Source organism: Ectobacillus sp. OTK (assembly GCF_059698935.1).
Genome location: NZ_AP048547.1, coordinates 475,172 through 590,514, shown reverse-complemented (window position 1 = coordinate 590,514; position 115,343 = coordinate 475,172). Strand labels below are relative to the sequence as shown.

The following is a 115,343-nucleotide window of genomic DNA, read 5'->3' as shown; positions in this document are numbered from 1 at the left end:
AAAACCAATTCCTGATCAAGAGCATGGGAATATCGGTGTACACTCCAATATCAAAGGCTTTGCTTTTGAGTATATGACAAACGGACGCGGTCTCGTCCTAGGAGACCCAGGTCCATGGATTTGCGCAGGTATGACGGGTGGGGTCGTATACTTGCGTCACCAGCCGGAAATGGGGCTAACAGAAGCGGCTATTCGCCGTCGTATCGCGAAAGGCGCAAATGTAACTGTGCAAAAGCTCAGCTCAAAAGGCATAGCAGACGTAACAGAGATGCTGACGGATTATATCCGTATTCTTACAGCGCATGAGCAGTATGAGGAAGTCAACATCATTTCTGCCTTGTTTGATGATATCAAAAATAACTTCTTTGAAATTATCCCAACAAAAGAGCAAGCAGACCCATCTGTCTCAACAGAATGATCAAGAAAAGCGGAGCCAACTGCTCAGCTCCAGAAGACAACAACCTGCGAACAAAATGCGCAGTTCAGCGAAGCTAGACATCATGAAGAAAAGCGAAATCAGCCCGTTCCGCTCCCATAGGGAGATCCGTCACCGGATGGAAACCGGGCCGATGCAGCAGAAAAAGCACCTGTCACAACAGGTGCTTTTTTCTAGACATTACATTGCTTTCTTCCCCTGCAACCGCTCTCATTTTCTTTTTTCAAAATACCCCTTGCGCACTATTTGTAATGCCTGTATAGTAACGTAATGTGAATTCGTGAATACAGAAAGGAATCTTAGAAGGTCATGAAATTGGGTGCTAGGATTTTAAAGACGGGTATCGCTATTACGTTAGCTCTATATGCGGCCATACTTCTTGAAATGCCATCTCCTGTGTTTGCAGGAATTTCAGCTGTATTCGCCATCCAACCATCTGTTTATCGTTCCTACTTAACCGCTTTGGAACAATTACAGGCTAATGTAATCGGAGCTATGTTTGCAATTGCATTTGCGTTAGCCTTTGGAAATAATCCCTTATTTATCGGATTAACATCTGTTCTCATTATCGCATTGGCGCTTAAGCTTCGATTGGAAAATACAATTCCAATTGCCCTGGTGACCGTTATTGCGATTATGGAATATGAGGGAGCTGACTTCCTCGACTTCGCGTGGCTGCGCTTTATTACTATTATGATGGGGATTCTCGCAGCATCTGTTGTAAATCTTGTTTTTATGCCTCCAAAGTATGAGACAAAGCTTTATTATAGAATGGCAGCAAATACAGAGGAAATTTTAAAGTGGATTCGCTTGAATAGCAGACAAGCATCTGATTTTGCTGTTTTAAAGGCAGATTTAGATAAGATGAAAGAAAAAATGATTAAGCTGAATCATTTATATTTACTGTATCAAGAGGAAAGAAGTTATACGAAAAAAACCCGTTATGCAAAATCAAGAAAGCTCGTTTTATTCCGTCAAATGCTGGCGACTACAAGCCGTGCTCTCGAGACATTGAAACTGCTGCATCGTCTTGCAAATGAACTGCATCATATGCCGTCTGCTTTTCAGGAACTCATTCAAAATGAGCTGGATTCTCTCGTAAACTATCATGAGCAGATGCTGTTAAAATTTATCGGTAAGGTAAAAACTCAGCATTCCTCCGAGATGCTTGATGAGGTGTGCATATGCAGACAGCAGCTTATTCAAACATTTATGAGCTACCAAAATAACGAGGGTAGTGAGCAATACAAAATGTGGCTTCATCTCTTCCCGCTCGTATCTTCCATTATAGACTATAGTGAAAAGGTAGAGCATCTTGACATGCTGATCAGCAGCTTCTACACATATCACAATAATCCGGAAGATGAATTGCAAATTCAAGAAAAACCAGAGGATGAATAAAAAACGCGCCGATTGGTGAACCTTTATGGGGAAATAGAGGCGTAGTTGCATTTATGCTTTCCCTCTGAAATTTCTTACTACATCGAATTAGCTTCTAGCCGGAAAATTACACTTTCTTTAAAGAATAAAAAATTGGGGCTTTACGCTTTACTCAGAGCTTTTATTTTTGGTGAAAAAATAGAGTACATTCGAAAAGACATTATACGAATTACCCTTCATTTGACCTATTCTGGTTAGGTGAAGGGTAATTTTTTTCCATGTTCTAGCAGGCAACAGTGAGAAAAAATGCCTGCACTTTGAAGAACTTCACCTATCGGAACCAAGCATAACAATAGCCCTTTGGACATCCGCAAAACTTCATTCGATTGTAAAGCAGCATCTCCACCCTTCCAAGGCTTTAGTGCTTCCATCATGAGACATCCCTTCTTTTCTCCTCTTTTGCAGCAGTGTTAACAAAGAACAGTATACCTCGTATTTTGACCTCATCCTCATCCCATGTTTAAAGGCGGACTCAGACTCTGCACGGGATTTCATTGTCCAGAAAACAGGTAAATATTAAAACCCTTACTAAGATGTTTTCAAGGAAAAATAATAATTTGTAATAAAAATGGACACAAATGGAAATAATGGCAATTAGTAAAAAAGGAGGTGTACGAATTGAAAGAAGAATTGCATACTTTTCATCAGATTTTTACTACTACTAAAGATGCTATCGAAAGGTTTATGAGTATACTAGATCCCGTTATTCAAAATGCAAAAGATGATCATGAACGCCTTTATTATCACCATATTTATGAAGAGGAAGAACAACGACTATCACGTCTAGCTGAACTTATTCCGCTTATTAGTAAATTCGAAAAAGAAAAGGAAGGAAATGCTTTTTCTCCAACCAATAATGAGTTTAATCGCCTTTTACAAGAATTAAACCTTGAAAAATTCGGATTACATAACTTCGTAGAGCACTTGGATTTAGCACTTTTTCAATTTACAGATGAGGAACGAAGCACCCTGTTAAACCAAATGAGGAATGTTTCCTATCAAGATTACCAACAAGTTAAAAAAATGTTAAATGAAATCAATGAACGATTTGATCATAACTATGTCGATCCACATGCGCATCATGATGAACATCACGACCATTTAGCTTCGCCAGGTTCTTCACCTATTGTAAAGTCATCTAGAAAGAGAAAAGGGTTTACAGTCGGGAGTTTAATATAAGTATAGATGCAGGAGGAGGGCAAAAAGCATGAGTAAATCTCAACTATTTCCAGATTCACCATTAACAGATCAAGACTTCTCACAATTGGATCAAACCGTTATTGAAGCTGCACGAAAACAATTAGTTGGACGTCGTTTCATCGAGCTGTACGGTCCGCTTGGAAGAGGGGTACAGAGTATTTTCAATGACATTTTTATGGAGAATTACGAAGCAAAAATGGATTTCCAGGGATCATTTGATACAGATATCGAGGCTAGTAAACGGGTAAACTATACCATCCCATTACTTTACAAAGATTTCGTTTTGTATTGGCGTGACTTGGAACAAACAAAAGTATTAGATATTCCTATTGATTTTTCCGTAGCTGCAAATGCTGCCCGTGATGTGGCCATATTAGAGGATCAAATGATTTTCCATGGATCAAAGGAATTTGATATTCCTGGATTAATGAATGTAAAAGGCCGGTTAACGCACTTAATTGGAAATTGGTATGAGTCAGGAAGCGCCTTCCAAGATGTAGTCGAAGCAAGAAACAAGCTGCTTGAGATGAAACATAATGGGCCCTTTGCACTTGTATTATCCCCAGAATTATATTCGCTATTACATCGCGTACATAAAGATACTAATGTTTTAGAAATTGAACATGTTCGTGAGCTTGTTACAGACGGGGTGTTTCAATCACCGGTTTTAAAAGGAAAAACGGGTGTCTTAGTCAATACAGGACGAAACAATCTGGATTTGGCTGTTTCTGAGGACTTTGAAACAGCATATCTAGGGGAGGAAGGTATGAATCACCCGTTCCGTGTGTATGAAACAGTTGTTTTGCGAATTAAGCGTCCTTCCGCGATTTGCACATTGGAAGATCCTAAGAGTTAAGGAATCGATGCCGATGAATAAAAGAATGTTAACAGTGGGATCTCTTATTCCTAAAAACATGATGGTTGATAAGGTTATAAAGCCTAATCCTTCCTATACAGAGCACCGCTACCTTAGCAGCATTGATTTGCTTCAAAACCAAATACGATTTGAAATCCAACCTGTAAAAGGAAATTTATTAGCTGTTGCTTTAGAGCAAGGGCAAGCTTTACAGTACAAATGTCGAAAAGGAACCTGCGGATTATGCACTGTTAAAGTTCTAGAAGGGGCATCCTGTCTCTCCCCTCCCAATGAGAAAGAGCAAAAAAAACTTAAAAAAACCTTAAATGATGGATATCGCTTAGCTTGCCAGACGGAAATTACTTAAATAATCCTTTCTTTTGAGCCGAAACTAAAAAATGGATCATCCAGGCCCTTAGTACAATCAAGGGTCTATGTGATGATCCATTTCACGTTTTTTCTTTAATTTTTCTCATTTAGAGGATTTTGGGCCATTTACTTTCAATCCTATGCAAATAAGCGTTCATTTAAATGGACAAGATTATCCTCAATTGGGAACGGAAGCGGAATATCGTGCTTTTTTAATTCGATTACGCTTATATCTCGAATAAGCTTTAATGCTTCCTTCTTAAAGGATTGTGTAACAAATCCATCATTGATTTCACATAGCTTTTGTAAGTATTGTAAAGTATCACGTAATAATACTTGTTTTACATAATTATTATTCAGTTGGCAAATCAATTTGTGTTGTAACTCTTTTATCATAGCAATCTGATCAACATGTACCATGATGTTCGTTCCATTTTCATCTATAAAGCATAGGGAAACATACTGACCTTTTGAGATGTCAATATTCGTAAATACTGGGTTATGATATATCTCTCCGGACGATAAACAAATTATGCTTGCTTCTGCTGCACCGCCTATTTTACGGTAATTTGAAATTACAGTATGAATATCTTTCAACCCATGTAACATGTTAAACATACGATTTTCTCCCCTAGTCAATATCGAAGTGTTCTTACTATTATTTTATGGAAAATGATAATCATTGTCAATTAATTTAGGTTTTCCAAAATTAGGATAAATCATTTGAGAACAAGTATACACCCCCTCCCTTTCTTCTGACGAAATTCGTAAAGGGGGCCCTTGCTCTGGCCATATCTTTTCAACAAATGATTGTAACCCTTCATACTCTTGATATAGACGATGTGTTACAGTATGTTCATTCTTATCTCTTAGGGACTTTCTCTACATACTAAAAAACCGGAAAGTATAAAGATACTTTCCGGTTTCGATATGAAGAGCTTACAAGGATTGAAGCTTTATTTACCAAGTACAATTTCCTCAAGTTCATCCAGCATTTGGTTAGCTGCAAGTACACCGCCAGCAGTATTCCAAATTACATCACTCACTTGATGGGCATTTCCACTCTTAACAGCATTTAAATTTTTCCAAAGAGGATCGTTTATCCATTCCTTTTCAGTTGCTAAAGCTTGTTGATCTCCTTCAGGAGCATAGGTGAAGTAGAAAAGAAGATCTCCATCCATTTTAGGAATAACTTCCTTACCTACCTCGATAGCAAGATTGCCTAGCTTATTATCAGGAGTAAACAGCGCTGCTTGCTGCTCAGCACGTTTAAATCCTAATTCATTAAAAATAACTCCAGAGAAAGAATCTGTGTAGTAAATACGAGTTTTTCCAGCCATGAAACGAACAATAGAAACTTCTTGATTTACTTTATCACCTAATTTTTCCTTTACCTCTGCTACATGATTATCATATTGCTTTAATACTTCGTTACCTTTTTCTTCTTTGTTTAAAGCTTTTGCATATAACTTAAAGTTTTCTTTCCAGTCTCCTCTTAGTGTTTCCGAGAACACAGTTGGAGCGATTGCTTTTAACTGCTCATAAATTTTCTCTTGACGCAGCTTGTTACCAATAATAAGATCCGGCTTTAATGCAGCAATTGCTTCAACATTTACTTCACTTTCCGTCCCAACAACCTTTGCATCCTTCATTTTATCTTGAATATGTTCATACCACGGGTTACCTATCCATGATTTTACTGCTCCTACTGGCGTTACCCCCATAGCAAGAAGCGCTTCTGTACCTTCATTCGTTAAAATTACGACCCGTTTTGGCGTACCTTTTATCTCTGTTGTTCCCATCGCATGCTCTACCGTGTATGTTTCGGTTGCCTTTGTAGCTTCTTCTTTTTTTTGTTCCTCTTGTTTCCCGCATGCTCCTAGCAATAAGGAAAAAGATAAAACAAGCATAAGTAAACTCCAAGAAAACTTTTTCACCTATGTAACCCCCATTTTTAATGATAATGATTTTCATTTACAAAACGAATGATATAATAAGAGAGAGGATCCTGTCAATCCGTAATTGAAAAAAATTATCACTCTCATTGACTGTATACCTAAACTTCGCTAGACTGAAGCTAACGGACAAAAGAGAGGGTACGCGTAAAATGATTTGTAAAACGAAACAAACAAAAGCAATTGGACTATTACTATGTATTATATTACTGCTCTATGGTATATGGGCGAGTATCATTTATGGCTATGTAGATACAAGTATAAAAACTGCCGTAGATGCATTTACACATTATAACGGCTCAAACGAGCATATTATCATCAAGACCGTACGGCTGCCTCGCGCCCTCATTGCAGCAGCTGTTGGAGCAAGTCTGGCAGTAGCCGGTGCTATTTTGCAAGTCTTAACAAAAAACCCGCTTGCTTCTCCAAGTTTACTAGGAATTAACGCCGGGGCTTCTTTCTTCATTGTATGTGCTGTTTTTGTTTTTTCCGTTCAATCACTTCAAGTCTTTACTTGGATTGCCTTCCTTGGTGCAGCTATTACAGCTTGTCTTGTGTTTATGATAGCTTCGATTGGCCGGGAAGGGCTTACTCCAATTAAGCTTACGCTTGCCGGAGTAGCGATTGGGGCAGTATTTTCATCATTTACACAAGGTTTGCTTGTACTAAATGAAACATTGCTTGATGAAGTGTTGTTTTGGTTGGCCGGATCCGTACAAGGACGCAAGCTTGAAATGCTGATAAGCGTTCTCCCCTATCTAATCGTTGCCTTGCTTGGTGCAATGGTGATGGCTGGAAAACTAAACATTTTACTATTAGGGGACGATGTCTCACGCGGGCTAGGTCAGCGTACGCAGCTTGTAAAAGGTATCCTAGTACTAATTGTTGTACTGTTAGCCGGAAGTGCAGTCGCCGTTGCAGGACCAATTGGGTTTGTCGGAATTATCATTCCTCATGTGGCGCGTGCATTTGTTGGTATTGACTATAGATGGGTCATTCCTTACAGCGCAGTACTCGGCGGTATCTTATTGCTTGCCGCTGATATCGGGGCACGATACATTTTAATGCCGCAAGAGGTGCCTGTCGGAGTCATGACTGCCGCAATTGGTACACCGTTCTTTATTTATATCGCTAGAAAAGGAGGCATAGCAAAATGAAAAGGCACATTTCTCTTAGAATCGGTCATAACATTTCATTTTTGCTGCAGCGAAAAGCACTCCTCACTCTAGGATGTTTGCTAGGGATTGTAGTATGTCTTTTCTTTGTAAGTGCAGGAATGGGGGATATGAAAATTTCACCTATTCATGTCTTTCAGGCGTTGATTGGCAAAGGAGATGAAATGGAAAAACTTGTGATTACGTCATTTCGCCTGCCTCGTATCCTAGTGGCGCTGTTAGCGGGTATCGGTCTCGCGATAGCCGGTAGCATCCTGCAAAGCCTTGTACGAAATCCGCTTGCTGCTCCAGAAGTTATCGGTATAACAGACGGCGCTGGTGCTGCTGTAGTCTTATGTTTAGCGCTGTTTAGCGACAGTAATGGTGCATTAACAATCAGCATTGAGTGGCTGCCGCTCAGTGCTTTTCTTGGAGCGAGCTTGACTGCATTTCTCGTATATATACTGTCTTGGAAACATGGTGAAGTCGCACCGCTTCGAATGGTCCTCATTGGAATCGGCATTGCTGCACTGATGAAGGCTATTACTACCTTACTTATGGTTATCGGACCCATTCACAATGCCAGCCAAGCTAACATCTGGTTAACTGGAACTGTGCATGGAGCCAGCTGGAAAAACATAACTGTTTTAGCTCCTTGGATTATGATACTTAGCCTAATAGCCTGGATGACCGCGCGTAAGCTAAACGTGCAGGAATTGGGAGATGCTCTGGCAACCGGACTTGGCAGCAGAGTCGGGCGCCAACGACTCTATTTGCTTCTTCTTTGCACAGCATTAATCGGAGGAGCAGTTGCATTTGCAGGCGGCATCCTTTTTGTTGGGTTAATCGCACCGCATATTGCCCGAAAGCTTGTTGGCTCCTCTTACGGAGCACTCATTCCAGCAGCGGCGCTAATCGGAGCCATACTCATGATGGGAGCAGATTTAATTGGCCGGACGATATTAGCTCCATTGGAAGTGCCAGCTGGTGTATTCACAGCAGCTATTGGTGCTCCATACTTTATTTATTTGCTATACAGAAGTAGAAACACATGAGGAAATAGACAAAAGGACGGTGTATCTATGGATGCCTTAAAAACAAAAGAATTAACATTATCATATGGTAATTCGATTATTATAGATGAGCTAGATCTAACCATCCCAAAAGGAAAAATTACTGTGTTTATTGGAGGAAACGGGTGCGGCAAGTCAACGTTGCTTCGCTCACTGGCGCGCCTATTAAAGCCTTCTTCCGGTGCTGTTTTACTTGAAGGAGAGGCAATTGAAAAGCGTTCAACAAAGGAAGTAGCAAAGCAGCTTGCTATTTTGCCGCAAGGACCAACTGCACCGGAGGGGTTGACCGTCCTTCAGCTTGTTAAACAAGGCCGTTATCCGTACCAGACTTGGTTGAAGCAATGGTCAGAACAGGATGAAGAAAGCGTACAGCAGGCGTTAGAAGCAACCGGGATGAGCGACTTAGCCGACAGGCAAGTGGACTCCCTCTCCGGGGGGCAGCGGCAACGTGCCTGGATCGCGATGACATTGGCTCAAGACACAGACATCATCCTGCTTGATGAACCGACTACCTATCTGGATATGACGCACCAAATTGAAATACTAGACCTGCTGTTTAATTTAAACGAAAAGGAAAATCGTACAATTGTCATGGTGCTTCATGATTTAAACCTGGCGTGCCGCTATGCACATCATATTGTGGCTATTCGTAATAAAACTGTATATGCGCAGGGGCAGCCAGAGGTTATCATTGATCAGAGGCTGGTGAATGATGTATTTCGGATGAGCTGCGAAGTGATAACTGATCCAATCTTCGGCACACCTCTTTGTATTCCATACGGAAAAGGACGATACTTATTCCCGCAAAAAACAATTGCGCTAGAATAAACTGTTTTCACAACGGAGCATATTCTAATCTATGCTCCGTTGTTTATTTCCTCATAGCTGAGAATTTGAAGCTTCCCCATTTATAACCATGAAAAAACTCCGCACCAGGCGGAGCTTTTACTGTTCTATGTACTCCACCTTCTGAATGTGGTAGAGGTTATAATAAAATCCATGCCGTTCCATTAGTTCCTCATGCGTGCCGACTTCTTTAATCTCCCCATCCTGCAAATATACAATTTTATCCACATGTGTGATAGTAGAAAGCCGGTGTGCAATTATCAATGTAGTCCGGTCCTTTGCCAGAATATTTAACGCCTCTTGTATATATTTCTCATTTTCCAAGTCAAGCGCGGATGTTGCTTCATCCAGAATCAGCAGAGATGGATTTTTCAAAAAGACACGGGCAATTGCAACACGCTGCCTCTGTCCTCCAGACAGCTTTACCCCTCTTTCGCCAACAATTGTATTATAGCCATCCGGCAGTTCGGTAATAAACTCATGCGCATGAGCAGCCTTGGCCGCTTCAATCATTTCTTTCTCAGTCGCTTCTGGCCTTCCATATAAAATATTGGAACGAATCGTATCGCTGAATAAAATATTGTCCTGCATCACAATCCCAATATGACTGCGCAGATTTTTCAAATCATAGTCACGAACATCAATGCCGTCGATCGTAATCTTCCCCTCTGTCACATCATAAAAACGCGGAAGCAGACTAACAAGCGAAGATTTTCCGCCGCCGCTCAATCCAACGAGCGCTACCTTTTCACCAGGCTCAATGCTTAAAGAAATATTTCTTAACACATCTGGATCCTTGGGATTATAGCGAAAGGACACATCCCGAAATGATACAGCTCCACTCATATGATCCTTTTCCACGCAAACAGGACGATTCACAATCTCATATGGTTCATCAAGTAATTCAAACACGCGATCCATTGATGCAAATGACTGCGTTAACGTTGTAGATGAGTTTACGAGTCGGCGCAGCGGATTGTATAAGCTGTCCATGTATCCAATAAAGGCGACCATCGTTCCTAATGTAAGCTGCCCGTGAAGCACTTGGTACGCTGTAAAACCAATCACGATAAGGGGGCCTAAATCTGTTAAAGTATTCACAGAAGCAAAGGTTTTAGCTGTCCAGCTCGTGTGAGAAAGTGCTCTTGTCAGAAACTCCCCATTCTTCCCCTTAAACTGCTTCTTCTCGTACTCCTCTAATGCAAAGCTGCGCGTAACTGAAATACCTTGAATACGTTCATGCAAATAAGCCTGCATCGAAGCTAACGCTTGAGAGCGTGCTCTCGTCAATTGCCGCAGACGACCGAAAAAATATTTGACTGCCACCACATAAACAGGCAACACAAGCAATGCAATCAATGTGAGCTTTCCGCTCATAGAGAACATAACCGCAATCGCAATAAAAATCGTTGCCGTATCGAGCCAAACATTCATCAAACCTGTGATTACAAAATCCTTTGTTTGCTCTACATCGTTAATGGTACGCGAAATAACTTCCCCTGTTTTCGTATTAGAATAATAACGGAGACTCAGCTTTTGCAAATGATCAAAAATCGCTTTCCGCAAATCATAAAGCACCTTACTTGCGATGCTTTGTGCAAAATATTGGCGGTAATATTCAATCGGCGGACGAAGCACAGCAAAAATAAAAAATGCCGCCCCCATTACCGTGAGAAGCTCTGTTGTTTTATCGTCCAATGAGCCGGATCCTTGAATAATATCATCAATAATATGCTTCAACAAAAGCGGTAAAATAAGAGGAATTCCAAATTTAATTAAGCCGATGATAATAGTCGCTCCAATTTGCCACTTGTACGGCTTTACAAATTGCAGATACCGCTTTATACCACCCATTTTACTCACCACCCGTTTCTCCCCATGAATATAAGAAAAGTGCAAGCTGCCTGTGGTAACCAAATGCCGCCCCACACCTTCTTATTTCTTATGAAGAAAACCTGCCAAAACATCATCCAGCAGGCTTCTCTACTCCCTGTATGTCAAATACCGTTCGTACCATATATCAATGAAATCCGGTGCAAACGGCCCTTTTCTCTGATGAATCCACTGCGTTAATTGCTCTACATTACGCTTTAGAATCGTATCGATTACATCTGGATAGCTCATCATTCTACGGTGCTTCTCGTACTCGTCCTCATCTAACAGCGTGTACGTCATATCAGGATATACCTTGATATCTAAATCATAATCAATATATTTCAGGGCCTCCTCGTCGTAAGCAAACGGAGAGCTAAGATTACAGTAATAATATACGCCATCCTGTCTTAGCATCCCGATAATATTAAACCATTGACTGCCATGAAAATAGCAAATGGCTGGCTCTCTCGTTATCCAGGTTCTTCCATCTGATTCTGTTACAAGTGTGCGGTCATTTGCTCCGATCACAACACTTGACGTCCCTTTCAGAACCGTTGTCTCCTCCCAAATTCGATGAATAAAGCCATTATGCTTGTAGCTATGTATTTGTATTTTTTCTCCTTCATTCGGAAACCCCATGTTTTCTCCCTTCTTTCATTTTGGAAGCTGCTTCTATAATGAGCTTTTCTTTCTATTATAACGGTTATCATCACATTTTAAAACACAGAGCCGCTCGGATGACGGGCGGCTTCTGAATTATGTATAACTTTTCTCTTGCTGGAATGATTCAATAACCTGCTTGGTTTGCTGCTCAAAGGTTTGATGAAGCAGCTGAAGCTCCTTCTGCCTCTTCTGAATTTCTATCCGCAGCTCTTGCAGACCTTCCTCATCCCGTTCCTGCTCCCGTAAGTATTCCAAGCTCTTATACCGCTCTAATTCCGTTTGCAAATCCAAAAGCTGATCCATCGTTTTTAACTGTTCGCTTACAAGAAGGTCGAACTGCTTCACGCTTTTCTCTCCCCTGCAGTAAAGTATTTATAAAAAGAATTCTCCTCCCGTGGAGTTTTTCCTTTGACTACATTTGTTGAGCAATAAGAAGTTATGTCGTTTATAAGAAAAAGCGCAAGCGCCTTGGTTAACCCCGACAGACAAACAATTCATGCACAAAACACGCGGCTCTGGCAAAGCCGATTCAAGGAAGCTTCCGTGTGTTCTTCACAATGAAAAAGGCACTCCCTGAAAAAGAGAGTGCCCTCGCCATTATTGTTGGGATTGAGACTGGGAACCGAAGTTACCAGAATTTTGCGCTTTGCGCGCTTCAGCTTGTGCGTTTTGTTGTCTTACTTGTTGAACATCTGTCTCAGCAGAAAATTCAGCACCATAGCCAGCGTTTGCTTGCTTCACTTTTTGAATGCTAGTTCCAGAAGCTGTTTTACCAAAGCCTTGTTGCTTGTTCATTATTATCACCTCCACAAGAGATAATATAACCAGACAGTTCTTTTCATATCCTGAGAAAATTTCCCCGAAGCCATAATTTTTTGAGCATATGATTTCCACTCATCATTCAAACTAAAACAAACAGGATAAGGGAGAGATTTTATGTATATAGGGCGAGATATGACTGAATTATCAATGACTCCGAAAAATGAGTGGAAAAAGGAGGAGCTTGTGTATTTCCATCATTCCTTGCAGCAAATGCTGCCATATTTGAACGTGGAAGGCCAAACAATGTATAAAGAAATTATCATGGAAATCGAAGGCCGCGGCGGTCTGCAGCGGCATGAAGCAGACTGGACGCACGGGACAAAAATTACGTATGACTAAGAAGAGCGACATGATCCAATTTGCTCGTGAAGGGGACAGTCCTCTATTGGGGCACTTTTGTCTCAGTAGGCAGAGTTCTTTCCCACGGCAAGCAGGTCAGTGTCCTCATAAAAAATTATACTTTCTTTTCTTAATTAAATAAGCCAGCCCTTAGAAAAGGCTGGCTTTCTTGATGCAGTCCTCGAAAATCGTTTTATGCGAACGAGAGAACGTGTATTGCTCAAACTGTTCTGGCGTTAGAACCTTTAGCATATCTGTCTCCTCTATATTCCCTTCTACTGTACCGAAAAAGACAAAAATCTCCCAAGTACGATGTGTAAAAGAATGCTGAACACTTGCGGCATACTCGTCCACACTTACCTCAATCCCGAATGTTTCCTGCATGTAATAGGTGAGCTGCTGCTTATGGCTGCTTATCCCTTCATGCACTTCTACATTTGGAAATTCCCACATATTCGCAAGAAGGCCTGTTTTGGGACGCTTATTAACGATATAGCCGCCGCTGTTTGTACGAAATAGACCGGCAACAATAGGAATCACTTTAGGCTCCTTCGCTTTGCTTTTTACAGGAAGTTCCTTTTGTGCACCCTCATGGAAAGCACGGCAATGACTGCGTACGGGACAAAGAAGGCAGGATGGATTTTTAGGGATGCAGATTAGAGCACCAAGCTCCATCAGACCCTGATTAAAGTATGATGGATTGTCTTTAGAAATCACTTCGCGAATGATATCCTCAAACAGCTTTCTTGTTTTCGGCTTTGCAATATCATCCCAAATAGATAAAATACGAGACATAACACGCATAACATTTCCGTCTACTGCCGGCTCGGGTACATCATAGGCAATGCTTAAAATCGCACCTTGCGTATACGGCCCAACTCCTTTTAGCTTTCCAATCTCCTTTGCTGTATTCGGAACTCTCCCCCCGTATTGCTCCTTTACCTCCTTTACTGCTGCATGAAGGTTGCGGGCGCGGGAATAATAGCCGAGTCCTTCCCAAGCCTTTAATACCTCATCTTCATGAGCTTCTGCCAATGCCTCCAGCGTCGGAAACTTTTCCATGAAATTTTTGTAAAATGGCTTTACTGCTTCTACCCTTGTTTGCTGAAGCATAATTTCCGAGACCCATACACGATACGGATCCTTATTGATACGCCAAGGCAGGTCACGTTGCTCTGCCTCAAACCAACTAATTAAATCATGCTGAAATGCACGTATATCAAATGTATCCAAAATATCCAAATTTTGTTTCAAATTAATCCCCCTCTAGATCCGCTTGAGCTGAAAAACAAGTAACCAGCCATATAAAAGCCTTTAAAGGTACGGTTTTATATACTTTACTTTTATACAAAATAAAATTAACTGTTCATAGCTCCTATGAGAACCTTCTTTTTAGCATATAAATAATATTATAAAGAATTCCGTTAGAATGCCTAAATGTTTTGTAAATGGAAATTACAGGCAAGGGGCTTGCTCGGAAGAAAACAAAAGAGTACAGTAAAGAAAAAGCGTATGAAAATGGAGGTCGTCTCATTATGGACACAGCCACGCATTTAATGATGGGCATTACGCTCGGAGGGCTTGCTACACTTGATCCTGTTATCGCGCAAAGCGACTTCGGACCACAAGCTGTCATGTTCGCCACAATTGTCGGCTCAAATATTCCTGACATTGACACGGTTTTAAAGCTGCGGAATAATGCGAAGTACATTCGCAACCATCGAGGCATCACACATTCTATTCCCGCGGTGCTTCTTTGGTCATTTATTGTAAGCGGAACAGCATTTGCATTATTCTCAAGCGTTCCGTATCTCCATCTTCTTATTTGGTCCTTTATCGCAGTGTTTCTTCATGTATTTGTCGATATTTTTAATGCCTATGGGACCCAAGCGCTGCGGCCCTTTACAAGAAAATGGGTTGCACTTGGCGTTATTAATACGTTTGATGTCGTTATCTTCCTAATCCATGCATTTGGAGCTATACTGATTATTACAGCTGATGGAAGGAAAGGACTTATTGGAATCGCTGCTTATGCACTAACGCTTATGTATTATATCGGCCGTTTTGTGATGAGAACAAACATTGAAAGCATCGTCCGAAAACGATTTAAAAATGTAGAGCAGGTTATCATCTCGCCGACATACCGCTTTTATCACTATCATCTTGCCATTGTAACAGATCAGTACTATTACGTTGCACGCTTTTACCGCGGAAGCATTATGGTACATGATAAATTTGAGCGCGTTCCTCTGCCGGATAACGAGATCATTCAAGCTGCGCAAAAGGATGTAAACATTTCAGCATTTCTGTCATTCTCACCCGTGTATCGCTGGGACATATTTGATTATGATGACCACTATGAGGTCCGCTTTATTGATTTGCGATATCGAAGCAAAGACTATTACCCGTTTGTAGCAATTGTACAACTTGACAAAGACTTACGAATCGTCAGCTCATACACAGGCTGGATTTTCAGCGAAGAGAAGCTGCGCAAAAAATTAGAACTTGTTCCAAATTAAAGAGCGGCCTCTAGGACCGCTCTTTAATGCGTTAAATAATCATTTCGATTCAATAAATGCTTATACTTAGGGTTGTTCGTTTGAATTTCGTGCAGCCTTCCCCCATGGTTTTCAATCCATGTTTTTACAACATGCTCTGTTCTATCCATTCCATTATACTGTCCCGCTCTGGCATAGGTGGCTTCAAAATCCTCCCATAGCAGCTCCACCCAGGCGCGTGCTTGCGCGTATGACAGCGCCTCGTTTTTCTCTAAAAGCAGATTAATTAAACGTTCTATTGCTTCCTTCATTAATTTCACTCCTTTGGCATCTTTCATCTCACATATTCTATTCCGCCTTAACGCATTCTATAAATGATACTTCGGTATCACAATTCCACATAAGGGGGTCTTCTCCTTGGGTACACATATAGGAACGTCTTCTGAACGCCATAGTAGAGGCCAATCAGATGAAACGACACGGGCAAAAGCACGCTTTGCCTCAAAACGTCCTGACGGTACGATTAACACGCATCCGCAAGAGCGTATGCGCGCTTCTAACCCTAACCACCAATCCTAACAACGAGGTGACAGGATGAGCTATCATGAGCGAGTAGACCAACGTTCTGAATTGTTTATGAGTACGTGGACACGCCCAAAACGTCAAAAATCACAAATTAACGGACAAACAGAACCGTCGCAAACAAATATTATCCTGCGAAGCAACGCAAAAGCCCATCGCTGGTAATCTCGAAAAGCGGAGTAGACCTCTGCTGTTAGTAGAAACACCGTTTAAAACGAGAGAGCTTACCGCTTCTCTCGTTTTTTTAATAATGAAATCGGGATACCCGCCTCTTCCCCCTGCTGCCCCTCTCGATACCCCCAGGCAAACACACCATTGAAATATGTGATAGTAAAATGAGTACCTGGTTCCTCTAGAAGCTCATACGTTTCTCCCACCTGAAAGTCGTTTATATTGGCCATGTAAGCTTTGGCCATCGCCATTTTCCGTGTAAGCACCTCATATTCATTTATCATGCCCATTTGCTCAGCCTTCGTTGCCTTCTCCTTGAGCTCTCGTATCTCCTTATGCAGTTCGTACTCTGACATTTCGCTGTATCTCTTTGGAATATTCACTATTCTTCCCTCTCCCTTAAAAATCGTTCGATTAGCTCTAACGAAAACCCTTTTCGGTATAGTGCGCCCTTTATCTTTGTTTCATACTCCCAGCCGCTGTATTTCTTGTATTTCTCGTGATATTTTTGCCCCTGATATAGCACAGCCTCCCACTCAGCATCTGTTTCCGGCTCCTCCAGCTCTTCTAGACAAATATTAACTACGTCCCTTGTATACCCTTTACGAATAAGCATTTCTTCCAGCTTTTGTCTCATCTGCAGAGCGGAAACATTTCTATATGTTTTTTTCTTTTTCTTACAAAGCATAACAGCATTAGTTATTTGCTTATCCTTGGAATATTCATGTAAACTATTGATAATGATGGAAGAATCCACTCCTTTTTCTTGTAATTCACGTGTGATGCGCTGCGGTCCCTTTAAACCGACATTGCTTTGTGTACGTACGTAAGCAAGCGCATATTCCTTGTCATTGATGTATGCTTCCTCTGTCAGCTTTGCAATAACTTCGTTGATAATAGCTTGTCCGATTTCTTTTTTGCGCAGCTGCTCTTCTACCTCCTGCTTGGTGCGCATTTGATAGGACAAGTATGAAATAGCTTGTAAATATGCTTTTCGTACCTCTTCGTCAAACAAAATAGTGGAAAGCTCAAACTCATCTACTTCCATTCCTTTTCTTAGGTTATATTTCACGAGCGTATGCCCGTCTACGCTAAAGCCGTATTCTTCACCCGATCCTTTATCTATGTAAATATTGTAACGCTCTTTATCATTTTTTTGCACCTGAATCTTCGTAATGATAGCCATTGTTTTCACCTCATAATCACATTATAGCATGACTTTTTCAACCAGGTTCACGGCGGCGCATAGCCTAATTTATCACGTACTAGCACAATTTTATTTTCTCATAGGCGAGTCAAATTCTATCTCTTTTCATATATATAAGTTAGGAGGGATTTCCTTGGAGATTGCCATCTCAGGAGGCACAGGGTTCATCGGCAGCGCCTTAGCAGCTCATCTTGCCGGCAAAGGACATACTGTGTATATTTTAACGCGAAGTGCAAAGCTTACATCTACAAGACCAAGCATACGCTTCGTTCAATGGAGTGCAGAAGACGAGACGTTTCCTCTCTCTGGTATTGATGCGCTCATTAATCTTGCGGGGGAACCAATTAATAGCGGCCGATGGACACAGCAGAAGAAATCGCAAATTATGACGAGTAGAATCAAGACAACAAAAGGAATTATTTATCAGCTTACAAAGCTTTCACGCCGTCCGCGAATATTCGTAAATGCAAGCGCGATCGGCTACTATGGTACCTCTCTTGACCAAACCTTTACAGAAGCGTCGATAACACATGGTACAGACTTTCTTGCAACAACAGTCGTTCGTTGGGAAGAAGAAGCTTCTCATGCACAACTGCTGGGGATGCGAACCGTTTATACACGCTTCGGCATTGTACTCGGTCGAAAAGGAGGCGCACTGCCAAGGATGGTTCTGCCTTATAAGCTTTTTATAGGCGGAACAATCGGTTCTGGAAAGCAGTGGCTTTCTTGGATTCATATCGACGATGTGATAAAAATAATCGCCTTTGCACTCGAAAATGAAGCGATTCAAGGTGCTCTCAATCTTACAGCACCAGAGCCTGTTACGATGCAGGATTTTGGAAAGACAATCGCGAAAGTATTACGAAAGCCGCATTACTTTCCAATTCCTTCCTTCCCACTTCGAATCCGACTCGGCGAAATGAGTACACTTGTATTGGATGGCCAAAGGGTTCTTCCTGAAAAATCCATACACCATGGATACATGTACTCGTACTCTAATCTTGAAGATGCTCTGACAGACCTATTGAAGTAAGGAGTTTGAAATGAAGATTGTATTTAAGCAAGCAACTGTTTATCCCATTACATCCGCGAAACTGCAAGGAGACGTATTAGTAGAAAACAACAAAATTAAAGCAGTCGCACCATTCATTGAACAAACTCAGGATATGGAAGTAATTGATGCACGAGGCCTTTATCTTTTACCTGGCTTTATTGATGTACACACACATCTGGGGCTATATGATGAAGGAACCGGCTGGGCTGGAAACGATGCAAACGAGACTGTTGAAGTTCTGACTCCGCATATCCGATCTATGGATGGTATTTATCCCCTAGATATCGGTTTTCAGGATGCCGTTCAAAGCGGTGTCACAACTGTTCACGTTCTGCCCGGCAGCCAAAATATTATCGGTGGAACGACGTGCGTCATTAAAACAACAGGCAAAAGTATCGATAAGATGCTTGTGCAGGAGCCAGCTGGATTAAAGATGGCTCTCGGCGAGAATCCCAAACGTGTGCATAGCCATGGCAACAAGGAATCCATCACGCGAATGGGAATTATGGGGATGCTTCGGGAGGCATTTTATGAAGCAAAAAACTACGGAAATGAAGCTGACTTTGGTATGCTCCCTCTTATCAAAGCATTAAAGAGAGAAATCCCTGTTCGTATTCACGCGCATCGCGCCGACGATATTCTCTCTGCCATCCGCCTTGCGGATGAATTTCGTCTTGATCTGCGCATTGAGCACTGTACAGAAGGTCATCTCATTGCAGAAGAATTAGCAGGACGCAATTTAAAGGTTTGCGTCGGCCCCACGTTGACTCGCAAGTCAAAAATTGAACTAAAAAATAAGTCGTGGAAAACATATCAGGTATTGGCAGACTACGGCGTTGAGATTTCAATTACAACCGACCATCCGTACACACCAATACAATACTTAAATCTTTGTGCCGCCCTTGCCGTTCGGGAAGGGTTAGAGGAGCAAACTGCTCTTGAAGGCATTACAATTAATGCCGCCAGAAATCTAAGGCTTGATCATCGCATCGGCAGCCTTGAAGCAGGAAAGGATGCGGATATCGTACTTTGGTCACACCATCCGTTTCATTATTTGGCAAAACCCTTTCTTACGATGATAGATGGGAGAATTATTTACAAAAAAAACACATAAAGCATGTTTCTGTTCCTTAACAAGATAAAGTATTATAACTTTGTATAAACCACATACAACCATAATCAATTTGTCACATTTTACTTTTTTCAAATTGATGAATGGGGAAGGCAAATGGTGCGCCACCAGCATTCAGGTCTGGTTCTAGTGGGTTCGATTCCCACCCCGAAATTTTTTTAAATGCTTGATATAAAAAATTTCGAGGGTGGGGTGTAGTCTGTCAAACTACACGAACGTTCTGCCCTCGCTTAAAGGAGGATGCAAAATGTTAAAAAAACGCGACCTGCAAGAATGCCACGCTTTATATGACCTGCTGGTGCACCCTGAAGTCTTCCCTTTTGTACGTCAAAAAGTATATTGCTACGACGAGTTTTTGTTTTTGACTAAACAAACAATAGAAGCAGAAGAGCGCGGAGAGTTAATCTCCCGTACGATTTTAGATGAGTGGGGAAATCCAATCGGTACAATTTCTCTGTTTGATATTCAAGATAATGCCGGCTTTTTAGGAACGTGGCTGGGTAAGCCATATCACGGTCAAGGATACAATAAACCGGCAAAGGATGCCTTTTTCCATGAAGTATTTTTTGAGCTGGGAATTAAAGCGATTTTCATGAAAATCCGCAAGCACAATATCCGTTCTATGAAGGCTGCAGAGAAGCTTCCGTACGTCACACTAGCTAATGAATCAAGAAAAGCGCTATATGAGGAAATTAACACAACCGGCGATATTTACAACTTATATGAGATTACAAAGGATCAATATACACTGCATACAATGCGTGAAGGAAATACGGTTCATGAAGCACAGCATTTGAAAGAAGCTTAATTATGGTATACGCCCCGGTAACATTGGAAAACATAGGTAATGACTATGTTATCGGAGGTGATGACCATGGATAGCGCAAAAAAGAAACGTGAAAAATCAAGAAGTAAGCTTTCATCTACACAAGAGGTCTTATACCAAAGAGAATTTAGAAATGCTGATCGTGCAGCAGGCTATAAACCAAAGGGTATTTTTTAAAGAGCGGCTTTTCGCTCTTTTTCTTTTTTGTGTATAAGTTTTTCCACAAAATTCTCACAATTGTGAATAACTTACTACTGTTCCAGTCATATATGAGATAGAATTGTGGTTATTTGTTCCTAATTTTGTGGATAAAAATAGTAATTTTTGTGGATAATGTGGATTATTCTGTTAATATTTTCATAATGCTGGATTTTTTTTACTTTTTTCGTTGTGGATAAGCATTCCTTTCACCTTTTGTTGTCCCCAAAGGATTGAACCATCCTCCAGCTGCTCGCTAACGCTCCTTTCCCACAAGGGGACTTCCTTCGGTCGAAGGAAGGGGTGTTATCTCCTATTTTTTGATAAACAAAAGCAAATACACCCATTTTGCTTACGGAGGAACAAACTGCCCTATAAAGAAGGCCCGCAAATTGGCAAGCCTTTAGACGAAGACAGAGGCGTAGCTGCACTTACACTTTATTCTTAAAATTTCCCCCTGCGTCGAATGAGCATCCAGCTGGAAAGTTATACTCTCTTAAAGTACAAAAAAAAACCTTGCCGCGTATACATACGGAAGCAAGGCTTAGTCATTAATGAACAGGCTGCATAAGAACGTGCCGCTGTTCCTGTACTCTGTTTTCTGTTAAAACAGCGTCTACAATCCGAAAAGCAGAATACGGACGATAAATACGCCGCAGCGCGTCTCTCATTTGCCGCAGCTTGCTATCATCCTGCAGTAGCTCCTTCGTTTTTAAGAATATATCATCTTCTTCTCGAATGACAACAGCGGCTCCGTTTCTTTCGAAATAGAGCGCATTTTCGTGCTCCTGCCCAGGCACTGGCTTGTATAGCACAACGGGAACCTGCAAGGCTGCTACCTCACTTAATGTAATACCGCCTGGTTTGGTAATGAGGCATGAGGCGATGCGAAATAGCTCGTCTAACTTCTCAACATAACCAAACACCTTGAGTACATCCGGCTTTTTCTTGCTTAGTCCTTCTAGTTCTTCCTGAAGCAGCTTGTTTCTTCCACATACCACAGCTACCTGGAGCTGCGGTACGTTTGTAAATAACTCACACAGCTCCTTTACATTGTCCAATACACCATGTGCCCCGGCTACAATCAACAATGTTTTCTTACTGGAAGATAATCCATACTTGGCATAAAGGGCATCAGAAATCATGGAAACCTCAAAGCTCGGGCGAATTGGAATACCGGTTACCGCAATTCGTCCCGAAGGAACACCGATCTCTGCCATAATCTGTTTCACAGTATCCGTTGCCACAAAATAACGGTCTACATGATGATGAATCCAAATTTTATGGAGACAAAAATCAGTGAGCACGTTATATACAGGAATAGCCATCCCTGTTTGCTTTTTTAATTCAGGGACTGCAATAATAGGAAATGTATTAATCACAACATCAGGCTTTTCAAGCTGCAAAATGGCTTTTAAACGTTTTCTTCCGAAATTGGCATACCACGCTGCAATTTTTTTATCATAAATTTTCTCAACACCATAGTAAAACAAACGATAGAGCTCTTTTCCAATTGTATAGCTTTTTAAATATAAGTACCTCGTAATATCTGTAATCACGGGATGTGACTCAGCGAACAGATCACATACCATAACATTTTGTACTCCTCTTTGCCGAAACGTTTCCTCTAACGTTTTTGCTACTTGCACATGACCATTACCGTAATGTGCCGTTAAAATTAATACCTTGGGGTTGTTGATCAAAACAAATCCACTCCTAGCTTACGGTTCTTAATAGCGCCGCTCCAATGGTATTAAAACGAATTTCCTACATCTTCATACATTCCGGATCTTCCCCCAGCCGGCTGTATACCTGTCGTGGATATGCAACACATCATATAGGACCCCTTCATCCTACTATACTATTTCATCATTATACTTAGCTACAAATGCTTTCGCAACTTGATGTCTATACAAAGCATACTTGCTATCTTACTTCTTAAATTCTTGCTTTAATTCAAAATTCCCTTTATCTTTCTATAATCTCACCCATATATTCCCTTTTCCATTTCTGATGCCTACTAGAATAACCACGATACACCTAAGTATACTCTTTTCTTCTCATTTGCTCTACCTTTTACTAAATATTGCGAGTTTGGATTGTCTTGGCAGCCAGATAAGAAAGGATAAAAAGGGTGCTTCCAAAGACGACACGCTATACATCGACTTTGGGAGCACCCTTTCCTTGTTCATTCCTTAGCTTCGTATAAGGAGTTCCTTCGCACGCTTCACATTTTCCTCCGCAGGCGGCTCTACTCCAGCTAATGGATACTTCAATCCGAGAGCCTCCCACTTATAAACTCCAAGCTGATGGTATGGCAAAATTTCTATCTTTTCCACATTCTCAAGCGTGTTAATAAAGGCTGATAAGCGCATCAAGTCCTCCTCATGATCTGTTATGCCGGGAACGAGTACGTGACGAATCCATACTGGCTTACGAATATCAGATAAATAGCGGGCAAATTCTAAAATGTGTTCATTCGGTTTTCCTGTTAGCTTGCGATGCCTTTTAGAATCAATATGCTTCAGATCCAGCAGAATTAAATCTGTGTATAGCATCAATTCCTTGAGCTTGCACTGAAATTCCTGATCCTCGGAATAGCAGCCCCCTGAAGAATCGATGGTCGTATGGATACCGAGCTGCTTGCACGCCTTAAACAGTTCAATCAAAAAATCAATTTGCAAAAGCGGTTCTCCTCCGCTGACAGTAATGCCGCCTCCCGATGCCTCCATAAATGGAAGATAGCTTTTTGCATCCTCAATGATTTCTTCTACAGTGACTTCCTTCCCCTTTCCAAATTCCCACGTGTCTGGGTTGTGACAATATTGACAGCGCAGCAGACATCCTTGCATAAATACAATATAACGAATACCAGGACCATCTACCGTTCCGTATGATTCTATTGAATGAATATAACCTTTCATCGCTGCTCCTCCCTAAAGAAACAATCTCCCCGTCTCACGCAGGGAGATTGCAAAATATAATCCAGCCTTTCCTCGTTACATGCTTCCGTGCATCGTCCGGTTAATTACATCTATTTGCTGCTCGCGAGTAAGCTTAATAAAGTTTACTGCATAGCCGGATACACGAATCGTCAACTGTGGATATTTCTCTGGATGCTCCATCGCATCAAGCAATGTGTCACGGTTAAATACGTTAATATTTAAGTGATGACCTTCCTTCACTGCATAGCCGTCCAGCATGGATACAAGATTGCGTACCTGTGTTTCCTCTTCCTTACCTAATGCCTTCGGGATGATGGAAAACGTATTGGAAATGCCATCTAATGAATGCTCATATGGCAGCTTTGCAACGGAGAATAATGATGCAAGTGCTCCCTTTGTATCGCGGCCGTGCATCGGATTCGCACCAGGCGCGAATGGTTCACCTGCTCTGCGGCCATCCGGTGTATTTCCTGTTTTCTTACCGTATACAACGTTAGAGGTAATCGTTAAGATAGACATAGTGTGCATAGAATTACGATATGTGCTATGCTTGCGTAATTTTGTCATAAAGCGTTTTACTAAATCTACCGCAATAGAATCTACACGATCATCGTTGTTTCCATATTTCGGGAAATCACCTTCGATTTCAAAATCAACAGCGATGCCATTTTCATCACGAATTGGTGTTACCTTTGCATATTTAATGGCACTTAAGGAATCCGCTACGACAGAGAGCCCTGCAATGCCTGTTGCCATCGTGCGAAGAATTTTTGTATCATGAAGCGCCATCTCAATACGCTCATAGCTATACTTATCGTGCATATAGTGAATTACGTTCAATGTATTAATATACAGTCCTGCAAGCCACTCCATCATGTTATCGAACTTGTGCATAACCTCATCAAAGTCCAGAACCTCTGATGTAATCGGAGCGAATTCCGGTGCAATTTGCACCTTCAGCTTTTCATCCTTGCCGCCGTTAATCGCATATAACAATGTCTTTGCAAGGTTCGCGCGTGCCCCGAAGAATTGCATTTGCTTGCCGATTCTCATGGCGGATACACAGCAGGCAATTCCATAATCATCGCCGTACTCTGGACGCATAATGTCATCGTTTTCGTATTGAATGGCTGATGTTTTAATGGACATCTTCGCACAATAGTTTTTAAAGCCCTCCGGCAATTGTTTAGACCAAAGCACTGTTAAGTTGGGCTCTGGTGCTGGTCCCAGATTATCTAATGTATGCAGAAAACGGAATGAGTTTTTTGTTACAAGCGGACGACCATCAAGTGCAATGCCGCCAATCGATTCTGTTACCCAAGTAGGATCGCCTGAGAATAGTTCATTGTAGTCTGGCGTTCTTGCAAATTTTACAAGGCGGAGCTTCATGACAAAGTGATCAACGAGCTCCTGTGCTTGTTCTTCTGTCAAAGTACCATTTTGCAAATCGCGTTCAATATAGATATCCAAAAATGTAGACGTACGCCCTAAGCTCATTGCTGCGCCGTTTTGCTCCTTAATCGCTGCTAAGTAGGCAAAATATAACCATTGAATAGCTTCTTGCGCATTTGTTGCCGGCTTAGAAATATCATATCCGTACGAAGCCGCCAACTGCTTCAATTCGCCTAAAGCTCGGATTTGTTCGGATAATTCTTCACGAAGACGTATTGTTTCTTCATTCATTACTTTTCCTGTTGTTTGCAGGTCCTTCTTCTTCTCTTGGATGAGGCAGTCTACTCCGTATAGCGCCACGCGGCGATAATCACCGATAATTCGACCACGGCCGTATGCATCTGGAAGACCAGTAATAACCCCGGATTTACGCGCTGCTTTCATTTCATCTGTATACACATCAAATACGCCTTGATTATGCGTTTTACGGAATTCACTAAAGATACGACTTATTTCTTCATCCACCTTAAAGCCGTAGGATTCACACGACTGCTCCGCCATGCGAATGCCGCCAAATGGCTGAAGAGAACGCTTAAACGGTTTATCTGTTTGAAAACCGACTACCGTTTCTAAATCTTTATTTAAATAGCCAGGACCATGGGATGTAATGGTAGATACGATGCTTGTATCCATGTCCAACACACCGCCGTTCTCGCGCTCTTTCTTCGTTAGCTCCATTACCTGCTCCCAAAGCTTTGCTGTTGCAGCTGTCGCATTTTCTAAAAAGCTTTCGTCCCCTTTATAAACGGTTACATTATCTAAAATAAAACTGCGAACATCAATTTCACTTTTCCATTTGTCACCTTTAAACTCTTGCCACGCATTTACTGCTTTTTCAATTGTCTGTGTCATCCAAATTCCCTCCACTTCTAATTAATACAGAGATTTTTTTTGGTTATAACAGTTTACACATACATCATACTATGTTTCTAATTGCTCGGAAGAGTAAGATGTGACACAAATGTGAAGGAATGAGCAAGGAAATGTGAAGGAATGAGCAAGGAAATGTGAACATACGAAATCCCTACGTAATTTTGTTTAAAAACCTCTTTTCCTATGTAATTTTTCTTGCTGCAGCCATAACAGAATCGTATTCTGCAACAGCACCATCGCAAAAACTGTAATACTCAACCTTCAACAACTGTTATAATCATAGGCATAAATTTCCCATCTATATGTACTTATAGCAGCTCTGCCGTCTGAGTAAATATCCTACCAGTCTATGTAGGACAAGCAAATATTCTGTACGAACAGCTTGTCCGTTTGTCTGTTACTTTTTATAAAAAAATCTGACATATGAAATAGAAGACATACGAACAACGATCTCCTCTTGCGATCCATCCGGATTCCGATTCGCTGTACGGATAATCATACCGTCATCGATAACGGAAAGAACTGTACCTTTTACCGTTTCCGTTGCTGTTATCACTTGCACTACTTCTCCCGCACACGTACGCAGTACATCATAAAACATGCTTTACTCCACTTCCCTTCAAGACTCACGGATTGATGAAATGCTTGCAAATGGCAGTATGACAATGGAAGCGGATGATTCCTGCAAGGTCATGTAATCCTCTTTCACCTCAATAATGACTCCTTTTAGAACACCAGCATTTGTTACAACCTCTGCTTCTTGTTGTAAAAACTCCTCCGCAATCATTCGAAAGGATGCACCTGTGCATTCCTTTGAGAAATAGCAGGCAGAATCTCCGGACTTGTCCGATATATACATCTCTTGAATGGCTTGCTTCGTTTGTTGTTGGATATACCGTGCAAACTTTCGGGAAAATAATATATCTTCTATTTTAGGGAGAAGATGTTTCTCCAAAATGAGCTTGATTTGCGTTTCTAGAAAGCGCGCAATCCCGCTCAAAAACTTATTGCCCATACCTGAATAGTCCCTTCTTTACAATCACACAGCTCTAGACAAGCAGACCGCTTTTCCTTTATCAATGTATACAACCGTGAACTTCTTTGTGAGAGGACAAGCGCACATTATTTCAGAAAATGTTGTGTACTTTGATGAATGAGGAAGCGGAACAAGTCTTAATCTAAGGTTGTAGTAAGAAAATCGCAAGCGCCCTGATTAGCCTCGACAGGCAAACAATCCGTGCACAAAGCGTCCGATCTGGGAGAAGTATTTGCTTGCTGGGGGCTGAGTGCTGGAGCTAAACATCAAAAAAGTGGACATAAACCACATAAACATTCAATTTCCTTATTATTTAAGATAAAAAAAGGAGTAGCTATAATATGCGTAAAACAAAAATTGTTTGTACAATCGGTCCTGCAAGTGAAAGCATTGAAATCCTTACACATTTGCTAAAGGCCGGGATGAATGTTGCCCGGCTAAACTTCTCGCATGGCACTCACGAGGAGCACCAATCCCGAATTCAATCGATTCGAGAAGCTGCCAAACAAACAGGAAGCACAGTTGCTATTTTACTGGACATTAAAGGGCCAAAAATCCGTACCCATAATTTCGAAAATGGACAGGCTGAATTAAAGGATGGATCAATAGTAACAATCTCCATGCAAGAGGTGTTAGGAACAGCCAACAAATTCTCTATTACATATGAAGGTTTGTATGATGACGTAGAGGTCGGCTCACGTTTGCTGATCGATGACGGCTTGCTGGAGCTTGAGGTTGTTGAGAAAACAAAGGGTGAATTGCAAGCAAAGGTCATTCATGGAGGAATTATCAAAAATCATAAGGGAGTAAACGTGCCGAATGTCAAAATCCGTCTCCCCGGCGTAACAGAAAAGGATGTACAAGACATTATTTTTGGCATCGGACAAGGTATTGATTATATAGCTGCTTCCTTTGTACGAAAAGCAGAAGATGTTCTGGAGGTTAAGCATATCCTCTCCGGACATAATGCACTGCACATTGGGGTCATTGCGAAAATCGAAAACCAAGAGGGAATTGATAATATTGATTCCATTCTAGAAGCAGCCGATGGCTTAATGGTCGCACGCGGCGATATGGGAATTGAGATTGCAGCAGAAGAAGTCCCAATCATCCAAAAAGCATTGATCAAAAAATGCAATACAGCAGGAAAGCCTGTCATTACTGCAACGCAAATGCTCGACTCAATGCAGCGTAATCCCCGCCCAACACGTGCGGAAGCATCCGATGTCGCCAATGCCGTATTTGACGGAACTGATGCCATTATGCTCTCTGGAGAAACCGCGGCGGGTCAATATCCAGTAGAATCTGTACAAATGATGAACCGTATTGCAAATCGCGTAGAACAATCATTAAATTATCAAGAATTGCAGCAGGAACGAATGATCGAACAGGCAACCACGACAGAAATTATCGGACAAGCTGCCGCCCATACAACTCTTACCCTGCAAGCAAAAGCAATTCTTGCACCAACTGTAAGCGGCTATACAGCGAAAATGATTTCAAAGTACAGGCCGCAGGCGCCGATCATCGCAGTTACATGTAATGAAACAGTGCAGCGGCAGCTCTCCCTCATTTGGGGCGTGCATGCATTATGGTCAGATAGTATCCAGACAACCGATGAGATGATTCAAAACTCAGTTACAGCAGCAAAAAATGCAAATCTGATCGCGAAGCAGGATGTTGTTATTATTACAGCAGGCGTACCGGTCGGAGAGGTCGGGACAACGAACTTAATGAAGATTCATACAGTGGAATGACAGCTTTCTTAATTTATATGTAACAATAAGAAGCCATTTCGAATTTCTCATAAATAAAAAGAGATGAGTGATTACTCATCCCTTTTTATTTTGTATACGTCATACTGTTTTTGCCTTCTTTACATCCAATGGATAATACGGGTTATTCCAAAGCTCAATCCATTTGCGAACAGCTGTCACCATAATGACAACTCCAAGGACGAGCATGATAATAGATAGTACACCATTTAAGACGTTATAGCCTTTAGACGCTGCATTTAAATATACATTTGTGACCATCCAATATCCTGCATAATTGACTGTTACATACAAGTATGCCAACGGAATAAGGCAGGTTAACATATACACTCGCTTATCAGCTATTTTCAAAATAACGGTTGCCCCTATGATTAAACCGATGGATGCCATCAGCTGATTTGATACGCCAAACAATGCCCAGACAGATCCAATATCACCAGAGTACAACAGATATCCCCACATAAAGCATGCCAATGCACTTGCAAAAATAGAGCCCGGCAACCAATCTACCTTTTTCAGCGGTTTATAAAATTCACCAAAGAAGTCCTGAATGATGTAACGTGCTACACGTGTTCCTGCATCAATTGCAGTCAAAATAAATACCGCTTCAAACATAATAACAAATTGGAAGAAATAAGATGCCAATTTTTCAAACCATGGGATGGCAGTGAAAATATACGTCATTCCTACTGCAAGCGTTACTGCACCGCCCGTTCTCCCTTCAAGATTCAGACCGATTTCCTTGCTGAGCTGCGGCAGGTGCTCTACCTGCATGCCCAATGTTTTGAATACCTCCGGCGTAGAGTTAATCGCAAAATAATCTGCTGGCTGTAACGCTGTTGCCGCAATTAAAGCCATAACCCCTACTAATGATTCCACTAGCATCGCACCGAAGCCTACTACTTTAATATCACTCCAGCGATCAAGCATTTTTGGCGTTGTACCTGAGCCTACGAATGCATGGAAACCAGAAATCGCGCCGCAAGCAATAGTGATAGAAATAAACGGCCAAACTGGACCCGCCAAAATAGGTCCCCCGCCATTCACAAATTCTGTTACAGCTGGGAATGGAATTGCTGGATTTACTACGAACACCCCAATGATAAGTGCAATGAATACTCCAATTTTCATAAAGCTGCTTAAATAATCGCGCGGCGCCAATAAGAGCCAAACTGGCAGTGCTGCTGCAAAGAATGCATAAATTGGCAAGATTAATGACAGCGCTTTCTTATCGATTGTTAAAAATTCACCTAATGCTGTATGTTGAATAGAAGGCCCTGCAAATACTGCCGTCATTACAAGAATAAAGCCAACCAAAGAAGCTCCTTTTAGGTTCCCTGTTTTCTTGTAGTACAAGCCAACACCCATTGCAATTGGAATTGTGCTTCCTACTGCGAATGTGCCCCAAGGATTGTTTTCCAATGCATGAAGTACGACCATAGACAGACCAGCCATTGTAATTGTAATGATAAACAGCATTGCCAAGCCTGTACAAAATCCCGCAACAGGGCCGAGTTCATCCTTTGCTACCTCAGATAACGATTTTCCCTCTTTCCGCATGGAAGCAAATAATACAACCGCATCATGAACAGCTCCACCAATTACCGCACCAATTAAAAGCCATAACAACCCCGGCAGATAGCCAAATTGCGCTGCCAAAATCGGACCGACAAGAGGACCAGCCGCTGCAATCGCCGCAAAGTGATGACCAAATGCAACCCATTTATTTGTCGGAACATAATCCTTTCCATCCTGTAAATCATGAGCTGGAGTCGGCTTCGAGTCATCGAGCTTTAAAACCTTTACAGCCATGAACGTACCATATAAACGATAAGCAATCATAAGTACACACATCGAACCAATCACAAATGTAATCGCATTCATTTCTCCTCACCCTTTCCTATATTCTCCACTTCTGTTCTTTATCGTATACTATGAAAATGCTTTCTAGTTATTTTCATGATAAAAAGCAATTTTTAGAAAACGAAATGCAGCAGAAAAGGGATAAAACGCAGCTATAAGCCAAGCGCCTGCTTTAGCTCCTTCACATATGTCCGACTGACCGGCACCTTTGAGCCATCCTTCATAGTTAGATTATAAGTCGAGTGAAACCAAGGCTCCATTTCCACAATATGCTTTAGATTTACCATAAATGCACGGTGAACGCGTATGAATGTATCATGTGGCAGCTTTCTTTCAAGCGTTACAAGCGCATCGCTTACCTTGTGTTGATGCTCCAGCGTCTTGATAACTGTTTTGCCCTCTATAAGACCTATAAAAACAATATGTTCTATCTCTACCAATACAATGCGTTCATCAGTCTCAATAGCCAACTTTCCTGTTCGGCTGCTTCGTGTAGTTTCCTGCACAGCAAATTCTGTTTCACTCGGCTGTTTTATCCTTTTAATCTTCTCAAGTGCTTGTTCGATGCGGCTCTCATCGAATGGCTTTAATATATAATCTATGGCATTTAGATCAAATGCCTGCAGCGCATGAGCGTCATACGCTGTGACAAATATGACAATGGGCGGCTGCTGCAGCTCCTTCAGGCGTCTCGCGGCATCCAACCCGCTCTCTTCTGAAAGCTGAATGTCTAAAAACACAATATCAGGCTGCAAAAGTACAATCTGCTCAAGCGCTTCTTCAGCAGTTTCCGCTTCCCCCACAATTTCTGCTTGCTTTCCGCGGCGAAGCACATACTTCAGCTCCTCACGCGCCAATAGCTCGTCATCTACTATAAATGCTTTAAACATACAAATCCCCTTTACTTCAAAATTCGAAATGATACTTCTGTTCCAGCGCTTTGCTTACTTTCAATGTAAAGTTTCCCCTCTTCCCCATAGAGGCCCTTCAGTCGCGCATGGATATTATACAATGCGGTTCCCGTTCCTTGCTCAGAAAAAACGGCTTCTATTCCCAGCTTTGGCAACCGCTCTGCCGGGATTCCCTCTCCATTATCTGCTACGGATACGTACATATATCGTTCATCTGAGAAAATATGAATGTTTACTTCCCTTTTCCCTTGCACTTTACGAAATGCATGGCGAATTGAGTTTTCCACAAGCGGCTGCAGTGTAAAAGGAGGTATTGGCACCTGCTCTAATCCTGGCTCAATTTGAAACGAAACCGTATACTTATTCGGAAAACGCGCCTGCTCAAGCGAAAGATATGCTTCAACATGCTCTAGCTCCTTTTCAAGTGGAATGAGCATATGCCGTGCTCCTTGCAAGTTGCTTCGAAAATAAACGCTAAGCTTTAACAGCAGCTTTCGTGCCATTTCCGGGTCTACCCGGCAGAGCACCGAAATCGTATTAATCGCATTAAACAGAAAATGCGGGTTCACTTGTGCCTGCAGCGCTTTAATTTCAGCATCCTGCAGAAGCTTTGTTTGCCGCTCCGCTTCTGCCAGCTCAAGCTGTGTTGAGAACAATCTAGCTAGTCCTTCTGCGAGTTCCTGCTCTACCTTATCCAGACGACTCGGATGCTCGAAATATAGCTTCAGCGTACCGACTGTTATATCGTGCACGCGCAATGGAAGAATAACAGCCGCCTGCAGCGAGCAATCGCTCTGAAAGCAATTAATTTCCTCCCTTTTTCTCGCTGTGATGATGACCCCCTTTTCTAATACAGCACGCGTTAGCTCCGTAGCCGGACTATGCAGCGGAGTATGATGATCTGAGGCAGATCCAATATGCGCAAGCACTTGCTGAGTATCTGTAATCGCGACTGCGTCAGCTCCTGTTAGACGATGAATAATGATTGCTGCCTCCCTGCAGGACTGTAGATTCAATCCTTGACGGAAGTATGGGAGCGTTTGATCCGCAATTTGCAGTGCCTTATATGTTTGCAACGCCTTCGTACGCTCCTCCTCTCTTAAAATCGCCTGAATGATAAACATAAACAAGAGATTACCTAAGCCATTAATAAAAATCATTGGTACAGCAATAGTACTCACAAGCTCCCATGCCAAATCACGCGGCTCGGTAATTAACAAAATGATACCCATCTGGAACGCTTCAAGCAACATACCAACAAGTACAGCAAGCCACGGAGAAACTATTCCATTCCTGCTGCAGCGTTTTCCAATCCAGCCAGAAGCCACACCTGCCAATATCGATGATACTGCACAAGCAAAAGCAGTAAATCCGCCTAAAAAATAACGGTGTCCTCCCGCAACAAGTCCTGCTCCCAATCCAACAAGCGGACCTCCGAGTAAGCCGCCGATACCAACTCCCATAACACGCGTATTTGCAATAGCATTTGCCGGCTCCACTCCCATAGACCAGCTTTCATGCACAATTTGATTACCGTGAATCTCAATACCTGTATAGTTACTAATAACCCCGAACAGGCCAAAAATTACAATAAGAATAACTTTTTCCTTAAGTCCATTCTCATTTCGCACAATACGGCGAAATGCCTTCAGCCGTGACAGCAAAAACGCAACAATAATTAAAACACCAACACGTTCGACCATGAGGGGCAATAAGCTAATCATATTTTTCACCCTTCTACTTCCATAAATCTTTTTCTCTATCATACCGCATTGCTATCTAAAAATATCCCTTAGGAAACTTCTGCATTAAACCATCAGCGGCTCCTCTATGTATTATAGAATATTGTACACGCCAGCACTTACATTCTATAAGAAAGAAACTCTTTTTTGTACGACTTTATTGTTTTTTGTGATTCACTCACACAGCCAGCAGTATATAATATTACAAAAGAATGCTACATGTGGCTTATAGAAAAAAACACTCAAACCATCATGTATTTGCAAAGCAGTACAAAATAGCAGGAAACAGAAAGGAGATTAAGATGGGATTTCAAAATCAAAAAATCTTACCAGCTGTACGTCATATAAAGGACTTAGAGAAATTGCTATATAGCACATACGAGTATATTGTTATTTTAGATATACATATCGCACAGCTAAAAAGTATTATGTCACTAACAAGAAAGCATAATAAAAAGGTATTTTTACATATCGACTTAATTCACGGTCTGCAAAATGATGCATATGCCACAGAATATGTTTGTCAGGAATTTGAACCATATGGGATACTATCTACAAAAACAAATGTGATTTTAAAAGCAAAACAAAAAGGGGTTGTTACGATCCAACGAATTTTTCTAATTGATTCCTCCTCGCTTGAAAAAAGCTACGTGCTATTACAGAAAACGATGCCGGACTATATAGAAGTATTGCCTGGGGCACTTACACAAGTCATTGCAGAAGTACATGAACAGACAGGAATCCCTATTATTGCCGGAGGATTTATTCGCACAGCAGATGATATCGAACGGGCTATGCAGGCAGGTGCAGTTGGCATTACCACCTCCAACACAGAATTATGGAGAAAATATGGAGAATTTATAAAAAAATAGTTAAAATGCAATTGACACCGCTTACATCATTGGGTTATATTAAAAGCAAGTTAATATAAGTGACGGAGAAATAAGAGATCCACACCTGTACAGTTCTGCTTTAGGCAGGCTTATGTAGGTGTGGATTTTCTTATTTTTAAAGAATGGCCATTCGTGTACCGTACCTATATGAAGCTTAAAATACTAGATCAATAGGAGGTTTGTTATGTCTGCATTCTGGGGCGAGTTAATTGGTACAATGGTACTTATTACATTTGGTGCGGGCGTATGCGCTGCTGTGACGTTAAAGAAGTCATTTGCACAAAATGCCGGCTGGATGGTTATTACAATGGGATGGGGATTAGCGGTCGCAATTGCAGTGTATGTTTCTGGACCAATCAGCGGTGCTCATTTAAACCCTGCATTAACAATAGCCTTAGCATTTAATGGAAGCTTCCCATGGGAGCAAGTGCCTTCCTACATTGCGGCACAGATGATTGGTGCATTTCTCGGAGCTGGCCTTGTAGTATTGCATTACTTGCCGCATTGGAAAGAAACTGAAGATGCTGATGCAAAACTAGGTGTTTTTGCAACCGGACCAGCCATTCATCATACGTTTGCCAACTTACTTAGTGAAATTATTGGTACATTTATACTTGTGTTTGGTATTCTAGCAATTGGCGCAAACAAATTTACAGACGGTTTAAATCCGTTTATTGTGGGCTTCTTCATCGTAGCAATTGGCTTGTCTTTAGGGGCAACAACAGGATATGCAATTAACCCTGCTCGTGACTTGGGGCCTCGCTTGGCTCATTTCTTCCTTCCGATCGCAGGAAAAGGTGGATCAAACTGGAAATACGCGTGGATTCCAGTAGTTGGTCCTCTACTAGGAGGCTCCCTCGGCGGGATGTTCTACCATTCCGTATTCGAAGGAAAAGAATCTCCTGCATTCATCTATGTAGGAATTGTAACTGCTATTATTTTATTATTATCATATACATTGGGAACAAAATCAGATAAAAAGACTATGAAAAAAGCAGCTGCTTAAAGGAGGATGTATTATGGAAAAATATATTCTGTCATTAGACCAAGGAACAACCAGTTCTCGTGCAATCTTGTTCAATAAAAATGGAGAAATTGTACATTCAGCGCAAAAGGAATTTACGCAATACTTCCCAAATCCAGGCTGGGTAGAGCATAATGCAAATGAAATTTGGGGATCCATTTTGGCCGTTATTGCTTCTTGTTTAAGTGAAGCGAATGTAAAAGCAGAGCAGATTGCCGGCATCGGGATTACAAATCAACGTGAAACAGCTGTTGTATGGGAAAAAGAAACAGGAAATCCGGTTTATAACGCAATTGTATGGCAATCCCGTCAAACAGCAGAAATTTGCGAAGAGTTAAAGGCACAAGGCTACGATGAAATAGTACGATCTAAAACAGGATTACTAATCGATGCATACTTCTCGGGAACAAAGGTAAAATGGATTCTTGATCATGTAGAAGGCGCACGTGAGAAAGCAGAGCGCGGTGAATTGCTATTTGGAACGATTGATACGTGGCTAACATGGAAATTGTCCGGAGGCAAAGCTCACGTAACGGACTATTCTAATGCATCCCGGACGCTTATGTACAACATTCATGAATTGAAATGGGACGATGAGTTATTAGAAATTCTAACAGTTCCAAAGAGCATGCTGCCAGAGGTTCGTCAGTCCTCTGAAGTGTACGCTCATACAGTGGATTATCACTTCTTCGGTCAAAATATTCCAATTTCCGGAATTGCTGGTGATCAACATGCTGCAATGTTTGGGCAAGCGTGCTTTAGTGAGGGAATGGTAAAAAATACGTACGGTACAGGATGCTTTATGCTCATGAACACAGGCGAAAAAGCAGTAGCTTCTAAGCATGGACTGTTAACAACAATTGCATGGGGGTTAAACGGAAAAATCCAATATGCATTAGAAGGAAGTATTTTCGTGGCAGGCTCTGCTATTCAATGGCTGCGTGATGGACTTCGCATGTTTGCAGATGCCAAGGAAAGTGAGATCTATGCATCCCGTGTAGATTCAACAGAAGGTGTCTATTTCGTTCCAGCATTTGTTGGACTAGGAACACCATATTGGGATAGCGACGTGCGCGGTGCCGTGTTTGGTATGACTCGTGGTACAACGAAAGAACATTTTATTCGTGCAACTCTAGAATCACTCGCATATCAAACAAAAGATGTACTTGGTGCGATGGAAGCAGACTCCGGAATTGAATTAAAAACGTTACGTGTAGACGGAGGAGCTGTAAAAAACAATTTCTTAATGCAATTCCAAAGCGATATATTAGGAGTATCTGTAGAGCGGCCGGTTGTAAATGAAACAACGGCACTTGGTGCAGCATATTTAGCTGGTTTAGCAGTAGGCTATTGGAGCAGCCAAGAGGAATTGGCTGCGCAGTGGAACCGCGATCATTGTTTTGAGCCTCATATGGAAAAAGAGTACAGCGAACAATTGTATGCAGGCTGGAAAAAAGCAATTTTCGCAACAAAGGCTTTCAAATAAATGTAAATTGTAGTATTATATAGATAAGTTAATAATTTGGCAGGAGATTTAGAGAGACCACAACTCGTTATGATATATTTTCATAGCGCTGTTTGTGGTCTCTCTTTTTTTTATCAACAAAGGAGGCGTACACATGTTTTCAAGTAAACAAAGAAAAAACGTATTTGCACAGGTCCACAAGCAGCACGTTGACGTTATTATTGTAGGCGGAGGAATTACAGGCTGCGGTATTGCGCTGGATGCAGTAACGCGCGGATTATCAACAGTAGTATTTGAAATGCAGGATTTTGCAGCAGGTACATCAAGCCGCTCTACAAAGCTAGTGCATGGGGGGCTTCGCTACTTAAAACAATTTGAAGTCAAAATGGTAGCAGAGGTTGGAAAAGAGCGGGCTATTGTATATGAAAACGGGCCGCATGTGACAAAGCCTGAATGGATGCTTCTTCCTCTTCATGAAGGAGGCACATTTGGGAAGTTTTCTACGTCCATTGGATTAAGAGTATACGACTTTTTAGCAGGTGTAAAAAAAGGCGAGCGCCGCTCTATGCTAACAAGGGAGAAAACGATCCAGAAAGAGCCTCTGTTAAAGCGAGAAGGGTTAAAGGGCGGAGGGTATTATGTAGAATATCGTACAGATGATGCCCGATTAACAATTGAGGTACTAAAAGAAGCCGTTACACGTGGAGCGAAGGCTATAAACTATGCAAAGGTACAAGAATTTCTATACAATAAAGGGAAAATTTGCGGCGTAAAAGTAACAGACGTTCTTGATGGAGCTGTTTACGAGGTATATGCGAAAAAGATTGTAAATGCAGCGGGTCCATGGGTAGATCAGCTGCGTGAAAAAGATAACTCAAAAAAGGGAAAACAGCTTCAATTATCAAAAGGCGTACACCTTGTTATAGATCAAAGCCGCTTCCCGCTCAAGCAAGCTGTTTACTTTGATACACCGGACGGACGTATGGTATTTGCAATTCCCCGAGATGGAAAAACATATGTGGGTACAACAGATACCTTCTATAAGGATGACGCAGCAACACCAAAAATGACAGCAGCAGACCGAAAATATATTCTTGATGCCATTCATTACATGTTCCCGGGAGTGCGCATTTCTGAAAAAGATATTGAATCAAGCTGGGCTGGTGTACGTCCGCTCATTTATGAAGAAGGAAAGAATGCATCGGAAATTTCTCGTAAGGATGAAATTTGGCAATCTGACAGCGGCCTCATTACGATTGCAGGCGGCAAGCTGACAGGCTACCGAAAAATGGCGGAAATGGTAGTGGACCGTATTGCAGATTTGTTAAAGCAAGAAGGGCACCCTTCTATCCCAGCCTCTCAGACAAAAAATATGCCAATCTCAGGAGGACATGTAGGGGGCTCCAGCCGTCTCTCTTCCTTTATTGAGAAAAAGGCCAAAGAAGGAAAGAATTATGGCTTAACTGAACAAGAAGCACGGAAATTTGCTGAATTTTACGGCTCTAATGTCGATGTTCTTTTCTCTCTTGCACAGCAGCATAAAGAAGAGGCCATTCGTTTAAATATGCCAGTAACAGTACTTTTGCCGCTTATTTACGCAATGGAGTATGAAATGGCAGCCACGCCTGTAGACTTCTTCATCCGCCGTACCGGAGCGTTATTTTTCCGAATCGATTGGGTGCGTATGTGGAAGGAGCCTGTTATCGACTATATGGCAAAACGTTTAAACTGGAGTACACAGGAAAAACAGCGCTTTGTGCAACAGCTGGAAAAAGAACTGCATGACGCGGTAGTCCCAGTCGATGAAACAAATAAAAATTCACTTGGAGCATAAGGCCAGCCCTTGTGTGCGGAAGAATACCCTCCCGCACACAAGGCTTTTTTGCCTTTTGTGCAGGAGATTATTCTAAAGACAGGAGAAAGCCGAAGGGGACTCTCCTTCGGTATCTTGTTTTAGTGCTTGAAATAAAGCTGCAGCATTCTGCAGTATGTTCTTTAGATATCACATTTATATAAAGGATTATCCACCTTTACATAGCTATACGATTTCTCCCCTTCTCTTAGTCGCATCGTAAGCAATGCTTTATAGTCAACTGTCTGGGCAAAAAAAGCGCCGCGATCCTGCTGGGCGGATGTACCGTACTCCTCCTCTAAGCTTCGGAACAGATATTCACAAATCCGCCTTACCTCTGCCCAAAACATCTCCTCTGAAAGATTGAGATGCTTGCAAAGCAGATACACAATTTCCCCCAAATGATTTTGTATGACTGTATAAAAGACTTTATTTTGCATCTCATTTAACGATGAGGTGAGAATGAGCGACCCTGGGGAAAAGCTTGCAGATAAACCAGCTTGCTCTAAGCGCGGCTTGTATATTCTTACTCCTCCCCAATCTCGAAACAGCATACGTACAATGCGGCCATCTCGAAAAACAGGAATACTATTTTGCAGATGTCCCTCCAGACCAATTCCGTATTTCACCATAAGCGTTAAAAATCCTTCTAAAGCCAGCGAGGCATACTCTGTGAACCATTGGAACGCAGCTTGCTCAAGCGATTTGCTTCCAATCGTCTTTTTGTAATGATGAACGAGCTCAAGTAAAATCGGTTGATCGCTCACAAGCGATTCACTGTAAAGTGCTGTACCTGTTATGGCCAGCTCTTGTTCCTCTGCTGTAATCTGCTCCCGTAAAACAAATGACAAATTCCGCTTCTTTTCTTCATCGCGGGACCGAAAACTGCCTCCCCCCCATTCATATACAGGAAAGAAGCTGGAGCCTAGCTGCTGTTCCCTCTCCATCACAGTCTGCAGCAACCCTGTAAATACAGCGGCATTATTTGCAGTTTGCGGAGAAATGGAGCGAATCGTAGATGTCATTTGAGCGCGCAAAGCTGTTTTTACAACCAAACTCCCTGCTTGTAGTGTCCGAAATGATGATAGAGCAAAGCTAATAGCTTCATAGTCTTTTAAAATGACGATCACGCCATTCTCCAGTTCATCCTGATACACACTGGGAATTATATACTGCATTTGCCAAGGATGAATAGGAACCGGCACATAATCGACCGGGGACAGATTCCTGTAACTGAGTTCCCTCTCCATCGCTTGTTTCAGTTCTGGAAATACCGTAAACAGTTCCCTTCCCTCTGCAATTCGCTGCTCTATCCATCCCCGATGCACAGCAAGAAAGCGGAGCAGCACAGCATTTTCAAACTCCGGAGCGTACTGCATTACCTCACAAGCCCCCATTCCCATTCTTGTTTTGGCACATGGATGAAGATTATGACCAAGCACAGAGAACTGTTCAAACAATAATTCCGCATCAAACGAAGGATTTTGTTGTTTTTGGCGCAGCGCATACTGAATGGTACTTTCACCTTCGATTGCGGACATGAATTTTCGATACTTCCAATGTGCTAAGGAAAGAGCTAGGTTGGCACTGCTGTTTTCCAATTCAAGAAGCAGTGCACTCCAGCGAGGGTCAGATGGAAAAAGACGAATCAGCTCCGAAACAGATGTATATCTATACAGTTTCTCTGCTTTTAGATGAAAAACTGCTTCCCCGCCCTCCATTCTCTGAAATGCGTACATCTGCCGAACAGGAATAAAAAGAAGCTCGCCGCCCTCTAATGTATACACCCTATACGAACCATCTTTCAGCAAAGGAACAGATTTTCGCGGAGAAACATTATGTAAATCGTACGATGTTGAATAGATCCCCGCTATATCCTCTCTCATGAGCGACATAACAAAGCGCTGCAGCGTAGCTGTTCTTGCTTCCGGTATACTATTTGTATAGTGCGAAAGCAAATGCGGTGCTTGTGTCTCCAGCATAGAAACAACATCTTGTTCTTCCTGCGTAAGCATAAGCTCCTGAATCATAGCCCTGCCTCCGCCAACGGATTTCGTACCTTCGCAAATGTATAGTCCGTTACATCTCCCTTAAGACGCATGCTCGTCATCGCTTTTAAATCCATATAAGGAGCAAACAATGCTGCCTCATCCTCCTCGGCATACGCCCTAGTTATGGTATCTTTCTTTAAAAGAGAAAACACCCTCCGGCAGACAGCAGCAACCGGCCTCCAGAGCTGCTCCTCTGATAAGTCGAAATACCGGACGAGACATGCGATCAGTTCGCCAAAATGATTTTGAAAAACAGGATAAAATGTTTTGTTCCATAAATCCTCCCCGTTTTTCGCCCGAATTGCAGATCCTGCGTAAAGAGACACATTCATCCCCTGCTGTTTTAAACGCTCTTCTAATATACGAACACCGCCGAAGTCACGAATAAACAGACGAGAAGGCTCTCCCTTATTCAATACAATAATGCTGTTTTGCAGATGTCCCTCCATACTAATTCCATACTTGGTCATCAGCGTTAGCATAGGAGGGATACAGATTCCTGCATATGCATCTAGAAAAGCTGCAACTGTCTCTTTAACCTGCCCTTTACTCGCAAAGTGCTCAATCACCTCTGCAACAACAGGTTTGTTTTGAAACGGTGACTGCGCGATTAATGCGGCACACGGCATCATCACTTCCCCATGCTTAATAAACTGCTCTGGATTTTCGCGTAAAATCGCTGCTGCATTTTTGCGGAGAAGCATCCGTTGCTCCTCTGACAGCTCCTTATCATGCGGATTATAGTAAATACCCGCCTGTTCTTCTAAAATACGAAACTGATTTTGAAAGTATTGTTCCTTATGCTGAATACCGCGCAGCAAACGAGATACAACCGGACCATTTTCAACTGAATTTGGAGAAACCGTCCGTACCGCGCCCGTTGTCTGTACATTTACAGCTGTTTTAATATGATGCTTGCTATTGGTACGCCGACCAAGAGGAGCTAATGAGCGAAATGACATAAGAGCAGCGGTCGGTATCACACTATCACGCAGCAAAATCAAATCCTTTCGCTCTAGAGCCTTCTCATGCAGCACAGGGATCGTATGCTCCCATTGCCATGGATGAAGCGGAATGATCTCATATGCATCCGCATTTTCCCCAATTTCATTTCTCACACGTTCCTCCAAGCCTTCATATTCCTCATACAAAAAAGATGTAATGCTTTTCCCGTCTGTACATACGGAAACAGCACACTCCCTTCGAGCTGCAGCCAGCTTAACATGAGGCTGTGCTGCAAATTCCGGAGAATAGCGAACAACATCATCCTTGTTCATGCCCATCTTAATTTTTGCCCCAGGATGAAGCGGGTGCCCTTCAATTACCCATTGCTCATAAAAAATAAGAGAACTAAAACAGTCATTCCTCTTCAGTTCATCCTCCACCCATTGAATCGATGTTTGATGAAGGAATTGGCGCCGCTCTTTGGCGGCATCAAGGGCTAGTATATAATTTTCCTCGCTGTTTCTCAGCTCTTCTCGAAATCGCTCGTATTGCTTTGTATGTGCAATCCAACCTTCCTCCCTTATCAAATCAAGCAATTCTTCAGAACTCTGTATAGTCCTCTGGTGTTCACCCTCTATCATATGTATATCGCCCATATCAAATCTTCCAAATGAGAGGACTCTCTGAATGCTTGCCTGCAAGGAACGGTTTCCAGAAAGCTGTATGTATAATAAAGGCGGCTCTAATGTAACGTACTGCGATGGAATAAGCTGCTCGCGTACAAGCGCCTGCAGCAATCGGTGCAATATCATAATCTCACTCTCCCCTTCACATTAAGCATATCATATGCCTAATGTGAAGGAAATTAAACCTCTTGCACAGAGCAAGAGGTTCTTTTGTTTAGCCTTTTCTTAAGCTGTTTTTATATGCTTCCGTTATAACCGGAAGCTCTTCTTCTTCTACCGTATGCTCATTGATCTCCTTATGGATGATCGCATTCTCCGGCAGCGTTGGCTCGTGTCCTTTTTTCTTATGATGAAATGCTTTGCCTCTGCCCATTCTATTTCCCTCCTTTGTCGATTTTAGTATGAGAAAAAATGATGAGAACTATAACATAAGAGAAATTTGTTGTATTTCCGCGGAAATAGTTATTTGTATCGACATCTTCATACAAAATTAGGAAACGTACATTTTACGAAGTACCTCCAATAAAATGAAGTACAAAAAGGAAGGCCCAAATGAAGCCTTCCTGCATCAATCTATTTAGTTTGCATGAAACTTTTCCTTCGCCGCGCGCATTTTTACATTCAACTCATGCTCAAGTGCTGCATGCGCACCATTCATTTCTTCTTGGAACTCCTGTAAAAATGCCGCAAGCTCCTTTTCCTTTTCCTGGCGCTGCGCTGGAGGCAGATTAGAAATCAGCGTTAGCATATCCGGTAGGTCCTTTGCCAAAAACACTTCAAACTTATGCTGCTGCTCATACATACGGCGCTCCTTATAATACGGGATGCTGCGCAGGGCAGAAGCAGCAATATCTGTAATAGCTTCCTGTAATACAGGATTTACCGCTTTTTTATAATGCTCAATATGCTGCAGCGCCTGTCCATATTCCTCGTAAAAATATAGCTTATAAAATGAAAGGCTGGATTTTCTCAATGGATTTCGATACTCCTCTTCCATATACCGCCTCACCGCAGCTCTTGCATCATCCAGCTCCTGCTGCGAAAACTTTTTCTTTTGCTTTACCGCTGCGTGCAGCTTTTTTTGCTCCTGCTTGGTCAATGAAGCCAGAATCCGCTCTCTTGTACTATTATCAGCTGCGCAAAATAAAACATGTAAAGCGGCTGGTTCGCGAGCTGCCTCATTACGAAGCCATTGGTATAAAAATGGGTGCTGAGAAAATTCCTGCAGAAAGGAAATGGACTGGCCTGAGAGACGCATTAACGAGTCTGTTGCCCGTTTATACGGTTCTTTCCATGATATAAACAGCCTTCTCCCGATAAAAAACACGAACGCTGCGGCACTCAATCCAAAAAGCAAAAGACCGCCCAATACAACTAAAATAAAAGACAAAAAGCTCATTACAGTCCCCTCTCTATTTCGTTGTATGATGAATTAGCTTCTTTTTCATCTCATCATTAAAAGAGTCAAGCTCTCTCACAAAATTACGGCTTGATTGAATAATACGCTCCGACGATTCCTCGGACGCCTGAATCGCAGCGAACACATTTTGGAACGATTCACGCAGCTTATCCATTCCAATGGCTGGATTTTCAAGCAGACGCGTCGTCTCCTCAGTATTCTGTTTTAACGCACGGGAGTTGCTGAGAATCATTGTCTCAATTGCTTCATTTGTCGCGTTCACCGCATCAATCGTTTTGCGCTGATTGTTCAGCGCTAACTGAATAGAAGCAGAAACCGTTACGACGTTTTGTGTCATTGTAATCGCGTTTCGAATCGCCTCTAGCAGCTTTTCATTATTTTTCTTAATAATATCAATTGAAGCAATCGACTGCAGCAAAATGCTCTTAGCCTGCTGCATATTGCGGGTGCGAACAAGAATTTTCTCAAGCGCATCGTTAATAAGCGGCTTATCCCTCTGGCGCTCAGGCTTTTGCCGCTCATCCTCAAGCATATCGGACAATCTTCTGCCAAGATACACTTGTCTATCAAGCGCTTGAATTTTTTGCATTGATTGCTCTTTTAGCATTCCAAGGCTGACGCTATCCTCCTGCAAATTATCACGCCCAACGAGCAGCGCCTTAATAATTTCTTCAATTTGCTTATCAATAGATTGGTATTTGTGCACGTACGTTTCTAACGGATTTTTACGAAGCATTTTATACATCATACGCTTCACTCCAGATGCTTCCAAGGCATTCGGATTTAACTCTGAGACAGTCTGGCGGAGGGACAGCAGCGTTTTTGGAATTTCATCGTGCTTTCCTCCCATCATTGCGGCAACCGGACGCTTTAAAGCAGAGAGTGTTTCTCCTGCCTCGCGCTGCTCCTTATCTCCAAGCGCAGAAAGCTGAGCCAGCACATGTGAAAGATCTGCATGATTCTCACCGCTTAGCTTTTGCACATACATATCCGCTTCCTTATTCAATTGAACAAGCTCGTCCTCGCGAATAATAACATCCGCCATTGTCTCTAATTCACCCTCTGTTGATGGAGACAGGAGCTCTTTTCTTTGTAAGTTGTCCAACATAATCCCTCCTTCATTAGTTCTTTAAGAAGAAATTCACCTATCACCATTTTAAACCAAAAAGATCGTATTTAATATTTTTTCATGTAAAGATGTAACAAATTAGGTCTTAAGTCTTAGAAAAACCTTATCCTCTTAACCCCTGAAGCGATTGAATGAAATAATTTTTGGGAAATATGTGACCATATCATATAAGTACTATCAGTGGTTTTTTTGCTGTAGACAAACGTTGAATGGCTGCTCAGCTAGAAGCTTATTCTTGTTACAAGATAAAATAAAAAGGCACCCATAAAAACGGATGCCCCACTACCATAACATAGGCTTCGTAACCATAAACCAAAGCATCATCATCAATAAAATGATGTAAATCCACACGGAGCGATTGAGCTTTTGTACCAACGCCTCTTTATCCTCTCCCGGCTCTCCGAATTTACGAATGGTCGGAGAGAATGCACGCGCCAGAAAAAATAAAGAAGCCAATAAAATGAGCACGGTCATCACAATCCAAGGGGTTGACCATGACCAGGACCCTGTCACCGCTAGTAGAATGCCTGAAACAACCAATACATGCCCGGCATGCTTAGCCAAATACACAGCAGATCGAAACGTATCAAGATAAGCTTGTTCCGTTTGTTCATCCGCATGGCGCAGCTTTTTGATCGTAGAAAACAAAACAAAGAACGGGCCAATTGATAAAATGGCGCTGGCTATATGTATATACAGAAAGAAATGATACAGCATGCGTTTACATTATACCGCGCGGAACTCATGCACCCAAACTCTCATATGAGGCAGCCATGGCATGCCCGGGTGGATAGACAAAATAGATTGCTTATATGCTTCTACATTTTCAAAGCCCTCCTGCTGAGCATGCTCGTCTGTTAATTCCCCAAGTGTTTGCGTATATACACGCTCTACAACAAACTGTTTCCCCTCTAGCGTCATAATTTCCCCAACATCTGCATATCTACCGTTGCGGCGCGTTGCTGTCTTTTGTCCGGCAATCACCTTCGCAACATCCGCCGGGAGTGTAACAAGACGATCGATCGTACATGTTTTTGGCGGTAACGCCTGGTTGTCTTGATGTGTTGTCATTTCAACATTCCTCCTCATAAATTGATACACCCAAACCTTACCATACTTTATTCTCAAATTGTATCATTAACTAAAATAGCATCCCTGAAAAGTTCTGGAACAATAGATGGGTTCAGCAGCTGTCCAGCAGGGACGCCGGATAGGAGCCTCCCCCATGTGAAACGGAATGATCTACGAACTACTGCCATTTGAACTGCCAGAGAAAGAGATGCCAGGTCCACTCGGACTATCTGGATAACCTGATGGATTCTTGTAAACTCAGGTACAGTCTAGCATAAATTTATACAAAAATAGGCACCGTTTCTTTATCAAGGAAGCTGCTAACAAGGTCCGTCAAAAGACATGAGACTAGATAAATACAAAAAGGCTGTCAAAAAGGATTTCCCTCCCCTTTGACAGCCCTTGTAATTGCCATATGGCAAGTCATTATAAACTTACGAACTTTTTATATTAAGAGAAAGCTAAAGGATTTCTCACTTCTCCTGTCCCTGTTACCCATTCATATTGACGAAGCTTCACTTCAAACAGCGTAAGCGGATCACGATACACTTCAGGTCTAGCCTTCATTGTATCAAGCAGCTGTTGCTCCCTTTGAATGTCTGCATTTGTCTCTTCTGCAAGCTGACTCAAAACAGAAAGCGGATTTCGGAAGAACATTCCTACATCCCGTACAAGCCCCTTTTCCAGCAATTCAAACTGCAGGAGAAACTTACTTGTCACAGCAGCAGCAATTTCGCTGTACTCTTCGCTCTCAATATGCTTCTTATATTGATTGTACAGCACCGTTCTGTTTTGTCCGAAAGTCCCGAACAACTTCCCAGCGCTTTTTAATAAAAATTGTGACGGCTTGGATCGAAGGAACACATTCACTTCCCCGATTTGTACCGTACTTGTAATTCGCTCTGCGTCGCGCTGCCAATCATCAAGCACTCTGAAATCACACTCAAGCCTGATTTTCTCTTCCTCGTATAGCGCATTAAACGCCTCGCTCATTTCTTCTAAATAGCCCTGCCCTTGCAATAGCTCCTCACGGGACTCTGCAATCCATTCCTGAATGGAAACAAGACATTCCGGCAATATTTTATTTTGCAAATAGCTTTGTATTCTCTTATTCATCTCTTCATTAATCTTAACATGAATATTTCGGAAATCACTATCCTCGCTCAAAATATCGGAACATTCCCGCAGCAGCTTAGGAATTTGCTCCGTAAGCTCGTCTTGAATCGCCTCTTTTACAACTGCATACGATTTTGTGATGATTCCTGCCTTTTCCTGCTCCAGATCACTTACCTTATGAATAGCAGCATTCAGCTTTGCAAGCATATCCTCGTTCCATTCTATAGAATCTGCCAGTCTTCTTTCCTTCTCCTCACGTTTTCTAATCAGATACATAATCATGCTTTTAATGAGGTATAAAAGCTTCGCAGAACGCCCCTCTTCCATGCCCTGAAGTCCAAAGCCAGCCGCTAGGAAGTCTGTTACATCACTTAATTGCTGTCTGCTTGCATACAAGGAGGAATATGGCAAAACTTCCGCATTAGGGAAATCAGCCTGTATGCGCAGCTGCGTACCTTGTGTAATCCGCATGGCTTCCTGCTCACTGTAAATGGTATCCATCTTATTTAATAGAAAATGAATCGGCAGGTTAGGAAGCTGCTTTCGGACTTGAAGAAGCACCCTGCGCTCCTGCTCCGTAAACGGCTCATTCACATTCAGCACAACTAACAGGCCGTTGGACGTACGGGCATATTCAAGCAGCTCGCTGCCTTGAAAGTTTGGTATATCAAAAATGGTGAGAGCATGTTCATATAAAAACTTGCTTGGTATTCTTACATGGACGCACTCTCCCCGTTGACTAGATAAAGTGTTTCCTGCTGTTACTTCTTGGAATTCAGCAAGGCTGAAAATCGTCCCTACTTCCGTCTCATTCATAACAGTAATTTCTGTCTCTGCACCATCGCTAATCGCAACAACTGCATCCGCAGCATGACCTGACACATCCTCTCCCAGTAGAGAATTGATAAAGGAAGATGTCCCGTTCCCTTTTACACCAGTAACTACGAGATGACGTGTGTTTGCGTCCGCAAGCTGGCGAACGAGCCAATCCCATCTTGGTCCTGCCTCTAAATCATTTCGCTTTGCCCACTGTGTAATCGAATCAAAAAGCTGCAGCGCATGCTCCAGAAGGTCATTGCTATACTCAGAGCGGCGAATTAAATCCTTAGCAGTACTTACAAGATTCGCCTCTATACTGTGCGGGAACATTTCGCTCCATGCCAATACTGCTGCAGATGGAAATACAGCATGCAAATGAGGTGTCAGCTTCAGCCAATTCGTAACTAAATTCGGCACAACATCATGCAGCTCATTAATAAAATATTGTCCCGTCATAAATTCATGGTATGCATCCTCATATAGAGCAGCAATTTCCTCCCAGGCATCATAAGGATTTATCTCAGCTTCTAAGAATACAAGATTAATAATCTGCATCCAAGCCAAATATGACTCTTGATTTTTATAGCTCTGCCAAAGTGCAGAAACCAGTTGCACAAAATGCCCTTGATCCAGCTTGTATAGCACAGCCAACAGCTCATAAAAGTACCCTGGCGCAAATCCCCTCGTATATCCCTTGCTCACATAGCCTTTTAAAATTTCAAACCATTGAAGAGATTCCGTCCGGATGGCTTCCTTCGCCGCAAGCTCAATTGCGCTGTTCCAATCCTCCTGTTCCTCATAGAAAGCGCGCGCTAGAGATGTGACATTCGGATAATCAGCATTGAACGATACCGCCTCCTGAATGACTTTGAAGGCAGACTCGATTTTATTCTGTTCGATATGAAGAGAAAACAGCTGCAGCGCAATTTCTGTCGTCAACGTGCTGCAATCTGTAACAATAGATGTATACAGCTCTTCAGCACGTTCTAATATACCGAGCTCAAAATAGCTATCAGCAATATTCTTTATGGCCCATGGCTGCAGTTCATTCTCGACCTTTTCCCATTTAAAAATGGCTGCTTCTAAATCCTTACTGTGATAATATATCTCACCTTGCGCGAAACGAATATAAGACAAATCAGTGATTTCATTGCTCTCTTCCGCCCGGTACAACGCACCAAGCACCTCAATTGGATGTCTCGTTTCATTCTCTATTAAAAAGGTTTCATAGTACGACTTGTTAATAAACTGCTTCTCGACTGTCATGATTTTCCTCCGATATACAGCAAAATTCATTGAAAACAGGAGCACATGATTGGAGCACCTATCCTCTTTCAATCTCTTTATTTTATCATATTTTCTTTTTAACAAAATTTTATTTTACTTTCATTTCCATGACAAGAAAGACACTTTATGTAAAATTTTTAACATAGTTTCAAAGAAGATCCTGGTTTCTCAAGAAAAAAGGACAAAGATCGATGATTTTTATTAAAAATGCAATACTACATATAAAATGATAAACAACACCCAATATATGAAAGACAGTTTATTTCTCATAATAGAACAAACGAGATGGTTATGCTATGAAACAGACAAAAGGGAAAAATCAGGCGAATCTGAAGTGATCTTACATGTAGTAAGTTGGTACCGTCTGAATTTTTATAATTCTGTAGAGATGATGGAAGAGCGCGGAATATGTGCAGCACTCACTGTGATTATGCGCTGGATTCATCCATATGAACCAGAACTTGATACACATACAAACTGTTTGGTAATGCATCATAATCCGTAAGCTTGCAGGAATTCATGCCCTGCATGTAACGTCTTTACACCAGAGACATAAATAAAGACCCCGTCCAATAACGGAGTCTTTGCATGATTACAAGAAACATAAAATCATGCCCTTATTAAACAATCCCCTGCTGCTCCATATATAAACAGAACAACAAGGGATTCAAGTATACACCGTACATTTCACCTGCATGCTTTCCTTTCTACCGAACAAAGGCTCATGACATAATAAAAAGCTCTTCCTCTTTCTTTTCTTCTTTCAATACTTCCCGCACTGCCTTTTCCCACCAGTAATAATCATCCTTCGCTGGAATGATCGGCCTCGCTTCCCTCCGCACTTTTACATCTGCCATCTCACAACAGATTTCATATACCTCATCAAATTGAACGAGAGACATTTGAATTACCTCCTTCAAATGATTTATTTCTTTCCTACATCCTTATTATATATCCAATTTTTGTAAAACACCATACTTAACCTCACCTAAATTGTGACCGCTTACACTTTTTTGAAATATTTACATCACATTGCCGTCCCTTCCTATATTTTTTATGAAAGAAAGATTCACAATGGCCTAGCTGCACTCATACTTTATTCTTACAACTGCTCATTACGTAAAACGGCCTCTTACCTGAAAATTTTTTAATTTCTTAAAGTACAAAAAACGGAACTCTCTCGAACACACACGACAGGATTCCGTTTTTTTATAACTATTTTTATTCGTCACATCTTATTCCATTAATGTAATAAGCGGACTCTGCTAATGAAATAAATGTAACCTCTACCTCCTTAGCCCCTGTCCCCATTATATACTTTGTAACAGCCCGTGCGAACTTATCACGAATCTCTTGTCCACGCTCAAACCATTTTACTTCAATCAGCGGAAACGATGGTATTTCTTCTCCATCAAAGATAAAAACAGATTGCGGTACCTCCAATGTAAAATTGTCTGTTCCACAATCACAAATGGATGCAAGTTCCTCTACTAACGGCTTGCTAATTTCCTTAGTTTGTTCAATTGTAATTCCTCGAATGACGATATGCGGCAAAATGATTTCTCCCTTCTTTGCTTTACTATGTCTATTATACTCATTTAGAGAATCATTTTGCTGCTATCTTTTTTCTGCTTCTCTCCCTGCGTTCAGTGAATAACCCCTCCCGACCCGCGACGCCCTTCACACATTTGAGGAAAAGGAATTCTTTCGAGAAAATGTTAAATAGAAGCCTACAGGCTTATTGTTCCTTACTTGTATGACACCACTCATAAATAAACGCAAGAATTACCTTCGTAAACTCAACAAGTTGTTCAACCGCTACCTTTTCATTAACAGAGTGTGCCTCCTGCAGCGTTCCTGGTCCATAAATAGCCGCTGGAATTTGAAATTCACTAAACCATCCCCCGTCTGTAACCGTTGGGGACATATCAATCGTTGCCTGGCGGCGGAGTGTTTTCTCATGAAGCGAGAATAATGTTTGTACGGCTGCATGAGCCGGGTCAACCTCTAAGGACGGAAAAATTTCTCCCCGATCGATAATCATAGATTCGCCGCCCCATTGAAATTGCGGAGGATTCTCCCGCAGCCATGGATCAGCATCAGCAATTTTACGAATAAAACTCTCGATTTCTTGTGTTACCTGATGATGTGTTTCATTTGGATAAAAATGTACAGTAATCCAAAGACGACATTCGTCCGCAATAAAAGCTGCGTGGCGTCCCCCTTCAATAACTGCAGGGTTAATCGTTGTCATGCCTGGCGGATATCCTTCGTATGTTTTCATCACTGCCCAATGTCTTTCAAGCTCCTGAAGCCCTTGGATAATTTTCATCATTTTCTCAATAGCGCTTGCGCCGAATAGCTTTCCTCCTGCATGAAGCATTTGTCGTCTTGTTGCATCATGAAAGGTTTGCGGGCTTTTGACTGTAATCCATCCCGTAATAACCCCGCCTTGCCCTTGAATGTGCAGATCACTTGTATCAACAACCAATGCAAAATCAGCGTTATAGCCGCGCCTACAGCACTGGAGGGTCCCTGCTTCTCCAACCTCTTCACCGATTACAGATTCAAAAATTAAATCCCCCGGCAGTTCAATCCCTGCCTCTTGAAGAAGCTGAATCGCAAACAATGCCCCTGCGATCCCACCCTTCATATCCGCAGCACCCCGACCGACTAAATATCCATCCTCGACAAAAGGGGAAAATGGGCCTATTTTCCACTGTTCGCCTTCGGCTACCTCAGCAACATCTACATGACCATTAATAATAAGGCTTTTATACTGCTCTGACTTCGTTCCTTTCTTTACCCCCACTACATTTGGATCTCCCGGATATACATCCCATTGATCTATTACAAAGCCGCATTTTCGTAAAAACTCCCCTACAAACCCCTGAATATCGCTTGTATTCCGGGCTGGTGGAGCAGGAGTTTCAAACTGAATAAGCTTTTTGGTCAGCTCAATCAGCTCTTCCTTTCGCTCGTCAATTTGTTGTAATAGCATCCAAATTTGTTCGTTCACCGCTCAACTCTCCCTTTCTTTTATAGAACTTTTTTCATCTTCACACAAAATCACCAAAAAGAAAAGCAGAGGGTACAGAGCGTTCTAGCGCTCCAGCCTCTGCTTTCATATAAATAATAGCTAACATGCTTTCAAAGCTATTTATAGGGTTAACAATTTATAACCCTTCCGCTCTAGATAAGTCCTAGCTTCTCCAGTCCATGCTTCACGCCATCTTCCTCTGCTGTAATTGTAACCATATCCGCATAGGCTTGCACCTCAGGAATGGCATTCCCCATCGCTACTCCCATACCAACCATAGACAGCATTTCAACATCATTCAAACCATCTCCAAAGGCAACAGCCTCTTCCTGTGAAACCTCCAATTGCTCTAGAAGCTTCAGGATCCCGGTTGCTTTTGTTGTATTGGCACAATTCACATCGCATGTACGCATCCCCGGACTGCTCCATCTTCTAAAATATAGCTCGGGAATGCTTTGCTGATACCCATGCTCCTCCTCTGCTTCACAGTGAAGAAACAATTGGTAGATGTCCTCATCCCTCCAAAATGCGGGATGTGCCTCCTGTAATCCAGATATCTCCTGGCGAAATGCCTCCTTGACATAAGGATGCTCCAGCTCTGTTACTCTTAGATCTGTTCCTCCAAGGTATGTTAACGGATGCTTATAATCACTTGTCCGAATATGAAGCTTCTTTAGTACGTCCTTCTCAATTGGTTTTCGGTGGATGATTTCTCCTTTATGATATACATAAGAGCCGTTAAAGAAGATCATCGACTGCACATCCAAATCATGAATAACAGGCTTTGCAAAATAAGGCGCTCGCCCTGTTGCGATTACGACGTGAATGTTATTCTCCTTTAGTCGCTGCACTGCCTGTTTTGTTGCATTGGTTACGCTCTTTCCGTGCGGCAAAATGGTGCCGTCAATATCCAAGAAAACAACTTTATACTTCATAATTAACTTTCCCCCTGTGCCTAGACAAGAACCATTTTGTCTCGATAGATATGTTATGCAATACTTCCTAGTACATCAAAACATTTTAGTGCAGTCTCTCACTAAACGATGAGATGGTATTCTGTAAATATAAAACACCTTCTATTGTAGCATGTTCATTCTTTTACAGAGGAAAAAAGTTTTTGCCCTCAGGCCTTCCTCTGAGCTATTTTTCAGAATCTAAGGTCCTGCTTTCATTATATAAGAACAATTATATAGTAAATGTTTAATTTTGTTTAATTTTGTTAAATTTAGAACATACCATTAATTCCTTATTTACCCATTCAGGAATCTATATTCATATCTTTACAAGCTTTTCTCCTTAAATGATCTAGCTTGAAATAGGATGATGGTATTGGATTTATACCCCAGCTTAACCTCTTTCTACTTACAGAACCATCTAAAACATAAATCACCCATTATTTAGCAAAATTTTCTGAAAATTTTTAAAAAACACCTTGTCAAATAGGCTTCTTTATGTGAAAATAGAAATATAGAAGTTCACAATTTTGTCACATTTACAAATGTGACAACTGATAACGAGAGAGGAGTTTGATAGCTATGCTAGAATTTGCAGTAGGAATGGTGCTTTTTTCTCCGTTTTTCTTGTTACCAATTGTATTACGACAATACTTTAAGAATTCTTCAGCAGACGTTGTTTGAAAATAAAAATGTAAGCACTTACAATTCCTGAAAGTAAGCCATGCGATTGGATCGCATGGCTTTTTGTTTTATTCGTGCAACAATAAAACTTTTCATTCTTCAGCAGGGACAGCTGATAAGGAACCTCTTGTATTTGAGAAGAATAGCTGCCATTAAGAATAGCTAAACTAAGTAAAGCAGGGGTTTCCTCTCCCCTGCTTTTAACCTTAAATGAATACATCTAGTAAAAGGATTGCCAGAAAAGCTGTAAAGGACAAGATTGTTTCCATCACAGTCCATGTTTTTAATGTCTCAGGTACTGACATGTTGAAGAACTCTTTAATCAACCAGAATCCTGAGTCATTTACGTGAGACAGCATGATGGAGCCAGCTCCTGTTGCAAGCACTAATAGCTCTGGGCTAACATTTGGCATTGTCGCCGCAATCGGTGCTACAATCCCAGCTGCTGTTGTCATCGCAACAGTCGCAGAACCAACAGCTGCGCGGATCATACCAGCGATTAAGAATGCCAATAGGATCGGAGAAATTGCTGCATCTGTCGCAAGCTTTGCAATGGCATCACCTACTCCGCTTGCTGTCAAAATTTTATTAAAGCCGCCGCCTGCCCCGATAATTAGGATAATAGAAGCTACCGGTCCAAGACAGTCATTCGTAAACTTTAAGATATCATTTCCGTTAAATCCACGCGCAAATCCAAATGAATAGAAAGAAAATACTAATGAAAGCAACAGCGCTACAATTGGGCTGCCGATAAAATCAACAACTTGACGGAACATGCTTTCAGCAGGATACATAAGATCTACTACTGTTGCTGTTAACATTAAAAGAACAGGAAGCAAAATTGTAAACAGAGTGATTCCAAAGCCAGGTAAATCTTTACGTTCTGTTTTTGTAAATTGTTCTACTAGTTCCCCGGACGGTTCTACACGAATCTTTTTTGAAATATAAGAGCCATAAATAGGACCTGCTACTGCTGCAGCTGGAAACGCAACTAGGATAGAATAAAAGATTGTTTTTCCTAAATCCGCCTGAAAGATTCCAACAGCCAGCATCGCAGCCGGATGCGGCGGAACAAGACTGTGTACAACTGCAAGTCCAGCAACTAACGAAAGACCAATTTTAATGAGAGAAGTTCCTGTATGCTTTGCAATTACAAAAACAAGTGGAATTAAGAGTACAACACCAACCTGGAAGAATACAGGAATACCGCAAATAACTGCAACAACCATCATCGCCCAGTGAACATTTTTCTCACCAAATGCACCGACAAGCGTTCGGGCAATTCGTTCAGCTCCGCCCGATTCTGCCATCATTTTCCCAAGCATGGTTCCAAGTCCAAGAACAACAGCGATAAAGCCTAAGACACTCGCCACTCCTTCTTGGAAGGCCTTCACAATATCAGGAAGCTTCATGCCGGAAGCTAATCCCATAAACAATCCCGCAACAATTAATGCTATAAATGGGTTTGTCTTAAATCTAGCAATCAATAGAATTAAACCCAGTATAGATATTACCGCATATAACAATAAACTTGTATTATGGCTTAGTCCAAATAAAGAACTCATGTCCTACTCTCCTTCTCAAGATGTAATTAATAATCCTGTATATCTCTTTGTATTGGTATTACACGGCCAAGTCATCTAAAGCTGCATATATTTACAATTACTTAAACCTAGAACGCTTTCTGTATTCGCTTTCAAATAAATTAATTGCAAGAAGTTTGATGTATACGAACATGCATCATGACTATAATAATGAAGCAGTCGTATACATCCACTCTCGCTCCAAATACAAAATCCTCATAATTACTGATTTAAAATTTCCACAGTGGTCTTTAATGTTGTCTTTGCTCCCACGTTTCCAGGGAAAATGACGTATGTGATTCCTGGGAATTTACTTTCCTCCCCTGTCACCCAAACCGGAATTCCCGGCTGAATTTGACCAGCTACAGTCGCTCGCTTTACCTGTAAGCCCTTTGTACCAATATCACTTGATGTAATACCGCCCTTCGCTACAATATAGCTTGGTCTTACTTGGAGCCTTTGCACAATGCTTGTGACTGCATCCGAAATTTGAACTGACAGCTTTAGCTCTTCCTCTTTTTTGTTCGGGCCGAGATCAAGTCTTGCTCTTTTCGTATAAACGGCTACCGTTTTCCCCGAGCTGATTAAGTTCTCACAAGCTTCAATAACCCTATTTACTTCAGCTTGAAAGCTTTCTGTCTGTAAAACAAGATGGCAGTCAAATTCAATGAATTCAATAAAGCTGCATTTTTTTAGTTCTTCTAACTGTTCCGTCGTCTTTTTCACGTGAGAGCCAACGATAATCAATCCTCCGTGATTAGACTCCTCCTGTATAAGCTCAGCTCTTGTAAGCAAACCCTTATCGCTTACTCCTCCGATCACCTTCGTGAAAGCAGCTGCACTTCTGAACATAAAATTCTTGCCCAGCTTTATTGCTCTTACTAACGCCGTAGTAAAAATTTTCACATCTACATAATCAACAGCATTGACTACTACTTTATTGAAATCGTGAACTGCAAGCAGCTGCTTTGTAATTGTGTCTATATCCAATGCTCTAATGCTTGCCAGCGAGATATATGTTGTATCTTCAGCTTTAAAAGCACCGTTTGTTTTTTCCTCAACCCACTCACCTAAATGTGACTTTGTATAGCCAAATGTTCGATCCTGCGCGAATTCTGTCTCACCAGCCGGTACCAAATACTCATCGTATTGAACGTAATGAATATTATCAACCGTGAAACGTCCACCCTCTTTAAAAAACGGCAGAAGCACCTCACCGTCAAATATAGTCCCATAGCTTGACTGTACTGTATCCCTTAGCACCTCTGTTTCTAAAGGATAATGTCCTCTTAACGTAGAATCCCCTCGGCTAATGATAATAAACTCCTTATTATGCTTTTTTGCAACCGTTGCAATGTTCTCGGCGATTTCCTGATGTGCTTGCTCAGTTTCGGATGCCGTAAAGCCTCTTGAATTTGTAAGAAGGAAAAACATGGAATTTTCTTCCTGGAAGCCCTTTTCAATACTCTCTACAGACCAATCTGTATACACAGAGATATTATGAACTGTTTGTACACCAGTAGGATCATCATCAAGTACGACTACTTTTTTCGTAAAATCCTGCAATTCCTTTTCCAGCAGTTCATCAACAACATTACAATCTACTGGTGGGATAGCAGCAAAAACGTTTTTCGCTAATCGCTTTTCATTACTCATAACTGTTCCCATCTTTAAGCTCTCCCTACTTCCACATTCGCAAGCTTTTCATAATACTGTACAATGCCGCAGTGATCATGGCTTGCCTTGCCCTCTACCTTCAATGCATGGAAGATTTCTAATACCTGACTAGAAAGTGGAAGCGGGACACCGATTTCGTGTGCTGTGTTCATAACATTTGCCATATCCTTTAGGTTGATGTCGATTCTTCCTCCAGCTACAAAGTTTCTTTCTAAAATTAACGGAACCTTTGCATCTAAGACAGCGCTTCCAGCAAGACCGCCGCGAATGGCTTGATACATTTTTTCAATATCAATTCCAGCTTTAGCAGCTAGTACAAGTGCCTCTGACATTGCAGCGATGTTGAGATTCACAATAATTTGATTCGCTAATTTCGCAGTAGCACCGCATCCGTTTCCGCCTACTAACGTTACATCTTTTCCCATGCAATGCAGTGCAGGTTTAACGCTTTCAAAAACCTCTTCCTTACCGCCAACCATAATGGCTAAGGTGCCATCTATTGCTTTCGGCTCTCCTCCGCTTACAGGCGCATCCAGCATTTCAATCCCCTTTTGTGCTAACTCACTTGCAATTTCTCTAGAAACCACCGGTGAAATAGAGCTCATATCAACGATTACTGCTCCTTGTTGCGCACCGCTTGCAATTCCATTTTCACCTAATACAACCGCCTTCACATGCTCAGAGTTTGGAAGCATCGTGAAAATAATATCGCTCTTTTCTCCTACCTCTTTTGGAGATTCGGCTGCAATAGCACCTGCAGCAGCCAATGTTTCTACCGCGTCTTGATTTATATCATAAACTGTTACCTTATATCCTGCCTCGATGAGATTCAATGACATTGGTTTTCCCATAATACCCAAGCCTATAAAACCGATGCTCTTTTTCATTTGTATTCCTCCCAAATCTCTTAATTCAGCAGATTCTCTTTCCGCTTTGCTGGTTAGCAAGAGCGGATGCTGCTAATAAATGAAGTCTAAAGATAATAAAGTATCCGCTTACGCAATCGCATGTTCAATTTTTTAAGCGGTTACAATTAGGATTGTACACGAAAAAATAATTTTTGTATACAATTTTATTTTATTTGTATTCATTTATTTTATTTTTGTTTTTCTAGAGTCTCTAGTCTATACTTTTAATGAGAAGAATATAGACTCCAGTTTTTAAGTGAGAAGCACGGAGAAAAGAGGTGAACGATATGCGCCAAGATACTGAAAAGTCCCGTCCTGCTTACCATCAGTCCTACGAAATCATCCGAGATATGATTGTACATGGTAAGATTCCTCATGGAACGAAAATCGTTGAAGAAAAGCTCGCAGCTGAATTAGGCGTAAGCCGAACACCCATTCGAGAATCGATTCGAAGATTAGAGCAAGAAGGACTGATTAAAGGAAAAAAGGTTGTCAGCCCTTCTGAAAAAGATTTACGAAACATGTTCCAAGTTCGTATGCTGCTGGAAGGATATTCTGCCCAATGCGCAGCAACGTATCTTCAAGAAAGCGAACTTGTAGCTCTTTGGAAATGTGTAGAAATTGGAAGAACGGGAACCCGTGAGGAAGTCATGAAGGCCAATGAAAGATTTCATGAAATTATCGTACAAGCAAGCAATAATCCGGTAATGATTGACATTATTGACCGTATGCAATCCATCATCTACCTTTTTCGGCATACCGTCGTATACTACAATCGCCCATTCCTCATTGATGAACATGAGAAAATCTATAACGCGATCGAGGCAAGAGATGGACAGACAGCAGAGCTGTTAATGAAGGAGCATTTGCAGGCTGACTTGGAATTTTGTTTGCATTTATTGAGTAATAACAAAAGTCAATAAAGCTGTTTAGATTTACAAACGACAAAAATATGAAGACAATGTGAGAGCCCCTTCCTTTGTTGGAAGGGGCCTTTGTACTCATTTATCTCAATTGTTAATCCTAATCATCTCTCCTTCATCCAATTCAAAATATCCCTATATACCTCCTCTCGATTGATTTCATGCAGCATTTCATGACGGCCATCCTTATAAAATGTGTACGACACATCATGCACACCGGCCGCTCGAAATGCTTTGTATGCATGCAATACACCCCTTGTATTTCTGCCTACAGGATCTTTGTCCCCGGATATAAAGAAAATCGGTAAATCCTTCGGCACCTTTGCAATATTCTCCGCCTTTCGAATTACTTCACTGCCCGTAAACAAATCATAAAAAAAGCCTCCAGTAAAAATTCCGCCGCATAGCGGGTCCGCTATATACTTGTCCACTGCCTGCTCATCACGGCTTAGCCAATCGAACGCAGTGCGATTCGGCCGGAATGGCTTATTGAATTGTCCAAAGGATAAGCTGTTTAAAAACACGCTGGGTGTTTTTCTACCTTTTCTCTTCATTTCTAAGCGGGCAATCAGCCTGCCTATTTTCAGCAAAGGAACTGCGTTATCTCCTGTCCCTGATAAGATCATCCCGTGCAGCTCTCTGCCGTATAACTGTGCATACCGTCTCGCAAGAAATGAGCCCATACTGTGACCAAATAATACTATTGGAGTGCCAGGATACTCTCTTTGAATCTGCTGCGTTATGAGATGCAGGTCCTCAACAACTATCTCAAAGCCATCCTCATCTGCGAAATACCCTCTATCTTCCTTTCTCCTTGCCGTATACCCATGACCGCGATGATCGTTGCCATATACAAAAATCCCTTCCCTAACAAGCATTCGTGCAAATGCATCATAACGGCGAATATGCTCTGCCATGCCATGGGAAATTTGCAAAATCATCCTTGGCTGCCTTGTTTCATCTGTCCATTTCATACAAGATACTTCTATACCATCTGATGCTTGTACCATAAAAGCCATTTCCATCTCTGTCCCCATACCTTTCTATATATTTCCTATTTAGAGCAACAAAAAATGTGTGCTTATCCTGATTCTTATGTTGCTTTTTAGACATTTTGCCTGAAATGCAGTGAATAAACATATAAAAAAACGAGCATACTTCCCGTAAAGCACGCCCGTCTTCCTTATGTGACTTACTCATGTATATGTTGTATTTTTTGGCGTAAACACAAACTACTTGTCCGTTTTCTCGTCTTTTTTCTAAATTTATTCGACAATCCTCTATCTATCAATCCTCATCCTTTACATCCAAATCATCTGGAATCGGTTCACTTAAAATTTCATCAATAAGCTTTCTGTACTTTTCTATTTGCTCAAGATGATTATTGAACTGTTCCTTATTTATTAAATACTGTTCTCCGTCATGAACAGCACGAATACGTCTTTGCCGAATGAGGCTCTCAATCTCAGCTTCCGGCATATTTAAAAAATGAGCTGTTTCTTTTACAGTTAAATACATCATCTTCCCATCCTTTCTATATGCTTATTATATATTGAACTACACCCACCATCCACTCGCTAACGTTCCTTAAGGTGGGGGATTCCGTATCTTCTTCCTAGGAAGCGAAATACAGAGCCGTTCAACAGGCTTCTCATAGGACGAATAGGGAGAGCTCACACTTCCCGTACTTGCCCGCCAAGGTGGCAAGTGCGGGAGTAATCCTACTTCTCTTTTTTTACCCTATACATGTTGCGATGTTCTTGCACCAATGCACCCACCATTCTGGAGCGCAGTCCTCTGGCTTTTGCGGCAAAATGGTGGTAGCGCAAGAACATGTTGTGTGGATTCCAAACGAAGTCAGGCTTCTATTCCTTCTAACCAAATTTCCAGTACATATTTCTGCAAAACGTCACGTTCTGCTTGGGTCAACCCATACGTGCAAATCTCTTTGTTGAATAATGGATAGGCCTGGTTAGATACATGATAGAATAAGTATGGACGAAGCACTTTGAACGCCTTCGTCAAAGCACTCCATTGCTTCCAGTGATGCTGTCTATCCTTACGTTCTGTATAAATTTTTAGCATCTTTGGCACCTGTTCCTTCAGATTCATGCCGCGTCTTCCAATGACATAGGAAGCCTGTCGAAAAATGATAAGCATAACACTTATCTCACAAAAACGAGGTGAAGAATTATGTATCTTGATCAAAGCCATGATCCCAAAAAAAATGCAAGGCTGCTGTCTCAGCTTGCTTATAAAAAGGTAAGTATAAAAAAAGCCGTCGAAGAAACAAACGCTATCTTTCATAGGGTAAGGGATAATCCTCCTATGTCTAGGCTGAAGCCTTCTTTTCTCAAGCATATACGTTCCAATGCAGCACAGGCCGATTGCACCACATATGTAAATGAAGAAGGTCACGCCTTTCCTGCTTGGAAGGCTCTATTAGATAAAGAATACAATCACCTATTAAAGCGCATACGGCGTACAGTCAATGTAAAGGACTACGGAGCGGCAGGCGATGGCAGGACTGACGATACAGAAGCCTTTAAGAAGGCGATCGGCCGCGGCCGGGTGAGGGTGCATATTCCTGAAGGAGTATTCATAACAAAAGGGCTGCAGCTGCCATCATGGACATACCTTGAAGGGGAAGGAAAAGGCAAAACCATCATAAAGCTTCATCATGCTGCAGCCAAAGGAACCAGACTGATTACAAATGCGAATTACCGGCGAGGGAACCGTAACATTTACATACAAGGAATGACTCTAGACTGGAATGTGGAACGGCTCGGCTATGAACAAAAAACGTGTACAGGAGGCAACCATTCCAGCTGCCTTACATTTGCCCATGTTACATTCGGTTGGGTAAAGGATGTAGCTGCGTTGAATCCTGGATTGCATTGCTTTGACATTTCATCTCCTGCCTATAGTTATGCAGGAGATGGAACCCGCGCATGGGGCGGCAGCAAGTACATTTGGCTCGATAACCTGAACGGCTCTGGCTTTGGAGACGATGGTATTACCACACATCATAGCGAGAGCATCATGATCTCTAATTGCCACATGTGCGATCCAAGCGGAAGAGCACACCAAAAAGGATTTTCTAACTCGAACGGTATTGAAATTGATGACGGTTCACGAAACATCTGGCTTGTGAACAACTCTACCGCTAGATGCTTTGGCGGTGTGGAAATTAAGGCTCATCATAACTCATCAGCAGCTTCAAATGTACAAATCATTGGACACCTTTCTGTCAACGACAACCGTTCGTACAACTTTCGCCATATCGGGCATCACACCAGCACTGATCCTGAATCAAAGACAGCTTACGATATCCGTGCGACGAATCTTGTATCCATAGCGCCTGTTTATACAAACTTATATACAGATTCTAATCCACGCGGTATGGTGATTTCATCGTATAAAAATGTTGTTATCAATCATTTTACGCTAATTGGCGACCCTGATTATGACTATAAAGGGAATCCTGTTATCGCTCTTCAATATCGTGCTCGAAATATTGTCCTACGTAACATCGCCATTCGAAGCTTTAAAACAGCAGGTACAGATATTCAAGTCTTTGGAGGGAAACAGCGCGCTGATTGTGTCGAAATCGAACAGGTCGCCATTCGCAACTCCGCTCCTCAAGCTATGTATATAGGAGCAGGAGTGCAACATCTAACCATTCATCATGTTAATGCCAACAACAAGAGCGGAACCTATGGACTAAAAGCGGTTAACGCCACGCCTCGTATTTCGGAATTTCATGCTGAGGGGTATAAAATTCCTATTCTTATTAATGAACACAAAGAAAACATAAAAAGGGACTGATGGTTGCATCTGTCCCTTTTACTCTTACTTATACAGAATATCATCCCGGAGAGTCGCAATCTTATCTAAAGCAGTTTGAATATCCTGCTCCTGCACGCCAAAATGCGCAAGTGCATCATGAAGATGAGTTGCAATAGCGTTAAAGTGCTCCGGCTGCAGGTTCATCCCTTCATGCGCTTTTGCCATTGACCTTCCAGAGTATTGATTTGGACCACCTAAAGCAAAGCTAATAAATTTCGCTTGATGGCGTTTTTGCTTTTCCATATCTGTATTCTCAAAAAAGTGCTGCACCGTTTCATCCTTTAAGACTAATTCCTCATAAAAATAATCCACTACTTTCGCAATGGCTTCCTCTCCTCCAAGCTTCTCATACAATGTTTGTTCCATTAGTACCTGCTCCTTATCTAATATAGTATACAGGATTATTTTTCCATCACCTTGTAATTATTATTCAATCCTTTGAGCTTGGCTGAAAATCTAGGCAGTTTAATAAAAACATTGAATGATAACGCTTTCTTAAAACGAAGAATACAATATATTTAATAAATCAAACAGCTGCAAACCTTCCCCCTTCATCCTTCTAACTCTATCGCTTCATAGCATTACTAATTTTCAGAAAAATTAGAAAAAATAGCTTGAAGTTTATTCCATTTTATGTAAAAATGAGAATAAGGAGTTCACAAAATTGTCACATTTATGCAAGCTTCCATAAATGAAAGGAGTGTTGATATGTTGGAATTTGTGATCGGAATGGTACTATTCTCTCCTTTTTTCGCCCTACCTCTTCTACTTGCCTACTACTTTGAAAATTTCTCTCCAGACTCTTAATATTCTTAGTAAAACGCCATAACTGCTAATACACAATATTCCTTAGTATAGAAAACATGCTGCTTCATTCCTGCAGCATGTTTTCTTTTTCCTTATTTCATCCTATATCCAATTTCAATACTACGGTACATTCTTCTCAGCACAAGTTATATCCCCTATTTTTTTTGGAAGAGCAGCAAGTTCACTCCACTTCAGCTTATATTAATTGGAACTGAACACACTCGTTCATTGAATAAAGTAACTGATATAATTCTCGAAAAAAGTCTATAAAAAAGACTACCTACATGCCTCCTGAAACCATTAAGTTTCTATATATAAATTAAATAATTTTTATGTAAAGTACATATAGTGTATAATAATGATAGAACGAGGTGAGATATATGGATCAGTTTCTATTATGTCCACGATTTGAGAAAAGTGTAGAGATTATCAGTAAGCGTTGGGCCGTATTAGTGATCCACCAGCTTCTTTCTGGCCCTCAGCGCTTTTGTACAATTGAAGCTGCACTTCCTATCAGTGGAAGAGTTCTATCGGAGAGACTCAAGGATTTAGAGCATGAAGGCATTATAAAACGGGAGGTATTCCCAGAAACACCTGTTCGCATTGAGTACTCGCTAACAGACAAAGGACGCTCGTTACAATCTGTCATTGCAGAGCTTGAAAAGTGGTCTCAGGACTGGGTGAAAATCGAAGAAGATACAATCAATCAACAATGAGCAGTGCATATAGGGAAAGGAGCTGACCTCAAAAAGTCCTCTAAAAGCGGATTTTTGGGGTTAACTCCTTTTTATTTTCCAATTAAAGAAGAAAAAGGAGTGCTTCCTTAAATTCTTGTATAATGGTACATAAACAAAGATAACCTTTACACTACCAAGTTAGGATGCGGTTTAAATGAGGATTAATAAATATATTAGTGAAACGGGTATTTGCTCTAGAAGAGAAACAGATAGATTGATCGAGGCAGGACGCATTACGATTAATGATCGTATTTGCGAGCCTGGTGATACAGTGGATATTGGAGATACTGTACGTATTGATGGAAAGCTCATTCCTCCAAGGAAGCCGCCTGTTTATATTCTACTAAATAAGCCTGTAGGTGTTACATGTACGGCAGCCAAGCATGTAAAAGACAATATTATTGATTTCGTAAACCATCCAGACCGCATTTTTCCAGTTGGGCGCCTTGATAAAAACTCAGAGGGCTTAATTTTACTGACAACCGATGGAAGCATTGTAAATAAAATTTTACGGTCTGAGAATGAGCATGAAAAGGAATATATTGTAGAGGTGGACAAGCCTATTGATGATGCTTTTATACAAGGTATGTCCAGCGGTGTGGAAATTCTTGGTACAAAAACAAAACCATGTAAGGTATCCCAAATCAATGATTCTGTGTTTCGAATCATTCTTACACAAGGCCTCAATCGCCAAATTCGCAGAATGTGTAAAAGCTTCGGCTATAACGTAACGAAGCTGGAGCGTATCCGAATTATGAATCTTACAATTGATGGTTTGAATAAGGGGCAGTGGCGGAATCTGACTGAGGAGGAATTACAGAAGTTAATATCGTTATTATAAAAACACCTCCTTGATTCGTCTTCTTAGTATGCGAATCAAGGAGGTGTTTTGTTCATGTCTCACTATTAGGGTTCACTTCACCACCTATTAAGGAGTGCTTTGCGTATTTTGAAACCGTATTGAAATAGGACAGCCCAACTTCTGCATGAAAATGAGTTTTGCGACATGCTCAGGCTACTTGGAGTAACACTATCATTCATAGAGAAAAAGAATAATAAGGTTCTATTTTTATCCTTCTTACATTGTTGTTTGAGTTGCTGCTTCATGAAGAGCGTTAGTAACTTTTCCATATTCGCTCGCATGTGGACGGTCACCGTCATCTTCATAGCCATAATCAAACATGCGATTTCGATTAAGTGTCAGCTTCGTGAATGTCGGACGCAGCAAATCAAATAGCTGGAATCGTTCTTGTAAATGTGAAAATCTTCGTTGGTAAGAAAGGATTTCCCCGCGAACTATGCTCCAGAAACGATGTTCAGAAACTTGTTCGTGTTCCTGTAGAATATTGCTTAAATAACGGAAGTGACAAATAAATAATCCAGTTAAAATAAATTGTGTCAACCCTTCAGGCGGTTCACTGCGCAATACTTTTTTCAACTCGGCTGACAACACCGCCAGCTCTGGTAGCGGTTGGTCACTAATATTCACATCGTCTACAAAATCCTTCATAATTATACGTTCTGGCATATAGTTTTTCAGTACAAGCACCGTATTTTGGCCATGCGGTGAAAACACAGTACCATACTGATATAGGTAATGAAGCAATGGAGGTAAAATTGCTTTTGCAAGCTTATTGACCCACTGTTCCGCTGTAAGACCTGATTTTTCAATTAGTTTTGATACGAACGGCATTCCTTCATGATCCACGTGCAGCAATGCTGCAAGTGTAATTGCATGTTCATCATCTTGCAGTGCGTTATAAACACTTTCCCGCCAAACTACACCGAGCATTTCAAGATATTGATAAGGAGCTCCCTTTAGTTTCGTAAAAACACGATGATCCACATTCATGGTCGCAACCTCTCCCAACAAACTAAGACGACATTCTTCTTTTAAAAACAAATCGTTTTCTAGTATGCTTTTCATAAATGTCGTTACTTCAGGGGCAATCACGGTTCTCTCGCTCGGCAATCCCCGGTATACAAGTGTATTTAAAATGCTCATTGGCAGCTTCACATGATACTTTTCCTTATTCGTTACATTCACAAATGTGCGAATGGACTGTTGCGGAAGATAGTTGTCTTCTCCCTCCCCTAATGGAATCAGCTCTTTGTTAGCAATTTCAGCAGCGAACATAGACACAATTACATTATCCCATTGCCATGCATGAACCGGCATAAAATAATAATCCTTTGCTTGTACTCCCCTGGCTGTCAGCTTTTCCAAAAACAGCTGGCGTGTCTTTTCATCAAGCTCTTGCTCTATAACACGCTCATAAGATAGCCCTTCTGCTGAATGAAATGTCCCAATATTTTTATGGATCGCAATCCACGACAGCTGCACCTTTTTCTTTTGCTCAGGCGCGTATCTTACATAGTCATCATACCCAAAACCAATCCGGCCTTTGTTGTATGTAATCCATGGGTGTCCCGTCATTTCCCCTTCCAGTTCTGCATAGTCCAATTCAATCAGCTCTTTAGATAACTTCGACGTTTCTTTTAGGTGAGTATCTGCCACTAATGTATGTAAATACTCTTTTATTAAATGCCCTGCCGTAGAGCTTGTCATATTTCCCTCTTCTTGTATGCTTAACAAAAGAGCAAGAGACAACGGTATATTATTTGTCCCATCTGTTATTACTTTAATGCTCTCAGGCAAAATATAAAAGCTGTCAAACAAGCGAGGTTTTGCTTGGAAGCAGTACACTGTCCCTTTTTTATCTCTCCATTCGTAAAACCGAATGCCCTCTGCCTCACTAATCAACTTCGGCGTGATAATTTCTTCATACATGAACTCTTGAAGCATTTTGGCTAAAAGCCGTTGATCTCCTTCTTTCCAAGCTTTGCTTGTTAACGTATGTATAGGTGTTTCACAAATTTTCATGACGTCCAACTCCCCTTTTTATTTGATATGAAGATGATTTGAAAGCAAAGTCATGCAGAATGCTGATTCAGTCAAAAGGAAACTGCTATAATCCAAACTGTTGGAATACGTTGTTTTCGTATGTTTGATAAATTTCTTTCCCGGCTAATTGATTAATAATCGTCGCGTTTCGGAACGCGCCCAGTCCTAGATCAGGGGCACCGACACCGTGCGTATGAAGTTCTCCATTCTGAATAAACAAGTGGTTTTGGCCTTCCACGTGTAACTTCACTTTATAATCTTCTTGAATGACAAGCTGCCCAGCCTCATCCCACTCAAGCATATGCTTGATTCCTTTTAAACAATCCGGAATATAAGGACGGTAGCCTGTTGCAAGAATGACTACATCGCTTTCCAATTGCTTATGCTGTTCTTGCTCACGCTGATACAGCGATAAACAATATTTCTTGTTCCATTCTTCTATCGACGCCAGCTCGGTCAATGCCTGCAGATGAATGTCCGGTACTTTGTTTCCAACCGTTCGTTCATACAATAGATCGTAAATATCTGCAATCGTACTAAAGCTGATTCCTTTGTATAGCAGTGCCTGGTTGCTTAAGACATTTTTTTTCTTTTCCTTCGGCAATTGATAGAAGTAACGTGTATAATCAGGCGAGAAATGCTCCAGACCAAGCTTTGAATATTCCATCGGATAAAACCCCTTTGACCTTGTGAACCAGCTCAACTTATAATCATGATCCGTCTGCTTTGATAGAAGATCATGAAAAATTTCAGCAGCGCTCTGTCCGGAGCCAATGACCGTAATCGAGTTTGCTTTCAGAACGTTTTCTCGTTTATTCATATACTGCGCAGAATGAAATACGCGGTCACCCAGAGCTGAATGAAACTTCTCGGGAACATACGGTCTCGTTCCCACTCCTACGACTACGTGTTTAGTATGATACGTTTTTCGTTCTGCCTCCTTGTGACAAAACACGGTAACGCGATAATACCCTTCCTCTGTTTGTTCGATATTCTCCACTTCATATCCAAATTGAAGCTGCGGGAGCTGCTTTGCTACCCATTGACAATAATGGTTGTATTCTGTGCGCGGGATATGGAATTTTTCAAAAAAATAAAAACGGTACAATCTATTTTGCTCATGTAAATAGTTCAAAAAGCTGAAACGGCTTGTTGGATCGACCATAGTTACTGTATCTGCCATAAAAGGGACTTGCAGTGTTGTTCCTTCCAACAGCATCCCAGGATGCCAGTCAAATCGTTCTTTTCTATCAAAAAATAGGGAGCGACACTCCGTTTTCTCCAGTAAAGCCGCCAATCCAAGATTAAATGGACCAATTCCAACCCCAATTACATCTAAAACTTGTTCTCTTGCCACTCTGTCCATCTTCTTTCAAACCCTTTCCGTTCACATATCATTAATAAACCTATCTTGTCAGGAAGATGAACCTCCCTTACAGGTTGAAAGCCGCATTTTCGAAATACGTGAATCATTTTTTCGTTTCGCACATCAGGCTCAGCAACGATGCGTTTTGTTTCGTTTACCTGAAATTTTTTGTGCAGCATCGTTAGTAGTAACGGGTAAATAAAACCTTTACCTAAAAAATCCTTTGGTCCTATCAATAAATGAATACCTTGATCATATTCATCACATTCATAATACCTTCCAATAATATCCTCCTTCACCCAGTAAGACTCCCAATAGCTCATGGGTGTCCCGTCAATCTCCCCGATGAGAAGCGTCTGATGATCATCATGCAGAAATTTCTGTAAATGGGCGGTATAATCTGGAATGGAGATATTTAAGTTCCAGAAAGGAATAACATGTGATTCATGCATCCATGAATGAAGCCGATTCACATCTTCCTCCATAGTCACCCGCCGAAATGAAATCGTCTTTTGGGTGACGGAATCATACCTTTCAAATGGATAGCTCTGTTGAATAATACTACACTTCATACAACTCACCTGCTGCGGTAACAATTGGATTAGGTACATGGACATACACGGATTGTGACGCAAGAGATCCTACAAGCTCGTCCATATCATGCACCCTTGTCAATAAGTTCGCTTTGCATGGCAGCTCTGGTTCATGCAGAAGCGATTCTAATAAATTGGTATGATCTCCTAATTGTGCCTTTAACTGTTCCAACTCCTCCTTCATCATGACAAGCAGCCGAGTTTCATCAATTAAATGGTTCACTCCGAATGCATTAATCAAACCGAACAAATGATTGAAACATACATAGTAACGAAAACGTTCCTCTGCAATGGCATCCTTACATACCGTGTCACTCTTTTCATTCAAGTTCCCAACTAGCTCTTTAAGAGCTGCTGCCTTCGATTCCATAAAATAATAACCTTGGTTATCACGATAATAGAACATGGATGGATAGCCATATTCGTCAAGTTTAACGATGGAATTTTGCTGATGAGCTTCCAATGCAATTCCATACGATGCATATAACCAATAAAGCGGACGTAAACTGATCTGTAAATAACGGGCGAACCACCGCTCACTCACTTCTGCAGTAGAGGCTCCTTCTCGGCGCGCGATATCAGAAATGATGTTGGTTAAATGAGAGTCTCCCCCTGTAATATGGTCCTGACATAATGCAGCCAGCAAGGTTGTGCGCAGGTCATTTCCCTCTCGAAACGGATTATCACGAATGACTACCTCAAATCCTGTTTCCTGCGCGCCAGACTTTAACGTAATATAGGCAGGATCTTCGATAATATGGAATGACGGATGATATTCTTGTAACTTGTCATGCAGCTCCCCGTGAAGCAAGCGACTTACCTCTACACCGCGATCAAGCTCTTTTCGTTTATTGATACGCAGTGAATTCGTGATTTTGACCGGGATCGAAAATTTATACATAAAGCTTGCCTCGGGATGGTATACAGTCCGAACGGAAGAAGTTGGATAAAATTTTCTTCCTTGGGGGCCAAGATAAGCAAGCTGGCCTGATTGAATCAGGCTGCACACAGATTCCTGTCCCAAAAGCTTTCGGGCCTGAAGCGGATGAACAGGAATAAGTGAAAAACCATCTTCCTGGCAATAGGTTTCTTTAAAAGCTGGTGAAACGAACGGATCTGCCAACAACTCTTCTTTGATAAGAGCCGTTGTGCTCTTTTCCCATACTGAGTCTTCCTCTACAATATTGTTGACAGCTCGGAAGTAATGAAGCTGAAAGGCTCCTTTCCTTTCAGGAGCAAAAATATGCTCTTCGTCTTCATCGATTCCCTGCCTGCTCTTTGGTGTCGGATGCACTTGATGTCCTACTATCAATGACTGTTCCGATTGAAGGAACGTTTTTTCCACCTGATAGCATTCCTCTAAATCACTGCTTCTTTCTGCAATAATGCCTTTCATATTTTGATAGCTTAAGATAGTACGAAGCATCAGCTCGTCTGTTTCTATCGGCTTGTTGGCTGTGAGTTTAAATTCCTTTTGAATCAATCCGATTAATGTGACATAGTCGAGTTCTTCAGTTTCGCTATCTCTTACTTGATAATACATAGGAGATGAAAAGAGATGGCGCCCCGTTGGCGATTTATACCGAACGGGAATGTATGATACAACAGCTTGCTGATCAAATTGAAGTACCAATATGTATCTAGCTTCCTCGCTTTTCACTTGTACAGGAACAGCGTCCGGATGCTTCCATTCCCCGGCGCCTGTTTCTTTTACGTAACAATTAATAATGTTTTGCATCGTAATATGATTAGCGATGAACGGAATATTCATATTCTGTCTCTCCTTGCTCTTTCTCTATTTTTTCTCCCATTTGCTTCATCCGTGCTATATGCTCCTTCATATTGCCAATCGTATTGAGTGGATTAAGCATTGTGAATTTTAAATATACTTTTCCGTTTTGTTTTGTTTTGGCCATAATTAACTCACCGTTGTCATAGAAGGCACGCTGCATCTTCAGGTTGATTTCATCTACATACTTACAATCATCCATGCGCTGGGATGGTACATAACGGAACAGAATAGCATTAATTTCTGGATTGGCCAGCACTTCAAAATGAGGGTCACTATTCAGTAAACGTGCGGTTTCTTTAGCTAAATCAATTGTGTAATCAATCATCTTTCCAAACAAATCGGTTCCCATCAGCTTGAAGGTCATCCACACTTTTAAAGCATCAAAACGCTTCGTTGTCTGAACACTTTTTTCTACAAGATTGATAATCCCTTCTTCCTGATCTTCCTCAGGGTTTAAATAGTCTGCATGATAGGCAATGCGGTGGAAATCCTGTTTATTTTTCACGAAAAAAGCACCGCAGCTGATAGATTGATAGTACAGCTTATGGAAATCAATAGTGATCGAATCCGCTATGTGCAATCCCTCTATTAAAGAACGATATTGATGGGAAAAGAGAAGCGCTCCTCCATAGGCAGCATCAACATGCAGCCATAAATCCTCTTCACTTGCCAGCTGTGCCATCTCACTTATACAATCAATGCTTCCGAAGTCTGTTGTTCCCGCCGTCGCTACCATCATGAATGGAATCAATCCTTCTTGACGAAGATGTTTTATTTTTTTCCTGGCATCATTAACGGAAAACCTCTGCTCCGCATCCGTCGGCACCGTGACAACAGCATTCGTTCCCAATCCAAGCTGCGCTGCTGACTGCTGCACAGTGAAATGAGCATGCTCTGAACAAAGAATCCGCAATTTGCTTGCTTCAACAGGCAGCCCCTCTTTATGGACGTTGACCGAAAAATACATTTCGCACGCTTTGTTGCGGGCCAGCAGCAATCCCATATAATTAGACTGTGTCCCTCCGCTTGTAAACACACCGTCAGCCTCATGAGAATAGCCGATTTTTTTTGTGAAAAATTCAACCAGCGCCTCTTCCACATAAGTTGCGGAGGGGCTTTGATCCCATGAATCCATCGACTGATTTAAAGCTGCAATAATTGATTCCGCCGCAAGCGATGGAAGTAAAGGAGGGCAATGTAGATGAGCCATGGCGGAGGGATGGGAAATCCATAAAGAATCCCCCACAATCACATTTTTAATTTCCGCCATCACTGTCTCCATCTCTTGACCCGCAATTGGAGTTTTGAGCGTCTCCTTCACTTTTGCAGCTATCTCGGTACGATTTGTTCCAGAAAACGGCTTGTTTGCCATTTGGACTTGTTCATTTATTAATGTCACGACCTCATCCATAAGTAAGTGATATGTTCTCTCGCTTTCACCATCAGGATAGAGAAACCATTTCTTAAAATTTTGATTCATAACCATCACCTTCTAACGTAATCCGAAATGGGCTTCAGCGCTTGTAATAGCTTCATAGAAACGCTGTAATACGTCATTGATTTGTTCCTTCGAGATAATTAATGGCGGTAACAGACGAATAACAGTGCCGAAACGGCCTCCGACTTCCAAGATCACTCCACGATTAAAGCATTCTTGCTGAATTTTCTTGGCAAGCTCAGGATAAGCAGGATAGCTTCCAATCGCATTTGGCTGTTTAGCTGGATTAATAATTTCAATCCCAAGCATAAGGCCTCGTCCTCTTACCTCTCCGATAGAAGAGACTTGCTTTTGGATTTGTTTGAATTGCTCCATGACATATAGCCCCAATTCATGTGCATGTTCCGGTAACTGCTGTTCTTTTACAAAACGCAGTGTTGCTTTCCCCGCTGCCATCGCCATTTGATTTCCACGAAATGTTCCGATATGGGCCCCCGGTTCCCATTTATCAAGACGTCTATCGTAAAGGACAACAGATAATGGCAGGCTCCCTCCAATCGCTTTTGATAAAATAAGAACGTCCGGCTCGATTCCCGCATGCTCGAAAGCAAACATTTTCCCTGTACGGCCAATTCCTGTTTGCACTTCATCGATAATCAGAGGGATATTTCGTTCCCTTGTAATTCTGCGAAGCTCTTTTAACCATTCAGTCGGCGCAGGAATTGAACCGCCCTCACCTTGTACAACTTCGACAATTACACCCGCAGGGGCAACGATTCCGCTTTCTGGATCATCCAATAAATGTTCAATATACGTACTGCTAATGCGATGGCCCTCTTTTCCGACGCCAAACGGACAACGATATTCGTATGGATACGGAAGAAAATGTGTATCAGGCACAAGGGCGTGAATGTTCTTTTTAGGACCTGTCGTTCCGGTAATACTCAATGCACCATGAGTAGAACCGTGATATCCTCCTTGGAATGAAAAAATTGTTCTATTTCCCGTTGCCGTTTTAACGAGTTTCAAAGCAGCCTCAACTGCATCCCCTCCCGTTGGACCACAAAAATGAATTTTTACTCTTTCAGCAAACGAAGGGGGTAAGGAAGCAAACAGTTCATCGATAAATGCTTCTTTTACAGGTGTGGTTAAATCAAGTGTATGTAGAGGTAAATACGATTGCATAACATCTTCTATCGCTTCCCGTACAACAATATGATTATGGCCCAATGCAAGCGTGCCCGCTCCCGCCAAACAATCAATGTATTGCTTGCCGTCCATGTCTGTTATATAAACACCTTCAGCTCTTTTAATCGCAAGAGGCAGCCTCCTTGGATATGACCGGGCATTGGATTCTCTTTTCTCTTGCATGGCTAATAAATCTTGATTCCTTGTATGCGTAGGAACAGTTGCTTTCATTATTCAACACTCCTTCATTTGTACTATCCATTCTCAATCGACTTCAGTTTATGCACTTATTTGAAGTCAGATTTATTGATAACGATTTTCATTATCATCACTGTCGTAAACTATATTAACTGATAATGATTATCATAGTCAATTACTTTTTGGAAAAATTTACTCTAATTGTAAAAACGTAAACTAATGATGTTAGTAATCTTAAATCGTCAATTTAATAACTATCTAAGGTAAATACAAAAAAACTCCCCTCCTATTTATTCAGGAAGGGAGTTTTTAGGCTTCTTCTAAGAGAAACCTTTTATATAATTTAGACGCGCTCTACGATTGTTGCTACCCCTTGTCCTCCGCCAATGCAAAGCGTTGCTAAGCCAGTTTGGCTATCACGCTTAATCATTTCATGGATAAGGCTAACAAGAATACGAGCACCACTCGCACCAATTGGATGTCCTAGCGCAATTGCACCGCCGTTTACATTCAATTTCTCCTTGTTAAATTGAAGCTCACGATCTACCGCAAGAGCTTGTGCTGCAAAAGCCTCGTTTGCTTCAATTAAGCTAATATCCTCTAATTGAAGCGCTGCTTTCTCAAGAGCTTTTTTCACCGCTGGAACAGGACCGATTCCCATAATGCTTGGATCTACGCCTGCACTTGCGTTTGCTTTAATTGTTACTAATGGCTTGATTCCTAATTCATCCGCTTTTTTACGGCTCATAACAACTAGTGCTGCAGCTCCATCGTTAATACCTGAAGCATTAGCAGCTGTAACAGATCCATCCTTTTTGAATGCTGGACGAAGCTTTCCTAATCCTTCTGCAGTCGTTCCAAAGCGAGGGAACTCGTCTTGCGCAAATACTGTTACTTGACCTTTCCGTCCAGGTACTTCTACAGGAACAATTTCATCAGCAAAGCGGTTGGATTCGATTGCCGCTTGCGCCTTTTGCTGGCTCCAAGCAGCAAACTCATCTTGTTCTTCACGGGAAATGCTATATTTTTCACAGAGATTTTCTGCTGTAATCCCCATGTGATAGTCATTGAAAGAGCATGTTAATCCATCATGGATCATGCTATCTACTAATTTTTGATCACCCATTTTAAATCCGTTACGAGCTCCTTTTAAAAGGTAAGGAGCTTGGCTCATGTTTTCCATCCCACCAGCAACAACAATTTCTGCATCTCCAGCAAGAATAGCTTGTGTTGCTAGATGAACCGCTTTCAGCCCTGAGCCGCATACTTTATTAATTGTCAATGCAGATACTTCCTGAGGTAAGCCTGCAGCAATAGCAGCCTGTCTTGATGGGTTTTGGCCAAGACCAGCTTGCAGAACATTCCCCATAATAACTTCATCGACTTGATTTGCATCTACCCCTGCTTTTTTAAGTGCCTCTTTGATTACTACGCCGCCTAATGCAGACGCAGAAACATTTTGTAAGCCTCCCCCAAAGCTTCCAATGGCAGTTCTTACAGCACTAACAATAACAACTTCTGTCTGAGTCATGTCGAAATCTCTCCTTAATATCGATAACTATCGATTTATTTCCTCAGGTTTAGACATTAAATATTTGACCTTTAAATTCCTTCTTTTTAATCATTTTATCGTTCTTCATTTTCCGACATTTTTTTACACGAACACACATTCACCTCCTAATATGGAATTTATTGGTGGACAATTTCGCCGATCTAGAGCGTGAGAGCGAGCTATGCACCAAGTCATCAAAACAAACAAATATATAAAATTGTATAGTTTATCCATTTAGGAAAGTTCGGAAGTAGATCTTTGCTAAGATGCATACCGAAATGCAATACAAAAGGCAGGTCTATTACAAAACCTGCCCTCTAATATCTATACCTGATTTAAAATAGACTGTTTCTAAATAGAATTTATAAACCCTTTACCCTTTTCTTACATCATCAGATAATTCAATACGTTTAATATCACCAACAACAAATATATATGACAATGCCCCCATAAAAGCAATTGCACTTACAAAAACAAGTGCACCATTAAAGGAATTTGTTTCATTAACAATGAAACCGATTACAATCGGTGTTACAATAGCAGCCAAGTTAGCAGCAAAGTTAAATACCCCGCCAGCTAAACCGACTAATTCCCTTGGAGCAATATCAGAGACGAGCGTCCATGTAATTGCTGACATTCCTTGTGAGAAAAATGCAATTGACATAATCGTGATTACTAGAGCTGTTGATGTCGTATAGTTTGCCAACACAATCGAGCAAGCAGCCAACAACCCGATAATAATAGGCGTTTTCCGTGCAACACCAACGGATACTCCGCGCTGCAGCATCTTATCAGACCAATATCCGCCTACAAGTACACCAATCCCTGCTGCAATGTAAGGAATAGAGCCGACAAAACCTGCTTTTAGCATCGTGATTCCTTTTTCTTTAACTAGATAAGTAGGAAACCATGTTAGAAAGAAATACAAAGTAGATGAGATGGCAAATTGCCCGATATAAATTCCCCAAAATTGACGGTATTTGAACAAATGGCGTGCTTGGGACCAGGTAATTTTATGCACTTCCCCGGCTTTATCAGCCAGCCCTCCGCCTTCACGAATATAATCCATTTCTTCTTGATTAATGTATTTACTATCCTTTGGATCACGATACAGCTTAAACCAAACTAGACCAAAGAGCAGCCCCATGATTCCTGTAACATAAAAGATAGACTGCCATCCAAAAGAGGATAAAAGCCAGAATAAAAATGGAGTAGCTAATGCTAGGCCTACATATTCACCCGCAGTATAAACCCCTGTAGCTAGTGCCCGTTCCTTTTGTGGAAACCAAGCTGCGACAACCCGGCTATTGGTAGGAAATGCAGGTGATTCCGCAAACCCAAGCCCAAGACGCAATCCAAACAAAGAACCAAAGCCTTTTGCAAATCCTTGAAAAAGAGTAAACAAAGACCAAAGCATAAGAGAGATTCCGTATACCAGCCTAGGACCAAAACGATCTAGCACCCAGCCGCCAGGAATTTGCATAAAAGCATATGTCCAACCAAAAGCTGAAAATATAAGACCCAGCATAGCTGGACTTATATCCAAATCACTTTGTATAGAAGAGGCAGCTACTGACATATTGGTACGATCGAGATAATTAATAGCTGTTCCTATAAATAAAAGGGACAGGATCATAAAGCGGGCACGGGATCGTTTCCTTTGTTTTGGTGGTATAGGAGCCCTGTTCTCTTCTTTACGTAAAGGGTAATTCATTTCTATTCCTCCTCAAATGAAGATGCTTCAGGAGACTTAAGTATACTAAATATACAATTAGCCAGGTTCATACAAACTATATTTGTTAAAACAGGCTTTTGTTCAGCACAAGTTATTTTTTAGTTTTTTTATATTCTTTATCCATCATTGATATATTTAATCTGCCATCTCCTAAAAAGCCTACAACATTAATAAAAAATGCACGCATATAGTCTATCTATAACAATATGAATTCAGTTCTACTTATCAAAAAACTTATTCAACGTGTTTATATTATTAAGTATGTGAGTAAGAGAAGTTATCCCCTTACTCACATACTAGCTTTCTATTAATTAATCTGTAGGCAATTTCCCTTGCGGAGTATAGCACCATAATAACCAAAGCGGCTCATCACCTGTGTTAACATGCTGGTGAAACTCGCCTTCCGGGATGAACATATAATCCCCTTGCTTGAACGGGCGGCGATTCCCCTCAGCGTCTACAACTTCTCCAGATCCTTTAATCACTACATCCATTTCTTCTGAACCTGGGTGGTTATGGAGGGAGCTTGCTTCCCCTGGAGAGAAAATTGTAATCCCTGCCATCATATGCTTAGCACCCACTGTTTCTGGTGTAATCAATTGGAATACTTTACGAATTTGATTTAATTCCGGCTGGTCTAATCCAATCCATAACGGCTTACCATCCTTGAATGGATCAAGCACTTTAATTTGCATCTCTTTGCTGACCTTTGTTTGCTCGCTCATATGTCTCTCTCCCTTAAGTATAGTATATTCGCTTTCTGCAAGTTACACGGATACGTGATGAACCTTCTTATCCGGAGAATAAATGTCCATAATATTCCAGTGACCGGCTGTTGGCACCGGGTTATTTTGCATAGCTACATCAATTACAACAGGCTTATTAGACTCAATTGCCTTTTGTAATGCCGGTTTAAATTCTTCTGCAGATTCAATTTTAATTCCTTCAATACCATACGCTCTTGCAATCGCTGCATAATCAGGAGAATACGTTTCTCCATCTCTTTTGAACAACGTACCGAGAGTTGTACCGTAGTGGGCTTTTTGCAAGCCTGCAATTGTACCGAATGCAAAGTTGTTCATGATTACCCATACAACCGGAATATTTTCTTCAGCTGCAGTTGCAAGTACAGCAGGATTTTGTCCAAAGCCGCCATCCCCAACTAAGGAAACAACTACCTTATCAGGTTTGGCAATTTTTGCTCCTAAAGCAGCCGGCGCACCAAATCCCATTGTCGCAAAACCACCTGGCGTTAAAATACTGCCTGCTTCATAAATTGGGAACTGCTGGCCAACGCCGTTTTTATTCCAGCCCACATCTGTAGTGATATAGGCATCCTTAGGCAATACTTCACGAACTTCATCTAAAATACGTTGCGGCTGCATTGGGAATGAATTATCGACAATGTATCCTTGATTGCTCTTTTTAAATTCTTCACGATACGCAGCAATTTCTTGTTTAAGCTCCTCGTTTTGCAAGCCTTCCGGAACAAGCTCTCTCGCTACACGGTTTAAAACTGTTAACGCTTGTTTTAAATCCGCCACTACTCCGATCTCTACTGGATAGTTACGGCCAATCTCGTTTGGATCGATATCAATTTGGATCAATTTAGCAGGCGGGAAATTAAATGTATACTCCGGCTCCCATGAGCTAGAATCAGCTTCCGCAAAACGAGTTCCTAATGCTAAAATGTAATCTGCTTCTTTACATTTGTTGTTAATAAACTTTGTTCCCCAGAAGCCTGTCATTCCTAACGTGAATGGATTATCATCAGAAACAGCGCCTTTTCCCATAAGAGAATGAGCTACTGGAATGCTTAAATGGTCAACTAATTCTCTTAATTCCTGTGCCGCATCCGCCAGCATAATGCCTCCGCCGACGTAGAACAGAGGGTTTTTAGCATGAATTAACGTTTCGATAATGTTTCTAGCTGTTACATCATCAATGGATGGCTTTTGAAGTGTTTTTGTGTGATGCTTCAATCGTTCAAATAAAGCTACATCTACCTCTTTCGAGAAGATATCCATAGGTACGGATACTAGAACAGGACCCGGATTACCGCTTTCAGCTAGTTGGAAAGCCTTTTCAATAATTTCCGGAAATAAGTCAGGACGCTCCACACGCCATGCACGCTTTACGAACGGACGATAGATTTCGTATTGAGAAGCATCGAAGTGTAAATTTACTTCCTGGTGCGGATGCTTGCCGTAGTAATGAGTCGGCACATCCCCAGCAATCACAACCATTGGAATAGAGTCTAATGCGGCATTCGCAACACCTGTCGCAGCGTTTGTTAAGCCAGGGCCTAAATGACTTAACACAACTGCTGTCTCCTTTTTCGCTCTTGCATATCCATCAGCCATATGAGCAGCAATTTGCTCATGTCTAACGTTTACAAATTTGATAGAGCTGTTTTCCAGAGCTGTTAGTACGGCAATATTTGTATGTCCGCAAAGACCAAATATATGCTCTACTCCTCTATCCTCTAGATATTTGACTAATTGATGGGAAATAAGACCTTTCATAAGTTACGTTCCTCCTTAAAATCAATAATTATCTTTCCATATTTTCCTGAAACAGCCATTTCATAAGCTCTCTCATACTCCCTGAGAGGAATAACCCCTGAAATAATTGGCCCGATATTGAACTCATCCTGTTTTAAATAATCTAATGTCTGGGCGAAATCAGATGGGAAGTTATAAATAATGCTTCCATGTATAGTTAATTCATTTCTCACAACCTGCACAGGAGGAATAGTTGCTTCTGGTGCTAGACCGATTAATACTACAGAACCGCCAGGAGCTGCGATTTCAACTGCTTGTTCTACTGATTGCCTTACCCCAGCTGCTTCGATAACCACCTCAAAAGTCCTACTCGCAATATCCTGAGGCTGCACAGTTTTTATATTTCCAAAGCTTCTTACCTTGTCCAGCTTCTCTTGACTAATATCAATAGCTGTTATGTCTGCCCCTAAATGTGCGGCTAATGCAATTGCCAGCATCCCCTCAGTACCGCAGCCAATAACAGCAACAGAAGTACCCTTTGTAATTTCAACCTTTCTAAACGCATGCACAATTACCGCGAAAGGCTCAATTAGTACCGCTCGTTCATCCGGCAGCTCCTTAGGGATTGGCAATACATATTTAGAAGAAATAATAAATTCCTCTGAAAAACCGCCGTCCGCATTTACCCCAAGAGATTTCTTATGACGACAAATGTTTGTTTTTCCTTTTACACATAGATCACATTCACCGCAAAATGAATTCGGCTGTACGACAACTCTCGTCCCAATCTTATGCTGAACATCACTCCCGGCCTCTATAATTGTACCTAATAGCTCATGCCCAGGAAGTACAGGGTAAGAAGCGTGGGCAATCTTTCCTCTATACACTCCAATATCTGAGCCGCAAATCCCGCCATAAATTAACTTGATTTTTACTTCATCTTCTTTTAGACGGGCAGAAGACGGAAATTCTCTTAATTCTAGTTCACCTGGTTTGTTCAAATATAATCCGAGCACCTGCTGCACCACCAATTCGTTTGACTGTTTTCTCGTTTCTTATAAATTCTGCTGCTATCTTTCCCTTAGCTGCTTTTTCTCATGAAACAGGAAGCTGAAAGACAATCATTTTTGTTTCTGTCATATCCTCAATCGCAAAGCGTGGACCCTCACGGCCAATTCCGCTATTCTTCACACCTCCATACGGCCAGTGATCCAGCCTGAAGTTTGAAGTTCCGTTAATGACTACACCACCCACTTCAAGAGCATGGGCTACCTGGTAAGCTAAATCCATTTGATTTGTGAATAGTCCTGCTTGAAGTCCAAAGGATGAGTCGTTTGTTTCTTCTATGGCTTCCTCAATTGTTTCATAAGGAATGATGCTTACAATTGGTCCAAACACTTCCTGGCAAACTACCTTACTCGTTTTCGGAGGATTTAACAGAACTGTAGGCTCTACTGTTGCACCACGCTGCTTGCCTCCGCATAATAACGTTGCGCCTTGCTTGATTGATTCATCAATCCATTCCATGATGCGTTCCGCTGCCCTTTCATCTACTAAGCAGCCAACATCTGTATCCGGTAATAACGGATCTCCGATTTTCAGCTTCAACACCTCTTCCTTTAAAAGCTCCGCAAATGCTGGAACGATAGCTTGATGCACATAGATTCGTTGTACGGAAATACAGCTTTGTCCTGAATTGCTAAAGCCAGTTCTTGCACACATTGCTGCGGCGCGCTGAATATCAGCGTCCTCATGTACGATTGTGGAAGCATTACCGCCTAGTTCAAGAAGAACTTTTTTCATGCCAGCTAATTCGCATATATTTTTGCTGGCAACTGTTCCACCCGTAAAGGAAATAACATTAACACGATCATCCTTAACAATCTGCTGTCCAGCTTCTACCCCGCCAAGCACCATGTTAACTGCATTCTTTGGCAACCCAGCCTGCAGCAATAGCCTCAAAAGCTCCGTTGCAATTAAAGCTGTTTGAGGAGCTGGCTTTAAAATTACACTGTTTCCTGCCGCAAATGCAGGACCAACCTTATGGCAAACAAGATTTAGCGGAGCATTAAACGGTGTAATAGCTGCTACAACACCAACCGGTACACGGAAGGTAGAGGCAATGGCTTTTACTCCTCTTTCAGAAGCATCCCCTGGTATTGTTTCGCCGATTAATCTCTTAGCTTCCTCTCCAGAAAGCTCTAATGTTTCGATCGAGCGCGATACTTCATCCAAAGTGTTTTTTAATGGCTTTCCAAGCTCAAGAGAAATAAGCTTCGCAAATCTTTCTTTCTCTTTTTCTAGCAAGGCTGCTGCGCGTTTTAAAATCTTAGCACGTTCATAGGATGGTATTTTTGCAATTTCTTTTTTCGCCGCATACGTTGATGCCAAAGCAGCTTCTACATCATTTGACGTTGCCAGCACTTGCTCACCGATGATTTCGCCAGAGTAAGGGCTCTTGATCGAAACACTTTTACGGTCTGAAAAAATCCATTCTCCGTTAATATAAGGCTGTGCGATTTGCATGGTCGCTTTTATCATTCTTACCACCTGCTTTTCTAAATTTAATAAGCTCTTTTTCAAAACAGAAGGCTATTAGATCGATCTAATTACCTCTAAAAAAATAATTCTACTTCCTGATCCCTTCAGAGTTAGATCGATCTAAATTAAACGAAATTCCTTCTTATCGATTTCTTCACCATATTTAGATTGATCTAAAGGGAAGATTCATTTTATTGATTTCTCATTTTCTATTAGATCGATCTAACAATAACTAAAAAATCATCTCTTGCTTTATAGTTTAGTCCTAAAACCTTGATTGAATCTTTTGTAAACGTTGTCATGATTTTACAACATATTCGGCTTGCTTGCAATACTATCTCTCAAAATAACTTTACTTGGGCAACTAAAATTTTCCTAATATGTTAGCTCCCTAGTTTTTCTTGAACCTTTGGCTTAGTATGCAGCTGAGAGCATGGACCTGCCTGAAGCATATAGCTGCCGCCATCGTGGCCAAGCGTATGCTTTACATTCTTCGCTACCTCAATAAGAGCATCAAGATTAATACCTGTTTCTACTCCCATTTCATGTAAAGCGTGCACAAGATCCTCCGTAGCAATATTTCCGGTTGCACCTGGCGCATACGGACAACCGCCCAGACCTGCAACGGAGCTGTCAAAATTCACAATCCCCTGCTGCAGAGCAGCTACAACATTGGAAAGAGCCATTCCACGCGTATTATGGAGATGCATAGAGAAGGTCATTTGCGGGAATCCAGCTTTCAATTGTCCTAGCATATCATACACTTGCTTAGGATTTGCCATACCCGTAGTATCCGCTAGGGAAATTTCCTCAATCCCAAGCTTGATATACCGCTCCACGATAGATGCAATACGCTCTACAGGTACTTTTCCTTCATATGGGCAGCCAAATGCAACAGAAATCGAACCGCCAACCTTCACGCCATGCTTATCTGCCAGCTCAACAATAGGCACAAAGCCATTCTGCGCTTCCTCAACAAGACAATTCGCATTCGATAAGCTATGAGAATCTGTTGCAGAAAGCATCAGCTTTAGCTTTTTAATACCCGCATCAATGGCGCGCTGTGCTCCTTTTACATTCGGGACTAACGCTCGGAATTTAATATTTGTTAAATCCTGAACACTTCTTACCACTTCCTCTGCATCCCTGAGTTGCGGAATTGCTCTTGGATGAACAAAGGATGTAATTTCTACAGATTTCACACCTGTTTTCGCTAACTCGCGAACAATACGAATCTTTTGCTCCGTTGGAATCCAATCATGTTCCGCCTGAAACCCATCGCGCGGCGCTACTTCACAAACAATTACTTTAGAAGGTAACACTAATTCTTGTAATCCACTCATCAAATAACCCCCTTCTCCTTGAGGACAGCTAGTTCCTCTGCTGATAAACCAAGCTTTCCTCCTAAAATCTCTTCATTATGTTCGCCTAATTCAGGTGCGCGGTGACGGATTGCCCCTGGTGTGTGGGAAAACTTCGGAACAACGCCCGGAACCTTAATCTTGCCTAAGCGTGGATGCTCTACCTCGATGATATTTTCTCTCGCCTGGTAATGAGGATCGTTAAAGATATCTTCGATCGTATAAATCGGACTAACCGGAACACCGAATAAATCCAATTTTTCCTGTAGTTCCTTTTGCGTATATTGACGAATCCAGTTGATTACGATTTCCTGCACCTCATGGTCATTCTTTAAACGCTCAGAATTTGTATAATAACGAGGGTCTGCAAGCATATCTGTTCGTTCCATCGCTTCTGCCAAACGATTAAAGGTAGAATCTGTGCTGCAAACAAGAACAACAAATTTCCCATCCTTCGTCTCATACGTACCTGCTGGGCTTGAATGGCCTGCTAAACCTGGACTTCTTTCTCTCACCTTCCCGTTTTGGTCATACTCAGCAACTAAGAATTCCAGCATACGGAAGATGGATTCATATAGACCCATTTCCACTACTTGTCCTTCTGATTCACCATTTGCCTCACGGTGATAGAGAGCGCTTACAGCAGCAAACGCCGCATATACACCTGTAATGTAGTCAAGCAGAGAATAGGAAGGACTGACAGGCGGGCGGTCAGGGTAGCCTTGGATCGCTGTATGCCCGCTAAACGCCGTTCCCGGAGTTCCGAAACCGGCTTTTTCCCGATATGGACCTGTTTGTCCATATCCAGAAATACGTACCATAATCAATCGAGGATTGACTTTTTTCAGCTCTTCATAGCCTAAATTCCATTTTTCTAATGTACCAGGACGGAAATTTTCAATCAGAATGTCTACTGTTGCAATTAGCTTTTTAAAAATTTCTCGTCCTTCTTCGGTACGGATGTCTAAAGTAACGGATTTTTTATTCCTAGCTAACCCCGGCCATCTTAGCGGCTCGGTTCCCTTCCATGGTCCAACTGTTCGAAGTGTATCCCCTTTTCCAGGAATCTCTACCTTCGTAACCTCCGCCCCTAAGTCCGCTAGTAAGGTAGCCCCGAATGGGGCAGCAATCATCGTTGAGATATCCAGGATTTGAACACCTGTTAAAGGTCCATAATTCGGTTTAGACATGGTTCTCCCTCCCATAAAATAAAGCTAAATTTCTTCTTGGGGTATATAAATCCCCAATACATTCTCTCTAATGTGTTGAAGATGAACATGAGTAGCTGCAATCGCCCCAGCAGCATTCCGGCGCCTCACTGCTTCTAAAATAGCTCGGTGCTCCGCTAAGGATTGCATATAACGTTCCTTTGACTTCAATGTTTGCTTTCGAACTTGGCGGTTCATGTTTAAATTTGCTTCCATCATGGACACAAACACAAAATTTTGCGTAGCTTCAGCCAATGCCAAATGAAAGCTGCTATCTGCTTCTACCTTCTCATCGGGATATTTCAGCTTCTCCTCCATTTTCAACAAGATCTGCTCCATCTTCTTTATGTCTTGCTCGGTAGCTCTTTGGCTGGCTAGCTCTGCAATTTTCGGCTCAATGGCTTCTCTTGCCTCTAGGAAGTAAATAATAGCTGTCTTTTCAAGCATGTCTACTGTATTAAAACGATATTCCAGCTTCATATCTTGACCGACCTGTTGAATAAATCTGCCGCCGCCTGGTTTTGAGATGATGAGCCCTTCTGACTCTAACACTCGACATGCTTCCCGCAATGAGGTCCGGCTGCAGCCTAAGGTTTGCGCCAAATCTCGCTCACCTGGTAAACGATCACCTGGCTTTAGCTTCCCTGTCTCTATTAATTCTCTAATTTGTCCTGCTATTTTCTCGTATAGCCTTTCATTGCGTACACCCGAAAATATTTTATTTCCCATGAGTAAGCAGACCTCCCAGTCCAATCCGTAAACTGGACTATTGGGTAGCCCAGTTGAGTTAGATTATATTTCAGACAAATCTGAATGGTCAAGCGATTTATTTTCTTTTTTGCTCTTCACTCGCCTCTCTTTACTATATTAAGCAAGAATATAAAGGCAGAAAATTATTATTTTTTTTATTTTTTTTATTATTTTTATTATTTTTATCAAAAAAAACTTTGATTTTCATCGAACATTCTGATAATATCAACACGAAATAACTGGACTAACCAGTAGTCCGATATACTCTTTTTTTTTAAAATGATGGGTGTTCATTTTCTTGTAAGCGATTTATAATAAAAGAAGAGTGTCCTATACATTGAGGAGGTATGGCCAAATGGCAACCGAACAGATAAACAAAACTAATCCATGGGCAAAATTTCATGGCCCAAATCTTGGCTATGTCGTTGAGCAATATGATCGTTACGTAAACAATGAGGATTCCGTTGACCCGGAATTAATAGAGCTTTTTGTACAGTGGGGTCCGCCTCCAGTTTGTGAAGTTTCGAACGAAGAAACAGCACATGCACCGCTGACCTTTAACAATACAAATAACATTGAAACAGTGCTTAAGGTGGTAAAGCTATTCGAAGATATTCGCCTACACGGACACTTAGCAGCGAACATCAACCCGCTAGCAGAACAAAAAAATGATCACCCTGTGCTGCATTTAGAAAAATACGGTCTAGTTGAAAATAATTTGAAAGCGATTTCCGCTAAACTTGTTTGGGAGAATGCACCAAAGGAAGTCCAAACTGCTTGGGATGCATTCAACCAACTAAAATCCGTTTATACTTCATCCTTGGCATATGAGTTTGAGCATGTGCATAGCAGTGAAGAACGGGCATGGCTGCAACAGATGGTAGAGACAGGCTCCTTACATCGTTCCTTATCTAACGAAAAACGAGCAAAGCTCTTAAAGCGCTTAACAGAAGTAGAAGGCTTTGAACAATTTTTACATCGAACATTTGTGGGACAGAAACGATTTTCTATTGAGGGAGTTGATATGCTGGTCCCAATGCTAGATGAGATTATTGATGAAAGCGTTACCCTTGGTATGCATAATGTCTTAATTGGCATGGCGCACCGTGGACGCTTAAGTGTATTGGCACACACACTTGAAAAGCCGTATCACAGCATTCTCACAGAATTTCAACACTCCACTACAAAGAAGCCGGGGCAACCGGAGGATAAGGTTGGTTGGACAGGAGATGTTAAATATCATTTAGGATACGATCGTTTCATTGAAGGCGCTGACGGAGTTCGTACCCGCGTAACCTTGGCTAACAATCCGAGCCACCTTGAATTTGTAGATCCTGTCGTAGAAGGCTTTACAAGAGCCGCCCAGGACAATCGAAGCCAGGCAGGTTCTCCTAAACAGGATACTTCGAAAGCGCTTGCAGTCCTTGTTCATGGTGATGCAGCCTTTCCTGGTCAAGGAATTGTAGCAGAAACCCTAAACTTAGCTGGGCTCAAGGGGTACCATACAGGCGGAACTCTGCATATTATTGCAAACAATTTAGTCGGATTTACAACAGACAGCTCAGATTCCCGTTCCACAAGATACGCGAGTGATCTGGCAAAAGGCTTTGAAATTCCAATTGTACACGTAAACGCAGATGATCCGGAAGCTTGTTTAGCGGCAGCGTATCTTGCGCATCAATACCGAGTTCGCTTCCAAAAGGACTTTGTAATCGACTTAGTGGGCTATCGCCGCTTTGGGCATAACGAAATGGATGATCCAACAATGACGCAGCCGCATGTATACAAGAAGATTACAAAACATCCAACTGTAAGAGCGTTATATGCGAAGCAGCTGCAAGCAAAAGGAATTCTCACTCAAGAAGAAGCAGAGCAAATGAAGCAAAGCGTTCAAGAAAAATTACAGACTGAATATAACAGTGTTCCTGAAAAGAAGGAAACGATATCAGGGGATGTGCCGGTACCGGAAATCATTGCTAATGGCATTCCAGCGTTGGAAACGGGCGTACCGCTAGATACACTTCGTGAATTAAATAAAGAACTGTTGAAGTGGCCGGAGGGCTTTAACATTTATCCAAAATTAAAGCGCATTCTCGAACGTCGTGAAAGCGCATTAGAAAAGAACGGAAAAGTAGAATGGGCAGTAGCTGAAGCATTAGCATTTGCGACAATCCTGCAAGAGGGAACGCCAATTCGCCTAACAGGACAAGACTCAGAGCGTGGAACTTTTGCTCAGCGTCATATCGTGCTCCATGATACAGAAACAAATGAAACCTTCTCGACGATGCAGCATCTCCCGCAGGCTCGCGCTTCCTTTACGGTTCATAATAGTCCGTTATCTGAAGCAGCGGTTGTCGGCTTTGAGTATGGATACAATGTATTTGCTCCGGAAACACTTGTTATGTGGGAAGCGCAGTACGGAGACTTCGCGAATACAGCACAAGCTCTTTTCGATCAATTCGTATCAGCAAGCCGTGCAAAATGGGGACAAAAATCAGGACTTGTTGTCTTGCTGCCTCACGGCTATGAAGGACAAGGTCCAGAGCATTCGAGCGCTCGTCCGGAACGCTTTTTACAGCTGGCAGCTGAAAATAACTGGACTATCGCGAATGTAACAAGTGCAGCTCAATATTTTCATATTCTTCGTCGCCAAGCAGCAATTTTAGGAACAGATTCAGTTCGGCCATTGGTGATTATGACACCAAAAAGCTTATTGCGTCATGCGATGGTTGCCTCTCCTAACGCAGACCTAAGCGAAGGCCGTTTCCAAACAGTTCTAGAGCAGCCGAACCTTGGACAAGACGTGAATAAAGTAAAACGCTTAGTATTAACAACAGGAAAAATGGCTATCGACCTAGCATTGGAAGTAGAGGCACATAAAGAGAACGAAATTCTGGATGCAGTACACATCATTCGCATAGAACAGTTATATCCGTTTCCAAAAGAAAAGGTGGAGGCGATTATGAAGCGCTATCCGAACCTGGAAGAAATTGTTTGGGTACAGGAAGAACCAAAAAATATGGGATCTTGGAATTATATCGCTCCTACTCTATTTGAGCTTGCCGGCAAAAATATAGTAGTAGACTACATTGGACGTCCGGAGCGCTCAAGCCCTTCAGGCGGAGATCCAACCATTCATAAGAAGGAACAAGAACAAATTGTAAAGCAGGCATTAATTACAGATCGCTTGTCCAATTATGAGAACCAAGAACAAGTATTAGTCAACAATTAAAAAAATCCATTCAAAGCGGCATATTGATAAAGAGCGTTACACCATCAAGGGGGATATAGAAAATGATTGAAATTAAAGTGCCAGAGCTTGCAGAATCCATTACAGAAGGAACCATTTCAAACTGGCTCATCAAGGTTGGCGATAGAGTAAACAAAGGGGAAAGCGTCGTCGAGCTTGAAACGGATAAAGTAAATATTGAAGTAAACACAGATCATGCTGGAGTATTAACACAGCTATTAAAGCAGCCTGGCGACACAGTAGAGGTTGGAGATGTTATCGCTATTTTAGAAGAAAATGCAGATGCCAGCGTACCTGCTGCCGAGCCTGCTGTCCAACAAGCTCCAGCTTCAAGTGCACCTGCCGTGCAGCAACAAGAAACTGCTCCAGTAAATGAGCAATCCTTACATCGCTTTCCAAGCACAGGTCAGCCTGTTGCTTCACCAGCAGCTAGAAAACTAGCGCGCGAAAGAGGAATTGATTTAAATGAAGTACGAAGCACTGATCCACTCGGCAGAATTAGACCGCACGATGTGAAAGCATCGACTGCTCCAGCTCCTGCGGCAGAAGCGCCAAAAGCAGAAAAGTCTGCTCCAAAGCCTGCAGCTGCGCAAGCAGAAACAGAGTTTACGAAGCCGGTGGAACGCGTGAAAATGTCCCGTCGCCGTCAAACTATTGCAAAACGCCTAGTTGAAGTACAGCACACAGCTGCAATGTTAACTACATTTAATGAAGTAGATATGTCTGCTGTTATGAAACTACGCACAAAACGTAAGGATGCATTTTTTGAAAAGAATGGTGTTCGCCTTGGCTTCATGTCATTCTTTACAAAAGCTGTAGTAGCGGCCCTTAAGAAGTATCCGCTTCTCAATGCAGAAATTCAAGGCGATGAGATTATCGTAAAGAAATTTTATGATATCGGAATTGCAGTAGCGGCACCGGAAGGATTAGTTGTCCCAGTTGTACGCGATGCAAATCAAAAAAGCTTTGCTGAAATTGAAGGTGAAATTAGCGAACTCGGCAAAAAAGCACGTGATAATGCCCTTACATTAAAAGAACTGCAAGGCGGTACATTTACCATCACAAACGGCGGAGTTTTCGGATCCTTAATGTCAACACCGATCCTAAACAGCCCGCAAGTAGGAATTCTTGGCATGCATAAGATCCAAACAAGACCAATCGCGATCGACGAAGAGCGTATGGAAAACCGTCCAATGATGTATATTGCTCTATCTTATGATCACCGCATTGTTGATGGAAAAGAAGCAGTTGGCTTCCTTGTTACAGTGAAGGAGCTATTAGAAGATCCTGAGTCCTTACTGCTAGAGGGTTGATTGACCTCAATCCTATCTATATGGAACCTTGAGCTTGGCACAAAAATCATCTGCTCAGCTGTGCTCAACAAATGACTATAACCCTTAAAAAAGTCCGTCTTACTCCTTTTCACAGGGAGTGGGACGGACTTTTTCTATCTCATTTTTCGATGGCTTGGTTAAAAAGCTATTAAAGGGGCCTGCTTAAATCTATCCCTTCCATAAAAGCAACAAATGCTTTTACCATATTCAGCTTCAAAGACTCCTCATGATAAATCATCCATGTTCTTCGTAATATAGGCTCCCCCTCTTTTGTTCGGATATCAATTTTGTGTATGTCATCTATACCATTGAAGAGCATGCTTGACATAATAGCATAGCCTAATCCATTTACTACCATTTCCTTACATGTATCGGCTTTATCAACCTCTATACTCGTTAAAGGAGGCTGAGAATAATTTTCCGCCCACCAATTATCAACTATAGATTTCAATAAATAATCGGGTTGGTAATTAATTCTTGGCAGATGAGGAAGGTCAGCAATATCAATTTTTTCCTTAGAAACAATACATATTGTTTCTTCAAACAATAGCTGTTTTTTCTCCTGCCAGCTGTAATCCCCTCTAATAAAACCAATATGCACATCTTGGTTATAAACCAAATTCGTGATATCACTGCTCCAAGCCGTGGAGACCTTAAATTCAATATCAGGGTATTGGTCCTTAAAACGCTTTAGCAAGGTCGGAAGCTGATAATGTGTAAAGAAATTTGCAACGCCTAGCCTTAATGTTCCAGAAACTTTATTATCCATATTGAGAACATTCTCTTTCATTTTCTGGATTCTCAATAATATTTCCTTTGCACATTTTGCTAAATATTCTCCTTGCGGGGTAAACTGAATTCCCCGCCTTCCCCGATTTACAATTTGCACTCCAAATTCCTTTTCAATTTGCTGCAAACGATGTGTTAAGGCAGGCTGAGAAATATATAGACTTTTTGCTGCCTTTGTAATATTTTTTTCGCTGTAAAGCACCTGTAAAATAAGCCAATCTCGATCCTCCATCGACTCCCTCCTATCCAGCCATCAACTTTATTTATGGTTAGTTATCAAACTTATATATTTTATTTATTTCTAATGGTATATTAATATTCATTTATACAGGATTCAACCCTTTTACAACATACACAACAGTTATAGAGGAGATCTGTCTGGCGCTATTCACCCCTAACAAATACGTTTTTAGAAAGAAGGAATCTGTATGAAGAATACGATTTTTTTCAAAAATATTTACTTCATTATATTAAGTAGTATAGGGGGATTTATTCTTTCTTTAACCGGGCTTTCAATCGGTTGGATGCTTGGCACATTGCTTACAGCAGCCTTTCTCTCCTTTCATCGGCCGGCATTTTTAAAGTTGCCTAGTAAGCAACGGGGAATTGCAAAGCATTGGTTACGCGTTGGGCAATGTATTTTGGGCATCGAACTGGGGCAAAAAATGAACTTGTCGATTTTGCATATTTTTAAAGAAGACTGGTTAACTATTCTAATCATGCTGCTTCTGTCTATCGTTTTTTCCATTCTTTCCGGTTTCATTCTATGGAAGTTTAGCCAAATGGATATGCTAACCAGCTTTTTTGGAACAGCTCCCGGAGGACTAAGTGCGATGCCTGGCATTGCAGAAGAGGTAGGCGCCAATACCGCAGTCGTCAGCATTGTTCAAACTATGCGCGTTTTTCTAGTTGTCCTGACGATCCCAATCCTTGTTTCTTCTTGGATTGCAGATCCTATTAATCCTGCAGCAGCTTACCATTCTTCTGCTCAAATATCCACATTTCACGCAGGGCAATTTCTCTGGACTATTGTCTTAGTGGCAACAGCATTTGGAGGTTATTATATAGGAAAAACCTTAAGATTCCCTGCTCCATGGTTAGTCGGAGGTATGGTTAGCGTCGCTGCGCTACAATCGCTCAGCTCCTCCTACGCTGGTCATGATATGATTGCATGGTGGCCTCATAGTATGATCATTTTGTCGCAAATTTTAATGGGATCAAGCATCGGATCACGCTTTCAAAAAAATATGTTTGCAGGCTTGAAGAACACACTATTTGTTTCCTTAATAAGTACAATCTGTCTCATTCTTGCCATGTTTCTATGTGCATATTTTGTATCAATCTTAACGGGTATAACATTTACCACTGCCGCTTTGGCATTTGCCCCGGGTGGAATTGCCGAAATGACAACCACAGCAGTCGTTTTACATGCGGACTCTACCTTTGTACTGGCGGTGCAGGTGCTTCGATTACTCATCGTCTGCGTAATTCTTCCTCCTTTCTTCAGATTTCTACATCATTGGGAGCTAAGAAAGAATGTACGTTCTCATGTATCAGCTTAATTTTTCAGCATTTGGATTTTCTTTTATACTTATAATGAAGATAAGGAGGGGTGAGATTGGATTCTTTTTATGATCATAAGAAAAGAGGACAACAAGAAAATAAATCCTTTTTCGTTCAAGCTAATGAAAAAACACAAGAAAAAGAAATAGCGCAATTGTCACTCATATTAGCTGAAATCATTCGAAGTTCATCATGTAAGGACGAAGATGTTGTCTTTTTATGCATTGGTTCAGACAGATATGTTGGAGACTCCTTAGGTCCTTTAGTAGGAACAATGCTCAAAGAAAACCAGGTTCCCTATCGTGTCTATGGCACGTTAGAAGAACCTGTTCATTCATTCAATTTGAAAAAGGTGTTGAAGGAGATTCAAAAACAATTTAAGAAGCCCCTTGTTGTTAGCATTGATGCTTGTCTGGGCGAGAAAAATCAAGTGGGACAAGTCATTTTTCAGGAGGGGCCGCTTGTTCCGGGAAAAGCCCTTGAGAAGGTATTGCCGAAAGTAGGCGATTATCATATCAAAGGTATGGTTAACTATATAGATCCTTTGCCAACATCGCAATTTTTAAATGACACTCGATTATATACTGTTATGAATCTTGCAAAGACCATTGTAAAAATCATTACTCGAACAATCAACAAAAATACTTCCATACACGATACGATTTAATAAGAAAGCTAGGCTGGCGTCACAGTTGGCGCCAGCCTAGTTGCATTAATGCTTTATTCTTCAGGAATACAACAAGCTATCCTACATTTTATAACTGCAAAATTAAAATAAGGTAAGGGCTCCAGTTAGAATAGCAACAATCGTAATTACTAATGAGCAAATAACAGCCCATTTAAATGCGTAACGTTGAAATTCTCCAAGATCAGTTTTTACCATCCCCACTAGCAACAGAGTGGATGCAACAAGCGGGCTTAAGAAATGTACCGGCTGCCCCAAAATGGACGCTCTGGCGATTTCTACAGGAGAAATTCCGTAAGAAGAAGCGGCTTCAGCAAGAATGGGTAAAACGCCAAAATAATAGGCATCATTAGATAAAACAAATGTAAATGGCATGCTAGTTAGAGCAACAACTAATGGGAAGAAAGAGCCTAAAGAATCCGGAATAATTGATACTAATGCATGAGCTATTGCATCCACCATTTTTGTTCCAGAAAAAATCCCGGTAAATATACCAGCGGCAAATACTAAAGTAACAACAGTTAAAGCATTTCCAGCATGAGCTAACAAACGTTCCTTTTGTTGCTCCAAATTCGGATAATTAATCATTGAAGCCAGAACAAAGCCTATAAGAAATAAAACAGGAACAGGCAATATTTCCATAACTAATACGACCATCACAGTCAAAGTCAGAAATAAATTTACCCATATTAATTTAGGGCGTTTAATATCTGCAGGCATTTCAAAAGCGGCGGCTGCTTCAGGAATGTTTGATATATTTCTAGAGAAATATTGAATCTCGATAATACCGATTCTTTCACGCTCTTTTTTCCCCAGAACATAGGCTATAAAAAGAACACATGCGATTCCACCAGCCATTGTGGGTAGAAGCGGGATAAAGAAGTCACCAGCATCGAGACCCAAAGATGTTATGGCCCTTGTAGCAGGTCCACCCCAAGGAGTCATCCCGCTCATAATACTAAGAGAAAGCAAAGAAACTGTCGCAAGGACGAGAGGATTCATCCCTAATCGCACATAAAGCGGCAGCATAGCTGAAATCGTAATCATATGGGTCGTCGTTCCATCCCCATCTAAGGCAACTGTTAATGCTAACACCGCCGTTCCTATTGCTATTTTAACAGGATCCCCTTTAACGACTTGCAGCATTTTTGCAATCAATGGATCGAATAAACCAGCATCTATCAAAATTCCGAAAAACAGAATTGCAAATAATAACAAAGCTGCTGAAGGTGCGACAACTTTTAATCCATCAAGCATCATCTTACCAAGCTGAGAACCAAAGCCCCCTATTAATGCAAAAATAATAGGGACCGAAACAAGAGCATTAATCGGAGACAACCGCTTCGACATAATCAAATAAGTGAAAACCACAACCATTGAAATCCCCAAAAAAGTAAGAATAGTAATCCCCCCTAATATAGAAACCGCTTACATTCATTTCAAAAAAATGAATGTAGATACTTAAAAATGATTTTATCATCTCCTTGCAGTTTGAATTTTCCATATTTTAAGAATAATTCAAGTTCATAAATAAGTGAAATATATATTTTTTGAGTATTTCTAAAAAAAAAACTTATAATTACACGGCTATGACTATTAAGAATATAGCACCTTCCTTATGAAGCCAAATATCTTATTAACTAAAATATATAGATTCAAAAAAACGACGAAAACATTTCCTATTTCCATCGTTCTTTTATATGAAATAAAATGTATACTCACTTCAATAGTTATTAGAATAATCATTTAAAAACTCAATAAAACTTTTAACTGTAGATAGTTGAAGAGAATCTTGATTATACATTAACCATGTATTTCTTACTACGGGCTCCCCATTTTTGTAGGTTAACCGGTATGTGTGGAGGTTATCAGAAGGCTGTAAACAAATTTCAGGCAGTATGGCAATTCCTAAATCATTTTTAACCATTTCTTTACATGTTTCCTGTCTGTCTGTTTCCATCGTGACAAATGGCGGTTCTGAAAACCTATCATGCCACCAGCCATCAATGAGGCCTTTTAGCGAACTATCTGTTTTGTAATTAATAAAGGGCAGTTCTGCCAACTTAGTCATGTCTATCTCTTTTTTAGAAATCAAACAAAGCCTCTCTTTATGTATCAATGTTTTGATTCCATACCAATTGTAGTTGCCTCTCAGTATTCCTAACTGTACACTAGAGGAATGAAGAAGATTCATAATATCTGTACTCCATCCCGTATTCACATTAAATTGTACATTAGGATATTCATCTGAAAACCCTTTCAATATTCTAGGCAATTTATATTGAGCGAAATTACTTGAAACCCCTAGTCTCAAGGTTCCTCTTACTTCATTCTTCATATTCAATATATGATCTTTCGTTCTTTGCATTTTCCTTATCATTTCATCTGCATAACCAGCTAAATATATTCCTTCCGCAGTAAACTCAATCCCTCCTCTTATTTTGAAAAATAAACTGGTCCCAAACTCGTTTTCTAAATTTTTCAACCTATAAGTTAATGCCGGCTGGGAAATATACAATCGCTCTGCAGCTCGGCTAATATTTCTCTCCTCATATAGGACCCTTATAGCGATCCAATCTTTTTCATCCATATTATACAACTCCAATCCGCTTTAATTATAAGTTTTTTTTTGTTTTTTTCTATTAAATTATCTATTGTACTTATGATTTAGCTTATCATACTATGTGTTTAGAAGCACCGGTACTTTTAAATAAAGAATAAGAAAAGGTGGGTATAAGAATGAAGGTACCAGTTGTTGTTATGCGTGGCGGAACAAGTAAAGGTGTATTTCTCGCTTTCGAGCATATGCCAACCGATCAATTACTTTGGGAAGCCTTTTTATTAGATATTATGGGGAGCCCAGATCGTAGACAAATTGATGGACTTGGTGGAGCGAATTCTTTAACGAGTAAAGCAGCTATCATCAAAAAATCTGATTTGGAAGGGATAGATGTAGAATATACCTTTGCGCAAATCAGCATCGAGAATCAAATGGTCGACTTTAAAGGGAATTGCGGCAATATTTCATCTGCAGTTGGACCGTATGCTATTCAGCAGGGGTTGGTACCGGCACAGGAACCGATCACAACCGTAAGAATATTCAACACAAACACACAAAAGGTAATTATAGCTGAGGTTGAAGTTGAAAATGGACAGGTTAAAACAGATGGAAGCTGTTCAATTCCTGGAGTTCCTGGAACTGGATCCCCTATTTACCTTTCCTTTACTCGTGCAGAAGGTGCAGTAACAGGGAAGCTCTTCCCAACTGGAAATCCTATAGATATCATTAAAACACCCGGCAGCTCAATACCTATATCCATTATTGATGTAGCAAATCCATTAGTCTTTGTAAAGGCCCAGGACATTGGGCTTACCGGAACTGAGTTACCTCATGAGTATTCTCAAGAAAAACTAAAAGAACTAGAAGAACTTAGATCCATAGCAGCTGAAATGTGTCAGTTTTCCAAAAAAGAAGAAGCGACTAAGAAATCTCCCGCTGTGCCCAAAATGACAATCATTGCTCCTCCTATGGATTACACTGACCTGACGGGAGTAGAACGAAAAGCTTCGGATATGGACTTGATTATCAGAATGATGTCCATGCAAAAACCACATCAGGCCCTTGCGATCACCGGCGCGATTTGTACAACAGCAGGCGCCTTTCTAAGGGATACCATTTTATCAGATATTGTAACAGTGACTGAAGAAGTAGTTCGCTTGGCACATCCAGCTGGCATTATGCAGACAAAAGTAGATGTACTTGCAGGACATATAGGAGCCATCAAGGTAGTTCGTACAGCCCGTACTATTCTAGAAGGATATGTGTATACAAAAAGGAACTATGAACTTTCCTATCAATTAGCTTGATTTCATACCGTCTAGAGGGAAATGGAGAAAACTCACCGATTGGCAAAAACAGAGGTGTAGTTGCACTTATACTTTATTCTTAAAACTTCCCGCTGCTTCGAGTGATCTTACAGCTAGAAATTTATAAACTCTTAAAGTATAACAATTTATTTTAACTTGGGGGATTTTCTATGTGGATCATTACTATGTACAAAAACAACAGCATTAAAATGCTTGAATTTGAAAAAGAAGAGGAAGCAAGAGAAGTATTCAAAAGCATTCAAGATAGCAAGATTCTTACAGAAGTTATTTACTTTAATGATCCGTGTTTCGCTTATGCTTAAACTCTTTGTAACTGCATATCTTAGCAAATTACTTACCTGAATGAAAAGGGGATAGGTCAAGGATTCCTCTGGCAAGCCCTCGACTTATCCCCCTTATTTTTACTTACTAGATTCCTAATTCTTACCTAAAGAGGATAAACCAGATAAACACCCGCCATCAAATACGTAAACCTATTTAGGTTATCGATAGCTTGTATACCTGTAGCTTTTTATTATTGTTACAAAACAGCTGTCATTTCAATTTGTACTCTTAGACCTTCCCGTAGCTCTTGAACAGTAGTCTTGCAGGACGATTGTTTTCATCTGGAAACATTTTAAGCCACTCTACATTTACGACCTTTTTATATTCACGATCTGTTACTAAAACACTTAAATGGGCAATATCATCAGTAGTTCCGCCAGCAAGCTCCATAATCTCTCTCATATAATGAAAAAGATTTGCCGCCTCGTCATGGACGCTTTCTGGCATCTCACCTGTTTCAGGGTCCGATCCAATGATTGCTGAAGTGTATACCATATTTCCAATCTTCACTGCGGTTGGGATTGGATTTTGGTGATTAGATCCCTTCACATGTAAAACTTCACGTTTTGCCATAATTCAATTCACTCCTTTCCAAAATTAAATGAGTTTTACATTCCTTTAACTCATTTGAATTCTAAGCATCTCTTTTTTTAAGCTCATCTGATCCGCTCGTCCGAGCATGTATCAATTTCCATATACATTTTTTGTATGTCTTACGCTTTTGGAAGCTGGAAATTTCTTTTCGGTATGGAGTAGTTTGGTTTGTTGTATATTATAAATGGTTCACAAGTCACTTCCAAAAAAAGGATGTGATAGCATGTTTAATGTGATTGGACTTAGAAGAAAACGTTCTAATATCGGTACATGGTCAACAATAGCAGCTTTAGGCGTTGGGTTTGGGATTGCCTCTTATACCCTCAGACGCAACCAAGGAAGCCAAATCAAAAACAAGCTTCCGACCCCAGGTAATAATCAAAGTGCATGGGACTGATACAAATCACATATGACTGTTACTTTATATATTTAAAACTTAGTAATAGAGCGATAGAAGGAACTCGACTGATGCAAATTGGTCGAGTTTTAAAAAATGATTCGTACCTTTTTGTTATGAATGGACTATATAGATGTATCAAAATTATGTAAATAAAGCACGTATTTCTCTAGCTATTTTATATACAAGACAGCAAGTCCTATAAACCCTTCTATAAGATAAAAGGTCTTATAATACAGGGAACGATTTTAAGATATTGAGGTGATTGAATATATGCCAATGCTGAATGTGGACGGTATTAGCTTATATTATACCGTTAAAGGAAAAGGGATTCCGATTGTTTTTATTCATCCTCCTGTACTCACTCACGTGAATTTTAAGTACCAAATAGAGGAATTATCCCAAAAGTTTAAAGTTATTACTTTTGATATTAGAGGTCACGGAAGGAGCCAATACTCAAGACAACCGATAACCTATCCGCTGATTGTTGAAGATATTAGACATCTGTTGGACCATCTGGAAATCAATAAAGCATTCATATGCGGATATTCGACCGGAGGCTCTATCGTATTGGAATTTTTGTTGACTTATGCCGACCGGTCCTTAGGAGGCATTGTAATTAGCGGAATGCCTGAAGTGAAGGATAGGCACCTAAAGAAGAAGCTCTCTTTAGGGATAGCACTTGCGAAAGCAGGAGCCGTTTCTGTCCTGGCTCTATCCATTTCAAGGAGCAATTCGAATACACTAGAGTTGTTCATAGAGATGTTTAAAGAAGCCCGAAAAGGAGATGCAAGAAATATCGAGCAATATTATCGTTACAGTTTGCACTATAATTGTACCGAGCAGCTGGAAAACATTGATCTTCCGATTTTGCTGGCTTATGGTAAGGAAGATAAAACATTTCGTTATTATGCAAAGCTGCTGCACGAAAAATTGCCATGTAATGAACTAAAGTTCATTGATCATGTACAGCATCAGGTTCCTACAAAAACAGCGATTGATTTAAATAATATGATTAAGAAGTTTACCTATATCCATAACAGGATGAATAAAGAAGAAACTGTTCCTTTACCAATGATGGAATAGATCATGCAACCAAAAGAATCATTACAGTGAGAAAAATACATATAAGAGTACCAACACATACCTGCCATGCTGATATAAACGAAACTGTCAACATCTGTACCCTAAATGTTTTTTTATTAGGGGTAGCGCCCCATGCCCATCAAGTTTTAAAAAAAACACCCCCAAAACGAGTAAATAGAGCAGTTTACTTGTTTTAGGGGTAGTTTATTTTGTTAGGTTAATTGCAATGCGTCAGAACTCCAAATAGTTCTTTCGCCTCACTATGAAAAGGAGAAAGAAAACTGTAGTTGGGTGCAAATACTAGTAAAAATTATCTGCTATCATTTAGCTAATTTTGTCTTGTGAGATCTCGACTTCTTTTCAATAAGGGAATACCCGCTGCATAATAATAAGACCGCATTTGACCAGAATACTGGAAAGAAACCAACAACGGATCCTAGAGAGCCAAACAAAATTGGGATTAAAAATTGTACAGTTTTATTTAATGTAAGCCGGATCCCCAGAACTTCCCCTGTACGCCCTTTGGGTGAACGATTATAAGCCATTACGATAGATAACGGCTGGCAGCATCCCAGTCCTAGACCCATGATGAAAGAGATAATCATCAGGAGAACATAATGATTAAATAGAGGAATTAAAAAGAAAGCAGTTGCCGATATGGTAAGACATCCTCCAAGAATTGTTTCTTCTTTAAGCTTCTTCATCATCCACTGCATAAACAGGCGTGAGAGAATATAAGCAACCGCATTACAGCTTAAAATCACTCCAATGGTAGAGGCTGAGAGTCCAAGATGTTTTGTGTATATAGGAAAATAAAACTCATATAGCCCTACACCTGTTAAGATGATTCCGCTTGTGATAAAGGTTTTCCGTAAGGATCGTTTGAGAAGAAGCTCAACAAAGCTATTCTTTTGTTCCAATTCTTTATCAATTGTTCTTGGCAGTTTAATCATGTTAAAACAGAAGACCATTCCTGGAATCATTGCAATTACTGCCAACATCCGCTGCCGGGATAAATTCTTACCATATGTAAGCGGCCATAACCAGAGAGCTATTTACATTTTTTGGTTTATTTGTTACCATTAGGTTAGTTATCCAACTAACTTAATGGAGGAATAAAATGGCAAAGCCGAATGTTATCAGTAAATCAGAATTGCTTCAATCCGCAAAACAAATTCTGGCTGAAAAAGGGCTGGAAAAACTAACGCTAAAAGCAGTAGCGGAAGGGGCTAACGTTACACAAGGAACTGTTTATTATCACTTTAAGACAAAAGAGCAGCTCGTTCTAAAAATCGTTGAGGATTTGTGCTCTTCCTCGTGGGAGAACTTAGAGAAGGAATCGGCTGTTGGGACGCTTTATTTACAAACAGCGCTTGCTTCCGCAAAAAGCAGGTGTACATCAGATTCATTTTATCACCATTTATTTTTTCAATTAGCAGCGAATAGTCTTCATAACGAAAACATAAAGAAGCAGCTAGGCAATATGCTTGATTACGAAAATGAAATGTTAGCGAAGCAACTTCAAGCTGTTTGTAAACAATCACCGATTGAAGGAATTACCTTTGAACATTGGGGTATTCTGTTGAATGCTTTAATTGATGGATTAGCACTGCAGGCATTACTCTCCCCTTCCTTTCAGGGTGATGTCGTATATGAACAGTTAGAACGATTAATCCGCAGATTACTTGAAATAAAATAAACCAAGGGGGAATGTGGTTTGTTTACAGAAAGACTAGGGGTAACAATGTTGTTTTCTGTATTAATTTGGTTTAGCGCAACGTTGTTCTTTTTCTTCTTTGGCAAGTTTGTTTTAGTAACTATAAATTCTCCGAAGTTTATTCCAATGTTGCTTGTTCTTGAAGCTGCAACAGCGATTTTATTGTTTTTTGTTATGATTTACTATAAAAAAATAGACACTGCTCCTTATTCCAGTATAAAGCTAGGGATTTATGGGACAGGAATCGGATTATTTCTTGATACATTCATTATCTGCTATTCTTCACATATCTTTCCTGAACTTTCATCGCAGCAAATTTTATCATTTATTATATGGATGGTCCTCGCATATGCTATTTATTTAATCATTCCCGTCTGGATAGAACATTTTTTAACAATAAAAAGAAAGGGTGGGTAAATACTCCCCCTTATCGACCTTACGCCCTGACTGAAAAAGGGGCTTCCTCATAGTGGGGTGCCCCCTCTTTCTAGTCACCATAATCAAATGTTCTTGAAAGCCCAACATTTGCTATGCTTTATATCTTGTATATTTTTGTGATACCTATTTATGAAGCGTATGTCCTTGTTCCTTTATTGCTTGCTGTTTGTTGTTTACATAGTCTATAAAATCCTTTGCTTGTTGAAATTCTCCTTGGAGTTCCTTAGGAAGTTTCTCCACCTCAACGGGACCCTTAGTCGTATCCACTTCCGCCTGTGCTAACACTTTTTCATATGTCATGAGAGCATCAATGTACTGTTCATATTCTTCAGAGGTTAAGATTTCTTTACTTGATATATCTTCGTTTAATTTATCAAAATATGGCTGTATTTCCATTGAGGCTCTTTTAACTTCAGCTACTTGTTTAGAAGACATCTTATCGAAATCAGTATTCCCATACTTATCTCCATACTTCAATTTAGCATCAGTAATTACATGTAGATATTCTTTAAATTTCTTATATTCTTTTTCTCCTAAATCTCCTTTCGCTTGCAATAGCTTCGCATTAAAAGTCATATACCCATCCATAGTTACGGTTGCTACATGTTTTTTAAGATTATCAAAGGATTCAAACAATCCATCCGCTAAAATGGATTGATAAGCAAACGCACTCGTCGGAATTAGCAATACTGCTGCTAAAATACTTGCTATCAATCGTTTTTTCATTGCTATCCCGCCTTTTATATTTTTGCTTTCTATAATCTGACTCATCACTTTTTCTTTTAGTTCAAGCGGTACAATTACTTCCTTCCCTTTTTCTTGCAAGGATTCTCTCACTCGATTCTCCAAATTCATTGTACGTTTTCCACCTTTCCTAAAAAAATATTGTTATCTTTTCCCTTTTGACGAAGCTTCTTCAAAGCAGCGTTAGTTCTTGATTTGACGGTTCCAAGAGGGATGTCCAAAATACTAGCAACCTCTTCTTGAGAATGTTCATTCAAATAACGTAAGATAACGACTTGTTTGAGTTTATAAGGCAGATTATCAATTAACGAAATGAGTTCATGATTTGAGATTTTATCAACTACATCATTTGAAAAATCAAATTCAATAGCTTGCTTATGCTCCTCTGCTTGTTTCAGAATCCGAAAACGTGTCCATACTTTTCGTCGATAACTACGAATTTGCCGTACGACAATTCCCATTAACCAAGGACGAAATGGTCTATTTCTATCAAATTGACTTAGGGATTGATATGCCTGGACATAAATGTCCTGAACTACATCATCCACATCTGTCTTTTCTTCTATGAGAAAATGAACAGTTTTATAAACATCCTGGATTGTTCTTTCATAAAGTTCACTATACGCCTCTTGTCTACCTGATAGAGTAAGCTGAATAAGCTGGTCATATTCATTTTGGTTCTTCATCCATAATCCCTCCTTATGCTTCACACTATATATTGGTTAGAAAAGGAAATCTCGTTCGATTTTTTTTATAACTCAAAAAAAATCTTCTGGCATTTGCCAGAAGATCTTTGTTGCTTTAGATGACGTACGTTCCAGAAAATAAAAAAAGCTCGAGAAACTTTATATCGTTAGATTTCTTGAGCTTTCTTATTCTTTGTTTAGAATAGATTATAACTTTTCCCGCCGTGCTGTCGCAGAATTCATGATAAAAAAGCTAATCACTAACACTAGAATAGCCAATGTATATAAAAGCGTATGCATTGGATTTTCATAATGTACAATAATCAAGCGAATTAATGCAGTAATACCAATGTATAAAAAATAGCGTATTGGGAAGTGATAATGCTCTTGAAAATACTTTACAATCATTGCGATAAATTCAAAATACAAAAAGAAAACTAGAATACCTTCAAGAAGCTGATAGTGTGCATCGACGCCTTCTCCAAACAGAGAAAAACGAATAAAATGGATAATTTCCTTACCCAGCATAAAGCACAAGGTAATAGCTAATATAATTAACGCAATATTTAAGATGGATTGAAGAATGGCTGAAATCTTAAGCTTTGACCAAGTCATTTTACCTTGCTCCTTCACTGAAACGCCTCCAATATGGTTATTTTTTCAAGCTGCGATAAATCACCCCAAAGTTAGGAAATAAATGAAATAAGTCCCAAACCCATCTACTATGTTACCTAAAAAAGGGAGCATAATTCAACAACTAAAAAATTAAATTTTCCATGATAATATGCCTGCACGTAAAGAAAACTCGCTGATCGGCGAGCCCTCAGGCGAAGACAGAGGCGTAGTTGCACTGATGCTTTATTCCTAAAATTTCCCGTTACGTCAAATGGTCTTCCATCTGGAATTTACACATCCTTAAATATGGAAAAACAAGGCTGCATAAAATCTACTTGTTTTTCCACATTCCATTCGTCCTTAGATTCATTAGACCCTGCCGCTTTACTTTTTATTAGCCCATTCTAGCTCACTTCAAATGCAAGCATCAGTACTTCATTTTATGAATTCTTCCTTCAATATTAGCGCTAAACGGCTGTGGTTGTGCCTTGATAAAATCTACTAAGGCATCTAAATCAACAGGGCCTGTTTCTCTATTTGTCCCTTCCCTAAATATGGTAAAGCCATCACCGCCATCAGCTAGGAAGCTATTCACGGTTACAGTGTAGCTTTTATTTGGATCCAAGCCTGTTCCATCAGAGAGCTGAATATTCATAACCTTTTGACCAACAGGCTGGTTATCATCCCATGTGTAGGTAAAGCCGGAAATCTGAAGCATTGTCCGCTTTTCTCCTTGCCATTGCTGATTTAGTACAGCCCGTACTTGCTGGCCGGTTAGATTCATCTTAACTAGATTATTGTTGAACGGCTGAACTGTAAACAGATTGCCCCATGTAACATCTCCCGCATCAATGTCCGCCCTAATTCCACCAGGATTCATCAAAGCAAAATCTGTTTTCATTGCAGCGCGCTGAGAATCGGCAATAATATCTCCTAAGACAGACTCACCATCCTCGTTTTGCAAGGAGGTTAATGGTGCTTTTGCTGTTCCAATTAGACGATTTACGATAGGCTCTATTTTTTCCTCATATTGTTTAATCATCTGAGCCGTTTCTGCATCAGGCTCAATTCCATCTTGGAATACGTTTATAATTTCCGCACTTTTATTCATAATATTTTTGGTTTTTGGATCAATCTCTACATCAACATCTGAAAAGGCCGTTCCATAGGAATAGGATTGAACGAGCAGCTTCCCATCCACTGTTGCATTCATATAAGCATGGTTGTGGCCTCCGTAAATGATATCAACCTCATCATCCACCGCGTTCGCTATTTCCGTCAATCTTCCAACAGCTTGTTCACCATTAAAGCCTGAAGATCCCGGGTTATGGGCAAGAACAACGATAGATCGTACTCCTGCTTTTTTCAGTTCGGCCGCTGAGCGATTGATTGCTTCTGCTTCATCAATGAACTTAATCCCCTTCACTCCGCTAGGGATTACTACATTTGGCGTATCGATGGTACACACGCCAATAAATCCAAGCTGCATGCCATTCACCTTTATCACCTTATAGGGAGACAATATTGGCTTGCCTGTTTTTTCATCGATTACGTTGGCTGCAATCCAAGGAAATGTTGCTCCTCCGAAATTACCTGTTGCTGTATGTGTTCCGCCGTTAATCAAACGGAGAAGCTCATTGGCACCTTCATCGAATTCATGATTCCCCACCGTACCGATATTAAACTGCATCCGATTCAGGAACTCAACCGTAGGTTCATCCTGCAGCAAGGCAGAAACTGGAGGACTCGCACCAACCATATCTCCTGCGTGGACAAATAAAGTATTTTTATTTTCCGCAGCACGCTTCTTTAAATAGGCAGCAAGGTAGTCTGCTCGTCCGACAGGCCTCCCATTTACTTTGCGAGTTACATTCAACTGGCCATGTAAATCATTAATCCCGAGCAACTGAATTTTAACATACTGAGGATTACTTGCAGGTTTTTTAGTCTGCTTTTGAGGCGGGCGGTTGTTAATGTGGCCATGATAGTCGTTGGATAGCCCTTGCTTATTCCACTTATCTTCTGTGCCCGTCTGATTGCCAGCCTGCCCAGTACCTGTCTCTTGTTGGCTAACTCCTAAAAGTTTTGTTTCTTCTGTATGTATCCCTTTCTTTCCTTGATAATTTTGAAGCTTTACATTCCTTGGATTCTCGACAGCACTCTGATCAGTACCACCGCATCCCATTAAGCCGAATACAAAAAGCCATATAAAAGAAATTTGCATAAAAAGCCTCATAAACACTGCCTCCTTATCCTATAAGATGATGAAACACATCTATTATTTGTATCCTGAACAACCTTATTCCAGCTTTAAGGTGTTCCATAATCAAGAGATACATTTCGATGTTTGAGAATACAAAAAAACCGCAGGCCTCCTGCGGTTTTCATCCACTATTTTTTCATTTTCCAGACAGCAGCGATATTAGCGGCTGTTCTCTCCACATATTCCTTTGCATGTGCAAATGCATCCTCAAGCGGGACAACTCCTGGGACAATACTGAAAACAGCATCAATCCCATATTCATGAACAATCTGACTGTCACTGGATACATTTCCAGCAATGCCAATGACCGGAACACCATGCTTTTTAGCTGTTTTCGCTACACCAATAGGCGTTTTCCCAAAAATCGTCTGTCCATCAATTTTCCCTTCCCCGGTGATAACTAAATCAGCATCCTGAACCAGATCGGACAGGCTAGTTGCTTCAATGACAATATCAACACCTCGTTTGAGCTCCGCAGGTAAAAATGCCAGTAATCCTCCCCCAAGTCCACCAGCAGCACCAGCTCCTGGTGCATCCTTAATCTGTTTGCCAAGATCCCGTTCTACTATATCAGCAAAATGCCCTAGGCAATCATCCAATTGAGAAACCATTTCCGGAGTCGCTCCTTTTTGCGGGCCAAAAATAGCAGAAGCCCCTCTTTCACCGGTTAGCGGATTATTTACATCACAAGCAACGTCAATTTTAATATTCTTCAAACGTGAATCTACATTGAAGAGATTAATAGATGCTAAGTCTCCAAGCGCACCTCCTCCTTCACTAATCTCTGCTCCATTCTTGTCCAGAAATTGAACGCCTAAAGCTTTAGCCATACCCATGCCGCCATCATTAGTAGCGCTTCCGCCGATTCCTATAATAATATGCTTTACACCATAATCAAGAGCAGCGGCGATGAGTTCTCCGGTTCCCCTGGTAGTCGTCAATAAAGGGTTTCGTTTGTCAGCTGGCACAAGGTGCAGGCCGGAGGCTGCAGCCATCTCAATCACAGCTGTGCTCTTGTTCCCAAGAATTCCAAAAAAGGCTTCAACTGGCTCACCGAGCGGACCTGTTACCTGCTTCTGAATAATTTCTCCGCCTGTCGCATCAACAAGTGATTGAACCGTTCCCTCTCCCCCATCTGCCATTGGGACTTTTACGTACTCTGCATTAGGAAGGATACGCTTGAATCCTTTTTCAATTGATTCTGCAACCTCAAGCGCTGTGAGACTTTCTTTAAATGAATCAGGTGCAATTACTATCTTCATCTCCATACACTCCCATCTATTTTCCCATTATCCAAAAAAGCGAAACACACCGAAAATTAAAGTCGAAATAATAGTGATCATTAACCCTACAAGCGTTTCATAAGGGATTACTTTCAATCTTTCCTTGATTTCCATGTTAACGCTTCCGCCGGTTGCATGGAAGAAGCTTCCGTGCGGCAGATGATCTAGAACAGTAGCACCGGCATGGATCATAGCGGCACCTGCTAAAGCGGATACGCCCATTTCTAAAATAGTTGAGCTGAATACCTGACTCGCCACCGCAGTACCTGCAGTTGTGGATGCCGTTGCTGCCGACATAAAGATACCAGAAACCGGAGCAAGCACATACCCTGGAAGACCAAGAGCATTTAAACCATCAATTAAAACATCTTTTAGTCCTGAATTCGCGATAATTCCAGCAAGAGTTCCTGTACCAAGGAGCATAATGGCAACACCGGTCATTTTCCCTAATCCTGAAACAGCATACTCATTTATATTTCTGCCTCGGCCCATGACAAGCGCACCGGCAATCCCGCCAATCGGAAGGGCAATCATTGGGTCAATGCTAATATCAAACAATGGTCTTAGCGCCAATAAAATAATGGTCACAAGAGGAGCCGCAAGCGCCGGGAAAAATGCTGGAAGGTTTCCCCCATTATGTGATTGAGCTTCTACAGCGTTTACACTTGAACCCTTTTTAACAAGCTTTTTTGCAAGAATATACGTAACAACAAGCCCGAAAATTGCTGGTATGATACCGGCTGCCATAATAGAAGTCAATGGAACCTTAAAAGCATCTGATGCGGCAATTGCATTCGGATTTGGCGACATAATGTTCCCTGCTTTCCCGCCGCCGATCATAGCGAGCAAAATGGCAGTTTTAGAAATACCGGCCCTTTTCGCAATAGCGAGGGCAATTGGAGAAACGGTAATAACAGCTACATCAATGAATACTCCAACAGATGTTAAAATCATTGTCGCGATGGACAATGCGAGCAGAGCTCTCGTTTCACCTAGCTTTTTTACAATCGTCTCAGCGATGACCGCTGCAGCGCCGGATTCAATCAGAACCCCAGCTAGAACGCCGGCTGCAAGAATCCTTAAGACAGCGGGAATAATCCCCTTCGCACCCTCCATCATTAACGTAACAGTATTTGTTATATCAACCCCGCCAATGAGGCCGCCGATCAAAGCGCCGGCAATCATTCCATAAGCAGGAGATACCTTCCTTAAAATCAATATAATAGCAATAATCAGTGCACAAATTGCTCCTAATGCACTTACTTGAACATGAGCATCCATATGAACTTCCTCCTTAGATGGTTATATAAGCTATTTGTACAAATAATTGTAAGCGTTAACACAAGCGTTTTCATTATTCAATGTATCAAAAAAAGACCCGATTTCCTTCGGATCTTTTGTTCATTTGCACAAAATCTGATAGCTATGTAATTTGCTCCTGCAGGATAGAAAGGTACAGCTCCAGCAATTCCTTTACCTTTCGCGGATCCTTTCCTGTTAACTCCGCTATACGATCCAAACGGTATCTCAACGTATTGCGGTGGATATATAATCTTCCGGTAATTGCATGAATATCTCCATTCTCCTCCACATAAGCAAGAAGAGTTTCAATCAATTCTCCTTTTTTATCATTCTGCTTTAGTTGCCGATAATAAGGGCCAAGTTTCTCTCCAATTCCAAGCGCATTTGCCCTGGCAAGGAATACGGGCAGCTTATAATCCTCAAACAAGTAAAGAGATTTATAAGGATGAAGCTTTTCTCCGACTCGCTGCGTCATTACTGCCTCCTGATAGGATTCCGCAATCCCCTCTATTGTTTGATGATAGCTGCCAATACTCATTTTACAGCGGATCCCATGATACGCTTCCATGTTGGCAATCCACTTCTCCATTTCTGATGCCATGCTGGATGAATCCCAAAGAGAGCTCCTTAAATGCACTTTTTTAAGAAGGACAATATAATCAGGATGCATAACATATAAGTCTTCTTTCCCAAGCTTATCCCGAAGAACCTTGAAAGCAAGCGGACGATCGGCCGCCGTAAGAATAACTGCAACACGAGGAAGATCTAAATCAATCCCAAGCCTTCTTACTCTTTCGAAATAGAGGGAATTCAAGCTTTCTGAGCTGTGGAGAAGCTGGCTGATCAACTCTTCCTTCAGCCTCTCATCCCACTGCATTTGATCTAATAAAACAGCCTGCTGGAGAATCATTTCCGCTGCCATTTTCACCAGCTCCCCAAAGCTTCGAATTTCCTCAGGCGGACCTGTAATTCCAATCACACCAACAACCTGTTCATTAAAGGTAATCGGAAGATTGATTCCAGTCTTTACCCCTTGCATCCGCTTTGCTTCCAGCTCGCTTATTTCATATCCCTCTTGATCCTCTAGGACCCTCATTGCCCCTTCATGAATGGAATCAATGCGGCTTCTATCTCCCGACCCAATGATAATGCCTTTATCATCCATGACATTAATGTTTCGTTTAATGATTTTCATCGTTCGATCCACAATTTCCTGGGCTAATGACCTGTTTAAAAATTTCATAACTAACCTGCCTTCTATTTCAGAACTAAAAAAACTGCTAATTCCACTCTTATCATTATCTACAAATACTTGTAAGGATGGACATCTCCCTGTCACATTTATAAAACAATCATATATTTATTTCGTTTCAATTATTGTAATTTTGAATTTTCAAATTATAATTACTAAAAAAGGGGGAATATCATGGTTATTCATTTTGAATTAAGGAACAAAGACGATGTGTTAAAACTAAATCAAATCGCTACCAGCTATGGTTTCGATATTTGGGTTCACGACGAGGAAAAAATGTTTGATGCTAAAACATTACTTGCGCTATACACTCTTCCATTCAATAAAACACTTAAATTGGTGGTAGAGGAAGGGATTGAATCTAAAGCCTTACTGCGTGATATGGAAGAATTTCAGTAAAGCTAAAATCAAATGGTTCGATTCTATTTGGCATTATAACGAGGCCGCGGACTTCTATGAAACAATATAAATAAGCAGACCTTTTGTGTTACAAAAAGGCCTGCTTTCATGTATTATTCACCTAAATCTACATTGTGGTAGACTTGCTGTACATCGTCTAAATCTTCTAATGTATCAATCAGTTTTTCAAACTTCGCTTGTGCATCCTCTGGGAGTTTTATCTCATTTTGCGGAAGCATTGTTAGCTCTGCAACTGTAAATTCAGTGATACCAGCATTTTTGAATACTTCCTGCACAGCATGGAACTGATCCGGCTCAGCATATACGATAACTGATTCTTCTTCTTCTAACACGTCACGTACGTCTACATCCGCTTCCATTAATAGTTCAAGTACTTCATCTACTGTCTTTCCTTCAATACCGATAACAGCCGTTGCATCAAACATATATGCTACAGATCCGCTTACACCCAGGTTACCGCCGTTTTTATTAAATGGGGCACGTACTTCCGCTGCAGTACGATTTACGTTATTTGTCAGCGCATCTATAATTATCATCGATCCATTTGGTCCGAAGCCTTCATAACGAAGCTCGGTATAGTTTTCCTCTGAACCGCCCTTCGCCTTTTCAATTGCACGATCAATAATCGTTTTTGGTACGTTGTACGTTTTAGCACGCTCAAGTACAACGCGTAAAGCCTGATTGGATTCCGGGTTAGGCTCGCCTTGCTTAGCTGCTACATAAATTTCGCGTCCAAACTTTGCATAGATACGACTCGTATTTGCATCCTTTGACGCTTTCTTTTCTTTAATATTGTTCCACTTACGACCCATACTGCTTCACTCTCTTTCAACTTTGAATCTACAAAAAGTATTAACATAAAATCAGCTATTCCTTCAATACTTTTTCAAAATAACAATAAAGAGTTCGTTACTACCTTCTTGCTAACAAACAATATAAATGGAAGATACCCTATTTAACAAATTATATTATACCTCAATTATACAATTTGTTACGAGTCTAATGATCAAAAAAAGATAGACAGTTTTCATTTCATTTATAAAAACATTTTTCTGTAATTTTCCAAACCAACTAAGCCTTTTCTTGTTCCTCCTTCTCTCATAAACAAAAACGGCAGAGACTCAACCTCTGCCGTTTTCTTGAAGCATATCATATTAAAATTTGAATACTCCACGCGAAAATCCATTTTATAATTACAGAACAGGAGCCATCGTTTCCTTTAATACTTTAACAGAATGTGCAAATTGTTCTCTCTCTGTCTCATTTAAATTAACCTCAATCACTTCTCTGACACCCTCACGATTAATGATAGCAGGTGCCCCAATATACACATCTTTATGTCCATACTCACCATTTAGGTACACAGAGACAGGCAGAACACTGTTTTCATTGTTAAGTATTGCCTTTGTAATTCGAACGAGAGACATGCCAATTCCATAGTACGTAGCGCCTTTTCGTTCAATAATGTGGTATGCAGCATCGCGCACATTTACAAAAATATTCTCTAGGCATTCCTTTTTAAATTCTCCTTTTCTCTTAAGAAAAGCATCCAGTCGCTCAATTCCGATTGTAGAATGGCTCCAGACAGGTAATTCAGTATCACCATGCTCCCCAATAATTAACGCATGCACACTTCTTGGGTCTACATTGAAATACTCTCCTAGCATAAAGCGCAGGCGTGCTGAGTCCAAAGTCGTTCCAGAGCCAATTACACGCTCCTTCGGTAATCCAGACTCTTTCCACGTTACATATGTCAGTATGTCTACTGGATTTGTAGCTACTAAGAAAATACCATTAAAACCGCTGTCCATAACATTCCTTACAATTTGTTTAAAAATATTAGTGTTCTTTACAACTAAATCTAGACGTGTTTCACCAGGCTTTTGTGCTAGCCCTGCAGTAATAACGACCAAATCCGCCTGTTGGCAATCCTGGTAAGTTCCGTTCCATACTCTTGTTGGTTTAGGAGCAAACGGAATACCGTGATTGAGATCCATTACCTCTCCCTCTGATTTAGCTTCATTCACATCTATTAGCACAAGTTCCTCTGTAATTCCTTGATTAATCATAGAATATGCATAGCTGCATCCTACAGCTCCTGTTCCAATTAAAACAACACGATTGATTTTTTGATTCATTTCCAGCATCTCCCTCGCGCAAATTTGTAAGGAGAATTTCCTTACTGTTGTAACTATAAGTTTTAATAAAGACAAGTTGATTATACATCAAAACTTGTGAATATTTTCACATAATCAATGACTTATTTGTGAACATTTTCACATTTACAATGATAAAAACATTTTAATAAGAGTAAGTGATTCCTTTTTAATTAACATAAACCCAAAAATTCTGCCTAAATGAGCAAGGCAGCAAGCGGAAGTACTCAAACAAGCAGCTTTTCTTAATATGATTACAGAATACTTTTTAAAAATGAAGTTCTAAAAAGCCAGTCAGGGTAAATTTCCACCCGGACCGGCCCATTCATTTTAGGATATTACGCTGCAAATTTTCTGAACATCTCCCACCTGCTCTGCAGCTATATCTAGGAGATATAACTGCTAACCTAGATTACGGCCAGCTTTCTTAATTAACTCCTCCTGTAAAGAAGCCGATACTACTATTTGCGCCGCGACATCAGCACTTACTATAACGTTTTTCATGACGAAACTTGAGTGCGGGACTTGCATTGCTTCAGCGGCCTCCTTTTGTTTCACGAACCAGCTCCAGCTTAAACAATCCATCTTCGGATTTTCTTACTATGGCCCAGTCAGGGTTATAATTACCTATAATCTTTGGCAACTGAATCCGAAACTTTGGCGGGAATTTGAAATAAAGTACAGTCTTATCTTCTTTAGTATCAGAAACGATCTGTTCACTGATACATCCATGTGCGATGTCTGAATCTGCCTGCATCATAGAGTAAGGCCACGCTTTTCCCAAGTCTACAAGCTCTCCTTTTGGATGCTTTACGGTTTCAGAAAAAAACTTCTCCATGTCATAGACCTCACTATCACCAATGATTTTAAGGTCAATATTCTCTATTACATGATCACTCAGCGTGATGCGGATTTGCGATAGGAATTCAAAAATCCATCCTTCTGGATTATCGAAAATCTTCTCTTTTTGCAGTGGATTCATTCGCTTGAAAATTTCCAAAACCGTCTTCTTTGTCAAAGAGGTTTCATTTGCTGCACGACTGATGAAATCAGGGATTGGATACTCGGTCTTTTCCGCTTCCATAACCCTTTTCTGTGCTTTAACAGCTTTCTCAGCCGTGAAGCGATGCGGCTCAAATCGCTTGAGTATAACCTCATTCTTAAATTTGACGAATGGCTCGCCGTGCTGTTCGTCGATACGAAGCACTTTAAAACCGCGCAATCGTTCATTCCCAACCTTTTTTTTAAGATCATCCTTTTCCGCAATCTTAATAATATTGTCTTGAATATTTCCTTGTGTATCTTCCATTTGGATACGAACTTTAGCACTTGAGCTGTCTTTCGCAATGTCCAACAATGAAATTGTATAATCTTCCAGTACAAAGCTGCCCCTTGATATCTCAATCAATGGACTTGGGAATTTAGCCATATTCAAGCGCTCTACACATTTCTCAATTAATTTCTCAGTATCAATCTTTAAAGAATACATTATCCGCTTGTTCAATTTGTTCCAGAAATCTCGAAACTCCTTTGAATTATATAAGCAATCATTACGTCCCATCTTTCCCTGCTCAAGTTTCTTCGGTCTTGGCGGGGCTTGCGCGCCATCCTCTACATACTCTTCTTGCAGCCTCGATACAAATGCTTCATATGACTCATTTGCAATTACTGTCAGTATATTGTAATTATGGTCTTCCAAGCGCTTCCCCTCTTGATCGACCAAGAGACGCATCCCGCGTCCAATCTCTTGTCGCTTCTTCATTGTAGAACTCGTCTGGTTTAGCGTACAAATCTGGCATACATTCGGATTGTCCCAGCCTTCTTTCAAAGCAGAGTGCGCGAAGATAAAACTCACTGGTTCGTCAAATGAAAGCAAGCGTTCCTTATTCTTCATGATAAGCTCGAATGCTTGCTTCTCCATTTCACGTTGCGCCTGTGTCTTTCCTTCCGTATCGACTGCTTCCTCATCAGGAGCATCTTGTCTCTTCTTAGCAAAATACCCCTCGCGCACGTCTTCCGCTTTCCTATCTTCAAATTCTGGATAGAGATGCTTCAACCGCTCAAATGTCTCGTCAAACAAACGCTTGATGACTCCATCTGGAGCAGTGTAGTTTTTGACTCGGTCAATGAAGAACAATGAAAGAACCTTTACATTCTGCTCCTTCAACCTTTGTTGACACTCCATATGCTCTAAAATAGTTCTTTCAATCATGGCTCGAAAAATTCCCTCTTTAGAGAGCACTGAGTCCACAACACTTAGAGACTTATCATTTTCAAATTGGATAAATTGTTCTTCTTCCTTTTTCCCATAACGAATCTCAGCTACAATAAACCCTTCATATTCAGGGTTTTTCGTCTTTTCCGCAAGATTATCGCCTTGCTTTAGCACAATCTCTTTCTCAATCAGTTCACCTTTGTCCAAAGCCATCGCTTTCACAATTGCTGTTATTGGCTTCTTTGTCACTTCCACAAGTCGTAATAGTGTCTCATTTAAGTTATCAAGCTCAGAAACCCCAATAACCTCAATTTGCTTGACCAAGTTATGACGGAATGCATCAATCGGTGTCAGACGATATACAAGGTTTGGTGTTTCCCTATGGGTTGCAGAGTAACGCAATGCAAACAATGGCTTTAAGGTACGCAACGCTTCCCTTGCCTTGTCGGATTCAAAATTCTGCGCCTCATCTAAAATCAAAATTGGCCTTGCTGCTTGGACATACTGGTACGGCTTCCATTCACCAGGGAGCTTCTCCGTATGCTTATAGAAATTGTTAGAAGACTTGTTAAACGCATCAATTGTCATAATCATGACAGTCAATTCTGTATTTGCAGCGAACGTTTTGATTTCACTCAGCTTACTACTATCATATGGAATACTGGCAATCTCTTGGTTATCGTATAGCCGCCTGAAATGGCTTTCTGTCACCTCAATGGACTTGATAACGCCTTGATAAATTGCGACACTTGGAACAACGATAATAAATTTTCTAAAACCGTATCTCTGCCTTAACTCATGGATTGTACGAAGGTATGTATAGGTTTTACCCGTCCCTGTCTCCATTTCGACGGTGAAATGCGGGACACGAACAGAATCGTATCCTGTATTTTCCATGACCATTCCAGCATCTACAACTAATTCACTGCTGACCTTCAATTCACTGCCCTTTTTCTCAGCATTATTGCGCTGTTGGATTGACCGCAGATTATCCTCCAA

General features: G+C 41.0%; 104 protein-coding genes and 1 pseudogene (2 of these 105 running past the window's edge). 37 read left to right on the top strand and 68 right to left on the bottom strand.

The genetic code is table 11. The annotated features are described in order from the left end of the window. Both AC6HZ4_RS03015 and AC6HZ4_RS03010 read left to right on the top strand, forming a co-directional pair. Positions 1 to 418 carry the 3' portion of a glutamate synthase-related protein gene (locus AC6HZ4_RS03015; protein ID WP_497493598.1) on the top strand. It extends 4,028 nt beyond the left edge of the window, so the window shows 418 of its 4,446 coding nt (coding positions 4,029–4,446); its start codon lies off the left edge, out of view; the stop codon is at positions 416 to 418. 327 nt (positions 419 to 745) lie between these two features. Beyond that, positions 746 to 1,837, top strand: coding sequence for an aromatic acid exporter family protein (locus AC6HZ4_RS03010; RefSeq protein ID WP_497493597.1), 1,092 nt, complete (start codon positions 746 to 748; stop codon positions 1,835 to 1,837). Positions 1,838 to 2,070: 233 nt separating this feature from the next. Here AC6HZ4_RS03010 and AC6HZ4_RS03005 read toward each other — a convergent pair whose 3' ends face one another. Beyond that, positions 2,071 to 2,250, bottom strand: coding sequence for a hypothetical protein (locus AC6HZ4_RS03005; RefSeq protein WP_497493596.1), 180 nt, complete (start codon positions 2,248 to 2,250; stop codon positions 2,071 to 2,073). A gap of 235 nt (positions 2,251 to 2,485) precedes the next feature. On the opposite strand from AC6HZ4_RS03005, the gene AC6HZ4_RS03000 reads away from it, so the two are divergent. From AC6HZ4_RS03000 to AC6HZ4_RS02990, 3 genes are read left to right on the top strand one after another with little or no spacing between them, the layout of a single operon-like run. Next, entirely contained in the window at positions 2,486 to 3,055 is a 570-nt protein-coding gene (locus AC6HZ4_RS03000) for an IMEF encapsulin system ferritin-like cargo protein (protein WP_497493595.1), read from the top strand. Positions 3,056 to 3,083: 28 nt separating this feature from the next. Further along, entirely contained in the window at positions 3,084 to 3,932 is an 849-nt protein-coding gene (locus tag AC6HZ4_RS02995; protein ID WP_497493594.1) for a family 1 encapsulin nanocompartment shell protein, read from the top strand. A 13-nt stretch (positions 3,933 to 3,945) separates the two neighbouring features. After that, positions 3,946 to 4,299: a 2Fe-2S iron-sulfur cluster-binding protein gene (locus AC6HZ4_RS02990; protein WP_497493593.1), complete on the top strand. Its 354-nt coding sequence runs from the start codon at positions 3,946 to 3,948 to the stop codon at positions 4,297 to 4,299. A 140-nt stretch (positions 4,300 to 4,439) separates the two neighbouring features. Here the strand turns inward: AC6HZ4_RS02990 and AC6HZ4_RS02985 are convergent, their stop codons facing one another. Together AC6HZ4_RS02985 and AC6HZ4_RS02980 are read right to left on the bottom strand one after the other, a co-directional pair. Beyond that, positions 4,440 to 4,919: a hypothetical protein gene (locus tag AC6HZ4_RS02985; protein ID WP_497493592.1), complete on the bottom strand. Its 480-nt coding sequence runs from the start codon at positions 4,917 to 4,919 to the stop codon at positions 4,440 to 4,442. A gap of 338 nt (positions 4,920 to 5,257) precedes the next feature. After that, on the bottom strand, positions 5,258 to 6,211 hold the full coding sequence (locus tag AC6HZ4_RS02980; protein ID WP_497495581.1) for an ABC transporter substrate-binding protein: 954 nt from the start codon (positions 6,209 to 6,211) through the stop codon (positions 5,258 to 5,260). Positions 6,212 to 6,408: 197 nt separating this feature from the next. On the opposite strand from AC6HZ4_RS02980, the gene AC6HZ4_RS02975 reads away from it, so the two are divergent. Genes AC6HZ4_RS02975 through AC6HZ4_RS02965 form a run of 3 tightly spaced genes read left to right on the top strand, consistent with a single transcriptional unit; the run spans position 6,409 to position 9,311 of the window. Next, entirely contained in the window at positions 6,409 to 7,413 is a 1,005-nt protein-coding gene (locus AC6HZ4_RS02975) for a FecCD family ABC transporter permease (protein ID WP_497493591.1), read from the top strand. Continuing rightward, complete coding sequence (locus tag AC6HZ4_RS02970) at positions 7,410 to 8,465, top strand: FecCD family ABC transporter permease (protein ID WP_497493590.1); 1,056 nt, start codon at positions 7,410 to 7,412, stop codon at positions 8,463 to 8,465. The genes AC6HZ4_RS02975 and AC6HZ4_RS02970 overlap by 4 nt, the downstream gene beginning before the upstream one ends. Before the next feature lie 27 nt (positions 8,466 to 8,492). Further along, a complete protein-coding gene (locus tag AC6HZ4_RS02965) occupies positions 8,493 to 9,311 on the top strand; it encodes an ABC transporter ATP-binding protein (RefSeq protein WP_497493589.1) in 819 nt (272 codons plus the stop codon). 117 nt (positions 9,312 to 9,428) lie between these two features. Here AC6HZ4_RS02965 and AC6HZ4_RS02960 read toward each other — a convergent pair whose 3' ends face one another. The 4 genes from AC6HZ4_RS02960 to AC6HZ4_RS02945 form a co-directional block, all read right to left on the bottom strand. Further along, positions 9,429 to 11,183, bottom strand: a complete 1,755-nt coding sequence (locus tag AC6HZ4_RS02960; protein ID WP_497495580.1) for an ABC transporter ATP-binding protein — start codon at positions 11,181 to 11,183, stop codon at positions 9,429 to 9,431. Positions 11,184 to 11,312: 129 nt separating this feature from the next. Continuing rightward, the gene (gene ntdP, locus AC6HZ4_RS02955; RefSeq protein WP_497493588.1) at positions 11,313 to 11,843 is read right to left on the bottom strand and encodes a nucleoside tri-diphosphate phosphatase; all 531 of its coding nucleotides are present in this window, start codon (positions 11,841 to 11,843) and stop codon (positions 11,313 to 11,315) included. Positions 11,844 to 11,960: 117 nt separating this feature from the next. After that, positions 11,961 to 12,212, bottom strand: coding sequence for a YgaB family protein (locus AC6HZ4_RS02950; protein WP_497493587.1), 252 nt, complete (start codon positions 12,210 to 12,212; stop codon positions 11,961 to 11,963). A gap of 252 nt (positions 12,213 to 12,464) precedes the next feature. Continuing rightward, the gene (locus AC6HZ4_RS02945; RefSeq protein ID WP_497493586.1) at positions 12,465 to 12,662 is read right to left on the bottom strand and encodes a gamma-type small acid-soluble spore protein; all 198 of its coding nucleotides are present in this window, start codon (positions 12,660 to 12,662) and stop codon (positions 12,465 to 12,467) included. 141 nt (positions 12,663 to 12,803) lie between these two features. Between AC6HZ4_RS02945 and yfhS the strand changes: the two genes are divergently transcribed. Continuing rightward, complete coding sequence (yfhS, locus tag AC6HZ4_RS02940) at positions 12,804 to 13,028, top strand: mother cell protein YfhS (RefSeq protein WP_497493585.1); 225 nt, start codon at positions 12,804 to 12,806, stop codon at positions 13,026 to 13,028. A gap of 150 nt (positions 13,029 to 13,178) precedes the next feature. Here yfhS and mutY read toward each other — a convergent pair whose 3' ends face one another. After that, entirely contained in the window at positions 13,179 to 14,282 is a 1,104-nt protein-coding gene (gene mutY, locus AC6HZ4_RS02935) for an A/G-specific adenine glycosylase (RefSeq protein ID WP_497493584.1), read from the bottom strand. A 281-nt stretch (positions 14,283 to 14,563) separates the two neighbouring features. Between mutY and AC6HZ4_RS02930 the strand changes: the two genes are divergently transcribed. Further along, positions 14,564 to 15,547 carry a metal-dependent hydrolase gene (locus tag AC6HZ4_RS02930; protein WP_497493583.1) on the top strand — a complete coding sequence of 328 codons (984 nt, stop codon included), beginning with the start codon at positions 14,564 to 14,566 and terminating at the stop codon, positions 15,545 to 15,547. Between the two features lie 23 nt (positions 15,548 to 15,570). Here AC6HZ4_RS02930 and AC6HZ4_RS02925 read toward each other — a convergent pair whose 3' ends face one another. Beyond that, positions 15,571 to 15,837, bottom strand: coding sequence for a YfhJ family protein (locus AC6HZ4_RS02925; RefSeq protein WP_497493582.1), 267 nt, complete (start codon positions 15,835 to 15,837; stop codon positions 15,571 to 15,573). Between the two features lie 106 nt (positions 15,838 to 15,943). On the opposite strand from AC6HZ4_RS02925, the gene sspK reads away from it, so the two are divergent. Both sspK and AC6HZ4_RS02915 read left to right on the top strand, forming a co-directional pair. Next, entirely contained in the window at positions 15,944 to 16,105 is a 162-nt protein-coding gene (sspK, locus tag AC6HZ4_RS02920) for a small, acid-soluble spore protein K (RefSeq protein WP_497493581.1), read from the top strand. A 15-nt stretch (positions 16,106 to 16,120) separates the two neighbouring features. After that, positions 16,121 to 16,273 (top strand): YpzG family protein, encoded by a 153-nt coding sequence (locus AC6HZ4_RS02915; protein WP_497493580.1) that lies wholly within the window; start codon positions 16,121 to 16,123, stop codon positions 16,271 to 16,273. A gap of 59 nt (positions 16,274 to 16,332) precedes the next feature. On the opposite strand, the gene AC6HZ4_RS02910 is transcribed toward AC6HZ4_RS02915, so the two are convergent. Both AC6HZ4_RS02910 and recX read right to left on the bottom strand, forming a co-directional pair. Continuing rightward, entirely contained in the window at positions 16,333 to 16,662 is a 330-nt protein-coding gene (locus AC6HZ4_RS02910; protein WP_497493579.1) for a YfhH family protein, read from the bottom strand. After that, positions 16,662 to 17,465, bottom strand: a complete 804-nt coding sequence (recX, locus tag AC6HZ4_RS02905; RefSeq protein WP_497493578.1) for a recombination regulator RecX — start codon at positions 17,463 to 17,465, stop codon at positions 16,662 to 16,664. The genes AC6HZ4_RS02910 and recX overlap by 1 nt, the downstream gene beginning before the upstream one ends. 154 nt (positions 17,466 to 17,619) lie before the next feature. On the opposite strand from recX, the gene AC6HZ4_RS02900 reads away from it, so the two are divergent. From AC6HZ4_RS02900 to AC6HZ4_RS02885, 4 genes are all read left to right on the top strand, one after another. Next, the gene (locus tag AC6HZ4_RS02900) at positions 17,620 to 18,519 is read left to right on the top strand and encodes a TIGR01777 family oxidoreductase (RefSeq protein ID WP_497493577.1); all 900 of its coding nucleotides are present in this window, start codon (positions 17,620 to 17,622) and stop codon (positions 18,517 to 18,519) included. 10 nt (positions 18,520 to 18,529) lie between these two features. Then, on the top strand, positions 18,530 to 19,654 hold the full coding sequence (locus AC6HZ4_RS02895; RefSeq protein WP_497493576.1) for an amidohydrolase: 1,125 nt from the start codon (positions 18,530 to 18,532) through the stop codon (positions 19,652 to 19,654). A 265-nt stretch (positions 19,655 to 19,919) separates the two neighbouring features. Further along, entirely contained in the window at positions 19,920 to 20,480 is a 561-nt protein-coding gene (locus AC6HZ4_RS02890) for a GNAT family N-acetyltransferase (protein ID WP_497493575.1), read from the top strand. Positions 20,481 to 20,546: 66 nt separating this feature from the next. Then, the gene (locus AC6HZ4_RS02885) at positions 20,547 to 20,675 is read left to right on the top strand and encodes a YfhE family protein (RefSeq protein ID WP_497493574.1); all 129 of its coding nucleotides are present in this window, start codon (positions 20,547 to 20,549) and stop codon (positions 20,673 to 20,675) included. 572 nt (positions 20,676 to 21,247) lie between these two features. Here the strand turns inward: AC6HZ4_RS02885 and AC6HZ4_RS02880 are convergent. The 5 genes from AC6HZ4_RS02880 to AC6HZ4_RS02860 form a co-directional block, all read right to left on the bottom strand. Beyond that, positions 21,248 to 22,399 carry a diglucosyl diacylglycerol synthase gene (locus AC6HZ4_RS02880; protein ID WP_497493573.1) on the bottom strand — a complete coding sequence of 384 codons (1,152 nt, stop codon included), beginning with the start codon at positions 22,397 to 22,399 and terminating at the stop codon, positions 21,248 to 21,250. A 492-nt stretch (positions 22,400 to 22,891) separates the two neighbouring features. Continuing rightward, positions 22,892 to 23,620 (bottom strand): pyruvate formate-lyase-activating protein, encoded by a 729-nt coding sequence (gene pflA, locus AC6HZ4_RS02875; protein WP_497493572.1) that lies wholly within the window; start codon positions 23,618 to 23,620, stop codon positions 22,892 to 22,894. A gap of 75 nt (positions 23,621 to 23,695) precedes the next feature. Next, complete coding sequence (gene pflB / locus AC6HZ4_RS02870; RefSeq protein WP_497493570.1) at positions 23,696 to 25,945, bottom strand: formate C-acetyltransferase; 2,250 nt, start codon at positions 25,943 to 25,945, stop codon at positions 23,696 to 23,698. A 418-nt stretch (positions 25,946 to 26,363) separates the two neighbouring features. Beyond that, positions 26,364 to 26,567 carry a hypothetical protein gene (locus tag AC6HZ4_RS02865; RefSeq protein ID WP_497493568.1) on the bottom strand — a complete coding sequence of 68 codons (204 nt, stop codon included), beginning with the start codon at positions 26,565 to 26,567 and terminating at the stop codon, positions 26,364 to 26,366. 18 nt (positions 26,568 to 26,585) lie between these two features. Next, complete coding sequence (locus AC6HZ4_RS02860) at positions 26,586 to 26,981, bottom strand: DUF2642 domain-containing protein (RefSeq protein WP_497493567.1); 396 nt, start codon at positions 26,979 to 26,981, stop codon at positions 26,586 to 26,588. 362 nt (positions 26,982 to 27,343) lie between these two features. Here AC6HZ4_RS02860 and pyk point away from each other — a divergent pair. Continuing rightward, a pseudogene (gene pyk, locus AC6HZ4_RS02855) lies at positions 27,344 to 28,753 on the top strand (pyruvate kinase); the annotation flags it as partial. 105 nt (positions 28,754 to 28,858) lie between these two features. Here the strand turns inward: pyk and cstA are convergent. From cstA to AC6HZ4_RS02840, 3 genes are all read right to left on the bottom strand, one after another. Further along, entirely contained in the window at positions 28,859 to 30,661 is a 1,803-nt protein-coding gene (cstA, locus tag AC6HZ4_RS02850; protein WP_497493565.1) for a carbon starvation protein CstA, read from the bottom strand. A gap of 131 nt (positions 30,662 to 30,792) precedes the next feature. Then, complete coding sequence (locus AC6HZ4_RS02845) at positions 30,793 to 31,530, bottom strand: LytR/AlgR family response regulator transcription factor (protein WP_497493564.1); 738 nt, start codon at positions 31,528 to 31,530, stop codon at positions 30,793 to 30,795. Between the two features lie 11 nt (positions 31,531 to 31,541). Further along, on the bottom strand, positions 31,542 to 33,275 hold the full coding sequence (locus tag AC6HZ4_RS02840; RefSeq protein WP_497493562.1) for a LytS/YhcK type 5TM receptor domain-containing protein: 1,734 nt from the start codon (positions 33,273 to 33,275) through the stop codon (positions 31,542 to 31,544). Positions 33,276 to 33,595: 320 nt separating this feature from the next. Between AC6HZ4_RS02840 and AC6HZ4_RS02835 the strand changes: the two genes are divergently transcribed. The 4 genes from AC6HZ4_RS02835 (at position 33,596) to AC6HZ4_RS02820 (ending at position 38,509) form a co-directional block, all read left to right on the top strand. Beyond that, entirely contained in the window at positions 33,596 to 34,165 is a 570-nt protein-coding gene (locus AC6HZ4_RS02835; protein ID WP_497493560.1) for a glycerol-3-phosphate responsive antiterminator, read from the top strand. Positions 34,166 to 34,370: 205 nt separating this feature from the next. Next, positions 34,371 to 35,192, top strand: a complete 822-nt coding sequence (locus AC6HZ4_RS02830; RefSeq protein ID WP_497493559.1) for an MIP/aquaporin family protein — start codon at positions 34,371 to 34,373, stop codon at positions 35,190 to 35,192. A 13-nt stretch (positions 35,193 to 35,205) separates the two neighbouring features. Beyond that, the gene (gene glpK / locus AC6HZ4_RS02825; RefSeq protein ID WP_497493557.1) at positions 35,206 to 36,696 is read left to right on the top strand and encodes a glycerol kinase GlpK; all 1,491 of its coding nucleotides are present in this window, start codon (positions 35,206 to 35,208) and stop codon (positions 36,694 to 36,696) included. 133 nt (positions 36,697 to 36,829) lie between these two features. Then, positions 36,830 to 38,509 (top strand): glycerol-3-phosphate dehydrogenase/oxidase, encoded by a 1,680-nt coding sequence (locus AC6HZ4_RS02820; RefSeq protein ID WP_497493555.1) that lies wholly within the window; start codon positions 36,830 to 36,832, stop codon positions 38,507 to 38,509. Between the two features lie 161 nt (positions 38,510 to 38,670). Here the strand turns inward: AC6HZ4_RS02820 and AC6HZ4_RS02815 are convergent, their stop codons facing one another. From AC6HZ4_RS02815 to AC6HZ4_RS02780, 8 genes are all read right to left on the bottom strand, one after another. Further along, positions 38,671 to 40,557 carry an IucA/IucC family protein gene (locus AC6HZ4_RS02815; protein ID WP_497493553.1) on the bottom strand — a complete coding sequence of 629 codons (1,887 nt, stop codon included), beginning with the start codon at positions 40,555 to 40,557 and terminating at the stop codon, positions 38,671 to 38,673. After that, entirely contained in the window at positions 40,554 to 42,335 is a 1,782-nt protein-coding gene (locus AC6HZ4_RS02810; RefSeq protein ID WP_497493551.1) for an IucA/IucC family protein, read from the bottom strand. The genes AC6HZ4_RS02815 and AC6HZ4_RS02810 overlap by 4 nt, the downstream gene beginning before the upstream one ends. A gap of 88 nt (positions 42,336 to 42,423) precedes the next feature. Beyond that, the gene (locus AC6HZ4_RS02805; protein WP_497493550.1) at positions 42,424 to 42,582 is read right to left on the bottom strand and encodes a hypothetical protein; all 159 of its coding nucleotides are present in this window, start codon (positions 42,580 to 42,582) and stop codon (positions 42,424 to 42,426) included. 204 nt (positions 42,583 to 42,786) lie between these two features. After that, on the bottom strand, positions 42,787 to 43,608 hold the full coding sequence (locus tag AC6HZ4_RS02800) for a DUF3974 domain-containing protein (RefSeq protein ID WP_497493549.1): 822 nt from the start codon (positions 43,606 to 43,608) through the stop codon (positions 42,787 to 42,789). 13 nt (positions 43,609 to 43,621) lie between these two features. Further along, complete coding sequence (locus AC6HZ4_RS02795; protein ID WP_497495579.1) at positions 43,622 to 44,674, bottom strand: toxic anion resistance protein; 1,053 nt, start codon at positions 44,672 to 44,674, stop codon at positions 43,622 to 43,624. A gap of 366 nt (positions 44,675 to 45,040) precedes the next feature. Then, positions 45,041 to 45,475 carry a hypothetical protein gene (locus tag AC6HZ4_RS02790; RefSeq protein ID WP_497493547.1) on the bottom strand — a complete coding sequence of 145 codons (435 nt, stop codon included), beginning with the start codon at positions 45,473 to 45,475 and terminating at the stop codon, positions 45,041 to 45,043. A gap of 9 nt (positions 45,476 to 45,484) precedes the next feature. Continuing rightward, positions 45,485 to 45,829, bottom strand: coding sequence for an ASCH domain-containing protein (locus tag AC6HZ4_RS02785; RefSeq protein ID WP_497493546.1), 345 nt, complete (start codon positions 45,827 to 45,829; stop codon positions 45,485 to 45,487). 450 nt (positions 45,830 to 46,279) lie between these two features. After that, a complete protein-coding gene (locus AC6HZ4_RS02780; RefSeq protein ID WP_497493544.1) occupies positions 46,280 to 49,030 on the bottom strand; it encodes a GTP-binding protein in 2,751 nt (916 codons plus the stop codon). A 355-nt stretch (positions 49,031 to 49,385) separates the two neighbouring features. On the opposite strand from AC6HZ4_RS02780, the gene AC6HZ4_RS02775 reads away from it, so the two are divergent. Next, the gene (locus AC6HZ4_RS02775; RefSeq protein ID WP_497493542.1) at positions 49,386 to 49,556 is read left to right on the top strand and encodes a hypothetical protein; all 171 of its coding nucleotides are present in this window, start codon (positions 49,386 to 49,388) and stop codon (positions 49,554 to 49,556) included. Positions 49,557 to 49,773: 217 nt separating this feature from the next. Here AC6HZ4_RS02775 and AC6HZ4_RS02770 read toward each other — a convergent pair whose 3' ends face one another. The 7 genes from AC6HZ4_RS02770 to garR form a co-directional block, all read right to left on the bottom strand. Further along, positions 49,774 to 49,953 carry a hypothetical protein gene (locus AC6HZ4_RS02770; protein WP_497493540.1) on the bottom strand — a complete coding sequence of 60 codons (180 nt, stop codon included), beginning with the start codon at positions 49,951 to 49,953 and terminating at the stop codon, positions 49,774 to 49,776. A 319-nt stretch (positions 49,954 to 50,272) separates the two neighbouring features. Next, the gene (locus tag AC6HZ4_RS02765) at positions 50,273 to 50,605 is read right to left on the bottom strand and encodes a DUF1904 family protein (RefSeq protein WP_497493538.1); all 333 of its coding nucleotides are present in this window, start codon (positions 50,603 to 50,605) and stop codon (positions 50,273 to 50,275) included. Between the two features lie 184 nt (positions 50,606 to 50,789). Continuing rightward, complete coding sequence (locus AC6HZ4_RS02760) at positions 50,790 to 52,052, bottom strand: acetylornithine deacetylase (RefSeq protein ID WP_497495578.1); 1,263 nt, start codon at positions 52,050 to 52,052, stop codon at positions 50,790 to 50,792. 191 nt (positions 52,053 to 52,243) lie between these two features. Continuing rightward, complete coding sequence (locus AC6HZ4_RS02755) at positions 52,244 to 53,026, bottom strand: Cof-type HAD-IIB family hydrolase (RefSeq protein WP_497493537.1); 783 nt, start codon at positions 53,024 to 53,026, stop codon at positions 52,244 to 52,246. 908 nt (positions 53,027 to 53,934) lie between these two features. After that, positions 53,935 to 55,293 carry a GntT/GntP/DsdX family permease gene (locus tag AC6HZ4_RS02750; RefSeq protein WP_497493536.1) on the bottom strand — a complete coding sequence of 453 codons (1,359 nt, stop codon included), beginning with the start codon at positions 55,291 to 55,293 and terminating at the stop codon, positions 53,935 to 53,937. Between the two features lie 240 nt (positions 55,294 to 55,533). Then, complete coding sequence (locus AC6HZ4_RS02745; protein ID WP_497495577.1) at positions 55,534 to 56,967, bottom strand: four-carbon acid sugar kinase family protein; 1,434 nt, start codon at positions 56,965 to 56,967, stop codon at positions 55,534 to 55,536. A 14-nt stretch (positions 56,968 to 56,981) separates the two neighbouring features. Then, complete coding sequence (garR, locus tag AC6HZ4_RS02740; RefSeq protein ID WP_497493534.1) at positions 56,982 to 57,875, bottom strand: 2-hydroxy-3-oxopropionate reductase; 894 nt, start codon at positions 57,873 to 57,875, stop codon at positions 56,982 to 56,984. 308 nt (positions 57,876 to 58,183) lie between these two features. Here garR and AC6HZ4_RS02735 point away from each other — a divergent pair, with 308 nt between their 5' ends. Further along, the gene (locus AC6HZ4_RS02735; RefSeq protein ID WP_497493533.1) at positions 58,184 to 58,819 is read left to right on the top strand and encodes a GntR family transcriptional regulator; all 636 of its coding nucleotides are present in this window, start codon (positions 58,184 to 58,186) and stop codon (positions 58,817 to 58,819) included. A 104-nt stretch (positions 58,820 to 58,923) separates the two neighbouring features. Here AC6HZ4_RS02735 and AC6HZ4_RS02730 read toward each other — a convergent pair whose 3' ends face one another. The 3 genes from AC6HZ4_RS02730 to AC6HZ4_RS02720 all read right to left on the bottom strand — a co-directional run bounded on the left by AC6HZ4_RS02730 (position 58,924) and on the right by AC6HZ4_RS02720 (position 60,979). Next, on the bottom strand, positions 58,924 to 59,844 hold the full coding sequence (locus AC6HZ4_RS02730; RefSeq protein ID WP_497493531.1) for an alpha/beta hydrolase: 921 nt from the start codon (positions 59,842 to 59,844) through the stop codon (positions 58,924 to 58,926). 262 nt (positions 59,845 to 60,106) lie between these two features. Next, a complete protein-coding gene (locus AC6HZ4_RS02725) occupies positions 60,107 to 60,337 on the bottom strand; it encodes an excisionase family DNA-binding protein (RefSeq protein ID WP_497495576.1) in 231 nt (76 codons plus the stop codon). A gap of 339 nt (positions 60,338 to 60,676) precedes the next feature. After that, complete coding sequence (locus tag AC6HZ4_RS02720) at positions 60,677 to 60,979, bottom strand: hypothetical protein (RefSeq protein ID WP_497493529.1); 303 nt, start codon at positions 60,977 to 60,979, stop codon at positions 60,677 to 60,679. A gap of 33 nt (positions 60,980 to 61,012) precedes the next feature. Here AC6HZ4_RS02720 and AC6HZ4_RS02715 point away from each other — a divergent pair, with 33 nt between their 5' ends. Next, the gene (locus tag AC6HZ4_RS02715; RefSeq protein ID WP_497493528.1) at positions 61,013 to 62,647 is read left to right on the top strand and encodes a glycosyl hydrolase family 28-related protein; all 1,635 of its coding nucleotides are present in this window, start codon (positions 61,013 to 61,015) and stop codon (positions 62,645 to 62,647) included. Between the two features lie 24 nt (positions 62,648 to 62,671). Here the strand turns inward: AC6HZ4_RS02715 and AC6HZ4_RS02710 are convergent, their stop codons facing one another. Then, positions 62,672 to 63,034, bottom strand: a complete 363-nt coding sequence (locus AC6HZ4_RS02710; protein WP_497493526.1) for a group I truncated hemoglobin — start codon at positions 63,032 to 63,034, stop codon at positions 62,672 to 62,674. Between the two features lie 821 nt (positions 63,035 to 63,855). Here AC6HZ4_RS02710 and AC6HZ4_RS02705 point away from each other — a divergent pair. Further along, positions 63,856 to 64,191, top strand: coding sequence for a winged helix-turn-helix transcriptional regulator (locus AC6HZ4_RS02705; RefSeq protein WP_497493524.1), 336 nt, complete (start codon positions 63,856 to 63,858; stop codon positions 64,189 to 64,191). Between the two features lie 175 nt (positions 64,192 to 64,366). Next, on the top strand, positions 64,367 to 65,053 hold the full coding sequence (gene rluF / locus AC6HZ4_RS02700; protein ID WP_497493522.1) for a 23S rRNA pseudouridine(2604) synthase RluF: 687 nt from the start codon (positions 64,367 to 64,369) through the stop codon (positions 65,051 to 65,053). 237 nt (positions 65,054 to 65,290) lie between these two features. Here the strand turns inward: rluF and AC6HZ4_RS02695 are convergent, their stop codons facing one another. The 15 genes from AC6HZ4_RS02695 to AC6HZ4_RS02625 form a co-directional block, all read right to left on the bottom strand. Continuing rightward, the gene (locus tag AC6HZ4_RS02695; RefSeq protein WP_497493521.1) at positions 65,291 to 67,096 is read right to left on the bottom strand and encodes an IucA/IucC family protein; all 1,806 of its coding nucleotides are present in this window, start codon (positions 67,094 to 67,096) and stop codon (positions 65,291 to 65,293) included. Positions 67,097 to 67,181: 85 nt separating this feature from the next. Continuing rightward, positions 67,182 to 68,483 (bottom strand): lysine N(6)-hydroxylase/L-ornithine N(5)-oxygenase family protein, encoded by a 1,302-nt coding sequence (locus tag AC6HZ4_RS02690; protein WP_497493519.1) that lies wholly within the window; start codon positions 68,481 to 68,483, stop codon positions 67,182 to 67,184. Further along, positions 68,453 to 69,055 (bottom strand): GNAT family N-acetyltransferase, encoded by a 603-nt coding sequence (locus AC6HZ4_RS02685; RefSeq protein ID WP_497493517.1) that lies wholly within the window; start codon positions 69,053 to 69,055, stop codon positions 68,453 to 68,455. Before AC6HZ4_RS02685 ends, AC6HZ4_RS02690 begins: the two co-directional genes overlap by 31 nt. Further along, positions 69,045 to 70,847, bottom strand: a complete 1,803-nt coding sequence (locus AC6HZ4_RS02680; protein WP_497493516.1) for an IucA/IucC family protein — start codon at positions 70,845 to 70,847, stop codon at positions 69,045 to 69,047. Before AC6HZ4_RS02680 ends, AC6HZ4_RS02685 begins: the two co-directional genes overlap by 11 nt. Further along, positions 70,825 to 72,348 carry a pyridoxal phosphate-dependent decarboxylase family protein gene (locus tag AC6HZ4_RS02675; RefSeq protein WP_497493514.1) on the bottom strand — a complete coding sequence of 508 codons (1,524 nt, stop codon included), beginning with the start codon at positions 72,346 to 72,348 and terminating at the stop codon, positions 70,825 to 70,827. The genes AC6HZ4_RS02680 and AC6HZ4_RS02675 overlap by 23 nt, the downstream gene beginning before the upstream one ends. A 12-nt stretch (positions 72,349 to 72,360) precedes the next feature. Next, the gene (locus tag AC6HZ4_RS02670; protein ID WP_497493512.1) at positions 72,361 to 73,725 is read right to left on the bottom strand and encodes an aspartate aminotransferase family protein; all 1,365 of its coding nucleotides are present in this window, start codon (positions 73,723 to 73,725) and stop codon (positions 72,361 to 72,363) included. Between the two features lie 310 nt (positions 73,726 to 74,035). Continuing rightward, on the bottom strand, positions 74,036 to 75,223 hold the full coding sequence (locus AC6HZ4_RS02665; protein ID WP_497493511.1) for an acetyl-CoA C-acetyltransferase: 1,188 nt from the start codon (positions 75,221 to 75,223) through the stop codon (positions 74,036 to 74,038). Positions 75,224 to 75,617: 394 nt separating this feature from the next. Then, complete coding sequence (locus tag AC6HZ4_RS02660) at positions 75,618 to 76,958, bottom strand: MFS transporter (protein ID WP_497493510.1); 1,341 nt, start codon at positions 76,956 to 76,958, stop codon at positions 75,618 to 75,620. A gap of 332 nt (positions 76,959 to 77,290) precedes the next feature. Continuing rightward, positions 77,291 to 77,704, bottom strand: coding sequence for a cupin domain-containing protein (locus tag AC6HZ4_RS02655; RefSeq protein ID WP_497493509.1), 414 nt, complete (start codon positions 77,702 to 77,704; stop codon positions 77,291 to 77,293). 42 nt (positions 77,705 to 77,746) lie between these two features. Further along, complete coding sequence (locus tag AC6HZ4_RS02650) at positions 77,747 to 79,504, bottom strand: thiamine pyrophosphate-binding protein (RefSeq protein ID WP_497493508.1); 1,758 nt, start codon at positions 79,502 to 79,504, stop codon at positions 77,747 to 77,749. Continuing rightward, positions 79,501 to 80,499, bottom strand: coding sequence for a zinc-dependent alcohol dehydrogenase (locus AC6HZ4_RS02645; protein WP_497493506.1), 999 nt, complete (start codon positions 80,497 to 80,499; stop codon positions 79,501 to 79,503). Before AC6HZ4_RS02645 ends, AC6HZ4_RS02650 begins: the two co-directional genes overlap by 4 nt. A 79-nt stretch (positions 80,500 to 80,578) precedes the next feature. Next, a complete protein-coding gene (locus tag AC6HZ4_RS02640; protein ID WP_497495575.1) occupies positions 80,579 to 82,009 on the bottom strand; it encodes an aldehyde dehydrogenase family protein in 1,431 nt (476 codons plus the stop codon). 398 nt (positions 82,010 to 82,407) lie between these two features. Then, a complete protein-coding gene (locus tag AC6HZ4_RS02635) occupies positions 82,408 to 83,367 on the bottom strand; it encodes a hydroxymethylglutaryl-CoA lyase (RefSeq protein WP_497493505.1) in 960 nt (319 codons plus the stop codon). Continuing rightward, positions 83,367 to 84,575 carry a CaiB/BaiF CoA transferase family protein gene (locus AC6HZ4_RS02630; RefSeq protein ID WP_497493504.1) on the bottom strand — a complete coding sequence of 403 codons (1,209 nt, stop codon included), beginning with the start codon at positions 84,573 to 84,575 and terminating at the stop codon, positions 83,367 to 83,369. The genes AC6HZ4_RS02635 and AC6HZ4_RS02630 overlap by 1 nt, the downstream gene beginning before the upstream one ends. Positions 84,576 to 84,599: 24 nt before the next feature. Further along, positions 84,600 to 85,322 (bottom strand): FadR/GntR family transcriptional regulator, encoded by a 723-nt coding sequence (locus AC6HZ4_RS02625; RefSeq protein ID WP_497493503.1) that lies wholly within the window; start codon positions 85,320 to 85,322, stop codon positions 84,600 to 84,602. Between the two features lie 376 nt (positions 85,323 to 85,698). Here AC6HZ4_RS02625 and AC6HZ4_RS02620 point away from each other — a divergent pair, with 376 nt between their 5' ends. After that, positions 85,699 to 88,575: a 2-oxoglutarate dehydrogenase E1 component gene (locus AC6HZ4_RS02620; protein WP_497493502.1), complete on the top strand. Its 2,877-nt coding sequence runs from the start codon at positions 85,699 to 85,701 to the stop codon at positions 88,573 to 88,575. A gap of 62 nt (positions 88,576 to 88,637) precedes the next feature. Further along, the gene (odhB, locus tag AC6HZ4_RS02615; protein ID WP_497493501.1) at positions 88,638 to 89,906 is read left to right on the top strand and encodes a 2-oxoglutarate dehydrogenase complex dihydrolipoyllysine-residue succinyltransferase; all 1,269 of its coding nucleotides are present in this window, start codon (positions 88,638 to 88,640) and stop codon (positions 89,904 to 89,906) included. 169 nt (positions 89,907 to 90,075) lie between these two features. On the opposite strand, the gene AC6HZ4_RS02610 is transcribed toward odhB, so the two are convergent. Beyond that, positions 90,076 to 90,948 (bottom strand): LysR family transcriptional regulator, encoded by an 873-nt coding sequence (locus AC6HZ4_RS02610; RefSeq protein WP_497493500.1) that lies wholly within the window; start codon positions 90,946 to 90,948, stop codon positions 90,076 to 90,078. Between the two features lie 196 nt (positions 90,949 to 91,144). Between AC6HZ4_RS02610 and AC6HZ4_RS02605 the strand changes: the two genes are divergently transcribed. Then, positions 91,145 to 92,278, top strand: coding sequence for an AbrB family transcriptional regulator (locus AC6HZ4_RS02605; RefSeq protein ID WP_497493499.1), 1,134 nt, complete (start codon positions 91,145 to 91,147; stop codon positions 92,276 to 92,278). Positions 92,279 to 92,334: 56 nt separating this feature from the next. Further along, positions 92,335 to 92,946: a spore protease YyaC gene (gene yyaC / locus AC6HZ4_RS02600; RefSeq protein WP_497493498.1), complete on the top strand. Its 612-nt coding sequence runs from the start codon at positions 92,335 to 92,337 to the stop codon at positions 92,944 to 92,946. A gap of 102 nt (positions 92,947 to 93,048) precedes the next feature. On the opposite strand, the gene AC6HZ4_RS02595 is transcribed toward yyaC, so the two are convergent. Together AC6HZ4_RS02595 and AC6HZ4_RS02590 are read right to left on the bottom strand one after the other, a co-directional pair. Further along, positions 93,049 to 94,365, bottom strand: coding sequence for a CitMHS family transporter (locus AC6HZ4_RS02595; protein WP_497495574.1), 1,317 nt, complete (start codon positions 94,363 to 94,365; stop codon positions 93,049 to 93,051). A gap of 322 nt (positions 94,366 to 94,687) precedes the next feature. Continuing rightward, positions 94,688 to 95,554 carry a LysR family transcriptional regulator gene (locus AC6HZ4_RS02590; RefSeq protein ID WP_497493497.1) on the bottom strand — a complete coding sequence of 289 codons (867 nt, stop codon included), beginning with the start codon at positions 95,552 to 95,554 and terminating at the stop codon, positions 94,688 to 94,690. 149 nt (positions 95,555 to 95,703) lie between these two features. Here AC6HZ4_RS02590 and AC6HZ4_RS02585 point away from each other — a divergent pair, with 149 nt between their 5' ends. Both AC6HZ4_RS02585 and AC6HZ4_RS02580 read left to right on the top strand, forming a co-directional pair. Next, positions 95,704 to 96,831 carry a 2-methylaconitate cis-trans isomerase PrpF family protein gene (locus AC6HZ4_RS02585; protein WP_497493495.1) on the top strand — a complete coding sequence of 376 codons (1,128 nt, stop codon included), beginning with the start codon at positions 95,704 to 95,706 and terminating at the stop codon, positions 96,829 to 96,831. A 170-nt stretch (positions 96,832 to 97,001) separates the two neighbouring features. Beyond that, positions 97,002 to 97,154, top strand: a complete 153-nt coding sequence (locus AC6HZ4_RS02580; protein WP_497493494.1) for a hypothetical protein — start codon at positions 97,002 to 97,004, stop codon at positions 97,152 to 97,154. A gap of 250 nt (positions 97,155 to 97,404) precedes the next feature. Here AC6HZ4_RS02580 and AC6HZ4_RS02575 read toward each other — a convergent pair whose 3' ends face one another. After that, positions 97,405 to 97,749: a RidA family protein gene (locus AC6HZ4_RS02575; RefSeq protein WP_497493493.1), complete on the bottom strand. Its 345-nt coding sequence runs from the start codon at positions 97,747 to 97,749 to the stop codon at positions 97,405 to 97,407. 244 nt (positions 97,750 to 97,993) lie between these two features. Here AC6HZ4_RS02575 and AC6HZ4_RS02570 point away from each other — a divergent pair, with 244 nt between their 5' ends. Next, the gene (locus tag AC6HZ4_RS02570; protein WP_497493492.1) at positions 97,994 to 98,167 is read left to right on the top strand and encodes a hypothetical protein; all 174 of its coding nucleotides are present in this window, start codon (positions 97,994 to 97,996) and stop codon (positions 98,165 to 98,167) included. 273 nt (positions 98,168 to 98,440) lie between these two features. Beyond that, entirely contained in the window at positions 98,441 to 99,253 is an 813-nt protein-coding gene (locus AC6HZ4_RS02565; RefSeq protein ID WP_497493491.1) for an alpha/beta fold hydrolase, read from the top strand. 320 nt (positions 99,254 to 99,573) lie between these two features. On the opposite strand, the gene AC6HZ4_RS02560 is transcribed toward AC6HZ4_RS02565, so the two are convergent. Beyond that, the gene (locus tag AC6HZ4_RS02560; protein WP_497493490.1) at positions 99,574 to 100,236 is read right to left on the bottom strand and encodes an MFS transporter; all 663 of its coding nucleotides are present in this window, start codon (positions 100,234 to 100,236) and stop codon (positions 99,574 to 99,576) included. A gap of 137 nt (positions 100,237 to 100,373) precedes the next feature. Between AC6HZ4_RS02560 and AC6HZ4_RS02555 the strand changes: the two genes are divergently transcribed. Beyond that, the gene (locus AC6HZ4_RS02555; protein WP_497493489.1) at positions 100,374 to 100,952 is read left to right on the top strand and encodes a TetR/AcrR family transcriptional regulator; all 579 of its coding nucleotides are present in this window, start codon (positions 100,374 to 100,376) and stop codon (positions 100,950 to 100,952) included. 45 nt (positions 100,953 to 100,997) lie between these two features. Then, positions 100,998 to 101,387, top strand: coding sequence for a hypothetical protein (locus tag AC6HZ4_RS02550; protein WP_497495573.1), 390 nt, complete (start codon positions 100,998 to 101,000; stop codon positions 101,385 to 101,387). 144 nt (positions 101,388 to 101,531) lie between these two features. Here AC6HZ4_RS02550 and AC6HZ4_RS02545 read toward each other — a convergent pair whose 3' ends face one another. From AC6HZ4_RS02545 to AC6HZ4_RS02515, 7 genes are all read right to left on the bottom strand, one after another. Beyond that, a complete protein-coding gene (locus AC6HZ4_RS02545) occupies positions 101,532 to 102,263 on the bottom strand; it encodes a DUF3600 domain-containing protein (RefSeq protein ID WP_497493488.1) in 732 nt (243 codons plus the stop codon). Then, a complete protein-coding gene (locus AC6HZ4_RS02540; RefSeq protein ID WP_497493487.1) occupies positions 102,260 to 102,838 on the bottom strand; it encodes a sigma-70 family RNA polymerase sigma factor in 579 nt (192 codons plus the stop codon). Before AC6HZ4_RS02540 ends, AC6HZ4_RS02545 begins: the two co-directional genes overlap by 4 nt. Before the next feature lie 207 nt (positions 102,839 to 103,045). Continuing rightward, a complete protein-coding gene (psiE, locus tag AC6HZ4_RS02535) occupies positions 103,046 to 103,453 on the bottom strand; it encodes a phosphate-starvation-inducible protein PsiE (RefSeq protein ID WP_497495572.1) in 408 nt (135 codons plus the stop codon). A 427-nt stretch (positions 103,454 to 103,880) separates the two neighbouring features. Then, positions 103,881 to 105,689: a bifunctional metallophosphatase/5'-nucleotidase gene (locus AC6HZ4_RS02530; RefSeq protein WP_497493486.1), complete on the bottom strand. Its 1,809-nt coding sequence runs from the start codon at positions 105,687 to 105,689 to the stop codon at positions 103,881 to 103,883. Between the two features lie 155 nt (positions 105,690 to 105,844). After that, a complete protein-coding gene (locus tag AC6HZ4_RS02525; RefSeq protein ID WP_497493485.1) occupies positions 105,845 to 106,978 on the bottom strand; it encodes a glycerate kinase in 1,134 nt (377 codons plus the stop codon). Between the two features lie 27 nt (positions 106,979 to 107,005). Next, on the bottom strand, positions 107,006 to 108,280 hold the full coding sequence (locus AC6HZ4_RS02520) for a GntP family permease (protein WP_497493483.1): 1,275 nt from the start codon (positions 108,278 to 108,280) through the stop codon (positions 107,006 to 107,008). A 142-nt stretch (positions 108,281 to 108,422) separates the two neighbouring features. Then, positions 108,423 to 109,544, bottom strand: coding sequence for a sugar diacid recognition domain-containing protein (locus AC6HZ4_RS02515; protein WP_497493482.1), 1,122 nt, complete (start codon positions 109,542 to 109,544; stop codon positions 108,423 to 108,425). A 183-nt stretch (positions 109,545 to 109,727) separates the two neighbouring features. On the opposite strand from AC6HZ4_RS02515, the gene AC6HZ4_RS02510 reads away from it, so the two are divergent. Beyond that, positions 109,728 to 109,952 carry a hypothetical protein gene (locus tag AC6HZ4_RS02510; protein WP_497493481.1) on the top strand — a complete coding sequence of 75 codons (225 nt, stop codon included), beginning with the start codon at positions 109,728 to 109,730 and terminating at the stop codon, positions 109,950 to 109,952. Positions 109,953 to 110,065: 113 nt separating this feature from the next. On the opposite strand, the gene AC6HZ4_RS02505 is transcribed toward AC6HZ4_RS02510, so the two are convergent. The 3 genes from AC6HZ4_RS02505 to AC6HZ4_RS02495 form a co-directional block, all read right to left on the bottom strand. Then, positions 110,066 to 110,785, bottom strand: a complete 720-nt coding sequence (locus AC6HZ4_RS02505; protein WP_497493480.1) for a YebC/PmpR family DNA-binding transcriptional regulator — start codon at positions 110,783 to 110,785, stop codon at positions 110,066 to 110,068. 381 nt (positions 110,786 to 111,166) lie between these two features. Beyond that, entirely contained in the window at positions 111,167 to 112,111 is a 945-nt protein-coding gene (locus tag AC6HZ4_RS02500) for an L-lactate dehydrogenase (protein ID WP_497493477.1), read from the bottom strand. A 553-nt stretch (positions 112,112 to 112,664) separates the two neighbouring features. Then, positions 112,665 to 115,343 carry the 3' portion of a DEAD/DEAH box helicase family protein gene (locus AC6HZ4_RS02495; protein ID WP_497493476.1) on the bottom strand. It continues 180 nt past the right edge of the window, so the window shows 2,679 of its 2,859 coding nt (coding positions 181–2,859); the start codon falls outside the window, past its right edge — the gene reads right to left on this strand; its stop codon occupies positions 112,665 to 112,667.

Excerpts from the sequence above, each read along its gene's own strand:
- AC6HZ4_RS03010 (WP_497493597.1), top strand. The coding sequence starts at position 746 with ATGAAATTGGGTGCTAGGATTTTAAAGACGGGTATCGCTATTACGTTA.
- AC6HZ4_RS03005 (WP_497493596.1), bottom strand. The coding sequence starts at position 2,250 with ATGATGGAAGCACTAAAGCCTTGGAAGGGTGGAGATGCTGCTTTACAA.
- AC6HZ4_RS02995 (WP_497493594.1), top strand. The coding sequence starts at position 3,084 with ATGAGTAAATCTCAACTATTTCCAGATTCACCATTAACAGATCAAGAC.
- AC6HZ4_RS02990 (WP_497493593.1), top strand. The coding sequence starts at position 3,946 with ATGAATAAAAGAATGTTAACAGTGGGATCTCTTATTCCTAAAAACATG.
- AC6HZ4_RS02985 (WP_497493592.1), bottom strand. The coding sequence starts at position 4,919 with ATGTTTAACATGTTACATGGGTTGAAAGATATTCATACTGTAATTTCA.
- AC6HZ4_RS02980 (WP_497495581.1), bottom strand. The coding sequence starts at position 6,211 with ATGCTTGTTTTATCTTTTTCCTTATTGCTAGGAGCATGCGGGAAACAA.
- AC6HZ4_RS02975 (WP_497493591.1), top strand. The coding sequence starts at position 6,409 with ATGATTTGTAAAACGAAACAAACAAAAGCAATTGGACTATTACTATGT.
- AC6HZ4_RS02970 (WP_497493590.1), top strand. The coding sequence starts at position 7,410 with ATGAAAAGGCACATTTCTCTTAGAATCGGTCATAACATTTCATTTTTG.
- AC6HZ4_RS02965 (WP_497493589.1), top strand. The coding sequence starts at position 8,493 with ATGGATGCCTTAAAAACAAAAGAATTAACATTATCATATGGTAATTCG.
- AC6HZ4_RS02960 (WP_497495580.1), bottom strand. The coding sequence starts at position 11,183 with ATGGGTGGTATAAAGCGGTATCTGCAATTTGTAAAGCCGTACAAGTGG.
- ntdP (WP_497493588.1), bottom strand. The coding sequence starts at position 11,843 with ATGGGGTTTCCGAATGAAGGAGAAAAAATACAAATACATAGCTACAAG.
- AC6HZ4_RS02945 (WP_497493586.1), bottom strand. The coding sequence starts at position 12,662 with ATGAACAAGCAACAAGGCTTTGGTAAAACAGCTTCTGGAACTAGCATT.
- yfhS (WP_497493585.1), top strand. The coding sequence starts at position 12,804 with ATGTATATAGGGCGAGATATGACTGAATTATCAATGACTCCGAAAAAT.
- AC6HZ4_RS02930 (WP_497493583.1), top strand. The coding sequence starts at position 14,564 with ATGGACACAGCCACGCATTTAATGATGGGCATTACGCTCGGAGGGCTT.
- AC6HZ4_RS02925 (WP_497493582.1), bottom strand. The coding sequence starts at position 15,837 with ATGAAGGAAGCAATAGAACGTTTAATTAATCTGCTTTTAGAGAAAAAC.
- AC6HZ4_RS02915 (WP_497493580.1), top strand. The coding sequence starts at position 16,121 with ATGAGCTATCATGAGCGAGTAGACCAACGTTCTGAATTGTTTATGAGT.
- recX (WP_497493578.1), bottom strand. The coding sequence starts at position 17,465 with ATGGCTATCATTACGAAGATTCAGGTGCAAAAAAATGATAAAGAGCGT.
- AC6HZ4_RS02895 (WP_497493576.1), top strand. The coding sequence starts at position 18,530 with ATGAAGATTGTATTTAAGCAAGCAACTGTTTATCCCATTACATCCGCG.
- AC6HZ4_RS02890 (WP_497493575.1), top strand. The coding sequence starts at position 19,920 with ATGTTAAAAAAACGCGACCTGCAAGAATGCCACGCTTTATATGACCTG.
- AC6HZ4_RS02885 (WP_497493574.1), top strand. The coding sequence starts at position 20,547 with ATGGATAGCGCAAAAAAGAAACGTGAAAAATCAAGAAGTAAGCTTTCA.
- pflA (WP_497493572.1), bottom strand. The coding sequence starts at position 23,620 with ATGAAAGGTTATATTCATTCAATAGAATCATACGGAACGGTAGATGGT.
- pflB (WP_497493570.1), bottom strand. The coding sequence starts at position 25,945 with ATGACACAGACAATTGAAAAAGCAGTAAATGCGTGGCAAGAGTTTAAA.
- AC6HZ4_RS02865 (WP_497493568.1), bottom strand. The coding sequence starts at position 26,567 with ATGTTTTATGATGTACTGCGTACGTGTGCGGGAGAAGTAGTGCAAGTG.
- AC6HZ4_RS02860 (WP_497493567.1), bottom strand. The coding sequence starts at position 26,981 with ATGGGCAATAAGTTTTTGAGCGGGATTGCGCGCTTTCTAGAAACGCAA.
- cstA (WP_497493565.1), bottom strand. The coding sequence starts at position 30,661 with ATGAATGCGATTACATTTGTGATTGGTTCGATGTGTGTACTTATGATT.
- AC6HZ4_RS02845 (WP_497493564.1), bottom strand. The coding sequence starts at position 31,530 with ATGTTTAAAGCATTTATAGTAGATGACGAGCTATTGGCGCGTGAGGAG.
- AC6HZ4_RS02840 (WP_497493562.1), bottom strand. The coding sequence starts at position 33,275 with ATGATTAGCTTATTGCCCCTCATGGTCGAACGTGTTGGTGTTTTAATT.
- AC6HZ4_RS02835 (WP_497493560.1), top strand. The coding sequence starts at position 33,596 with ATGGGATTTCAAAATCAAAAAATCTTACCAGCTGTACGTCATATAAAG.
- AC6HZ4_RS02830 (WP_497493559.1), top strand. The coding sequence starts at position 34,371 with ATGTCTGCATTCTGGGGCGAGTTAATTGGTACAATGGTACTTATTACA.
- glpK (WP_497493557.1), top strand. The coding sequence starts at position 35,206 with ATGGAAAAATATATTCTGTCATTAGACCAAGGAACAACCAGTTCTCGT.
- AC6HZ4_RS02820 (WP_497493555.1), top strand. The coding sequence starts at position 36,830 with ATGTTTTCAAGTAAACAAAGAAAAAACGTATTTGCACAGGTCCACAAG.
- AC6HZ4_RS02815 (WP_497493553.1), bottom strand. The coding sequence starts at position 40,557 with ATGATTCAGGAGCTTATGCTTACGCAGGAAGAACAAGATGTTGTTTCT.
- AC6HZ4_RS02810 (WP_497493551.1), bottom strand. The coding sequence starts at position 42,335 with ATGATATTGCACCGATTGCTGCAGGCGCTTGTACGCGAGCAGCTTATT.
- AC6HZ4_RS02805 (WP_497493550.1), bottom strand. The coding sequence starts at position 42,582 with ATGGGCAGAGGCAAAGCATTTCATCATAAGAAAAAAGGACACGAGCCA.
- AC6HZ4_RS02800 (WP_497493549.1), bottom strand. The coding sequence starts at position 43,608 with ATGAGCTTTTTGTCTTTTATTTTAGTTGTATTGGGCGGTCTTTTGCTT.
- AC6HZ4_RS02795 (WP_497495579.1), bottom strand. The coding sequence starts at position 44,674 with ATGGCGGATGTTATTATTCGCGAGGACGAGCTTGTTCAATTGAATAAG.
- AC6HZ4_RS02790 (WP_497493547.1), bottom strand. The coding sequence starts at position 45,475 with ATGCTGTATCATTTCTTTCTGTATATACATATAGCCAGCGCCATTTTA.
- AC6HZ4_RS02785 (WP_497493546.1), bottom strand. The coding sequence starts at position 45,829 with ATGACAACACATCAAGACAACCAGGCGTTACCGCCAAAAACATGTACG.
- AC6HZ4_RS02780 (WP_497493544.1), bottom strand. The coding sequence starts at position 49,030 with ATGACAGTCGAGAAGCAGTTTATTAACAAGTCGTACTATGAAACCTTT.
- AC6HZ4_RS02770 (WP_497493540.1), bottom strand. The coding sequence starts at position 49,953 with ATGTCTCTCGTTCAATTTGATGAGGTATATGAAATCTGTTGTGAGATG.
- AC6HZ4_RS02760 (WP_497495578.1), bottom strand. The coding sequence starts at position 52,052 with ATGCTATTACAACAAATTGACGAGCGAAAGGAAGAGCTGATTGAGCTG.
- AC6HZ4_RS02755 (WP_497493537.1), bottom strand. The coding sequence starts at position 53,026 with ATGAAGTATAAAGTTGTTTTCTTGGATATTGACGGCACCATTTTGCCG.
- AC6HZ4_RS02750 (WP_497493536.1), bottom strand. The coding sequence starts at position 55,293 with ATGAGTTCTTTATTTGGACTAAGCCATAATACAAGTTTATTGTTATAT.
- AC6HZ4_RS02745 (WP_497495577.1), bottom strand. The coding sequence starts at position 56,967 with ATGAGTAATGAAAAGCGATTAGCGAAAAACGTTTTTGCTGCTATCCCA.
- garR (WP_497493534.1), bottom strand. The coding sequence starts at position 57,875 with ATGAAAAAGAGCATCGGTTTTATAGGCTTGGGTATTATGGGAAAACCA.
- AC6HZ4_RS02735 (WP_497493533.1), top strand. The coding sequence starts at position 58,184 with ATGCGCCAAGATACTGAAAAGTCCCGTCCTGCTTACCATCAGTCCTAC.
- AC6HZ4_RS02730 (WP_497493531.1), bottom strand. The coding sequence starts at position 59,844 with ATGGAAATGGCTTTTATGGTACAAGCATCAGATGGTATAGAAGTATCT.
- AC6HZ4_RS02725 (WP_497495576.1), bottom strand. The coding sequence starts at position 60,337 with ATGTATTTAACTGTAAAAGAAACAGCTCATTTTTTAAATATGCCGGAA.
- AC6HZ4_RS02720 (WP_497493529.1), bottom strand. The coding sequence starts at position 60,979 with ATGCTTATCATTTTTCGACAGGCTTCCTATGTCATTGGAAGACGCGGC.
- AC6HZ4_RS02715 (WP_497493528.1), top strand. The coding sequence starts at position 61,013 with ATGTATCTTGATCAAAGCCATGATCCCAAAAAAAATGCAAGGCTGCTG.
- AC6HZ4_RS02710 (WP_497493526.1), bottom strand. The coding sequence starts at position 63,034 with ATGGAACAAACATTGTATGAGAAGCTTGGAGGAGAGGAAGCCATTGCG.
- AC6HZ4_RS02705 (WP_497493524.1), top strand. The coding sequence starts at position 63,856 with ATGGATCAGTTTCTATTATGTCCACGATTTGAGAAAAGTGTAGAGATT.
- rluF (WP_497493522.1), top strand. The coding sequence starts at position 64,367 with ATGAGGATTAATAAATATATTAGTGAAACGGGTATTTGCTCTAGAAGA.
- AC6HZ4_RS02695 (WP_497493521.1), bottom strand. The coding sequence starts at position 67,096 with ATGAAAATTTGTGAAACACCTATACATACGTTAACAAGCAAAGCTTGG.
- AC6HZ4_RS02690 (WP_497493519.1), bottom strand. The coding sequence starts at position 68,483 with ATGGACAGAGTGGCAAGAGAACAAGTTTTAGATGTAATTGGGGTTGGA.
- AC6HZ4_RS02685 (WP_497493517.1), bottom strand. The coding sequence starts at position 69,055 with ATGAAGTGTAGTATTATTCAACAGAGCTATCCATTTGAAAGGTATGAT.
- AC6HZ4_RS02680 (WP_497493516.1), bottom strand. The coding sequence starts at position 70,847 with ATGAATATTCCGTTCATCGCTAATCATATTACGATGCAAAACATTATT.
- AC6HZ4_RS02675 (WP_497493514.1), bottom strand. The coding sequence starts at position 72,348 with ATGAATCAAAATTTTAAGAAATGGTTTCTCTATCCTGATGGTGAAAGC.
- AC6HZ4_RS02670 (WP_497493512.1), bottom strand. The coding sequence starts at position 73,725 with ATGAAAGCAACTGTTCCTACGCATACAAGGAATCAAGATTTATTAGCC.
- AC6HZ4_RS02665 (WP_497493511.1), bottom strand. The coding sequence starts at position 75,223 with ATGACTCAGACAGAAGTTGTTATTGTTAGTGCTGTAAGAACTGCCATT.
- AC6HZ4_RS02660 (WP_497493510.1), bottom strand. The coding sequence starts at position 76,958 with ATGAATTACCCTTTACGTAAAGAAGAGAACAGGGCTCCTATACCACCA.
- AC6HZ4_RS02655 (WP_497493509.1), bottom strand. The coding sequence starts at position 77,704 with ATGAGCGAGCAAACAAAGGTCAGCAAAGAGATGCAAATTAAAGTGCTT.
- AC6HZ4_RS02650 (WP_497493508.1), bottom strand. The coding sequence starts at position 79,504 with ATGAAAGGTCTTATTTCCCATCAATTAGTCAAATATCTAGAGGATAGA.
- AC6HZ4_RS02640 (WP_497495575.1), bottom strand. The coding sequence starts at position 82,009 with ATGCAAATCGCACAGCCTTATATTAACGGAGAATGGATTTTTTCAGAC.
- AC6HZ4_RS02635 (WP_497493505.1), bottom strand. The coding sequence starts at position 83,367 with ATGAGTGGATTACAAGAATTAGTGTTACCTTCTAAAGTAATTGTTTGT.
- AC6HZ4_RS02630 (WP_497493504.1), bottom strand. The coding sequence starts at position 84,575 with ATGTCTAAACCGAATTATGGACCTTTAACAGGTGTTCAAATCCTGGAT.
- AC6HZ4_RS02625 (WP_497493503.1), bottom strand. The coding sequence starts at position 85,322 with ATGGGAAATAAAATATTTTCGGGTGTACGCAATGAAAGGCTATACGAG.
- AC6HZ4_RS02620 (WP_497493502.1), top strand. The coding sequence starts at position 85,699 with ATGGCAACCGAACAGATAAACAAAACTAATCCATGGGCAAAATTTCAT.
- odhB (WP_497493501.1), top strand. The coding sequence starts at position 88,638 with ATGATTGAAATTAAAGTGCCAGAGCTTGCAGAATCCATTACAGAAGGA.
- AC6HZ4_RS02610 (WP_497493500.1), bottom strand. The coding sequence starts at position 90,948 with ATGGAGGATCGAGATTGGCTTATTTTACAGGTGCTTTACAGCGAAAAA.
- AC6HZ4_RS02605 (WP_497493499.1), top strand. The coding sequence starts at position 91,145 with ATGAAGAATACGATTTTTTTCAAAAATATTTACTTCATTATATTAAGT.
- AC6HZ4_RS02590 (WP_497493497.1), bottom strand. The coding sequence starts at position 95,554 with ATGGATGAAAAAGATTGGATCGCTATAAGGGTCCTATATGAGGAGAGA.
- AC6HZ4_RS02585 (WP_497493495.1), top strand. The coding sequence starts at position 95,704 with ATGAAGGTACCAGTTGTTGTTATGCGTGGCGGAACAAGTAAAGGTGTA.
- AC6HZ4_RS02580 (WP_497493494.1), top strand. The coding sequence starts at position 97,002 with ATGTGGATCATTACTATGTACAAAAACAACAGCATTAAAATGCTTGAA.
- AC6HZ4_RS02575 (WP_497493493.1), bottom strand. The coding sequence starts at position 97,749 with ATGGCAAAACGTGAAGTTTTACATGTGAAGGGATCTAATCACCAAAAT.
- AC6HZ4_RS02570 (WP_497493492.1), top strand. The coding sequence starts at position 97,994 with ATGTTTAATGTGATTGGACTTAGAAGAAAACGTTCTAATATCGGTACA.
- AC6HZ4_RS02565 (WP_497493491.1), top strand. The coding sequence starts at position 98,441 with ATGCCAATGCTGAATGTGGACGGTATTAGCTTATATTATACCGTTAAA.
- AC6HZ4_RS02560 (WP_497493490.1), bottom strand. The coding sequence starts at position 100,236 with ATGATTCCAGGAATGGTCTTCTGTTTTAACATGATTAAACTGCCAAGA.
- AC6HZ4_RS02555 (WP_497493489.1), top strand. The coding sequence starts at position 100,374 with ATGGCAAAGCCGAATGTTATCAGTAAATCAGAATTGCTTCAATCCGCA.
- AC6HZ4_RS02550 (WP_497495573.1), top strand. The coding sequence starts at position 100,998 with ATGTTGTTTTCTGTATTAATTTGGTTTAGCGCAACGTTGTTCTTTTTC.
- AC6HZ4_RS02545 (WP_497493488.1), bottom strand. The coding sequence starts at position 102,263 with ATGAATTTGGAGAATCGAGTGAGAGAATCCTTGCAAGAAAAAGGGAAG.
- AC6HZ4_RS02540 (WP_497493487.1), bottom strand. The coding sequence starts at position 102,838 with ATGAAGAACCAAAATGAATATGACCAGCTTATTCAGCTTACTCTATCA.
- psiE (WP_497495572.1), bottom strand. The coding sequence starts at position 103,453 with ATGACTTGGTCAAAGCTTAAGATTTCAGCCATTCTTCAATCCATCTTA.
- AC6HZ4_RS02530 (WP_497493486.1), bottom strand. The coding sequence starts at position 105,689 with ATGAGGCTTTTTATGCAAATTTCTTTTATATGGCTTTTTGTATTCGGC.
- AC6HZ4_RS02525 (WP_497493485.1), bottom strand. The coding sequence starts at position 106,978 with ATGAAGATAGTAATTGCACCTGATTCATTTAAAGAAAGTCTCACAGCG.
- AC6HZ4_RS02520 (WP_497493483.1), bottom strand. The coding sequence starts at position 108,280 with ATGGATGCTCATGTTCAAGTAAGTGCATTAGGAGCAATTTGTGCACTG.
- AC6HZ4_RS02515 (WP_497493482.1), bottom strand. The coding sequence starts at position 109,544 with ATGAAATTTTTAAACAGGTCATTAGCCCAGGAAATTGTGGATCGAACG.
- AC6HZ4_RS02510 (WP_497493481.1), top strand. The coding sequence starts at position 109,728 with ATGGTTATTCATTTTGAATTAAGGAACAAAGACGATGTGTTAAAACTA.
- AC6HZ4_RS02505 (WP_497493480.1), bottom strand. The coding sequence starts at position 110,785 with ATGGGTCGTAAGTGGAACAATATTAAAGAAAAGAAAGCGTCAAAGGAT.
- AC6HZ4_RS02500 (WP_497493477.1), bottom strand. The coding sequence starts at position 112,111 with ATGAATCAAAAAATCAATCGTGTTGTTTTAATTGGAACAGGAGCTGTA.